At 58.1% G+C, this 115,343-nt stretch carries 108 protein-coding genes and 1 pseudogene (2 of these 109 only partly in view); 48 read left to right on the top strand and 61 right to left on the bottom strand.

Annotated elements, in window-relative coordinates:
• Positions 1-11: the beginning of a PAS domain-containing hybrid sensor histidine kinase/response regulator gene (locus HYP802_RS0117325; RefSeq protein ID WP_024276230.1), read on the bottom strand. 1,903 nt of this gene lie to the left of the window's left edge; 11 of the gene's 1,914 nt are visible here — the first part of the coding sequence; the start codon lies at positions 9-11; its stop codon lies off the left edge, out of view.
• 394 nt (positions 12-405) lie between these two features.
• Positions 406-861, bottom strand: a complete 456-nt coding sequence (locus HYP802_RS23315) for a cytochrome c (RefSeq protein ID WP_155831260.1) — start codon at positions 859-861, stop codon at positions 406-408.
• Between the two features lie 323 nt (positions 862-1,184).
• On the opposite strand from HYP802_RS23315, the gene HYP802_RS0117340 reads away from it, so the two are divergent.
• The 9 genes from HYP802_RS0117340 (at position 1,185) to HYP802_RS0117380 (ending at position 12,336) form a co-directional block, all read left to right on the top strand.
• Positions 1,185-2,285 carry an HlyD family efflux transporter periplasmic adaptor subunit gene (locus tag HYP802_RS0117340; protein ID WP_013948665.1) on the top strand — a complete coding sequence of 367 codons (1,101 nt, stop codon included), beginning with the start codon at positions 1,185-1,187 and terminating at the stop codon, positions 2,283-2,285.
• Positions 2,282-5,035 (top strand): ribosome-associated ATPase/putative transporter RbbA, encoded by a 2,754-nt coding sequence (rbbA, locus tag HYP802_RS0117345; RefSeq protein WP_013948666.1) that lies wholly within the window; start codon positions 2,282-2,284, stop codon positions 5,033-5,035. The genes HYP802_RS0117340 and rbbA overlap by 4 nt, the downstream gene beginning before the upstream one ends.
• Before the next feature lie 6 nt (positions 5,036-5,041).
• Complete coding sequence (locus tag HYP802_RS0117350; RefSeq protein ID WP_013948667.1) at positions 5,042-6,169, top strand: ABC transporter permease; 1,128 nt, start codon at positions 5,042-5,044, stop codon at positions 6,167-6,169.
• 287 nt (positions 6,170-6,456) lie between these two features.
• Positions 6,457-7,443 (top strand): ABC transporter substrate-binding protein, encoded by a 987-nt coding sequence (locus HYP802_RS0117355; protein WP_013948669.1) that lies wholly within the window; start codon positions 6,457-6,459, stop codon positions 7,441-7,443.
• Positions 7,430-8,464, top strand: coding sequence for an ABC transporter permease subunit (locus HYP802_RS0117360; RefSeq protein WP_024276232.1), 1,035 nt, complete (start codon positions 7,430-7,432; stop codon positions 8,462-8,464). Before HYP802_RS0117355 ends, HYP802_RS0117360 begins: the two co-directional genes overlap by 14 nt.
• A gap of 5 nt (positions 8,465-8,469) precedes the next feature.
• Complete coding sequence (locus HYP802_RS0117365) at positions 8,470-9,396, top strand: ABC transporter ATP-binding protein (protein WP_024276233.1); 927 nt, start codon at positions 8,470-8,472, stop codon at positions 9,394-9,396.
• 84 nt (positions 9,397-9,480) lie between these two features.
• Complete coding sequence (glnT, locus tag HYP802_RS0117370) at positions 9,481-10,860, top strand: type III glutamate--ammonia ligase (RefSeq protein WP_013948672.1); 1,380 nt, start codon at positions 9,481-9,483, stop codon at positions 10,858-10,860.
• Between the two features lie 90 nt (positions 10,861-10,950).
• Entirely contained in the window at positions 10,951-11,493 is a 543-nt protein-coding gene (nikR, locus tag HYP802_RS22500) for a nickel-responsive transcriptional regulator NikR (protein ID WP_024276234.1), read from the top strand.
• Positions 11,494-11,547: 54 nt separating this feature from the next.
• Complete coding sequence (locus HYP802_RS0117380; protein WP_013948674.1) at positions 11,548-12,336, top strand: creatininase family protein; 789 nt, start codon at positions 11,548-11,550, stop codon at positions 12,334-12,336.
• 425 nt (positions 12,337-12,761) lie between these two features.
• On the opposite strand, the gene HYP802_RS0117385 is transcribed toward HYP802_RS0117380, so the two are convergent.
• Together HYP802_RS0117385 and HYP802_RS0117390 are read right to left on the bottom strand one after the other, a co-directional pair.
• On the bottom strand, positions 12,762-14,786 hold the full coding sequence (locus tag HYP802_RS0117385) for a protein-L-isoaspartate(D-aspartate) O-methyltransferase (RefSeq protein WP_013948675.1): 2,025 nt from the start codon (positions 14,784-14,786) through the stop codon (positions 12,762-12,764).
• A gap of 95 nt (positions 14,787-14,881) precedes the next feature.
• Positions 14,882-15,412 carry an Hsp20/alpha crystallin family protein gene (locus HYP802_RS0117390; RefSeq protein WP_013948676.1) on the bottom strand — a complete coding sequence of 177 codons (531 nt, stop codon included), beginning with the start codon at positions 15,410-15,412 and terminating at the stop codon, positions 14,882-14,884.
• A 201-nt stretch (positions 15,413-15,613) separates the two neighbouring features.
• Here HYP802_RS0117390 and HYP802_RS0117395 point away from each other — a divergent pair, with 201 nt between their 5' ends.
• Genes HYP802_RS0117395 through HYP802_RS0117415 form a run of 5 tightly spaced genes read left to right on the top strand, consistent with a single transcriptional unit; the run spans position 15,614 to position 18,418 of the window.
• Positions 15,614-15,943: a hypothetical protein gene (locus HYP802_RS0117395; protein WP_013948677.1), complete on the top strand. Its 330-nt coding sequence runs from the start codon at positions 15,614-15,616 to the stop codon at positions 15,941-15,943.
• Between the two features lie 41 nt (positions 15,944-15,984).
• A complete protein-coding gene (locus HYP802_RS0117400; RefSeq protein ID WP_013948678.1) occupies positions 15,985-16,635 on the top strand; it encodes a BON domain-containing protein in 651 nt (216 codons plus the stop codon).
• A 21-nt stretch (positions 16,636-16,656) separates the two neighbouring features.
• Positions 16,657-17,076, top strand: a complete 420-nt coding sequence (locus HYP802_RS0117405; RefSeq protein WP_013948679.1) for a CBS domain-containing protein — start codon at positions 16,657-16,659, stop codon at positions 17,074-17,076.
• A gap of 10 nt (positions 17,077-17,086) precedes the next feature.
• Positions 17,087-17,728, top strand: a complete 642-nt coding sequence (locus tag HYP802_RS0117410) for an alpha/beta hydrolase (RefSeq protein ID WP_024276235.1) — start codon at positions 17,087-17,089, stop codon at positions 17,726-17,728.
• 9 nt (positions 17,729-17,737) lie between these two features.
• Entirely contained in the window at positions 17,738-18,418 is a 681-nt protein-coding gene (locus HYP802_RS0117415) for a phosphoribosyltransferase (protein ID WP_024276236.1), read from the top strand.
• Between the two features lie 15 nt (positions 18,419-18,433).
• On the opposite strand, the gene HYP802_RS0117420 is transcribed toward HYP802_RS0117415, so the two are convergent.
• The 3 genes from HYP802_RS0117420 to HYP802_RS0117430 are packed head-to-tail and all read right to left on the bottom strand — an operon-like array spanning position 18,434 to position 19,794.
• Positions 18,434-18,763, bottom strand: coding sequence for an HPF/RaiA family ribosome-associated protein (locus tag HYP802_RS0117420; RefSeq protein WP_013948680.1), 330 nt, complete (start codon positions 18,761-18,763; stop codon positions 18,434-18,436).
• A gap of 47 nt (positions 18,764-18,810) precedes the next feature.
• Positions 18,811-19,326 carry a BCAM0308 family protein gene (locus tag HYP802_RS0117425; RefSeq protein WP_013948681.1) on the bottom strand — a complete coding sequence of 172 codons (516 nt, stop codon included), beginning with the start codon at positions 19,324-19,326 and terminating at the stop codon, positions 18,811-18,813.
• 18 nt (positions 19,327-19,344) lie between these two features.
• Positions 19,345-19,794, bottom strand: coding sequence for a DUF3775 domain-containing protein (locus tag HYP802_RS0117430; RefSeq protein ID WP_013948682.1), 450 nt, complete (start codon positions 19,792-19,794; stop codon positions 19,345-19,347).
• A 118-nt stretch (positions 19,795-19,912) separates the two neighbouring features.
• Here HYP802_RS0117430 and HYP802_RS0117435 point away from each other — a divergent pair, with 118 nt between their 5' ends.
• From HYP802_RS0117435 to HYP802_RS0117470, 8 genes and pseudogenes are all read left to right on the top strand, one after another.
• Complete coding sequence (locus HYP802_RS0117435) at positions 19,913-20,398, top strand: universal stress protein (protein WP_013948683.1); 486 nt, start codon at positions 19,913-19,915, stop codon at positions 20,396-20,398.
• Between the two features lie 103 nt (positions 20,399-20,501).
• Entirely contained in the window at positions 20,502-23,072 is a 2,571-nt protein-coding gene (locus tag HYP802_RS0117440; RefSeq protein ID WP_155831359.1) for a cation-translocating P-type ATPase, read from the top strand.
• A gap of 71 nt (positions 23,073-23,143) precedes the next feature.
• Positions 23,144-23,491, top strand: coding sequence for a metalloregulator ArsR/SmtB family transcription factor (locus tag HYP802_RS0117445; RefSeq protein WP_013948685.1), 348 nt, complete (start codon positions 23,144-23,146; stop codon positions 23,489-23,491).
• Positions 23,488-24,011, top strand: a pseudogene (locus HYP802_RS22505) (arsenate reductase ArsC). The gene HYP802_RS0117445 and the pseudogene HYP802_RS22505 overlap by 4 nt, the downstream one beginning before the upstream one ends.
• 2 nt (positions 24,012-24,013) lie before the next feature.
• Positions 24,014-25,078: an ACR3 family arsenite efflux transporter gene (gene arsB / locus HYP802_RS0117455; protein WP_013948687.1), complete on the top strand. Its 1,065-nt coding sequence runs from the start codon at positions 24,014-24,016 to the stop codon at positions 25,076-25,078.
• Positions 25,079-25,081: 3 nt separating this feature from the next.
• Positions 25,082-25,495 carry an arsenate reductase (glutaredoxin) gene (gene arsC / locus HYP802_RS0117460; protein ID WP_013948688.1) on the top strand — a complete coding sequence of 138 codons (414 nt, stop codon included), beginning with the start codon at positions 25,082-25,084 and terminating at the stop codon, positions 25,493-25,495.
• Positions 25,495-26,235: an arsenical resistance protein ArsH gene (gene arsH / locus HYP802_RS0117465; RefSeq protein WP_024276239.1), complete on the top strand. Its 741-nt coding sequence runs from the start codon at positions 25,495-25,497 to the stop codon at positions 26,233-26,235. The genes arsC and arsH overlap by 1 nt, the downstream gene beginning before the upstream one ends.
• 258 nt (positions 26,236-26,493) lie before the next feature.
• Positions 26,494-27,066: a hypothetical protein gene (locus HYP802_RS0117470; protein WP_024276240.1), complete on the top strand. Its 573-nt coding sequence runs from the start codon at positions 26,494-26,496 to the stop codon at positions 27,064-27,066.
• 153 nt (positions 27,067-27,219) lie between these two features.
• On the opposite strand, the gene HYP802_RS0117475 is transcribed toward HYP802_RS0117470, so the two are convergent.
• Entirely contained in the window at positions 27,220-27,948 is a 729-nt protein-coding gene (locus HYP802_RS0117475) for a c-type cytochrome (protein ID WP_013948691.1), read from the bottom strand.
• 607 nt (positions 27,949-28,555) lie between these two features.
• Here HYP802_RS0117475 and HYP802_RS0117485 point away from each other — a divergent pair.
• Complete coding sequence (locus HYP802_RS0117485) at positions 28,556-29,677, top strand: SEL1-like repeat protein (protein ID WP_245261535.1); 1,122 nt, start codon at positions 28,556-28,558, stop codon at positions 29,675-29,677.
• A gap of 41 nt (positions 29,678-29,718) precedes the next feature.
• On the opposite strand, the gene arcC is transcribed toward HYP802_RS0117485, so the two are convergent.
• From arcC to ptcA, 4 genes are read right to left on the bottom strand one after another with little or no spacing between them, the layout of a single operon-like run.
• Positions 29,719-30,621, bottom strand: a complete 903-nt coding sequence (arcC, locus tag HYP802_RS0117490; RefSeq protein ID WP_024276242.1) for a carbamate kinase — start codon at positions 30,619-30,621, stop codon at positions 29,719-29,721.
• A gap of 3 nt (positions 30,622-30,624) precedes the next feature.
• Positions 30,625-31,749, bottom strand: coding sequence for an agmatine deiminase (gene aguA, locus HYP802_RS0117495; RefSeq protein WP_024276243.1), 1,125 nt, complete (start codon positions 31,747-31,749; stop codon positions 30,625-30,627).
• Complete coding sequence (locus HYP802_RS0117500; protein WP_013948696.1) at positions 31,742-33,166, bottom strand: APC family permease; 1,425 nt, start codon at positions 33,164-33,166, stop codon at positions 31,742-31,744. The genes aguA and HYP802_RS0117500 overlap by 8 nt, the downstream gene beginning before the upstream one ends.
• Before the next feature lie 20 nt (positions 33,167-33,186).
• Positions 33,187-34,218, bottom strand: a complete 1,032-nt coding sequence (ptcA, locus tag HYP802_RS0117505; protein WP_013948697.1) for a putrescine carbamoyltransferase — start codon at positions 34,216-34,218, stop codon at positions 33,187-33,189.
• Between the two features lie 552 nt (positions 34,219-34,770).
• Here ptcA and HYP802_RS0117510 point away from each other — a divergent pair.
• Both HYP802_RS0117510 and HYP802_RS0117515 read left to right on the top strand, forming a co-directional pair.
• Positions 34,771-35,340, top strand: a complete 570-nt coding sequence (locus HYP802_RS0117510; protein WP_013948698.1) for an HdeD family acid-resistance protein — start codon at positions 34,771-34,773, stop codon at positions 35,338-35,340.
• Positions 35,341-35,564: 224 nt separating this feature from the next.
• Positions 35,565-37,403 (top strand): metallophosphoesterase, encoded by a 1,839-nt coding sequence (locus tag HYP802_RS0117515; protein WP_013948699.1) that lies wholly within the window; start codon positions 35,565-35,567, stop codon positions 37,401-37,403.
• Here the strand turns inward: HYP802_RS0117515 and HYP802_RS23320 are convergent.
• Entirely contained in the window at positions 37,303-38,373 is a 1,071-nt protein-coding gene (locus HYP802_RS23320) for an AI-2E family transporter (protein ID WP_348623642.1), read from the bottom strand. The genes HYP802_RS0117515 and HYP802_RS23320 overlap by 101 nt on opposite strands.
• Positions 38,374-38,861: 488 nt before the next feature.
• On the opposite strand from HYP802_RS23320, the gene HYP802_RS0117535 reads away from it, so the two are divergent.
• Both HYP802_RS0117535 and HYP802_RS0117540 read left to right on the top strand, forming a co-directional pair.
• Positions 38,862-39,053 (top strand): hypothetical protein, encoded by a 192-nt coding sequence (locus HYP802_RS0117535; protein WP_013948701.1) that lies wholly within the window; start codon positions 38,862-38,864, stop codon positions 39,051-39,053.
• A 64-nt stretch (positions 39,054-39,117) separates the two neighbouring features.
• Positions 39,118-39,723: a YceI family protein gene (locus HYP802_RS0117540; RefSeq protein ID WP_157135442.1), complete on the top strand. Its 606-nt coding sequence runs from the start codon at positions 39,118-39,120 to the stop codon at positions 39,721-39,723.
• 78 nt (positions 39,724-39,801) lie between these two features.
• On the opposite strand, the gene HYP802_RS22510 is transcribed toward HYP802_RS0117540, so the two are convergent.
• Both HYP802_RS22510 and HYP802_RS0117550 read right to left on the bottom strand, forming a co-directional pair.
• Positions 39,802-41,484, bottom strand: coding sequence for a hypothetical protein (locus HYP802_RS22510; protein ID WP_013948703.1), 1,683 nt, complete (start codon positions 41,482-41,484; stop codon positions 39,802-39,804).
• Between the two features lie 125 nt (positions 41,485-41,609).
• Entirely contained in the window at positions 41,610-43,484 is a 1,875-nt protein-coding gene (locus HYP802_RS0117550; RefSeq protein ID WP_013948704.1) for a multiheme c-type cytochrome, read from the bottom strand.
• A 556-nt stretch (positions 43,485-44,040) separates the two neighbouring features.
• Between HYP802_RS0117550 and HYP802_RS0117560 the strand changes: the two genes are divergently transcribed.
• The 5 genes from HYP802_RS0117560 to HYP802_RS23005 all read left to right on the top strand — a co-directional run bounded on the left by HYP802_RS0117560 (position 44,041) and on the right by HYP802_RS23005 (position 50,583).
• A complete protein-coding gene (locus HYP802_RS0117560) occupies positions 44,041-45,096 on the top strand; it encodes a 2Fe-2S iron-sulfur cluster-binding protein (RefSeq protein WP_013948706.1) in 1,056 nt (351 codons plus the stop codon).
• Between the two features lie 73 nt (positions 45,097-45,169).
• Positions 45,170-46,198 (top strand): cytochrome c family protein, encoded by a 1,029-nt coding sequence (locus HYP802_RS0117565; RefSeq protein ID WP_155831262.1) that lies wholly within the window; start codon positions 45,170-45,172, stop codon positions 46,196-46,198.
• Between the two features lie 73 nt (positions 46,199-46,271).
• On the top strand, positions 46,272-47,171 hold the full coding sequence (locus tag HYP802_RS0117570) for a hypothetical protein (RefSeq protein ID WP_013948708.1): 900 nt from the start codon (positions 46,272-46,274) through the stop codon (positions 47,169-47,171).
• A gap of 218 nt (positions 47,172-47,389) precedes the next feature.
• Positions 47,390-49,579, top strand: a complete 2,190-nt coding sequence (locus tag HYP802_RS0117575) for a hypothetical protein (protein ID WP_155831263.1) — start codon at positions 47,390-47,392, stop codon at positions 49,577-49,579.
• 323 nt (positions 49,580-49,902) lie between these two features.
• Entirely contained in the window at positions 49,903-50,583 is a 681-nt protein-coding gene (locus tag HYP802_RS23005; RefSeq protein ID WP_157135443.1) for a tetratricopeptide repeat protein, read from the top strand.
• 22 nt (positions 50,584-50,605) lie between these two features.
• On the opposite strand, the gene HYP802_RS0117585 is transcribed toward HYP802_RS23005, so the two are convergent.
• From HYP802_RS0117585 to HYP802_RS22525, 11 genes are all read right to left on the bottom strand, one after another.
• Entirely contained in the window at positions 50,606-51,061 is a 456-nt protein-coding gene (locus HYP802_RS0117585; RefSeq protein WP_013948711.1) for a PTS sugar transporter subunit IIA, read from the bottom strand.
• A 27-nt stretch (positions 51,062-51,088) separates the two neighbouring features.
• On the bottom strand, positions 51,089-51,778 hold the full coding sequence (locus tag HYP802_RS0117590) for a response regulator transcription factor (RefSeq protein WP_013948712.1): 690 nt from the start codon (positions 51,776-51,778) through the stop codon (positions 51,089-51,091).
• Positions 51,775-54,498 carry a sensor histidine kinase KdpD gene (locus HYP802_RS0117595; RefSeq protein WP_013948713.1) on the bottom strand — a complete coding sequence of 908 codons (2,724 nt, stop codon included), beginning with the start codon at positions 54,496-54,498 and terminating at the stop codon, positions 51,775-51,777. The genes HYP802_RS0117590 and HYP802_RS0117595 overlap by 4 nt, the downstream gene beginning before the upstream one ends.
• 40 nt (positions 54,499-54,538) lie before the next feature.
• Complete coding sequence (locus HYP802_RS0117600) at positions 54,539-55,144, bottom strand: K(+)-transporting ATPase subunit C (protein WP_024276249.1); 606 nt, start codon at positions 55,142-55,144, stop codon at positions 54,539-54,541.
• Positions 55,145-55,155: 11 nt separating this feature from the next.
• Positions 55,156-57,264, bottom strand: coding sequence for a potassium-transporting ATPase subunit KdpB (gene kdpB, locus HYP802_RS0117605; protein ID WP_024276250.1), 2,109 nt, complete (start codon positions 57,262-57,264; stop codon positions 55,156-55,158).
• 23 nt (positions 57,265-57,287) lie between these two features.
• Positions 57,288-58,991 (bottom strand): potassium-transporting ATPase subunit KdpA, encoded by a 1,704-nt coding sequence (kdpA, locus tag HYP802_RS0117610; protein ID WP_024276251.1) that lies wholly within the window; start codon positions 58,989-58,991, stop codon positions 57,288-57,290.
• A gap of 13 nt (positions 58,992-59,004) precedes the next feature.
• Complete coding sequence (locus HYP802_RS22520) at positions 59,005-59,094, bottom strand: K(+)-transporting ATPase subunit F (RefSeq protein WP_035575846.1); 90 nt, start codon at positions 59,092-59,094, stop codon at positions 59,005-59,007.
• A 323-nt stretch (positions 59,095-59,417) separates the two neighbouring features.
• Positions 59,418-59,609: a hypothetical protein gene (locus HYP802_RS0117625; protein ID WP_013948718.1), complete on the bottom strand. Its 192-nt coding sequence runs from the start codon at positions 59,607-59,609 to the stop codon at positions 59,418-59,420.
• 68 nt (positions 59,610-59,677) lie between these two features.
• Positions 59,678-61,090 (bottom strand): ammonium transporter, encoded by a 1,413-nt coding sequence (locus HYP802_RS0117630; RefSeq protein ID WP_024276252.1) that lies wholly within the window; start codon positions 61,088-61,090, stop codon positions 59,678-59,680.
• Between the two features lie 289 nt (positions 61,091-61,379).
• The gene (locus tag HYP802_RS0117635; RefSeq protein ID WP_024276253.1) at positions 61,380-62,222 is read right to left on the bottom strand and encodes a sterol desaturase family protein; all 843 of its coding nucleotides are present in this window, start codon (positions 62,220-62,222) and stop codon (positions 61,380-61,382) included.
• An 88-nt stretch (positions 62,223-62,310) separates the two neighbouring features.
• A complete protein-coding gene (locus HYP802_RS22525; protein ID WP_024276254.1) occupies positions 62,311-62,613 on the bottom strand; it encodes a cysteine rich repeat-containing protein in 303 nt (100 codons plus the stop codon).
• A 568-nt stretch (positions 62,614-63,181) separates the two neighbouring features.
• Here HYP802_RS22525 and HYP802_RS0117645 point away from each other — a divergent pair.
• Together HYP802_RS0117645 and HYP802_RS0117650 are read left to right on the top strand one after the other, a co-directional pair.
• Positions 63,182-63,883 carry a response regulator gene (locus tag HYP802_RS0117645; RefSeq protein ID WP_013948722.1) on the top strand — a complete coding sequence of 234 codons (702 nt, stop codon included), beginning with the start codon at positions 63,182-63,184 and terminating at the stop codon, positions 63,881-63,883.
• 2 nt (positions 63,884-63,885) lie between these two features.
• Positions 63,886-65,268: an ATP-binding protein gene (locus tag HYP802_RS0117650; RefSeq protein ID WP_024276255.1), complete on the top strand. Its 1,383-nt coding sequence runs from the start codon at positions 63,886-63,888 to the stop codon at positions 65,266-65,268.
• Here HYP802_RS0117650 and HYP802_RS0117655 read toward each other — a convergent pair whose 3' ends face one another.
• The 4 genes from HYP802_RS0117655 to HYP802_RS23010 all read right to left on the bottom strand — a co-directional run bounded on the left by HYP802_RS0117655 (position 65,269) and on the right by HYP802_RS23010 (position 69,814).
• Complete coding sequence (locus tag HYP802_RS0117655; protein WP_210164812.1) at positions 65,269-65,937, bottom strand: zinc metalloprotease HtpX; 669 nt, start codon at positions 65,935-65,937, stop codon at positions 65,269-65,271.
• A gap of 569 nt (positions 65,938-66,506) precedes the next feature.
• A complete protein-coding gene (locus HYP802_RS0117660; RefSeq protein ID WP_013948725.1) occupies positions 66,507-66,974 on the bottom strand; it encodes a hypothetical protein in 468 nt (155 codons plus the stop codon).
• Positions 66,975-67,064: 90 nt separating this feature from the next.
• On the bottom strand, positions 67,065-67,925 hold the full coding sequence (locus tag HYP802_RS0117665; protein WP_155831265.1) for a hypothetical protein: 861 nt from the start codon (positions 67,923-67,925) through the stop codon (positions 67,065-67,067).
• Between the two features lie 827 nt (positions 67,926-68,752).
• Complete coding sequence (locus tag HYP802_RS23010; protein WP_024276257.1) at positions 68,753-69,814, bottom strand: SH3 domain-containing protein; 1,062 nt, start codon at positions 69,812-69,814, stop codon at positions 68,753-68,755.
• A 275-nt stretch (positions 69,815-70,089) separates the two neighbouring features.
• Here HYP802_RS23010 and HYP802_RS0117675 point away from each other — a divergent pair, with 275 nt between their 5' ends.
• Both HYP802_RS0117675 and HYP802_RS0117680 read left to right on the top strand, forming a co-directional pair.
• Positions 70,090-70,992: a polysaccharide deacetylase family protein gene (locus tag HYP802_RS0117675; protein WP_024276258.1), complete on the top strand. Its 903-nt coding sequence runs from the start codon at positions 70,090-70,092 to the stop codon at positions 70,990-70,992.
• Between the two features lie 77 nt (positions 70,993-71,069).
• Entirely contained in the window at positions 71,070-71,618 is a 549-nt protein-coding gene (locus tag HYP802_RS0117680) for a nuclear transport factor 2 family protein (RefSeq protein WP_157135444.1), read from the top strand.
• A gap of 23 nt (positions 71,619-71,641) precedes the next feature.
• Here the strand turns inward: HYP802_RS0117680 and HYP802_RS0117685 are convergent, their stop codons facing one another.
• Positions 71,642-73,384 carry a cytochrome c biogenesis protein DipZ gene (locus HYP802_RS0117685; protein ID WP_013948731.1) on the bottom strand — a complete coding sequence of 581 codons (1,743 nt, stop codon included), beginning with the start codon at positions 73,382-73,384 and terminating at the stop codon, positions 71,642-71,644.
• Between the two features lie 252 nt (positions 73,385-73,636).
• Positions 73,637-74,674, bottom strand: a complete 1,038-nt coding sequence (locus HYP802_RS0117695; protein ID WP_013948732.1) for a glutamine synthetase beta-grasp domain-containing protein — start codon at positions 74,672-74,674, stop codon at positions 73,637-73,639.
• Between the two features lie 492 nt (positions 74,675-75,166).
• On the opposite strand from HYP802_RS0117695, the gene HYP802_RS23330 reads away from it, so the two are divergent.
• Entirely contained in the window at positions 75,167-75,370 is a 204-nt protein-coding gene (locus tag HYP802_RS23330) for a DUF2735 domain-containing protein (protein WP_013948733.1), read from the top strand.
• 247 nt (positions 75,371-75,617) lie between these two features.
• Here the strand turns inward: HYP802_RS23330 and HYP802_RS0117715 are convergent, their stop codons facing one another.
• Positions 75,618-76,562: a glutaminase gene (locus HYP802_RS0117715; protein ID WP_197022733.1), complete on the bottom strand. Its 945-nt coding sequence runs from the start codon at positions 76,560-76,562 to the stop codon at positions 75,618-75,620.
• 145 nt (positions 76,563-76,707) lie between these two features.
• Positions 76,708-77,517 (bottom strand): SDR family oxidoreductase, encoded by an 810-nt coding sequence (locus HYP802_RS0117720; RefSeq protein ID WP_013948735.1) that lies wholly within the window; start codon positions 77,515-77,517, stop codon positions 76,708-76,710.
• A 111-nt stretch (positions 77,518-77,628) separates the two neighbouring features.
• Between HYP802_RS0117720 and HYP802_RS0117725 the strand changes: the two genes are divergently transcribed.
• On the top strand, positions 77,629-78,657 hold the full coding sequence (locus tag HYP802_RS0117725) for a GlxA family transcriptional regulator (protein ID WP_013948736.1): 1,029 nt from the start codon (positions 77,629-77,631) through the stop codon (positions 78,655-78,657).
• 514 nt (positions 78,658-79,171) lie between these two features.
• Here the strand turns inward: HYP802_RS0117725 and HYP802_RS0117735 are convergent.
• Entirely contained in the window at positions 79,172-80,734 is a 1,563-nt protein-coding gene (locus HYP802_RS0117735; RefSeq protein WP_013948738.1) for an alpha/beta hydrolase, read from the bottom strand.
• Between the two features lie 170 nt (positions 80,735-80,904).
• Between HYP802_RS0117735 and meaB the strand changes: the two genes are divergently transcribed.
• Positions 80,905-81,906 (top strand): methylmalonyl Co-A mutase-associated GTPase MeaB, encoded by a 1,002-nt coding sequence (gene meaB, locus HYP802_RS0117740; RefSeq protein ID WP_013948739.1) that lies wholly within the window; start codon positions 80,905-80,907, stop codon positions 81,904-81,906.
• Positions 81,907-81,912: 6 nt separating this feature from the next.
• On the opposite strand, the gene HYP802_RS0117745 is transcribed toward meaB, so the two are convergent.
• From HYP802_RS0117745 to HYP802_RS23015, 3 genes are all read right to left on the bottom strand, one after another.
• Positions 81,913-83,049 carry an alpha/beta hydrolase gene (locus HYP802_RS0117745; RefSeq protein ID WP_013948740.1) on the bottom strand — a complete coding sequence of 379 codons (1,137 nt, stop codon included), beginning with the start codon at positions 83,047-83,049 and terminating at the stop codon, positions 81,913-81,915.
• A 209-nt stretch (positions 83,050-83,258) separates the two neighbouring features.
• Positions 83,259-84,008: a Crp/Fnr family transcriptional regulator gene (locus tag HYP802_RS0117750; RefSeq protein ID WP_013948741.1), complete on the bottom strand. Its 750-nt coding sequence runs from the start codon at positions 84,006-84,008 to the stop codon at positions 83,259-83,261.
• 359 nt (positions 84,009-84,367) lie between these two features.
• A complete protein-coding gene (locus HYP802_RS23015; RefSeq protein ID WP_013948742.1) occupies positions 84,368-85,819 on the bottom strand; it encodes a sugar transferase in 1,452 nt (483 codons plus the stop codon).
• 220 nt (positions 85,820-86,039) lie between these two features.
• Here HYP802_RS23015 and HYP802_RS24035 point away from each other — a divergent pair, with 220 nt between their 5' ends.
• Entirely contained in the window at positions 86,040-86,912 is an 873-nt protein-coding gene (locus tag HYP802_RS24035) for a transcriptional activator RfaH (RefSeq protein WP_280949183.1), read from the top strand.
• On the opposite strand, the gene HYP802_RS0117765 is transcribed toward HYP802_RS24035, so the two are convergent.
• The 5 genes from HYP802_RS0117765 to HYP802_RS0117785 form a co-directional block, all read right to left on the bottom strand.
• A complete protein-coding gene (locus HYP802_RS0117765; RefSeq protein ID WP_013948768.1) occupies positions 86,812-87,054 on the bottom strand; it encodes a hypothetical protein in 243 nt (80 codons plus the stop codon). The genes HYP802_RS24035 and HYP802_RS0117765 overlap by 101 nt on opposite strands.
• Positions 87,055-87,289: 235 nt before the next feature.
• Entirely contained in the window at positions 87,290-87,442 is a 153-nt protein-coding gene (locus tag HYP802_RS23710; protein WP_155831267.1) for a hypothetical protein, read from the bottom strand.
• A 58-nt stretch (positions 87,443-87,500) separates the two neighbouring features.
• Positions 87,501-87,866 carry a hypothetical protein gene (locus HYP802_RS0117775; protein WP_024276265.1) on the bottom strand — a complete coding sequence of 122 codons (366 nt, stop codon included), beginning with the start codon at positions 87,864-87,866 and terminating at the stop codon, positions 87,501-87,503.
• A gap of 149 nt (positions 87,867-88,015) precedes the next feature.
• Positions 88,016-88,678, bottom strand: a complete 663-nt coding sequence (locus tag HYP802_RS0117780) for a hypothetical protein (protein ID WP_024276266.1) — start codon at positions 88,676-88,678, stop codon at positions 88,016-88,018.
• Between the two features lie 26 nt (positions 88,679-88,704).
• A complete protein-coding gene (locus tag HYP802_RS0117785) occupies positions 88,705-89,664 on the bottom strand; it encodes an IS1595 family transposase (RefSeq protein ID WP_024276267.1) in 960 nt (319 codons plus the stop codon).
• 182 nt (positions 89,665-89,846) lie between these two features.
• On the opposite strand from HYP802_RS0117785, the gene HYP802_RS0117790 reads away from it, so the two are divergent.
• Entirely contained in the window at positions 89,847-90,221 is a 375-nt protein-coding gene (locus tag HYP802_RS0117790) for a PilZ domain-containing protein (RefSeq protein WP_029671079.1), read from the top strand.
• 146 nt (positions 90,222-90,367) lie between these two features.
• On the top strand, positions 90,368-91,780 hold the full coding sequence (locus HYP802_RS0117795) for a tetratricopeptide repeat-containing glycosyltransferase family protein (protein WP_024276268.1): 1,413 nt from the start codon (positions 90,368-90,370) through the stop codon (positions 91,778-91,780).
• A gap of 13 nt (positions 91,781-91,793) precedes the next feature.
• Here the strand turns inward: HYP802_RS0117795 and HYP802_RS0117800 are convergent, their stop codons facing one another.
• From HYP802_RS0117800 to HYP802_RS0117845, 9 genes are all read right to left on the bottom strand, one after another.
• Positions 91,794-92,570: a glycosyltransferase family 2 protein gene (locus tag HYP802_RS0117800; RefSeq protein ID WP_024276269.1), complete on the bottom strand. Its 777-nt coding sequence runs from the start codon at positions 92,568-92,570 to the stop codon at positions 91,794-91,796.
• 7 nt (positions 92,571-92,577) lie between these two features.
• A complete protein-coding gene (locus HYP802_RS0117805; protein WP_024276270.1) occupies positions 92,578-93,822 on the bottom strand; it encodes a class I SAM-dependent methyltransferase in 1,245 nt (414 codons plus the stop codon).
• Positions 93,819-94,712, bottom strand: coding sequence for an NAD(P)-dependent oxidoreductase (locus HYP802_RS0117810; RefSeq protein ID WP_024276271.1), 894 nt, complete (start codon positions 94,710-94,712; stop codon positions 93,819-93,821). Before HYP802_RS0117810 ends, HYP802_RS0117805 begins: the two co-directional genes overlap by 4 nt.
• Before the next feature lie 87 nt (positions 94,713-94,799).
• The gene (locus HYP802_RS0117815; protein ID WP_024276272.1) at positions 94,800-95,717 is read right to left on the bottom strand and encodes a LysR substrate-binding domain-containing protein; all 918 of its coding nucleotides are present in this window, start codon (positions 95,715-95,717) and stop codon (positions 94,800-94,802) included.
• An 18-nt stretch (positions 95,718-95,735) separates the two neighbouring features.
• Positions 95,736-96,830: a YeiH family protein gene (locus tag HYP802_RS0117820; RefSeq protein ID WP_013948776.1), complete on the bottom strand. Its 1,095-nt coding sequence runs from the start codon at positions 96,828-96,830 to the stop codon at positions 95,736-95,738.
• A 177-nt stretch (positions 96,831-97,007) separates the two neighbouring features.
• On the bottom strand, positions 97,008-98,018 hold the full coding sequence (locus HYP802_RS0117825) for a cation diffusion facilitator family transporter (protein WP_024276273.1): 1,011 nt from the start codon (positions 98,016-98,018) through the stop codon (positions 97,008-97,010).
• A 131-nt stretch (positions 98,019-98,149) separates the two neighbouring features.
• The gene (locus tag HYP802_RS0117835; RefSeq protein WP_013948779.1) at positions 98,150-99,559 is read right to left on the bottom strand and encodes a hypothetical protein; all 1,410 of its coding nucleotides are present in this window, start codon (positions 99,557-99,559) and stop codon (positions 98,150-98,152) included.
• 125 nt (positions 99,560-99,684) lie between these two features.
• Entirely contained in the window at positions 99,685-100,590 is a 906-nt protein-coding gene (locus tag HYP802_RS0117840) for a DUF1134 domain-containing protein (RefSeq protein ID WP_013948780.1), read from the bottom strand.
• A 154-nt stretch (positions 100,591-100,744) separates the two neighbouring features.
• On the bottom strand, positions 100,745-101,626 hold the full coding sequence (locus HYP802_RS0117845; protein ID WP_013948782.1) for a 3'(2'),5'-bisphosphate nucleotidase CysQ: 882 nt from the start codon (positions 101,624-101,626) through the stop codon (positions 100,745-100,747).
• Between the two features lie 249 nt (positions 101,627-101,875).
• Between HYP802_RS0117845 and HYP802_RS0117850 the strand changes: the two genes are divergently transcribed.
• Both HYP802_RS0117850 and HYP802_RS0117855 read left to right on the top strand, forming a co-directional pair.
• Positions 101,876-102,526 (top strand): histidine phosphotransferase family protein, encoded by a 651-nt coding sequence (locus HYP802_RS0117850; protein WP_029671082.1) that lies wholly within the window; start codon positions 101,876-101,878, stop codon positions 102,524-102,526.
• A 151-nt stretch (positions 102,527-102,677) separates the two neighbouring features.
• On the top strand, positions 102,678-103,046 hold the full coding sequence (locus HYP802_RS0117855) for a response regulator (RefSeq protein ID WP_013948784.1): 369 nt from the start codon (positions 102,678-102,680) through the stop codon (positions 103,044-103,046).
• Positions 103,047-103,086: 40 nt separating this feature from the next.
• Here HYP802_RS0117855 and HYP802_RS0117860 read toward each other — a convergent pair whose 3' ends face one another.
• Positions 103,087-103,764, bottom strand: coding sequence for a hypothetical protein (locus HYP802_RS0117860; RefSeq protein ID WP_013948785.1), 678 nt, complete (start codon positions 103,762-103,764; stop codon positions 103,087-103,089).
• Positions 103,765-103,965: 201 nt separating this feature from the next.
• Positions 103,966-104,259 carry a hypothetical protein gene (locus HYP802_RS0117865; protein ID WP_013948786.1) on the bottom strand — a complete coding sequence of 98 codons (294 nt, stop codon included), beginning with the start codon at positions 104,257-104,259 and terminating at the stop codon, positions 103,966-103,968.
• A 286-nt stretch (positions 104,260-104,545) separates the two neighbouring features.
• Here HYP802_RS0117865 and HYP802_RS0117870 point away from each other — a divergent pair, with 286 nt between their 5' ends.
• A complete protein-coding gene (locus HYP802_RS0117870; RefSeq protein ID WP_013948787.1) occupies positions 104,546-104,830 on the top strand; it encodes a hypothetical protein in 285 nt (94 codons plus the stop codon).
• Between the two features lie 231 nt (positions 104,831-105,061).
• Here the strand turns inward: HYP802_RS0117870 and HYP802_RS0117875 are convergent, their stop codons facing one another.
• The 7 genes from HYP802_RS0117875 to panB form a co-directional block, all read right to left on the bottom strand.
• Complete coding sequence (locus HYP802_RS0117875) at positions 105,062-105,277, bottom strand: cold-shock protein (protein WP_013948788.1); 216 nt, start codon at positions 105,275-105,277, stop codon at positions 105,062-105,064.
• A 241-nt stretch (positions 105,278-105,518) separates the two neighbouring features.
• Positions 105,519-106,361, bottom strand: a complete 843-nt coding sequence (gene rlmJ, locus HYP802_RS0117880; RefSeq protein WP_013948789.1) for a 23S rRNA (adenine(2030)-N(6))-methyltransferase RlmJ — start codon at positions 106,359-106,361, stop codon at positions 105,519-105,521.
• A 25-nt stretch (positions 106,362-106,386) separates the two neighbouring features.
• Complete coding sequence (locus HYP802_RS0117885; protein ID WP_013948790.1) at positions 106,387-106,833, bottom strand: DNA polymerase III subunit chi; 447 nt, start codon at positions 106,831-106,833, stop codon at positions 106,387-106,389.
• Between the two features lie 245 nt (positions 106,834-107,078).
• A complete protein-coding gene (gene der, locus HYP802_RS0117890; RefSeq protein WP_244420897.1) occupies positions 107,079-108,506 on the bottom strand; it encodes a ribosome biogenesis GTPase Der in 1,428 nt (475 codons plus the stop codon).
• 60 nt (positions 108,507-108,566) lie between these two features.
• Entirely contained in the window at positions 108,567-109,892 is a 1,326-nt protein-coding gene (locus HYP802_RS0117895; protein ID WP_013948792.1) for a PQQ-binding-like beta-propeller repeat protein, read from the bottom strand.
• Between the two features lie 50 nt (positions 109,893-109,942).
• Entirely contained in the window at positions 109,943-110,791 is an 849-nt protein-coding gene (locus tag HYP802_RS22540) for a tetratricopeptide repeat protein (protein WP_013948793.1), read from the bottom strand.
• 165 nt (positions 110,792-110,956) lie between these two features.
• Complete coding sequence (gene panB, locus HYP802_RS0117905) at positions 110,957-111,838, bottom strand: 3-methyl-2-oxobutanoate hydroxymethyltransferase (protein WP_013948794.1); 882 nt, start codon at positions 111,836-111,838, stop codon at positions 110,957-110,959.
• Positions 111,839-112,229: 391 nt separating this feature from the next.
• On the opposite strand from panB, the gene HYP802_RS0117910 reads away from it, so the two are divergent.
• The 3 genes from HYP802_RS0117910 to HYP802_RS23020 all read left to right on the top strand — a co-directional run.
• Positions 112,230-113,927, top strand: a complete 1,698-nt coding sequence (locus HYP802_RS0117910) for a L,D-transpeptidase family protein (protein ID WP_013948795.1) — start codon at positions 112,230-112,232, stop codon at positions 113,925-113,927.
• A gap of 156 nt (positions 113,928-114,083) precedes the next feature.
• Positions 114,084-115,238: a sialidase family protein gene (locus HYP802_RS0117915; RefSeq protein ID WP_244420898.1), complete on the top strand. Its 1,155-nt coding sequence runs from the start codon at positions 114,084-114,086 to the stop codon at positions 115,236-115,238.
• A protein-coding gene (locus HYP802_RS23020) for a hypothetical protein (protein WP_013948797.1) crosses the window boundary here: on the top strand, positions 115,235-115,343 show its 5' portion. It continues 560 nt past the right edge of the window; the window shows 109 of its 669 coding nt (coding positions 1-109); it begins with the start codon at positions 115,235-115,237; the stop codon falls past the right edge of the window. The genes HYP802_RS0117915 and HYP802_RS23020 overlap by 4 nt, the downstream gene beginning before the upstream one ends.

Raw genomic sequence — 115,343 nt, forward strand, 5'->3', positions numbered from 1 at the left:
ATTGGCGACATAGCAAAAGGTCCAGGTGCCGAAAAATGAACGCTGTCAATTCTGATCTGGCGCAAGCTTACGTCAAGAGCAAAATTTGCACTTCGGCCGTGGCGGCAGTCGCAAATGCGGCAACTTCAATGGAGTAAGCGACGTTGGGGGCGATCCGCGCACCACTCGTCGCAAGGGGGGAAATAAAATGAGGACCTCGGAGGGGCGAGATCCTCGAAATTTTTGGCGCAGTGAATTTGAGATGATTTGCTGGGGGAACCTTACCGTCTCTAGCGCTCTCGGTGCTGCGGGTTGGCGAAAGCGCTCGGGTCGAAGGCAACGAAACAGTTACCGTCGCGTATTCGCAAACGGCAAACGCCTGGCGTTTAGTCTCATTTCTGCAGCTTTTCCTGTCTTCTCAGCCAGCTATTTTTTCTGGAGGGCTTCGATATAGTTTTTGAGGTTGATGACAGCGATGCGCGAATAGGCGGCGCCGACTTTTCCGCCCTCGCCTTCAATGCTAAAGATCAAGCCCCAAATTGGCATGGCGCTCGTACCATGTCCGGAGATCTCGCCTCCATAGCGGATGATCTCGACGATACGCTGTGCATCAAATTTTCCATTAGCACGTCTGCTTAGCGTGGTTAGATCTGCCGGCTTTACGGTCAGAACGCTGGCCATAGGTCCGTCTCCCGCGCCATTATCGCCATGGCACTGAGCACAGTGGTGAAGAAAAAGTTCTCGCCCTGAGGGAACTTCAGCCTCTCCAATCGGCGCGGAGACGGCAATGGTACTGGCGACACACAGCATAGCAAACGCGCCAATAATCGCAGGGACCGTGAATCGGCTTTGGTTTAAACTGATCATTGCTGCGATACCCAAAAGGACGTCTCCAAGATTAGACGCATAAAAACAAATGACCCGAGGCGGTGGTTCAAACGTTGACGAACATCAAGCAACGAGAATTATCCTAGCATTAGCCGGAGCGTGGCAGAGGAAATTTGTTCCAAGTCAACGCTCTCATCCATGGGCAAGGTTAAGCGTCAACTTGAAATAGGTAAGGGGCAAGTAAGCATGTGGCGGGATTGTCGGGCACACGCACCTCGTAGCCAATGTTTATTTGGAAATGCTCGTGCCGACAGACGAGAACGATTGCCCAGCAAAACGCCTTCTAACCGTGCATTGAGCGAAGTGAGCAATCCATCATGCAATCCGAGCAAAATGCAGAGAAAGAAGCAATTGCTCTAAAAGAACTGCCGTCGTCTCATCGACAGCTCGTTCCCGTAACAGCAAAATTGCCCGTTCCAGCAGAGAACATCTCGACGGGCCCATTCGGCCGCTGGCGGAAGATCCTGGCGGTTCTCGCCGTCATCATAGCCATAGGCGGCGCCGGTTATTGGTGGATGCACAGGGTGCCTCCGCTTCCTCCTGGGATCGTTATGGGCAATGGGCGAATTGAAGCTGACCCGATCGACATAGCGACAAAATTTGCAGGGCGGGTTCTTGAATTGCGCGTTGACGAGGGCGCCAGGGTAACGGCCGGCCAAGTTCTTGCCGTCATGGATACGCGCGACCTGGATGCGTCGCTAAAAAAAGCAGAAGCTCAGGCAGAACAGGCAAAGAAGAGCATCAGCGAGGCAAAAGCGCTCCTCAATCAGCAGCATACTCAAGTTGTGCTCGCGCAGCAGGAGATGGACCGCGCCGAGTCGTTGTTAAAATCCGGCTGGGTCACGAAGCAGACCTATGATCAGCGCCAGCAGACGCTCAACTCGTCCAAAGCCGGAGAACTCGCGGCGCAAGCGCGTGTCACCGAGGCAGAGCATGCGCTGGACGCAGCCAATCATGACGCCGAACTCTATCGCGTGAATATTGCGGACAATACCCTCGTTGCACCGCGAGACGGCCGAATTGCTTATCGCATCGCCAATACGGGAGAGGTCCTCGCGGCTGGAGGCAAAGTCTTCACTATGCTGGACTTCGGTTACGTTTACATGGACGTATATCTTCCAACACTCGAGGCCGGCAAAATCAGAATCGGAGACGACGCCCGCATCGTGCTCGATGCATATCCAGACCATCCCATTCCCGCGAACGTGACATTTATTGCTGATCAGGCGCAATTTACACCGAAAATGGTCGAGACGCAGACCGAACGAGACAAGCTAATGTTCCGGGTGCGCGTGCGTATCGATCCAGCGCGCTCGGAAGCTCATGCGGACTACGTCCGGAGCGGCTTACCGGGAGTCGCTTACGTTCGAACCGATACCAAGACTGAGTGGCCGGAACGCCTGAAAGCTGGATCATGACGATGGCGGACGGGGCAGCAGTTGCTCGTCTCGAACGCGTGACCCACAGATATGGCGGCATCCTCGCGCTCGACGACCTAACAATCGAGATTCCGGCCGGCCAAATGGTCGGCCTTATTGGGCCGGACGGCGTCGGTAAATCGACGTTGCTTGCGCTAGTCTCGGGCGCGCGCATGCTTCAATCGGGGCACGTCACGGTCTTGAACGCGGATATGTCCAAGGCCGTGGACCGCGAGGCAGTCTGTCCGCGTATCGCTTACATGCCGCAAGGCCTCGGCAAGAACCTCTATCCTGATCTCAGCGTGCGCGAAAACATCGAATTTTTTGCCCGGCTCTTTGGTCAGGGGCGGCGCCAGCGCGAAGAACGCATCCCCAAACTTCTCGATAGCACGGGTCTCGGACCTTTCGCCGATCGGCCGGCGCAAAAACTTTCGGGCGGCATGCGCCAGAAGCTTGGCCTCTGCTGCTCGCTCATTCACGATCCGGATCTTTTGATACTCGATGAGCCGACAACAGGCGTCGATCCGCTATCGCGGCGGCAATTCTGGGAGCTTATCCAGCGGATGCGCGAGCATCGCGGGGGCATGAGCGTCTTAGTTGCAACAGCCTATATGGAGGAAGCCGAGCGCTTCGATTGGCTGATCGCGATGAATGCCGGGAAGATCCTTACGGTGGGATCCCCAAGCGACATCAAGGAGAGAACCGGCGCGGGCGCAATCGAGGAAGCCTTCATTGACCTGCTTCCTCCGGAGGCGAAGTTAGACCATCGCACTCCGACGATCCCGCCGCGTCAGAGCATTGCCGATGGTGCGGTGATCGTCGCCCGTAATCTCACACGCCGGTTCGGTGACTTCACTGCGGTTGACCACGTAAGCTTCGATATAGAACGTGGAGAGATTTTCGGATTCGTCGGATCGAATGGTTGCGGCAAATCTACAACGATGAAAATGCTCACGGGTCTCCTGCCCTCGACCGAAGGCAGCGCGATGCTTTTCGGAGAACCCGTCAACGCAGACGACATAAGTTCCCGCATGCGCGTAGGTTACATGTCGCAATCGTTTTCGCTTTATGGCGAATTGACTGTCCGTCAGAACCTCGAGCTTCACGCCCGACTATTTCATCTTCCGGCTGGATCGATCGAGGGCCGGATTGCTTACCTTGTCCGGCGCTTTGGCCTGTCAGAGCACATGAATAAACTGGCGGAAGATCTTCCGCTTGGAATCCGTCAGCGGCTGTCGCTCGCGGTGGCCGTGGTTCATGAGCCGGAGCTTCTCATTCTCGATGAACCTACATCGGGCGTAGATCCGATCGCGAGAGACCAGTTCTGGGAATTGCTGATCGAGCTGTCGAGAAAGAATGGAGTGACGATCTTCGTCTCGACCCACTTCATGAACGAAGCGGCGCGATGCGACCGTATCTCTCTTATGGACGCCGGACGCGTTCTGGCAACAGACACTCCAGCCAAACTGATCGAAGCGCGTCACGCGACGACACTCGAAGATGCCTTTATTTCATACCTTGAGGAATCGGCGTCATCACGATCGCAGTCCGAGCCAGAGACGATCCTGGACGTCGGACAAAAAGGGGATATTTCCACCGCTTCACCGGGCGTATCCAGGATCTTTTCGGTGCGGCGCATGTTGGCTTACACCATAAGAGAGTCGCTCGAGCTGCTTCGCGACCCGATCCGGTTGAGCTTCGCTCTTCTCGGTACAGCATTTCTAATGCTGATTTTTGGTTTCGGCATCACGACCGATGTCAACTCATTGTCGTTCGCCGTTCTCGATCGAGACAATAGTTTTGAAAGTCGCGCTTATCTCAGTGAGCTGCGAGGCTCGCGCTATTTCGTCGAACAAGAGCCCTTCAAGAATGAGGATGAGTTGCAGAGCCGGCTAAAAAGCGGCGCTGTCACAGCGACGATCGAGATTCCGCCGGGCTTCGGGCGCGATATACGACGCGGGAGGCCAACCGAGGTTGGCGTCTGGATTGACGGCGCGATGCCGTTCAGAGCCGAAACTATTCACGGCTATATTGAGGGCGTGCACCAGCAGTTCCTTTCCGATCCCGCAATCCGAGGTCACGTTGGCCTTGCAGATACGGACACGCCCGCGGATATAGAGATCCGCTTCCGCTACAATCAGGACTTCGATAGCATTTATGCGATGGTCCCCTCGACGATCGCAATGCAACTGGCGCTGATCCCTGCGATTTTGATGGCGCTCGCTATCGTCCGCGAGAAGGAGCTGGGTTCCATAACCAATCTTTACGTGACGCCGGTAACGCGGCTTGAGTTCCTGATTGGAAAGCAGCTTCCGTACATCGCGATAGCAATGCTCAATTTCTTCATACTCTTTCTGATGGCCATCTTTATTTTTGATGTGCCGCTCAAGGGAAGCTTTTTAGCACTACTAGTTGGATCGCTCATCTATGTTACTGCGACGACGGGCTATGGGATGGTCATCTCCTCCTTCACGGGAACGCAAATTGCGGCCTTGTTCGGGACTTCTATTTTGACTGTCCTGCCAGCGACGATGTTTTCCGGCATGATGACGCCCGTTTCGTCGATCACCGGTTTTGGAGCGATATTGGGCCGTCTTTTTCCGATGACCTATTTCGTCCCGATCAGTGTGGGGGCTTTTACGAAGGGGCTAGGGTTCCCGGATCTTGCGCGATACATCGCGACACTTGCGCTTTTCGTCCCTGCCTTAACCTCAATCAGCCTGTTCCTTCTGCGTAAGCAAGAAAAGTGATCGGCCATGCGTAAGCTTTCGAATATCTATTGGCTTGGCTTGAAAGAGTTACGCAGCTTCTTTCGCGATTGGGTCCTCCTCGCGCTCGTCACATATTCGTTCTCTATCGCTGTAATGGCGCAGGCCCAGAGCAATTCACAAGAGCTGCACAACGCTTCGATCGCCATTGTGGATGAGGATCATTCGGATCTCTCTTGGCGTATCGCGGGCGCTTTTCTGCCGCCTTATTTCAAAACGCCGCAATATGTGGAAGAGCGCGACGTCGACCGGCTTATGAACACCGGACGCTACACGTTCGTCATCGACATTCCACCCCGATTCGAAAGCGATGTCCTTGGAGGGCGTAAGCCGGCCTTGCAGGTAAATGTGGACGCAACCGCGATGGTCCAGGCGGGCATTGGATCGAGCTATGCGGAGCAGATCATCTCGACCGAGATCAATAAATTTGTTTCTCGAATTGAGGATGTTCCCCCGCCCGCAGTCACGCTCTCGGTACGGATAGCCTTCAATCCTAATGTTACGACAGCTTGGTTCACTGCCGTAATGGGTATTATCAGTTCCGTGAATATGCTCGCGATCATCCTGGCGGGGGCGGCCGTCGTGCGTGAGCGTGAGCACGGAACGCTCGATCATCTTCTCGTCATGCCGCTGACGCCATTTGAAATCGCAATGTCGAAAGTGTGGGCGAACGCCGTAGTGATTACGATTGCAGTCGGCCTCTCGTTGTTTTTTGTCGTGCAGAGACTGCTCCACATTCCCATCGCAGGCTCCATACCGCTGTTTATGTGCGGCGTGATGATCTATTTGTTTTTCTCGACGGCGGTCGGGATCTTTCTTGCAACGATCGCACGTACGATGCCTCAACTCGGCCTGCTTTACATTCTCGTTGCTGTGCCGCTGAACTTGCTATCCGGCGCCAACACCCCGCTCGAAAGCATGCCTCCGTTCCTGCGCACCATCATGCAGGTATCACCGTCGACTCATTTTGTGGCGTTCGCACAGGCGATCCTTTATCGAGGCGCCGGTTTCGACGTGGTTTGGCCAAGATTTGTTGCTGTTGGTGCGATCGGTGGAATTTTCCTATTTTTGGCTCTACTTCGGTTTCGTCGAGTTATGGCTATCGCAGGGCCTTAGTCTCCGCAGGCCTTCTTTTCAATCGATCCACTATAGGAAAGATTGGAGCCGGAACGTCTGCCACTGTCGGCATTGGGTCCGTCACGTTCCTGCGTGATGCTATGATGGATACTGCGCAGTCTTTTGGCGTGTCGACCGTCGATTGGGCAAATCCAAGCGTAGATCGCCTCTCTTATACCCTCAAAACACCGATGCAATACCCGCCGCCTCAATGGCACGCCGCTTGCTAATGACCAGTATTACGAAACATGATTTTCGTATTATCGCCTTTGCGCAGGAGGTTGAGAATGGCGCGTCGATTACGCATCCGTGAACTCGCAGTCTTGGCAGTTTCAATGTTCGCAGTATCTGCGGCAAACGCCTGGGCCGAACCTTTGAAAATTGGCTACAGCGATTGGCCTGGTTGGGTGGCGTGGCAGGTCGCAATTGACAAAGGATGGTTCAAAGAAGCCGGTGTCGACGTCGATTTCGAATGGTTCGACTACGTGCCATCGATGGACGCATTTTCTGCCGGGAAGCTCGACGGCGTGACTGTGACGAATGGCGATGCACTCGTCATGGGTGGATCGGGCACCAAGAACACGATGATCATGCTGACCGATTACTCCAACGGCAATGACATGATTGTTGGAGTTCCAGGAATTAAGTCGCTGAAGGACCTCAAGGGGAAAAAAGTCGGGATCGAAGTTGGCTTCGTCGAGCACTTACTGCTGCTGAACGGCCTTGAGAAAAACGGCATGACGGAATCGGATGTCACGCTCGTCAACACCAAGACAAATGAGACACCTCAAACCCTTGCTTCCGGCGAGGTTTCCGCGATTGGCGCATGGCAGCCGAACTCAGGTCAGGCGATGAAGCAAGTACCGGGATCCACGCCAATCTATACGTCGGCTGACGAGCCCGGCCTGATTTACGACGTCATCACTGTCAACCCGACGAGTCTGGCGACGCGAAAAGCGGATTGGGAAAAGGTCATCAAGGTCTGGGATCGGGTTGTTAAATACATCAACGATCCCGCGACAGTCGATGATGCAGCGAAAATCATGGCCGCACGAGTTGGCCTGAAGCCAGAGGAATATAAACCTCTGATCGCCGGAACAAAGCTGCTCGATGTGGCGGCCGCAAAAAAGGTCTTTGTGAAAGCCAAAGGCTTCGGATCGCTTTACGGCTCGTCCGAAATCGCTAACGACTTCAACACGAAATACGCTGTCTACAAGGACAAGCTCGACGTCGACAGCTTCATCGATCCGTCGCTTACCAATGCACAGCCCTAACGTCGGCGTCGTCGCCGCTCCTGCCGTTACGGCGGGGGCGGCGCCACAACAGCGTACGTCGACGCGGCGCTGGTTTGTGGTCGGACGCCCCCTTTCTCCCACGTCGCGCGTCACGCTCGGCATCCTGTCGTTCGTATTGCCAGTGCTCCTCTGGTGCGTCGTCAGTTATGTGCCGTTCGTCTGGCATCCACTGGTCGTCGTCACGCAACCCGGCGGGGTGAGTTATTTCAGGCCCGGCATGCGGGTTCAGCAAGACGCATTCGATCAGCAGGTTGCGGCTATGGAGAAAGCCGGTCTTGCGAAGCCTGAGGGCAATCCGGCAAATCCGGTTTATCTTCCGGCGCCGCATGAAGTCGCGATCGCGATGTTCACGGCGTTCTCGACACCTCCCCAGACGCGAGACGGTCAATGGCTGCACGAAAGCCTTTGGCACAGCATCACGATCATTTTCTGGGGATTTCTAATCTCATCTCTCATCGGCGTCCCGCTCGGCGTATTGTGCGGTGCCTATTCCGGCATCTCGCGGCTGATCGAGCCGTTCACCGAGTTCGTTCGCTATCTTCCGGCGCCCGCATTCGGAGCTCTGGCTGTTGCGATCCTGGGTATCTATGACGGCCCCAAGATCGCAATCATCGTTATCGGAACTTTATTCCAGCAGATTCTGATTATCGCGAACACGACCAGAAAACTCGACTTCGGATTGATCGAAGCTGCGTTGACACTCGGCGCTAAAGGCCGGGCAATCCTGACGCGCGTCGTCGTTCCCGGCATCATGCCGGACCTCTATCGCGACCAACGCATCCTGCTTGGGTGGGCGTGGACATATCTCATCGTCGCGGAATTGATCGGCACCTCTTCCGGCATAACCTGGTTCATCACGCAGCAGGCGCGATACCAGCATTTCGCCAACGTCTACGCCGCCATCATCATGATCGGCATCATCGGCCTCGGCGTCGACATGGTGCTCGCGCGGGTCGGACGGCGTCTTTTCCCCTGGGACCAAGCAACGAAGCGGAGTTAGCGCTGATGCAGGACATGAGTTCGCTTCCGGTACTCGAGCAATCGCTGGCGGTGCACGATCGATTCCAGCGGCTCAAGGCGCGCGACGTTATTCTGGAGGTGCGCAATCTCAGCAAAACGTTTTTCAGCAATGGCAAAACAACGACGGCGCTGAGCGACATCAATTTCACGACGTATCGTAGGGAATTTGTTTGCGTCGTGGGCGCATCCGGATGCGGAAAATCCACCCTTATCCGGATCATCGCCGGACTCGACCAGCAAACTTCGGGTGACGTACTGCTCGACAACAAACCTGTGATCGGTCCCGGCAGTGACCGTGGAATGGTTTTTCAGGGGTACACCCTCTTTCCGTGGCTGACGGTGAAGAAAAACGTCATGTTCGGATTGGAGATGTCTTACGACGGCAAGCGGGATCCGGAGACGTCTGCTCTGCAGTGGCTCGATTTGATCGGCCTTTCGAAGTTCGCCAATCATTATCCGCACCAGCTTTCAGGCGGCATGAAACAACGCGTGGCGATTGCCCGATCGCTGGCAAATCAGCCTCGCATTCTGTTAATGGACGAGCCGTTCGGTGCACTCGACGCGCAGACGCGCAGCCGTATGCAAAGGCACCTGATGGAGATCTGGCGCAAGATCGATATCACCATCGTCTTCGTCACCCACGATCTCGATGAAGCTATTCTCCTCGCAGACCGCATCCTGGTGCTGAAGCCGCACCCGGGTGAAGTTATCGAACTGATGGAAGTGCCAGTGCCACGTTCGCGCACGCCCGAAGATTTGGCATCGCCCAGTTACGTCGCGGCGAAAGCCCGGTTGGAAATGCTAATTCATGGCAGCCAGCATGCTGCGACCGGCAGCGATAACGAAGCGGCATCCGACGAACCGTTTCCAACTTTCACGCGACTGACGGACGTGTCAGACACCATTGACTAGAGACAGCTCAAATTCGCGGAGCGTTTAGAAAAGCCATCCGCCGACGCAACCGGCATCAACAATTACCAATAAGAGGAAAAAACGATGAATGAACATACTCCAGTCGGTGCAGCGTCAGCGCTTGACGAAACGTACCAGCGGCTCAAGGCTCAGGGCGTCAAATATTGTATCGGCGCTTATGTCGATATTCACGGCGTGCCGAAAGGCAAGGTCGTCCCGATCGAGCATTTGAAGCACATGGCGAAGGGTTCAGAACTCTACACGGGATATGCGCTTGATGGACTAGGTCAGGAGCCGAACGAAGATGAGTTTGCTTCGGTCCCTGATTTTAATGGCGTCATCCAACTTCCCTGGGAGCCCAAGCTCGCATGGGCGCCAGCGGATCTCACGTTCCACGGCAAGCCCTATCCACTCAGCACACGCGTCGCACTGAAAAACCAGCTCGCAATAGCCGCCGACATGGGATTCGGCTTCAACCTCGGGATTGAATGCGAGATCTATCTGCTGAAGAAAAATGCGGATGGCAGCCTGTCGATCCCAGATCCCGACGACAAGCTCGCCAAGCCTTGCTATGACGTGCAAGGCTTCGTGAATGCATTCGGCTGGCTCGATAAGGTTGCGTCGTGCATCAACGATCTCGGCTGGGATCTCTATTCGTTCGACCACGAGGATGCCAACGGCCAATTCGAATTTGATTTCACGTATTCGGACGCCCTCACGACCTGCGATCGTCTCACCTTTTTCCGCTTCATGGCGAAGCACTACGCCAAAGAAGAAGGTCTCATCGCGACGATGATGCCGAAACCCTTCGCAAACAGAACTGGATGCGGCGCCCATTTCAACATGTCGCTTTCCGATCTCTCGACCGGGACAAATGTTTTTTCCTGCAAGCCGGAGGACGATCCGCGAGGCCTTGGCTTGACCGAAACGGGCTATCACTTCATTGGCGGAATCCTGCGCCATGGACGCGCGCTGTGCGCGGCGTATGCGCCAACGGTCAATAGCTATAAGCGACTGGTCCGCCAAGGAGCGATGGGAACATTCTCGTGGGCGCCGGTCTTCAACTCTTACGGCTCAAACAACCGAACGAATTCATTGCGTGTCCCGATGGGCGGCGGCCGATGCGAGTCACGAAACGCCGACGGCGCGGTGAATCCTTACCTCGCGGCCACGCTTGCCTTGGCAGCCGGCCTCAAAGGCGTTCGCGAGAAGATTGATCCTGGCGAGCCGAACGAAGATAACCTCTACGCAATTTCGGAATCCGAGCGTTCAGCGCGCGGCATTCAGTTCCTCCCACAGAACTTGCAAGACGCGGTTGCCGCATTCGCCAGCGATCCCTTCGTTGAGGAAACGCTTGGCAAGGAACTTCGCGACGAGTTCGTGAAATACAAAACGGCAGAATGGGAAAGCTACCATCTGTCGATCAGCAGTTGGGAGACCGAACGCTACAGCCATCTCTTCTAAGCATCGATCCTCCGGCATGATAAAGTGATTCCAACTCAGTAATTTGCCGTCCACATTTTTTATGCGGAGGCGCGCATGCCGGAGGATCCGATGTCTATAGAAACAACGAGTAACCTCGTCGCTAGGATGAGCGTGTCGTTGCCGGAGGAACAGCTGTCGGAGCTCGATGCCGTCGTTAAAGCGAAGGGTTACGCAAGCCGATCGCAGGCCATCAGCGATATGCTGCACAATTGGCTGGTTGAGCACAAACGTGAGTCCGGGACCGAAGTTATGGTCGGAACGATCACGCTTTTTTACGACAACACGGTTCGCGGCTTGCAGAAGAAGCTCGCGGATTTGCAATACGAAAACATTGCGGAGGTTATCAGCTCCCTTCACGTGCACTTGGCGGGAAATCAGACGCTAGAAGTTATTCTCGTGCAGGGACCAGCCGTGAAGCTGCAGGAACTCACGGACGAGTTGAGTACGCTTCGCGGCGTTATCTTCGGCCGAATGCAGTTGGCGGCTGCGATCATTCCGCAGCTCCATCCCCTTCCAGATGTGCCTCTTCACATCAAGAAGAGTACGAAATCATCTGCCGGGGGCAACGACGAAAAGAAGCGTACGTCATTCAAGGTTCGGAAGCATCGCTAGGAGGATGGCACTCAATCGGGTGCCTAGCAAACACATGCTTACTCGGGAAACGTCATGAATTGGGCCGATAAGACCTGGACTGAATTACCGGCGGATTTAGCCGATAGCCACGGGGCCGCAATTCTGCCTGTGGGAGCGACGGAACAACATGGTCCGCACCTCGGCACCGGCATGGACTTTATTCTAGGAGAAAAGCTCTGCCGGGCGGTCGGTGAGCGAACGCGCGTTCCGGTTCTGCCGACGCTTCCATACGGATGCTCTCTTGGGCATAGCCGGAGATGGCCCGGGACGATTGCGCTACAGCCCGTCACATTGATCACCTTAGTCAAAGAAATTGGCGATTGGGCATACCACAGCGGAGTTCGCCGTCTCTTTATTGTCAACAGTCACGTTACGAATGCGGCGCCATTGCGCTGTGCTCTCGAAATGCTGCGAGCAGATCACGATGATCTGATGGTCGCGGTTATCAACACCGCAACAGTCAGCGAACGCGTGCGTGACGCACATTTTGCCGATGCACAGGATTGGCATGCCAATGCTGCCGAGACAGCTCTTATGCTTGCGATCGCGCCGGAAATCGTGCGGGCTGAGCTTGTCCCAACGTCAGATGATCCGGATCGCACGGACAACCTCGTCTTTGCGCATCCCGTAAACAGAACGAGCGAAAACGGTGTCACTGGCAAACCAAGCCTGGCGACTGTAGAGGATGGACAAAAGCTTTTCAGCTGGATGGTGGATGACCTTTCTCAGACTATCGAGAAAGGCAAGCGTGAAGCACCGCCGCTGGATCACTCCTATTTTCATCGTGCAGACCTTGTGAAGCCGACGTCGCCCACCGTTTGATTCAAGTCAACGTCATGCTTGTGTCTGAAACTACTTATTCTCTGGCGGTGACTTTTCTTTTCCCCTCCTTCGTCACCGCTCGCGCAAGATGACGGTTATGGTCCCCCCGCCTATGCCGTAGAAACCACTGGCGCAAATGAGAAAGAGGATCTCGCCCCCCCCCCGCGAGATCCTCTCTTCTATTCCTCATCCTCGGCTTGCCGCCCCCCATCGATTGTCACCGCAGAGATGGACACGCTTTCCCCGGGGAGGTCATCGCGACGTCGGTCACGGATCGCAATGGACGGATCTTAGGATACATGCGTTCATTTCGCGATCTTATCCAAACAGGTCGCCCAAGCCGAAGCTCTCCACTGGTCGCAAAGGCTCGATGCGCTCGCCCAACCGTTTTTAAAGCTTATTTGCGCTGCCGCGGACGATGTCAGCTAAAGCCCGAATGGATAAGTCTCTGGCATGCCTTCGAGTTCAATGCCCTTGATGGGTTTTACAGCGCTCGTCCGGTCGATCCAAATATATTCGTCAAACTGTCGGGGCAGCGTGGCTTCAAAGTAATGGCTCGCAAGTTCGCTATCGGGCCGGTAGATAACTCCAATGGCGCGTTCCAGCAGCGGCCTCATCAATTTCTCGCGCAGCGCGCCGTTTTCCTTGAGCGAGAGCATCAATCCCGGCGCGTTGCTCAAATGGAAGAGACGTTCGTAGCTCTGGGCGTGGGCCGGGCGCACGTTCATGACTTGCATCGGCGCGTCCCAGTTCGATGCCGCCGCTACCGTGCCGTCATTCGTGCCGAACCCGATGCTGAAACAAGCCTCACCAAAGGCGCGACGGCACAACTGGCCGATATTGTATTCACCCCGCTGGCTCATCTCTGTGGCCGAGGCGTCACCGATATGCGAATTATGCGCCCATATGACCGCCTTCGAGTGATCGCCATGATGGATCAATAGCTGATTGAGCGTCTCGAACATATGACTGTCGCGCAGGTTCCAGGATGCGCGCGAGCCATAGTACATCGTGCGATAGTAGCGTTCTGCGTTAGCTATTAGACGGGCATTCTGCGCCGCATCGAAATAGCGCTCGCCATCCTGCATCACATAGTCTTGTTGATTTCGCAGTACGTCAACGAGAACACGGGATACGTCTTTTTCGCATTTTCGGTATTCGCCCGTCAGCGCCGCCCTACCATAAGCAGCGGGATCCGCCTCCCACGGGCTAAGACAGCCATAGCGCTCACGCGCGATCACGGCAAGTTCGGGATCAACGCTGTCGAGATACTCCAAGACAACGCGAACGGAATTGTAGAGACTATAGAGATCAAGGCCATAGAAGGCCGCACGCGTTTCAAAGGCTCGCGTCTCATTATTCTTGTGAAGCCAGTCGACGAAGCTTTTCGTCTCGGCGTTACGCCACATCCAAGTGGGAAAACGTGCAAATGCTGTCCAATCTGACGGCGGCACATCACGGTGACGAACATAGTGATCGATGCGCGCAGCATCCGGCCAGTCGGCTTCGACGGCAACGAATTTGAATTTCTTGTCTTCGATGAGACGCTGCGTTATCCGCGCGCGCATACGGTAAAATTCGGAAGTCCCGTGACTTGCCTCGCCGATGAGGACGACGCGCGCATCGCCGATGCGTTCGATGAGTGGGTTGAGGTCCGCGTCATGGAGATGAGTGAAAATCTCGCCTTCCTTGGCGATCATCGAGGGCACAGAAACGCTGACAGCCGGCCGTGCGCGGACCACCCGAGGCGGCTTCACGCGCCAATCATCCTCGGGGCTTTCCCATCCGTCTTTGCCGATCAAGGGTACGAAGCGCACATCGGCGATATCCTCGCGCTCAAATTCTTCCTCGGCTACGCGTGTAATTCTCACAAGCTCCTGCGAACGCGGGTTATCGCCAATAGGAGCGACCAGACAGCCGCCGATTTTAAGCTCGTGAAGAAGCGCCGCCGTGATATTTGGCACGCCCTCCGAGACGAGGATCGCATCGAACGGCGCATGCTCAGGCCATCCCTGCGCGCCATCGCCATGACGCACGTGCACGCTACGTGCCCGCGCCCGCTGGAGATTATCCCGCGCCCTCGCAGCAAGCTCTCCGACAAGCTCGATCGTATAAACCTCGCCGGCGATATGAGCCAGAACGGCGGCTGCATAGCCCGATCCCGTGCCAATCTCGAGGACGCGCTCACCTCCTCGAAGCCGAAGGGCTTCGATCATGAACCCGACGATATAAGGTTGCGAAATTGTCTGGCCGCATCCAATCGGGAGCGGAGTATCATCGTAAGCCTTTTCCGCAAGTTCGCGCGGAACGAAAAGCTCGCGGGGCACATGCCTCATCGCCTCAAGCACGAGAGCGTCACGGACGCCACGGCTTTCTATCTGGCTTGCAACAACCTGATGCCGCTCTTCCTCGGAAGATTCCGATTTCTTCTGCAACAACGCTTTAGGCATGGATGAAGCTCCATGATAATACCCTAAGCCCATCCTAAATTTGGATTTCACACTCCCCGCCGGGATGCGTACCCCGGCGGAGAGGTCGCGCTGCTTTATGCGGCTTTGACCGCGATCTTTTTCTCGGCTGTCTTGGCCTCGCTCGTCTTTGGCAACGCTACGGTCAGGACGCCCTTCTTAAAGTTTGCCTCAATCTTTCCGGTATCGACACCTTCCGGAATGCTGAAGCGGCGCTCGAACGAACCATACCGACGCTCGGAGAGAAAATAATCCTTCTTCTTCTCTTCTTTCTCTTCCTTCTTCTCCCCTTTGATGGTCAGCATTCCGTTGGCGACCTTCACATCGATATTGTTCTCATCAAGACCTGGAAGCTCAGCGGTGATCTCGTAAGCTGTGTCTTTATCGACGATGTCGACAGGCGGCGTAGACACAAGGCTCAGTTCTCGCCGCAATAATGGCTCAATACCGAGGCGTGAGCCGCGGAACGGCGATCGCAAGAAACCTCGGTCAAACTCTTCGATAAGATCCTCGAACTGATGGCGAATATTTTCGAGCGGCCACCACTCACGGCCCGATGTAGATTCTCTCTGAGATTTTACCGGAAGTTTTACTGCAGGTTCTGCCATGGCACAAAACTCCTTGTTGATCGACACTCAACGATTATCTTTAGGCCAATCAAACGCAGCTGCCGCGTTGATGAGCGTCAAAAAGATGACGATCTAAATTGAACTTCGCTCATTCGAGCATTTCGCGACAACATTGAGATGCATCAATGAGAGGTGCGGAATCGCAGCAAAAATCGCACTAACAATTCGGAGGTGCGCAGTATGCTTCACGAAATGTTTGATCCAAAAGCGCCCGGACCTGGCTTGGCAGCATTGATGCCCAATTGGCCTGGATTTCAAGCGCTCGCTGTCTCCCTTCGTCTTAACGAAGAGATCGCGCGCAATTGGATGGAATTTTTGCAGAAACGCTACCTGAAGGACATGGATGCGCTGCAGCGCACTATAGCGATCAAGTCGCCAAACGAATTCACGTCGTTTGCGATCGCGTTCTGGCAAGACACGGCGAAGGATTATTTCTCAGAACTGAGTGCGCTGCAAAAAATGTTATTGTCGGGAGTTGCGACCGGATCTCTGCGCGCATCGACAGCCTAGCTGAGTTTTCTTTGAGCTTTGTCGTCAGAGGATTTTTGGCCATGAACGATATGCAGCTTCGCCAGTTGGTCATAGACGAACTGGAATTCGAACCGAGTATCAACTCGATAAATATTGGCGTTTCGGCGAGCGGTGGCGTCATCACGCTCCACGGGCACGTTCGCAGCTACGCGGAAAAAGTCGCCGCGCTTCAGGCCGCACGCCGGGTAAAAGGCGTTCGTGCCATCGCCCAGGAAATCGATGTCTGCTATCCGGCGGAAATCAAGACGTCGGATGAGGAAATTGCAAAGCGCGTCCTTAGCGTCTTGAAATGGCATGCCATGATACCCGACGAACACGTCCGAGTGACGGTGCAGAAAGGTTGGGTCAATCTGAGCGGCGAGCTCGATTGGCAATACCAAAAGAAGATCGCTGAAGACGAGGTCAGAAAGCTGATGGGCGTGATCGGCGTAACAAATTCCATAGTGGTGAAGTCGCCCGTTGAGGCTCCGGATATCAAAAAGAAAATCGAGGCCGCACTGGCTCGCAACGCCCATGTCGAGGCTGAAGGAATCCGCGTCGCCGTTTTAGACAATCGAGTTTGTCTCGAAGGCCATGTCAACAGCTGGGAAGATCACGACATCATCGAGAACGCCGCTTGGTCCGTTCCCGGCGTGCAAGGGGTCGATGATCGTCTCACCGTTGCTTCGTAAAATGGGAAGGGAGTAAGTCCCATGAAAGTCAAAGATGTCATGCATAAAGGTGCCAAATGGGTTGCCCCCGATACACTTGTTTCGGAGGTCGCCAGAATGATGAAAGACCTCGATATCGGAGCTGTACCGATTGGGAAAGACGATCGTCTCATCGGCATGGTGACCGATCGTGATATTACATGCAGAGGGTTTGCCGACTCCGCCAATCCTTCGGCCCTGACCGCAGAGAAGGTCATGACGAAGGGCATCATCTATTGCAAGGCTGACGAAGACATCGAGGATGCCATCCGTTTGATGGAATCGAAGAAGATCCGACGACTTCCGGTCATTGACGATAAGAAAAGAATGGTGGGCATGCTTAGTCTCGGAGATGTCTCGCATGCGGTCGTCCGTAATCTCTCTGGCGAGGTGATCAGCGCCGTATCTGCACACCACGCTTAAGGAGGCGTCAGTGGCTGTCGATGTTCTGGAAGAAGAGGATGTGACGATTGGGTTGCCTGCGCTTCAGGGCAGCCTTGTCATTCCGAGCGGCGCACGCGGGCTTGTTATATTTGCACACGGCAGCGGCTCAGGCCGTCTTAGCCCGCGAAACCGCTATGTCGCCGACGTTCTCAATGAAAATAGATACGCTACCCTCCTCTTCGATCTCTTGACCGAGGCCGAAGCTTCAGACCGCCGTAATGTATTCGATATCTCGCTCCTGGCACGTCGCGTGCAAATGGCGGTGAACTGGACGCTCGAAGAGCCCAAGACAGCCGATCTTACCCTCGGGCTCTTTGGCGCAAGCACGGGCGCTGCCGCTGCATTGGTCGCGGCCGCTGCACTCGGTCCAGCTATTTCGGCAGTGGTATCGCGCGGCGGCCGTCCCGATTTAGCAAAGGAGGCTTTGGGGCGCGTCACCGCTCCCACGCTCCTGATCGTTGGCGGCGACGACATTGGCGTGATCGAACTCAACGAATTTGCCGCTCGGCAAATGACCTGTACCCGGAAGCTGCAGATCGTCCCAGGCGCAGGGCATCTTTTCGAGGAGCCGGGCACCTTGGATCGTGTTATTGAACTCTCAATCGGCTGGTATAATCAATATTTGATGTGAGGATATCAGATGAGTTTCTGGCTCCCTTTCAGAGACCGAGAAGAGGCGGGACGCGCCCTTGCATCTGTGCTTTCCAGGCAAAAGTTCGAAAATCCGATCGTTTTAGCCATGCCGCGTGGCGGTGTGCCGGTCGCCATCGAGATCGCCAAACAGCTGAAGGCACCGCTCGATTTTGTTTTCGTGCGCCGCATCGGCGTTCCAGGGCACAAAGAGGTTGCCATGGCGGCGGTCGTCGATGGTGCGGCGCCGGAGCTTGTTCTCAACGAAGAGATCAGCGCACAAATCGAAATCCCGCAAGCCTATATCGAGCGCGAGATGAAAGCTGAGCTTCATGAGATCGAGCGCCGAAGACGGGAATATGCCAGCACGGCGGCCAGGCCCGCTATCACGGGACGAACCGCTATCATTGTCGATGATGGTATCGCGACCGGCACCAGCATGCGGGCCGCAATAAACGCACTCCGCAGAAAGAAGCCAAAGGAACTTATTGTAGCCGTTCCCGTCGCGCCTCTGGAAACCGTCAACTCACTTCGTTCCGATGTTGATGCGGTGATCTGCTTACAAACTCCGGAGCCGTTTTACGCTGTCGGTATGCACTATAAAGACTTCCATCAGATCGACGATGATGAGATTGTAGAAGCACTGCACGAATTCCGAAAAGGCGCCGATCTTGCACAACACACGGCCTGACCTTCGTGTTTCGCCCTACGCCTGCCGCTTGCGAGTCAGATCCTGAAGCTGACGGCGCGCCGCCGCGAAAGCATCTGAAATTGTAACGTTGATATCCTCGTGGCGACCCGTCACGCTCGGCTCACGGCTTACCGCAATGTCGTTGGCGCCTGGAACCGTGATGAGTAGCCGGATGCTATAGAAATCTCCATGGCGGTGGCGATGTTGCGGTCGCCCTATAACGATCCGGGCCGATGTAATCCGATCGTAGAACTGCTCGAGCTTCTTTGCCTCGTCGCGAACCCGGCTCGCGATGTAATCAACTGGCTTTATGTGCTCAAACGAAATTTGAAGTGGGATCTGCATGGGAACACTCCCGCGATATCGAAAATTGCCGCGAATTTGAATAGCCCTTACTCATCGCGATGCCAGTGAGCCCTCACGAAATAATCCCCTTCGCTGTAGTCAATATCAAATTGGCCCTTGTAGGCGTGTTCGAGTGCATGCCCGAGACGGCGCGGCAGATGAATATCTGTGGTGGTTACGATCGCCGAGCCGTTTGCATCGGCGATCTCAATAATCCTCGACAAGGGGTGCTCGGCGTTTTGATCGGATTGCGTGTTTCGAATTAACTCGAAAATCTCACCCTTGTGTTTTTGGAAAAACTTGCCAGACAGCGTGACTTCACCTGCCGGATATTTATCGTTCTCCCGCAGACACGCAGGGCACAATTGCCTCGTCGCGTCAGTCGGCGCGCTATCCAGCCACTGCCAACGACCATCGAGGAATACGGCTCCGCACTGATTGCAGACTGTCGGCTCTCGCAGCTTCCCTTGCGCCTTGTAAGGATCATGCCGATGCGGCGCGATAAGATGCGATTTCATAAGATCATGGCGCGGCTCTGCGCGATGTAAATCTCGTGTTTTCATCGTCGTCGCCTTTCAGAATTAAAGGTGATCCAGCTCAAATTTCTCACAGGAACGACCGAGAAGCGCGAAGCCGTCTTCCAGGAAGTCTCCGAGCAATGGAATGCCAAGCAAATAGCGCGCTGTGTTTTTGTTGTGCGCGCGGGCCGCCTCTTTGCGCACCTCGGCCCAATCCGCGGCCGAATAGTCTTCGCGGCCAAGCCAAACAAGCGCGACAAGATCAATCTGCTCGTCTTCATTCATGTCGTTGATTACCGAGGTTAATTCTTCAACGACGGGATCGTCCGTGTGATCTTCCAGAACAGATGTCATCTTGTCGTCGGACGCGTTCGAGCCGGGATCTGATTCACTGACGGCGTCTTTCGCGTCGAACTCCCGCGCCTTCGCAATAACGAAGCAAACCTTTTCGGGAGAAATCTGAAGCTCAGGCAGTTCAGGCGCTTCATCAATAATTTTAGCTGGCTTCGCCATTTTCGGAATCCTTCAAATGAAGCAAAAATGGCTATGTTTCCCGAACCGACCTTGATCGCCGTCAAGCACGTCCAGAAGCTCAAATTTCTTTGAGATTGACGTTCATCAAGGGAAAACAGTGCGCTACAGCGAAGATCATCAGCAAACATCTTTTTCGGAAAGCGATATGTACAAACATTTACTCATCGCGACAGACGGATCAGAGCTTGCCCAACGTGCAGTTACACAGGGCTGCGAGTTGGCGAAAGCGCTCGGGTCGAAAGCAACGATTGTAACAGTCACCGAACCGTGGAGGATGGTCGCTCCGGCCGAAGTCGCGGTGGTGTATCCGATCGAAGATTATGAAAAAGCGGCGGCTTCAAACGCGAGTAAAATTCTTGCCGATGCTGCTTCTGCAGCCGCCAAAGTCGGAATAACCTGCGAGACCGTGCACATCAAAGACGAATTTCCGGCTGAGGGCATCGTCCAGGCGGCGCAAGCGCGGGCCTGTGATTTGATTGTTATGGCGTCTCACGGGCATCGCGGCTTGGTGGAATTTGTACTTGGCAGTCAGGCCCACCGCGTCGTCACGACCTGTGCTGTCTCTGTGTTGATCTGCCGATGAGCGACTTCCTTCACTTATCCGACAATGTGGATGGCACAGTCGCTCTCGCAGCATCTCTTGCGACGGCGACGCTTGCGGCCAGAAGTTATAGTCATTTTTTATGATGGCCCTTGACGCGAACAACGTGGAACGGAGCACCCGGTTTGAGGTCGGCCTCACGATGGACGAGGCGCGGAAGCGGCTCGCCACTGAGGGTCCAAACGAGCTTGAACGTAAAAGCAGACGCTCTGCGTTCGCGATTACGTTGGAGGTACTGCGTGAGCCGATGTTTCTTTTCCTCGTCTGCGCTGGCGGGATCTATGTCATCCTTGGCGAAACGAGCGAAGCGATTGTCCTCTGTCTTTTTGCGACAACTTCCGTCGCCATCGCAATTGTCCAAGAGTTTCGCAGTGAACGTGTTCTGCAGGCCCTAAAAGAGCTCTCGAGCCCTCGTGCTCTCGTCATTCGGGATGGAGAGCGTCGCCGCATCGCTGGCAGAGATGTTGTCCGCGGCGACATTTTGATCATCAGCGAAGGTGATCGGATTGCTGCCGATGGGCTTTTGATTGAAGGTGACTTGTCGGCCGATGAGTCACTATTGACAGGGGAATCCGTTGCAGTCCGCAAGATTCCTGTCGATAGGGATGCGTCGGCTCCGACAGACCGCAAACCTGGTGGCGATGATACGCCTTACTTGTTTTCCGGCACGCTCGCCGTTCGGGGACAAGGCAAAGCCGAAGTTGTCGCAACCGGAGGCCGAAGCGAGATCGGAAAAATCGGTGCCTCACTCGCCCGAATTGAACCGGAACCGCCCCGGCTCAAGGCCGAGATCAATGGTCTTGTGCGGATGTTCTCGATTATCGGCGTGGCGGTCTGCTCTCTCGCTTTCCTATTGCAGTGGGCATCGGGACATTCTGTGCTCCACGCCCTCCTTGCAGGCATCTCGCTTGGCATGGCGATGCTGCCTGAAGAATTCCCGCTCGTACTCACCGTCTTTATGGTCATGGGTGCCTGGCGTCTTTCGCGCGCCCAAGTCTTAACGCGACGTGCGGCCGCGATAGAGGCACTCGGCGAAGCCACCGTCCTCTGCACCGACAAAACTGGTACGTTGACAGAGAACCGTATGTCGATTGCTGAACTGCGCTTGCCGACAGGCGATACATTTGGCGCGAGCCAGCCAGAGGCGTTGGGTTCGTTGCCTACTCAGTTCCATCGCCTCATCCGCGCCGGAGCGCTGGCTTCGCAGCCGACGCCTGTGGACGCAATGGACGTCGCCATCGTCGATTTTGCCGAGGCGCGTTCTTGCGGCACAGAATCGCGAAATCGGGACGTCTTGGAGCGCACCTATGGCATGACACGGAAGCGCCTGGCCGTGGTAAATGCTTGGCGGGCGAAATCTACGGACGAATTTAAAATAGCGGCCAAAGGCGCGCCCGAGACGATAGCCAAGCTGTGCGGGTTATCGGCCGCCGAGTACGCCGGGGTCTCCACGATGACGGATACAATGGCGCGCGAGGGGCTGCGCGTATTAGCCGTCGCCGAAGCGACGTTTCCTGAAAGAGATCTGCCGCTCGAGCCGAACGCTTTCAATTTTCAATTTGTGGGCCTCATAGGCCTTACCGATCCGATCAGGGCGAATATTGCTAGTGCCGTCAGCGAATGCAGGGCGGCGGGCATTCGCGTCGTAATGATCACCGGCGATTATCCGACAACGGCCCTTGCGATCGCTCGTAAAGCCGGTATCGACGCAAGCTGTGTGGTCTCGGGACCAGAAATCGAGAGCATGACTGCGGCGGCCCTCGGCCGCAACATCAGGGAATGTTCCGTCTTCGCGCGAATTACGCCGGCCGATAAGTTGCGCATCGTTCAAGCGCTTCAGGCGAACGGCGAGATTACTGCGATGATTGGTGATGGTGTAAACGATGCGCCATCTCTGAAAGCAGCCCACATCGGTGTTGCTATGGGCGGTCGCGGAACCGACGTGGCACGTGAAGCGGCTGCACTCGTCCTTCTGAATGATAACTTCAGCTCGGTCGTCACTGCTATTCGGCTAGGCCGTCGAATATTTGACAATCTTCGCAAGGCAACGGGCTTCATTGCAGCTATTCACGTGCCGATCGCAGGACTCGCCCTGTTTCCAATCATCGCTGGACTGCCAACAATCCTTGGCCCCTTACACATTGCCTTCCTCGAACTCATCATCGATCCAGTCTGCTCTATCGCCTTCGAAAACGAGCCGGAAGAATCCGATGTCATGAGCCGCCCGCCTCGATCGGCAAAGGCGCCCCTGCTCTCATTGGCGCGGCTCCTATGGTGTTTGCTGCAGGGTGTAATAGCGTTTGCTCTCATTGCCTGCCTGTATGTTGCGTCTTTGCGGTATGGTCTTCCCGCCGATCAGGCTCGTTCCCTCTCCTTCGGTGCAATGATCGCATCCTCGGTTGCATTGGTTATTATCAATCGCAGCTTTGACACTGTGCTCTTCGGATCTCTCGTCCGACCCAACCCCATGCTCTGGGCAGTCTTCGCACTCGCTACGGCAATCTTTGCGACAACTCTTTACTGGACACCTGCACGCGCCCTTTTCGACTTTGGCGCTTTTCACGCTCATGATGCGCTCATATCAGTCAGCGTGGGCGTTGTACTGCTGATAATCCTGGAGCTGCTGAAAGGCATATTTGATCGACCCATCCGTTGATGGGAGGGTGGATCTAAGTGAGCAGTCTTTACAAGGCTTGCATATTTCAATAATTCTTGTATTGTCTATTTATGAACACTGATGAAGCTGTCACTCGTCTCGCGGCGTTGGCCCACGATCAGCGCCTCGCTATCTTCCGGCTCCTGGTGCGGGAGGGCCCAAACGGGCTGCCTGCAGGCGAGATCGCTGAAGCTGTTGGCGCCACCCCAACAGGAGCGTCATTTCATCTTAAAGAATTGGACCGCGCCGGACTAATCCATGCCACGCGCGTTGGCCGGTACATCCGCTATGCGGCGCACTTTGAGGGAATGCGACAACTCTTGAGCTTTCTCACCGACGACTGCTGCCAGGGAAATCCGGAGCTTTGCGGCTCGACAATCAAAAAGGCGCGTAAGCTGTGTAAGGGAGAAGCAAAATGACCCGAGATCGACCGTATAACGTCCTCTTTCTCTGCACCGGCAATTCCGCCCGTTCCATCATGGGCGAGGCCATCATCAACCGCATCGGCGCAGGGAAGTTCAATGGCTACAGCGCGGGCAGCATGCCAAAAGGTGAGGTTCACCCGCTGGCCATCAATCTTCTGAATAAGCTCAACTATGACACCGGTGCTCTCCGCTCAAAGTCCTGGGAGGAGTTCACGGCAGCCGGTGCACCCGAATTGGATTTCGTCTTTACCGTTTGCGATAACGCCGCCAACGAAGTTTGCCCGATCTGGCCGGGGCAGCCGATGACAGCACACTGGGGCTGCCGGACCCCGCCGAGGCTCAGGGGGATGAAGCTCAGCGAGCGCTCGCCTTTGCCGATACCTACCGCATGCTCAACAACCGGATTGGCATTTTCGCCAGTTTGCCGCTCGCGTCACTCGACGAACTCAGCCTCCAGAATCGCCTCAACGACATTGGCCGATTGAAAGCTTCAGCCGTGCCGGAGAGAGCCTGAGCATGTCAACCTTCGAACGCTATCTGACGGTATGGGTCGCCCTCTGCATCGTTTTCGGCATCGCGCTTGGTCATTTCTTTCCTGTTGCCTTTGCAGGGATCGCCGCGGCGGAAGTGGCCAACGTGAACTTCGTCGTCGCGGCGCTGATCTGGTTGATGATCATTCCGATGCTGGTGAAGATCGATTTCTCAGCGCTTTCCAAAGTGAAAGCTCATTGGCGCGGCATCGGCGTCACTCTTTTCGTCAATTGGGCGGTAAAGCCGTTCTCGATGGCGCTTCTGGGCTGGATCTTCGTCGGCTGGATATTCCGGCCGTACCTACCAGCCGAGGAGATCAACAGTTATATCGCCGGCCTCATTCTCCTCGCCGCTGCGCCGTGTACGGCCATGGTGTTCGTGTGGAGCAACCTCTCTGACGGCGAGCCGCATTTCACCTTGAGCCAAGTGGCACTCAACGACGTGATCATGGTTTTCGCGTTCGCGCCGATTGTCGGTCTGCTGCTCGGTCTTTCGGCGATCACGGTGCCTTGGAACACGCTCCTTTTGTCGGTCGTGCTTTACATTGTGGTGCCGGTCATCATCGCGCAGGTGATCCGCAGCGTCGTCCTCTCGACCGGTGGCCAGGGGGCGCTGAACGCATTGCTTCGGCGCATTCAGCCTCTATCCCTCGTGGCCCTGCTCACCACGCTGGTCTTGCTATTCGGCTTTCAGGGCGAGCAGATCTTGGCGCAGCCATTGATCATCGCCATGCTGGCGGTACCCATTCTCATCCAGGTCTATTTCAACTCGGCGCTCGCCTACCTTCTCAACCGCGCGTCAGGCGAAGCTCATTGCGTGGCGGGACCCTCCGCGCTGATCGGCGCCAGCAACTTCTTCGAGCTGGCAGTCGCCGCCGCGATCAGCCTCTTTGGTCTACACTCCGGCGCAGCGCTCGCCACCGTCGTTGGCGTGCTGATCGAGGTCCCCGTGATGTTGTCTGTGGTGAAGATCGTCAATTCGTCGCGCGACTGGTACGAGGCCGGTCGGACGGTCAGAAAGCGTGGCCTATCCGCGCAAGCAGGAGAATGAGCGATGGCGATCACCATCTACCACAACCCGGCCTGCGGCACTTCCCGCAACACGCTGGCGATGATCCGCCAGAGCGGCGAGGAGCCGGAGATCATTGAATACCTCAAGACCCCGCCTTCGCGCACAACACTGGTGGACCTGATTAGGCGCATGGGCATCACCCCGCGCGAGCTGCTCCGCCAGAAGGGAACGCCCTTTGCCGAACTCGACCTGGGCAATGCCAAGTGGACCGACGATCAACTCATTGATTTCATGATGGAGCATCCTATCCTCATCAACCGGCCTATCGTTGTCACAACGATAGGCGTGAAGCTGTGCCGGCCATCGGAGACGGTGCTCGACATCCTGGCGGAGCCGAACATCGGCAACTTCACCAAAGAGGACGGCGAAGTGATTGCGGCAAGAAAGAAGGCTTGATGAGCAAGAACGGCGCCAGCGACCTGCCCAACATCGCGCACGAGCATCTGCACATTCCCGCCGAGGATAAGCTCGCCGCGGCGGGTAGCCATAAGCCGCGTATCCTTTTGCTCTACGGTTCACTGCGCGCGCGGTCGTACAGCCGCTTTCTCACGATGGAAGCGGCGCGATTGCTGGAGCATTTCGGGGCCGAAACGAAGATCTTTCACGCGCATGGCCTACCGCTGCCGGATGACGCGCCCGCGACCCATCCCAAGGTGCAGGAATTGCGCGAGCTTGCTGCCTGGTCCGAGGGCCAGGTTTGGTGCTCGCCGGAGCGGCACGGTGCGATGAGCGGCGTGATGAAGTCACAGATCGACTGGATACCTTTGTCTACGGGCGCTATTCGCCCCACCCAGGGCAAGACGCTGGCCGTGATGCAGGTCAGCGGCGGCTCTCAGTCCTTCAATGCCGTGAACCAGATGCGCGTGCTGGGCCGCTGGATGCGGATGATCACCATTCCGAACCAGTCTTCCGTCGCAAAGGCCTTCAATGAATTCGACGAGGACGGCCGCATGAAGCCATCAGCCTATTACGACCGCGTTGTAGATGTGATGGAGGAGCTGGTGAAGTTCACCCTGCTTACCCGCGACTGCGCTGACTATCTTGTCGATCGTTACAGCGAAAGGAAGGAAAGCGCCGAGGAGTTGTCGCGTCGCGTGAACCTGCCCTCAGCCGTGAACGACACGCCGCGGCGGTAAAGCCTTTCAACGACCGCTCGTTCGGACGCTCATCACGCCAAATTCCGCGACTCGAATGGGGCGAATATGGCGTCTCGTCCGTGATGCATAGAAAACAGACTCTGGTGGCCTCCCCCCGCACCTCAAGTAGTCGTCCCTAAGTGGGTGGAAATGCCATTTCGTACTTGGGCCAAGCGGATACTCTGCTGTAGTTCGCTCAAGTCTGCGTAAGCCTTGTATTATCATCGCCATCGGAGGTTCGGAGAGGCGCTCGGGCTTATGGCAACAAACAACACTGACGAGAAGACATCGAACGCCCATGGCGTCATCGAGCTGCGGATTCAAAAGCTGGCGCAGCTTTTTAACTCGCTCGACCCATCGCCTTTTCACGAGCGGGATCTGGATCAAGATGCCGAAGAGTACATCGTCGGCTGGGCACGCGAATTACCATCAGACTTGCCTCTGAAGATTGTTATCCATTTGCCCGACGAGGCGATGCATGATGCTCAAAAGTGCGAGCTTCCGTCGGCGTTGGCAAACTACTTCACAGAACGCGCCCAATTTGCGCAACGCGAACTAAATGAGCTGTTTAGAATCGGACGCCTCTATTTATTCGTGGGCTCCGCCACCCTGGTGGCGTGTCTCCTCGGCAGCCAATTGGTGCGAAGCACGCTCGGCGCAGGGCCGCTTGCGGCCATCGTCTCCGAGAGCTTAGTCTTCTTTGGATGGGTCGCCAATTGGAAGCCGATCGAGACTTTTCTTTACGATTGGTTGCCGCTGAAGCGCCGGCGAGATCTGTTTCTTAGACTGGCGCAAGCGACTATGCAGCTGGAGAAAATTCCACCGGTATGATCGTAGAACTGCTCTCTACGAGCGTGCAATCGACAGACGTAGCAGGCCTCGGCGCGTCGATACGTGAGGAGCCAACATCAACTGCCGAAGAACTTGTCAGGTCACGGCTCCAATGAACTCATGCGAACAACGATTCCAAGACTGGTATTGGGTTCACCGTGCCTGCTGGCTCTCCAAATAGGAGACGAGCTCATCAATCTCACGATCAGCGGCGTCAGGTGGCATGTTCTCGTTGAAATAACCCTCCCATGCAAGCAGCCGCATTGTTCCGTGTCCGCTTATGCCGCCATCGCGGATAATTCCTTCCACCTTCCCTCTGGGAAACCAGCCGCCGTTGTGCTTGGAGATTTGGGTTAGATCGGGAGCAGGCTTCTTCAGCCCTTCGGCAAATATCCCCGGGCTCGCGCCAATTCCATGGCATAAGGCGCAGTAGGTCCGGTATGTTTGTTCACCCGCTTTGAACCTTTGATCGGGCATTGCTTTTGGCTCTTCATCGATAGTTTCCCGAGCTTTGCCGAGGACATCCTTCGTCGCATCTTCGGTCTTATCGAAGAACTCATCTGCGCTTCGTTGCGCCTTGTCCAAGGCTTCCGTCGTTCTATGCTGAGCATTGTCAATGGAACGCGGAATAACAATTCGCGCTTTGTCGATTGCGTCTTTAACAGCTCGCCGTGCCTTTTCGATTGCGTTCAAAGCGGCTTTCTTGGCGGCATCAATAGCTGCTTTAGCATCTTCCCCGGCATCCGTTGGGGCTTCCGACTTGGTTTGCGCAGATTGAAGTTGCTCGGAGAATGCGGCAGGCCTACCGACCAACAGAAACCCAAAAACTCCTATCGCGATTGCGACGTAATAAAATGGCGTGTGATTCCCGCTCTTGGACATGACGAAACCTCCCGAGCAATGAATGGCTTCGAGGCTCGCATATGCACTTCCGGCGATGCTTGATTCACATCAACCAAATCTGCTCGAGAGCTGAGGGTCATGGGGAAGCCTCTTATGTGAAAGATGTCGTCGCGAAGGAGCAACCGAGTTGTCACGATCGATATCCGCGGCCGAGATGCACCAGCCGTTCGAAATCTGTTTTTAGCTGGGCTAGGCACCACGCGAGCTAGAAAGCTGGCTCAAAATCGCTTGGAACGGCATCTGAAAGCAGCTATTTAAAACAGCCACGCCATTCCGTTTTGCTTATTAAATCAATATCTTGTGGCGCGTCTACGGTGCTCCGTACGAGCCCGGGCGATATGACTATAACATTTGCCGCAGACGTCAGGTGGCCATCAGCGCATGCAATGCCTTGGCCTAGCGCGAATCTTACACATCCTGCAATCGTTGGTGCCATCGGTGATGTCATGAGCGAAGCTATTCGACGCCTCGAAGGCGATGATAGCCGTTGCAGCTACCCGCCGCATCTCGTGGGAACGTTTTGAACAAGCACGGCATAAGACGGAGAAGAGAATTGGCACGGATATTCGTCTTCGCCTTGGCAGCCGTGCTTATAAATTTCTTCAGTCACACGGGCGCCTCCGCGAGGGACGCTGACCCGAAAGGGGTGGCACTCTGGGAAGCCGGTTCCAAGGCATACGACGACGGAAACTTAACTCAGGCGCGAGATCTGCTGTCACACGCAGCGGACGCCGGCAATGCTTCTGCGATGAACCTTTTGGCGTCGATCCTACAGAAAGGATTGGGGGGCGACGCGGACTTACCAGCCGCTCGAAAATGGTATGAAGGGGCCGCAAATAACGGTGACCTATCAGAAGCAATGTTCAGCCTGGCAATGATGCTGCACAACGGCCAAGGCGGCCCCAAAGACGTTGCCTCTGCTCGTTCCTGGTTTGAGAAAGCAGCGAATGCCGGGAATGTCCCGGCGATGGATTGGATGGGCTATCTTTCTCAGGATGGTGAGGGCGGCCCTCAAGATTTCGCGGTGGCACGGTCGTGGTTTCAGCGGGCGGCCGATCAGGGCGACGCCAACGGCTTGTATAGAATGGGCTACTATTTTGAAACCGGGACGGGTGGCCCGGCAAATCCCCAGGGCGCGCGCGAAATGTATCAGAAGGCGGCCGAAAAGGGCCTCGTTCGGGCCATGACCTACTATGCGAAAGTTTTGTATGACGGGACAGGCGGTCGAAAGGATTTAAGCGGAGCGCGGGACTGGGCTCAAAAAGCAGCCGAAAAAGGTGATGCGGATGCTATGGGGATGCTCGCAACGATCTACGCGCACGGGCAAGGCGTTGCCGTGAATTATTCTTCGGCGCGTACATGGGCTAAGAGCGCGTCTGAAGCCGGTTGTTCGTTTGCGATGCCTCTATATGGCTTTCTCCTCGAAAGGGGCTTGGGTGGCCCTAAAAATCTTCCGGAAGCCCGCCAGTGGTACGAGAAGGCTGCCAATGCGGGTGATCGCATCGGCATGTACGACTACGGCATTGCTTTGATCCAAGGGAAAGGCGGTCCCCGCATGACGAAGGATGGCCGTGCATGGCTGCAGAAAGCCGCCGCCTTGGGGGACCCGGACGCCAAGAGATATCTGGCGCGCAAAGGGAGCGGCGGTCGCCGCACCGTTCGAAAACCTACCTATGAATCGTCCCTGGGGGGATTTCTGCCCTTCTAAGGATCTACGGATCTGGTGAAATTACCTCAACGATGAGGCCGTCAGGGGAGCACGATCGTGCCACCCTCTCCACTCAATACAGACTGCACAGCGGACAAAGATCCGATAACGGCGGCGCGACCGGTCCGTTCGGCGAAGTTGCACGCTGCGCTTACCTTCGGTCCCATTGAGCCGTCCGCAAAGCCATGGCGGCGCAAATCAAGCGATTTGATTTTTCCGATGGCCTTTTGTTGCGGCGTTCCCCAGTCAAGATAAACAGCATCCACATCAGTGAGGATGACCAGCTGATCGGCTCCAAGCTTCTCCGCAAGGAGTGCTGCGGCTAGATCCTTGTCGATGACGGCTTCGACGCCACTGATCCTGCCGTCTGGATTGCGACGGACGGGTATGCCGCCGCCGCCAGCGCAGATGACAAGAACGCCGCTGCGAACGAGACTATCAATAATCGGTAGTTCAACGATTTCCACCGGCTGGGGAGAAGGCACAACCCTACGGAATGACTTCCCATCTTGCGCGTACGTCCAAGAGTGCTGCTCCCGAAGCGACGCAACTTCTTCTGAAGTGTAGACGGGACCAATCGGTTTCGTCGGCCGTTGAAATGCTGGATCGCTGCCATCGACGATAGTCTGTGTAATGAGCGCCGCGGTGGGACGTTCCGGGCTCGCATTTCGCAGTTCCTGAGCGACGACGTAACCGATCATCCCCTGCGACTCGGCCCCGAGCACATCGAGCGGATAAGGCGGGAGCGCCTTGTAGGCATTGGCTTCAAGAGCGAGCAAGCCCACTTGAGGACCGTTTCCGTGCACGATGACGATTTCATGTCCCTTACATGCCAGGGCCAATGCATCGGCAGCGGCGCGCATATTGCGCCGCTGATTTTCTGCAGACAGAGGCTCGCCGCGTTTCAGCAACGCGTTCCCGCCAAGAGCAACGACAATCCGCATCTGTTATGCGGCTCCCGCCATACGGAGCAGACGTCGGCCGAGCGGCTCCTGCTGGGTGATGCAATGAATGTTGCCGCCACCAAGAAGGATCTCACGCCCAGGCACGCTTACGATCCGCCGGGTCGGAAAGAGTTTCGCCAGCGCGTCCTGCGCCGGACCGTCAGCTGGATCGTTGAAGCGCGGCATCACGATTACGTCGTTGGCGATGTAGAAATTGACGTATGATGCTGCGAGTCGATTGCCTGCTTCGCGCGGCAGCGTTCCAGCAACCTTATCGACTCCGGCGGCTTCTTCAGCCGTGATCAAGACTGGTTTCGGCGCGACGAGCTTGTGAATGTTCAGCCGCCTCCCGCGAGCGTCGGTCGCCTTTTCGAGCCGTTCCAAGGCTCCGGCCGAAATTGCATATTGCGGATCGGAGCGATCTTCCGTCCACGTCAGCACAACTTCTCCGGGCGCAACGAAGCGGCAGAAATTATCAGTGTGGCCGCTCGTCTCGTCGAGATAGACGCCTTTCTCCAACCAGATGATCTTCTCGAGATTGAGATAGTCACAGAGATACTTCTCGATCTCGGCACGGCTTTTATCGGGATTGCGGTTCGGATTGAGCAAGCACTCTTCTGTGGTCAGGAGCGTGCCTTGCCCATCGACATCGATTGAACCGCCTTCGAGAATGAAGTCCGGCGCGTATCGATCATCCCTTTCGAGCTCTATGACTTTCTCACCGACGAGGTCGTCTTGATCCCAAGGGAAGTAGAGCCCTCCGGCAAGCCCACCCCAAGCATTGAATTTCCAATCGATGCCCCTCACCGCGCCCGCATCATTTACGACGAATGTCGGCCCGCAATCACGGATCCAACTGTCGTTACTCGTCATTTCGACGAGACGTACGGACGGGTCGAGCATCTCTCGGGCGATAAGATATTGAGCGGGAGATGCACAGACAGTTACCGGCTCACCCTGGGCGATCGCGGCGGCGACAGCCGCGAAAGCATGCTGTGCAGGCTTTGCACCACTTCGCCAGTTATCCGATCGCTCAGGCCAGAGCATCCAGCAACCGATGTGGGGCTCCCATTCCGCCGGCATCCGAAAGCCGTCCTGCTTGGGTGTCGTTGCGAGGACCTTAGACATGGGCGATCTCCTTCGTCGGTTTCGCTGGTTCGGGACGTTTGCCATGGACGAGGAATTCGCCGACGATGACCGTAAGCACGACGCCTCCGAGCACAGCGCCTATGTAGGTCATATCAACCGCGCCGGGCTTGTAGATGAAGAAGACGATAGCCTGCAGAATGAAGAGCATGCAGATGCTGCTCAGCAGCACAGCAACCGGATAGCCGCCGGGAACGCGATAAGGACGTCGAATATCTGGATCATCCCTACGTAGTTTCAGGAACGAGAGGAACAGCAGGAAGTACGGAAGCAGGAAGACGACTGACGAGAACGCGAAGGTCGTCCAAAAAAGATCTTCGGAGCTTTTTGCGAGCCACCCGTAAATCAACAGCACGACGCTGGCGATGACACCGCACAGGATAGCCGAGTTGGCGGGTGTCTTATAAACGGGGTGAAGCTTGGCGAAGATCGACGGCAGATCGCCACGGTTGGCCGCCTCGGCGGCCGATCGGTTTGCTCCGATCGACCACGTCGTCATGTTGGCGATCAATGTATAGAGCGTCATCACGCATAGGGCGATGACCGGAACATTGCCGGAGATGCCTGCGCCGAAGATCTTTTGAAACGTATCCGGCAGGCCCTTAATGAGGCCAATGTCGGAAAGCGGGAGCGCGAGCAGAATGCCGACGGTTGCCAGAATGTAGAAGAACGCGATGATCGACCCCGAGCGTACGATTGCCCACGGCACGTCCCGCCCAGGATTTTCCATCTCCTCAGCCGCTCCGGACATCAGCTCGAAGCCGAGGAAATTATAGATAATGACCGGAAGGAACGCGAGACTATCGCCCCAGTGCGGCGTGAGCGTCGCGAGGCTGAACTCGTTCGCGGGACCGTTATGCATTGCGTAGGCAATGCCGCCGAGGCCGAGCGCGAGCATGATAATCACTTTGAAAATGGCGCCGATATTCGGCACCCATTTCCCGACCTCCAAGGTGATGATATTGATGCCGACGGTGAGCCACGTCAGCCCCAGCGTGATGACAATCTTCGTCCACAGGCTCATATCCGGCGCAATCAATTCTGCCAGAATGCCTGCAAAGAGGATGTACACCGACGGCATCCAGAAGGCGACGTTGACCCACCAGAGCCAAGCGGTACGTCCAGCCCAGACGGGTCCGAAGGCGCGGCGAACCCAGGCATAGATGCCGCCCTCCTCCGTGTAGGTGCTGCCAAGCTCAGCAGTGATCAGACCATACGGAATGAAGAACAGGACGAGCGTGAATATCCACCAGAAGATCGATTGCACGCCGATCGAGGCGGCTGCCGTCAGCTGATCAATGACGAGTACCGCACAGACGGTAAACAAGGTCATATCCAAGCCGTGGAGAACTTTTTGGAAGCGCGGAGGCCGCACTGCACCCGGGGCTGAGACCGCCATTGGATTATCCTCTTATGTTTTTAGCTGACGAGTTCGGTTGCACGCATGTGGAAGTCATCGACCGCGCTCCGATACCGCGCGATAGCGCTTGGATCCGCGATCTTCAGGCGCGGATAGACGAAGTAGGCCAGCAGGGCCTTCTCGGTATGGAGCCGATTTTCAGATTGGTCGTAGATAATCGACTGAGGTCCATCCATGACGGCATCTGTCACCTCGACACCACGTGATGCCGGCAAACAGTGCATGAACTTGGCGTGCGCGGGCGCACGCGCGAGCAGGCTCTCGTTGACCTGATACTTCGGCATGAAAGCCCGTTCGCGATCAGGAATTTCAGCTTCCTGTCCGATCCACCACCAGAGATCCGTATAGATGAAGTCGGCGTCTTTAACCGCTGCATTAACGTCATCTGTAACAGTAAGGGTGCCGCCGGACTTCGCGATATTGGCGCGGGCGATATCCTGCCAGGCCTTCGGGGCCTGATAACGCACAGGTGCAGCGTGCGTGAAATGCATGCCCATCTGCGTGCAAATCATCATCAGCGAGGAGCAAACGTTGGTCGCATCACCGACGAACGTCACATGGACGTCGGTCAGCGACTTATCCGGAAGCTTGTGCTCCATCATCGTGAAGACGTCACATACGACCTGGGTCGGATGGTTGTAATCCGTCAAGCCATTCATGACCGGCACAGTCGAATTTGCCACGAGATCGAGAACCGTCTTGTGCTTGAGCGTTCGCGCTTCAATCACGTCGACCATACGACTGATCACCTCTGCCGTATCGCGAATGCTCTCGCGCTTGCCGAGATGAATCTCTCCCGGTCTCAAATAGAGAGCGTGACCACCAAGCTTGGTCATCGCGACTTCGAACGAAACACGCGTGCGTGTCGAAGGCTCTTCGAAGATCATGCCCAGCGACGCACCTTGAAGGAGCCGCGGGCATGCGCCTGCCTTGTCAGCTTCCTTAAGAAGGCGGACAAGGTCCATGATCCGCAGCAACTCCTCGCGCGAAAAGTCCTGCGTGTCGATGAAGTGTCTTAAAGCTGCAGCCATCTGTCGTCTCCGTTGAGCTCATCGGAGTTTTGGTTGCTCACGCTCTCTTCGGCCTTGATGGAGGTCAACGTTCAGTCGAACGGATGCGGTCGAGGCGCGTCTCATTACGACCCGGAATTTAACGATGACGCGGCAGCCCCCCGGGTCCAATCACCGGCATTAGGTGCTTTGCTTTCCCGGCCGAAGAATTGGCGGCATGCGATCAGGAATTCATCAAGACAATCAATTGAGAAACAAAAGAGAAGACAGTTCCTCGGCGCGGTCTCTATAATATTGGGAGACGGGGGACACTTGGCAGCTAACAAGCAAACCAAGGAGTCCGTATCATGCAGTCTCTCCTCGCGGCCGCTTCGCCGGTAAATTCTTCTGTCTTTCGTAGCGACGCCATCTATTGCAGACGATTAAATGTCGGCAAGCGCGCGTCATATGCTGGGCGATGGCGCCATTAAACATTTCATGTGCTGCTTATGATCCAACGGTCGGTGCGCATTTTTGGCGCTACTCATGGATCAGCATTTCCCGTTCCTTGTTCGATAGATTGAGAGGTTCGTCATGACCGCCAGTCCTGTTTCTGCAAGACCTACAGAGGCCTCGGACCCCAGTTGGTGGGGCGCTATTCTGGTCGGAGCCATTTTCGTCTTCGCTGGCATCTTCGTCCTCGGAGATGTCGTCGCTGCGACGGTAATCAGTACGATGCTCATTGGCGTATTGCTGCTGGTGGCGGGCATATCGGAAATATTTCAAGCGTTTTCGACACAGCATTGGCGCGGCTTCATGCTGAGATTGCTTGTCGGCTTTCTCTACGGCGTTTGCGGAATAATGCTAATCACGGATCCTGCACGCGCTTCGGTTATCCTGACCTTAGTCTTCGCGCTATCTCTGATTGCCTCGGGATGCGTTCGGATCGTCCAGTCGTTTCAGTACTGGGCTTTGTTCGGCCCACTCCTGCTGATTTCCGGGATCATTGGCATCGTGGCGGGCCTCGTCATTCTCGCCAAATGGCCATTCAGCGGCCTATGGGTCCTGGGACTTCTGGTCGGCATCGATCTCCTGTCTCATGGCATTTGGTGGATCTTCTTCGGAAGCAGGGTGCGCCAGGAGAACAGCGCCGCACTCGGTTGACGAACGCTGCGCGGACGGCGGCATTTGGCACCCCGGGGCGAAGGCTCGCATGGAGCCTTCTTCTGGGGCGCCTTTTTATCGTTTATTCTGTAGCGACCACAATCAGTCGATCCCTATCTCTGAGAGAGGGAGGATAGCACGGACGCCGGAGCTGACACTTCGGCCTGCTTGCCTTAAGTGTTGCAAGTCTCGTGGCTTTGCCACCTTGTCAGAAAGAAGCGACCATGCAGTCGATCATCGACCCGCGGAACGGCGACGCCGAAGACGACGGATCGAGCACGAAACGACGAACATTGTTATCCCTTGCCGGAACGCTTCTCTCGGAAATCAGTTTGCCAAAGTTACTTGCGGCCTGGATCGCGTTGGTCGTCGTTCCTGCGATCATGCTCGGAGTAGCGCCGGTTCTCGTCTCGATATGGATCGGAACAGTCTCGTCGAAGACGGCCGCGCTTTATACCGGTCTCTTCGCGCCGATCGCGTTGCTCGCCCTGCTTGCGATCGGATGGTTTGGCGGCAAGCCATTATGGCGATTCGTTGAGACGAATTTCTGGTCGCTGAACGCACTCGCGGTTCAGCCGGCTTACGCCGTTGTGCGGGAAGCGGTCCGTCAATTCGCCGAGCGCTTCATGACCGTCGGCACTGACCAGCAACGCCGCGGCCGCGTGCGCGCGATGAGCGCTGCTGTAGCAGGCGTCCTGATTTGCGCATTTGCGATCTGGGTCTTTACGCTCGTGTGGCCGCACACGAGGTGGACGGGCTCCGTCAGCGATCTTTCATCGCCAACGAGACTGATAGGCATCGCGCTTTGCAACAGCGTCGCCATCGTCATGGCATATCTCGCGGCTGCGGCATTGACTTGGGGTCTGGCTGATACCCTCATGGCGCAACCGCAGGATTTTTCTCCGGGCCCTGCCTCAGCTTCAGCTTCAGCAAAAAAGCTTTGGCGCGTCGTGCACCTTTCCGACATTCATACCGTCGGCGAGAGATATGGCTTTCGCATAGAAGGAGGGCGCTCCGGGCCACGCGGCAATAATCGCCTTATGCAGCTTTTGGCGAAGCTCGACGCCATTCACGCACGGACACCACTCGATTTGATCGTGATCACCGGCGATATCACAGACGCCGGACGCTCGACCGAATGGGCGGAATTTCTTGATGCCATGACGTACTATCCGCGGCTGTCAGAACTCACCGTGATACTTCCGGGAAATCATGATCTCAATGTCGTCGACAGAGCAAATCCTGCGCGACTCGATTTGCCTCTCAGTCCCAAGATGCGATTGCGCGAAGTTCGGGCGCTTGCCGCCATAACCGCGGTGCAAGGCAAGCGTGTCCGCATTTTCGATAATGAGAGCGATCAGTCCGGCGCGAGCTTGCAAAAGTCGCTTGAGCCTTTGGCAGAGCAAATTGCAGAATTCTCCGATAGCGGCGCCATGCGCCTGTCGTGGCACCTCGCAAATGTTTGGGCACAAAGCTTTCCGATGATTCTACCGCCACAGACACCGGACGGGCTCGGCGTCATCCTGATGGATTCGAATGCCGAAACCCATTTCTCGTTCACGAATGCGCTCGGCCTTGTGACCACCGAGCAAATACATGCCGCCGACAAGGTCTTCGCGCAATTTCCCAATGCCTACTGGATCGTTGCGCTTCATCATCACGTCGTCGAATATCCCAAAGCCTCGAAGGCGCTTTCGGAGCGGATTGGCACGGCTCTGATCAATGGCAGCTGGTTCGTTCGCCGGATGCAACGACATGGGAAGAAGATCATCGTCATGCACGGTCATCGTCATATCGATTGGATCGGGCGCTGTGGCGAGCTGACGATTGTCTCTGCTCCGTCTCCAGTGATGGATGTGACCGACGATAAGGATACTTATTTTTATATCCATACGCTCGGCGTGTGCCCGGATGGGCGTTTCACCCTCTTCACGCCGGAGCGCGTTGTTCTTTCGGGCGCCCTCAATCCTGCGTCCGAGGCTCCCGCAGCGGCGATGCGCCGAAAAGATCCGCAATCCAATGCGTCGACGAATGAACCTCACACAGCGAAAGAAGCACTATGACGATCGGTACGCCAATGAAGGCTCCAGGAAGCCCCCAGAGGAACGTCCAGAAGAAGACTGAAAATAGGACGATGAAAGGCGATATCGACAATGCGTTCCCGACGAACCGCGGTTCCAGATAACTTCCGACCACAAACTGGATGACGTTGAGACACGCGAAAATCGCGACGGCCGCGGGCCACGATGCAAATTGCGCGACGGCAAACACGGTCGGAAACATGGTCGCGATAAATGGGCCGATGAAAGGTATGAAGTTCAGAGCGAATGCGATCACACCCCATTCGAGCGCCAGCGGCAGCCCCGCAAGCCACGCGAACACCCAAACCAAAAGGCCAGTGATGGCACTCATCTGCGTGCGGACGAGCATATAGCGACGAAGCTTGGTGGCGGCGTTCGCTCCTCCGGTCAGTAGAACCGTTCCAAGGCTTCCTTGGCGCCACGCGTGAAGTCTTGCGCATGCGTCGTCAACTTCGAGTAATCCGAGCAGCACATAAATGAAGACGACAATCAGGAAGCTGAGCGCAGTATTGAGGCGTGTTGTGACTTCCTGGGCCAGGCGCAACAATTGATCGCCACGGAAATAGCTCGCCCATAGCCCGGCCAACTCGACGCCATGACCTTCCAGCCAGGATGTCAACGAGCCATAGAGAGCCTGCAGGCGGGCTGCGTCGTTCACGATAAATTGCCCCACGCGCCCCGCGGCCCAGGCAAGCAACATGGCAAAAGCGACGATCACGATGATGATCGCAGCGGTTGTTATCGCTACGGCGACGAGCCGGGCCATCCTGGCTTGCAGGAACCGCTGCAACGGCCAGGTGATGGCGATGATGAAGAGCGCGAAAGCGAGCGGCGCGAAGATCGTCTCGGCCACATATAGCGCCGCGCACGAGAGAATGGCGGCGCACACCCCCAGCATCGCTGCCTGAGTGCGGAAGTTCGTTTGTTGTGAGGGCGGCTGATGAGTATCCACGTCCGTTAGTTTCAGCCGGGATCCTGGTTGCGGTCAAGGTGCGCTATAAACTGTGCGTCACGCAATCTGCGACGGAGCTATTGCCAACTCCATGCAGATCGAAAGCGCCGGCTGCATTTACGCTGTTTATTCTTAAAAAACACGAAATGGAAAGACCGTCATTAGGTGAACCTGCATGCTCCGGCTCGCAGAACCGACGCCCGCGACGGCATGCACACCTATCATTTTTATCCGCGCCTGCTCGCTCTCTCCAAGCAGTCAAATCCGTGCAATAAAATTTGATTGCTCACCATAGATCTGATCGAACCACCTCGGCGCGTCTCTACCAGCCTCATAAACTTTGCATTTCGACGAGCAGACGTCGCGCGCTAGCGTTGCGTTTTCGACTAATCGCGCATTTCCCGAACCCATTTTCGCCACTCTGTCGTCGCGTCGTGTCGGAGGGAGATTGGCAGCGAGAGAGCGCACTCGCAACTGGGGGAAGCGCAATGGCAGACGTCTTTTCGGACCTCCTCATTCTGTTGCTCGGACCACTTATTTCTCTGGCCGTAGCGTGGATCATCGCGATCAAAGCCTTGGCGGCTCGAGATGAGATTTCGCAGGTCGTGGCAGCCCTAACGCAGCCCAGTGGCGCGGGCGCGCACGCCAAACGGGGGAGCGCGAACAATGAAAAACGCTAAGGCAGACAACTGTGCTTGCACTAATTTCAGTGCGGCAGTCAGCGTGGTCCACCACCGACGAAGTATGCTCAATAAGCGGGCCTCCAGCACACCCGCTTTTTCTCGCGTCGTGCTTGGGGCCGTGCTCGCGATCAACCTATTACCGGCTCCGAGCGTGCAAGCAGCGCGTTTCGTATTCGATCAGCGACGCACCGAGGTGCGCTTCATCTACAAGATCGCCTATGCGAAACAGCGCGGTCGCTTTACCAAGGTTTCCGGCACTCTCGATTACGACGAAGGCAAGCCCGGCAAAAGCAAAATAAAGGCTTCAATCGCTGCCGCGAGCCTTACGACAGGGGACGCGCTCATCGACGGCGAATTGAAGGGTGCGAGCTTTTTCAATGCTGCAGCGTCGCCAGTGATCACATTCAAAAGCGTGGGGGTGCATGCTGGGTCGGCAACCTCAGCGGACGTTGCCGGAGAGGTGACCGTCAATGGCATCACAAAGCCGGTGACGCTGAACGTTACCATTGAACCGCACGATGATCCCGCGCTCAAATATGACGTCGGTGCGCGCAAATTTCTCGCCAAGACCCGCATTCAGCGCAGCGCATTCAACATGGTGGACTACCAAGCGATGGTCGACGACGACGTTGATATCGAAATCGAAGCCATCGCTCGGCCGCGATAGCTCCCGCCAATCACCTTTCATCTCATCCACCACGCGCCCCAACTTTTGGGGCGCTATTAGATTCCTTTGGAGAGGCGTCTAGAATTTCCTGCGGAGCTCCGTGCGGAATCCGAAGTTGTCCTCTCCACCCTCCTGGATCTGATAGGTCGCATCGGCGCGGAACAACCACGCTCGGTCGAGCGGAATCTGATAGCGAACACCGAAGCCGTATTGTGGATCCTTTACGCCGATGCCGTCGTTCTCGAATGGCTGCACGGTTGCCACTTCAAAAACGATCTGCTGGTCGAGATTGAAGAGATATTCGACGCCAAGTGCGCCGCCGAACGTATTTGATGCGGTATCGTCGAGTTTCGGATAGCCCGTCAGCGCGTCAGTTTCGAAGTTGATACCGACGTTCTTCAATATACCCGCATTGTTGCCATCGACCAGCGGTTCGGGACTGCCGACGCCGACGAAGAAATTCGCGTAAGGCAAAAGCGTGCTCGGCAAGGGCGAGATCAGACTGTTTTCCGATATGAAGGCAAAGCCATCACCGCTTCCCCGACCATCGTCTCCAAAGTTGGCGAACAATCGGGTCGAGTTCGAAATGGTGTTGGCATAGCGCCGACTATAGGCCGCGGTTAGGAAGTGTTGCTCGACGGCCTCCTGACTTCCGTTGCCTTGAAGGAAGCCATATCCGGCTTCGATATAACCGCCGTACGCATCGATGAAGGTTGTAACGCCAAACAGATTGGCGGCGTGGTTATCGACTTTGCCGTTTCGATCGATAAGGCTCGCATTATCGACGTTGTCGAAGGCCGCGAAGAAGGTGAGATCGTAGTTTGACAGGCCGAGGGTGGGCGAGTTCTGCGCAGGGATCGTCACGGCGCCGCCGAGGATTGCATCGTTCGCCCAGATGCCGTTCTGCAGGAACAACGGAAAGAGCCCGACCGTGAACGGCAAATCGAAGCCAGCATATTTCCCTGTCACGCCCGAATAAATTGACCCAACATCGCCCTCAAAAAACAATGTCTGCGGATCAAAATCGATTTCATCGTTAAACTTCTGATCGCCATCGCCGCCGCCGAACTCGAAGCGGGTGAATTTCGCATTCCCATCCTGAAACGGCGTAAAGAACGCATGGATTCGCTCAGTCGCAGTGATCTTGAAATCGACGTCGAGGTTCAACCGGGTTGCGACTTGCGCGATATCCTTGCCGTTGTTCTTGTTGTACGCGATCGCCGTTCGCCAATCGCCATAGACGGATAGCCCCGGAAGCAGCGGATTCAGTTTGCCGAACAGCGTGCTGCTCTCGTCGTATATCCCCGACGTGTACTGCTCACGACCGATTTCCAAAAGCGGGCGTGGTGGCTCGACCGCGGTTTTGCCGCCATAGATATCCGCCTGCCCTTTGGCATCGTACTTTTTGTTGTATTGCGGATCGGGACGGAAGGCTCCCTTGGTCGATGTCTTTTTCTTGCGCGGTTTCGCATTCGATGCCGCGGGTGCATTCGCCTTACCGTCGCCCGGGACGTCAGCGCCGAGATATTGCTTCGGAACGATCGTTTCGTTGGGGCGCTTTATTTCCGGCTGCCACTCCGACGTTTCTTTTCCGGGCGCCCCCTCGACATCGTCCCGCTCGCGCGCGTCGTTGCGTTCCTCAGCAAGAATCGTCTCTGCAGGCGAACCTGAGATCATAAGATTGCCGCCCGCGATCAAAGCAGCGATGGCCGTTGCCGTCCCGGCATAAGATCGCAAGTTGCCTTTTACGGCAGAAGTCATACTGAAGCTCCCACTTCATGCCTCCGGCCGGCACTCCACTGCAGGCAAGAGGATTCAGAGAGGCTTCGGACCCGCGTCTTTGGACCATTCCCTCGATCCAAATCCGAAACGCTCGGTTCTCGGCGTTAGCCCTTTACGTCGACATCAACCGCGAAGTCGTGGAAGTTCATGATGCGCTCATTCATGCTCCGCTCCATATCTTTGGTGGCACCGACAAAGCGCATGAAATAGATCGGCTCGGCGCGGCTTCGCATGCGGAAAGCAAGGCGGTATCGACCAGGCTTGCTGATCAAATTACCTGGCACTTCATATTTGGCTTCCCTCACACCCAACGGCGTCAACGAATGGTTCTCCATGCGCACCAGCGGCGGATGATTGAGAACGGTGGTCGGGATGCTTGGCGGACGCAATTGCGGCAACGGATCAATGTCAAAATTGACCGGAAGATACATTTCGCGGTCCGTGCCCTTAACGTTGGTCGTCAGAAACTTGGTCTGAAAATTCATCAGCATCTGGTCGGTATCAATGCGGCCGGCCGCAACGTCGAGACTATGCAGATCGGCCATATCGCCGTTGCTATCGACGTAACCCGACTCCCAGACATTGTTACCGTCCGGATCGACAAGCGCGACATTCACCCAAAGCTGCGGCTGTGCGCCGAGAGATCCCGACGGCAGGTTGTGGCCGGTGTTCGTGTTCTTGATCCTGTAGGAGAACGCAAGATCCGAGCCGACCTTTGGCGTGCCTTCGATGAATGGGCCATCGACTTTGCTGCTGTTCTCCATCACCCGACGACGAAGAGCATCTCGTGCGTCGAGCTTCTTCAGATTTTCGTCGATAATTTCGCGCGCGTCCTCACGATCGTTCGGATTGCTCCAGCGCTTCGGAAACGCGACTTTGATCTTTCCGTCCGCGACTTTGTCTTCGAATTTGCTCGTGCCCCAGCCAGCGCGCCAATCGAACTGCAGCCAGTCCTGAATGCTATAGGCCTGGGCTTTGACGTTGTGCGGGAAGATGCCCGGATGAGCGATCGAATAGCCCGGTCCGACGAAGCGGTGGTTGGCATGTTTACGACCTGGATTGATCTCCTTGCCGCCGACGATCGCTGACGGCGCCGTCGCATAGCCCTTCGGCTGGCCGGGAACTTTGCCCATGTGACAGTCCTGGCAAGTGATCCCTGCTTTACGCGCCGGGCTATCGCGATATTGGTCCCACACGATTTCGAGCTTGATGCCTAGGTTCACGGCGACCTGATGACAACTGACGCAGAACTCCGATTTGGTGATCTGGTCGTTCGTGATCATGCCTTTATGGATGTCGTTGCCGCGGCCTTTTGCGCTCGTCTTGACCGAATAGGTTTCCTTATTGACTATGACGTTTTTGATGACGCTTTTTTCGCCGCTGCCATAGACGGGTTCGTAAATCTTACCCGGTTCAACCCGACGCTCGCCGTTGACCTTGCCGTACTGTTCTTTAACCCGGTGGCACGTGATGCAAGTGACGCCCTCACGTGAGATTTGGCTTCTCGCCCAAAGGGGCGCCTCGCGCGCTTCTCCGAGTTGCGTGCCGACCTGCTGATGGCAGCGCACGCAGAAGGTGCCCACTGTCCCCTGCGTCAGCGTTTGGAACTTTTGCTCGAATTTGTGGAACATCGGTGAGATCGACGCATAGGCGTGCTGCGACGATGACCACTCATCGTAAATCTGCTTATGGCAAGTGCCGCATTGCGCGGCGGTCGGATAAAGCTCTTCGTCGCTATTTGTGCTACCGTGCGCATCGGGCTTGCTGTTATCCAATCCGTCAGGCTTGGCTTTGCCGGCCTCCGGCCTTCGGATCTCGCCTGTGTTTTCGGCAAGCACAAGCGCGCGAGGCGGAGCTTGTGTCTGCCGTGTTGCGCTGCTGTTCTCCTCGGCTGCGGCTTTACGCGGATGCGCCGCAGACATAAGAACCGCGCTGGCAAACATGCCGGAGAGCAGTGCAAATATTGACAATCGCGTCATGGCCTTATCCCTGTCCTCAGTACATTTCAGGGCAGCATTTCGATTCGCATCGCCCCGCGAAACGACGCTGAACAGCCGTCTGGAATGGATGGCCTGCTGATTAATTGAAACGCGAAATGGGCCGCGATATGGCCGCGAATTTATTCTCGCGCCAGATTTCGCAATTCGGATAATTGCTCGCATTCGCAATTATCGACGACACTCCCTTCCTTGCAATAACGCGCTTCGTCAGCTTGCTGACTATGATTCCAACGCAAACGGCCGTTTATTATGGCCTTTACGCTGCTCCACGCATTCAACAGCAAGCGTCCAAAACGGCCCGCACCGGACGCCATCTCGCGCGTCGCATTTCTTGTTATTGCCGCAGCTATTACTCTATTTTACCGTTTCTAATTCCCCCTCCATTTCCGCTTTGAGCGATTTCCAACGCGGCCATTGTCTGACCACGAATGATCATTACTGGAAATAAAATGCAGGCGGACGAACTTGAAATTCTTCGCCTGATCTCAGCGGGATAGATCGACATCATGAACCTCAACCCTACTGGGATGAACTTATGTCAAAACGTCACAAAGTCACGATCGACGGCAAAAGCTTTCTGGCGCCGCGCGGTGCGCTTCTGCTCGATGTGGCGTTGAACAACGGCATCGACCTGCCTTACAGCTGTCGCGCAGGACATTGCGGAACATGCTGCGTGCGACTTGTATCCGGCGACGTGCACGGTGGCGAAGGAGCGGAGCCCGGCGTCATTCACGCCTGTCAGTGTCGGATCGTTGCCGACGCAGTAATCGAGCGCGAGCAGCCCGCTGATATTCGTTCCGTCAACGGCGTCTTGAGCACATTGCGGCCGCTGTCGTCGGAAGTCCTGGAAATCGGCATTACAACGGACCGTCCCCTTCCGCATCTGCCCGGCCAATACGCACACGTACAGTTCAGCGGTTATCCGAACCGTTCCTATAGCATCACGCATGCTCTGAATGAATCGGACGACTGCGATGCCACGTGGTTTCACGTCCGCCGCGTTGAGAACGGTCGCGTCAGCGCATCCATCGGTAAGCGGATTAAGATCGGACACCGTGTCAGGCTCACGGGTCCCTTTGGATCCGCGCACTTCCGGCCGAATCGCGGTGGCCGGATCGTTCTCGTGGCAACCAACACGGGTTTCGCTCCGATCTGGGCGATCGCCGTCGCAGCGCTTCGCGAAGATCCTTCACGAAGAATGATGGTCATTGCCGGCGGCCGCACCTTGGATTCCCTTTATATGGCCCCCGCTCTTGTGCGCCTGGCGCGTTTTCCGAACGTCGTCGTCGTACCAGTCTGCAGTTCTTTGCAGGTATCGATTCCGGCGGTCAGACCGGGTCGGCCAACCGACTATCTACCACGCTTATTGCCCACCGATGCTTTGTACGCCTGCGGTGCACCGGGCATGGTCGAGTCGGTAAAGGCAGTTTCGGCAGACGTTGGCGCGACCTGCTACGCCGACCCATTCCTGCCGGCACCCGACACAGCGGGCGGGCAAAGCCCTCTCACCCGCACCATCGAGAGGCTCTCCTCTCCCCGAGATCGAAACATTCTTCAACTCGCTTACGAGCGCCCAGGAGGTTTCAGGTAGCAATCGCTGCTCGCTTACGGGTACATGCGCGAGGAATATTTCATTGCGTCTTTCAAAGCGTAACAATTGGTCGATGCTCAGCACAGATTTCAATTCTGTGCGGTTCGGTCTGTTACTCGCACTGCCGTTGGTCGTTACGCTCGACATCGGTCGCTCTGTTGCGTTGGATACGACGAAGGTCGTCGGGCCGAATGCCTGCGCCGAATGCCACAAGCAGGAAGCCGAAGCCTGGAAAGGCACACATCATTTCAAGACGTTCCGAGAGCTGCCGCGCAACCCCGAAGCCAACAAAATCGCGGAAAGGATGGACGTCCGGCGCATCAAATCGGAAAGCTTATGCGTGAATTGTCATTACACAGTTCAACGCAAGGATAACAACGATGCGGTCGTGTCCGGAATCTCCTGCGAGTCCTGTCATGGCGCAGCCAAGGATTGGATCAAAATCCATAGCAGCTTCAGCGGTAAAACCGCGAAGACGGAAACGAAAAGCGAAGCGCAGGCGCGCTGGAAGCTCGCGGAGTCAAAAGGCATGATCCGACGTCATGCGCTCTATCAACTGGCGAAGAACTGCTACGGCTGCCACGTCGTGCCGCGAGAAGATCTCGTAAACAAAGGGTTACATCGAGCTGGCAGCCTATTTGAGCTGGTGTCCTGGTCGCAGGGCGAGGTGTTGCACAACACATGGTATTCAAGAGGCAAAGAAAATGTTCCGGCCGATGCCGAGCGCAAACGCATGCTTTATCTGATCGGCCTTGGCGTCGAACTTGAAACCGCGTTGCGAGCTGTCGGAAAGGCGACTGTGCGAAAGGCTTACGCCCTCGAAATGGCTCAGCGTGCGGATAAAGCGCGACGACGACTCGCAGCGGTGGCAACGGCAGTGCCAAACGTGCCGGAAATCGCCAAGATCGTGGAATTATCTCATTCGGCCGCACTGACCTTGAACAGCGAGAAGGATCTCTCGGCGGCAGCCGATGGCATATCTCAGCTGCTCGTCAGCATCACCGACAAGTATGACGGCAGCACCATGGCCGGCCTCGACAGCATGATCCCGCAGCCAAGCCAGTTCAAAGGTACTGCGAGAAAAGCTTCAGCCATCAATTGACGTTATCGGAGCGCGGCCGCGACCGGCGCGCGATTCCTACGGGGGTGGGAATGAGCAAATCTGGTGGCCTCGCGTGAAGACGGTAGCACAACGCGTTCCCGGCAGCGTGATCTGGATGCTTGGCTCGGCGTGGACGGTCATCTGCCGCGCGAGCCTCGTTGTCCTGATGATCGCGCTGTCCGCGGGCTTATTCTTCTGGGTATGGATATATGCCAGCGCGCTTCGCGATCCGCGCTATCTCGATGGCTGGCTGCTTGCCGCCGGCATGAGCCTGCAGTTCAGCTTTCACGCCGCTATCAAGACGAACAAGCTTCCGCCGAAGCTCTTCAAGAGATGGCGGGGCGTCCACATCTTCGTCGGCTACGCGCTTGTCGCCGCGTTCCTCTCACATTCCAATTTTTCGATGCCAGATACCCCGTTCGAGTGGGCACTGTGGAGCGGCTTCGTAACGGTGACGCTCAGTGGTGTGTTCGGCACTTACCTCGCGTGGTCGTCACGCGCCAAGTGCGGAATCGACGACAACGTTAGCCTCGAGCGCATCCTTGCCCGCCGCGCCGAGCTTGCGCGAGACGTGCGCGAACTCATTACGACACCAGATCCAATTGCTGTGGAGTTGTCGCTGCCCGCTCCGCCTTATGACGCTTGGATCACCGATCTTTACGCAAACCATCTCAATCACTTTTTCGCAGAGCCGCGCAATTTTTCGTCGCATCTCTTGGGCTCGCGAAGGCCGCTCCAGCGCCTGACGGCGGAGATCGAACGCCTGTCGCGCTACGTCGATGGCCCACGACAGGACAAGCTCGCGACGATCAGCAAGATGACGGCTGAAAAAGATCGTCTCGACTTTGCGCGCGTTCATCTTGCACTGACAAGAGCGTGGCTATTCGTGCATGTCCCCATCACCTACGCGCTCATCGTGCTGTCGGTGTTGCACATCCTTGTCGTCTATTCCTATTCGTCGGGGGCTTGGTGATGCGGCTGTGGCCGCGGCGAGCAATGGAGCTGAGTCCGCTTCCCAACTTGGGGCGAGACCGATTTGCGCGCATTCTGGCGCTCGCAACATCCATCGGCGTTAGCGCCGTATTCATCGCGTCTCCCGGAACGCAATTTCTCATGCCGGGGCCATTGAGCAGCGCGCACGGCGCGATCAAGAATTGTTCTTCGTGCCATGCCCGTAGTGGCGACGGAAAATTGAGTTGGGTCCATGGCATCGTCGCCCTTGGATCGACCGCGGACAGCAAGGCTTGCCTGACCTGTCACAAGATCTCGGAAAGCGCCTTTAACCCACACGGCGCGTCAGCTGAGGTCCTGAAGAAGAGCACGCTGCGGCTCGTAAATATTGCGACTGGAAGCCCTCAATCGCTGTCTGCGCGCGCGCAAACCGCTGCCCTGCCGATGCAGAAGATGATTTCCGGCGGCCTTAACTGCGCTAGCTGCCATCAGGAGCACCAAGGCATCAATTTCGATCTGGACAAGATCTCCAATGAGCAATGCCGATCCTGTCATTCGGTGAAATTCGACAGCTTCGATGATGGTCATCCGGCATTCGATACCTACCCGTTCCGGCGACGCACACGGATCATCTATGACCACACCGCACATTTCGACAAATACTTTCCGGACGTCGCGAAAAAAGACCCGTCGCGACGGATTCCGGCCACCTGCTCTACGTGTCACGACAGCCAAAACGACAGACGGATCATGTCTGTCGTTCCCTTTGAGCGAACGTGCAGCGGCTGTCATCTGGGACAAATTACCGGTAAGGACCGCGTGAACGGTCCGAAAGGCATTGCATTTCTGACGCTACCGGGCCTCGACCTCGAAACGCTGAAAAAGAAGAACGCGGCAATCGGCGAATGGCCGGATGCTTCAGAAGCCGAACTCACGCCTTTCATGAAAATGATGGTCGGGCGAAACGCTGAAGGTCGCGCGACGTTGAGAACAGTAGACGGCCTCAATCTGCAGGACCTTGCACAGGCTAACAACGATCAAATCAAAGCTGTGACCGATCTTGCGTGGGATATTAAAAAGCTGTTCTACGCGCTGATCGCCGGAAAAGCGTCCGACGTTCTTGGCGATCTTAATATCGGTAACGGCAATGCCAAGCTGAATGTGACGCTCGTCGCCGATTTGACAGCGAACATCCCGCGGGACGTTGTCGTTGGCGCGCAGCAGCAATGGTTGCCAAATTTGGCAAGAGAGATTGCCGATGGCCCATTGCCAGATGCTCCGGCGCCGAGCGCGTCCAACTCAACACCCGGCGTTTTGCGTTCCGCCGGGAAGGAAGAGGCGAAGAGTACGGACAAACGTTCGCCTCCTGCTGACGACGGCGAGCAAGAAAAAACGCGACAGGCAGCTGATAAGGTCAAGCGCGATCCTCCAGCGTGCCTGCTACGCGTCTTCGGTCAATGCATCATGAATAATGCGCCTGGAAACTCAGCAGATGCGGCTCATTCCGACGCCGGTGACAATAGCGATAACACGTCCACTGACAGGAAAAAGACCCATGCCACCTCTCTACCGCCTGCGATGCAAGCAGGCTTGAAGGATCTCCGGCCACCTGGCGATGGCGAACGCACAATGCAATTGGCACAAGTTTCGACGAGCAAAACCGCGGTCAACGCACGCGCTCAACCCGCGGCAAAATCCTCGCGCCAATCCGACGACCTTCTCTCTCTCTCAGAAGAGGAGAGTCGCGATCTTGAGGCGCGAAACAATGGATCGGCCGACAAAAAAGGCGCTGCATCTCAAGCAGCACCGTCGCCCTCGGGAAATGCGAGTACAGAGGCGAGCGTGCCCCCGATCATCAGCATTGCAAGCGATATCGATGCTGAAAGCTGGGCCGAATATGGCGGCTGGTATCGGCAGGATTACGCGATTTTCTATCGACCCACCGGGCACAAAGACAAGTTCATCTACTCTTGGCTGTTCCTGACTGGTCCGAAGACGCGGAAAGATGGCACGACGCCCGCTACGGCTGTTTTCAACGTCCTGACCAATAAGGACGCACCGGGATCATGCACGAAGTGCCACAGCATCGATGACGGCCGCAATGGTGGGCGCGTCGTCAATTTTTCTCCGCTTTCGGCAAGCTCCAAGAGCGGACGTTTTACGCGTTTTACTCACGAACCGCATTTCGGCATCGTAGGCAAGCGCGGCTGCCTGACATGCCACGACCTCGCAAAAGATCGGTCATATCTGAAGAGCTACGAGCAGGGAAATCCGCAGAATTTCGCGTCGAACTTCAGCACGGTGAAGAAGGATGTCTGCCAGGGCTGCCATGCCAGCAGCGGCGTGCGCCAAGACTGCCTGACATGCCACAACTATCATGTGAATGGCGTTATCACACCGATCATGACAACGCGTAATCCATCTCAGTAGTGCCAAGATGCGGGCACTTTGGCCGTCATCGCCACGCTAGGCCCCCATTTGCATCCCAATCTTCCGTCAAATGATCATCGAGGTTGGATATGGTCCAGGCTTTTGCATCGATCGCGGCGGGGACTGCTGTCACGCTTCTGGCGGCCGTACTTTTGTTGTTGCGCGCGCCGCTCCACGGTCGCCGACCGGTCGTTGCGCTTACGCATCGATGGATTAGCGCCGACACGCGCACATCGGGCATTGTCCTTGGGTCTCTCGTAGCGATCGCCGCGGCTTGTTTTGTGCACATCGCAGAAGCCCCGAGCAGCGTCGACGGCTCTTCCATGATAAGCCGTAGCGACGGGCATGTGATGCCGCCCGAAGCCACCGATGGCAATATTGAACCAGACACGGCGCAAGCGTTTGCTGATCTTCGCGCCTATGCGGCCGATACAAATTCTGGCGCGTCGTCGAAAGCTGTTGCCTCGCCGGACAATACTTCCACTGCTTTGCCTGACGTAGACACGATGATTGCGAAACTGATCGCTCGTCTCGAAAAGCAGCCGAACGACGTCAATGGCTGGAAAATGCTCGGGTGGTCGTATCTCAATACCGGGCGACCTGGCGATGCGGCGACGGCTTATGAGACAGCCCTTAAGCTTCAGCCCGGCGATACCACACTCAAAAAAGCGCTCGATGAGGCACACGCAGCGCAGGCCAACCCGCAGACATTTTCACCCAGCGTCGCGTCGCCGTCCGACGACGTCGCAGCGGCGGCAAAGCTTTCAGATACACAACGCAACGACATGATCCGCGGCATGGTCGATAAGCTTGCCGCCAGACTCGAGGCCTCCCCAAACGATGAGAGCGGCTGGTTGCGTCTGATGAGTTCGCGCGTCACGCTTGGAGAGACCGAGGCCGCCAAAACAGCGTTGACGAAAGCTCTCCAATCCTTCTCCGGCGATGCTGCCGCTAAAGCCCGGCTCGTGTCCGCGGCGCGCGAACTTGGCATCAAAGCAGATTAACGGCCCGCTCTTGCCGACAGATCTAAGCCGAACCGCGAAGCACGTCGTAAAACGCGTTCTCGTTATTGACCATGCGAAGCTTCTCTGCGACGTCGCGATTACGCAGTCGGCGTGAAACCGCGGCGAGGGCATTCAGATGCGTCTTCTCCGCTCCAGCCGGTGTCAAAAGCAGAAAAGCCAAATCGACCGGTTTGCTATCAATCGCTTCGAATTCGACCGGCGGCTTAAGTCTCGCGACAAGGCCGAACGTTTGCTTGAGATCGGCATAAGCTGCGTGGGGAAGGGCAATGCCGTCGCCCATCCCGGTGGAACCGAGACTTTCTCGTTTATTGAGTTCGGCGAAGATTGTCTCGGCAGGAAGCCCAGTTGCCGCAGCTGCTCGTTCCGATAACGTGCGAAGAAGCGCTAATTTCGTCGGAACCCGCACGTCCAGCATGACGGCGCGCGGCGAAAGAAAGTCAATAATGCAGGATGCCATGAGAAATCCTCGGCGCACGCGCCACTGTCAATCGGGAGCGCGGAGGCGGTAGCCAACGCCTGTTTCAGTCAGAATATATTCCGGGCTGTTCGGACGCGGTTCGATTTTCTGCCGAAGCTGCGCGACGTAAACGCGAACGTATTGGGAATCGGCAGAGGGATCCCAGAGCTCGCGCAACAGAAAATTGTGCGTCAGTACTTTGCCCGCATGCTGAACAAAGAGACGCAACAGGTCGTATTCCTTCGGCGATAGCTTGATCTCTCGTTCGCCAACCTTGACGATGCGGCGCACGAGATCCACCGACAGATCGCCGACATGGAAAATGGGCCGCTCGCCCTGAATCTGTAGCCGATGGCGAAGTGCGGCTCGCATTCTGGCGAGAAGCTCGTTGATGCCAAAAGGCTTCGTCACATAGTCATCAGCGCCGAAATCAAGGGCCTGCACCTTGGCGGTTTCGTCAGCGCGGCTCGACAGCACCACGATGGGAATGGCTTCATTCTGGTCGCGGATGGATCGCAGCAGGTCCATGCCTTGCATATCCGGCAAGCCGAGATCGAGGACGACGATATCCGGAGTCTCCGCCATCAGCTCCAGGGCTTTGCGCGCATTCGGTGCGTCGATTACCTGATAGCCTTGCGTTGCAAGCCCCATGCGGAGAAGTTTGCGGATTGGTGGTTCGTCGTCGATGACGAGAACTTTGATGGCGGGCGCACTCATGCGGCGTTTTCCAGCGTTTCTGATCGAGCGGATGCCGGAAGCGTTACGGTCAGGAGTGCACCGCTGCGATCAGGTCGATTACCCGCCGTTATCGTTCCGCCCATGATTTCGATAAATCCGCGTGAGATCGGCAATCCAAGCCCCGTTCCGGCGCGGACATGATCGGCCTTGTTCGCGCGATAGAATTTATCGAAGATTTTTTCAACATCTCGGTCGGGGATGCCTGGCCCTTCATCCCGGATTTGAATGACGACGAGCCCATGATCGTTCCAAGCGCCGACCTCAATCAACGTATTCTCGGGCGCGTATTTTGCAGCGTTGTCAAGAAGATTGAAAAGCACTTGCTCAAGTAAAACGGGATCAGCATCCACCTTCAATGGCTCCGATGGAAGATTGGCCTGGACCTTATGTCTTGAAAGGATCTTTCTCGCGCGCTTGAGCGCTGCATCGACAATCTCGCCGACGTCTTGAATTTCCGTCTTGGCGACAATGGCGCCAGCTTCAAGCTTCGTCATATCGAGAAGGTTGGCGATGAACCGGTTGAGGCGTTCGGATTCATCGATGATCGTAGCGAGCAACTCCGACTGCGCCTCGGCATCGAACTTGTCGCCGAGGTCGCGCATCGTCGTTGCCGCGCCGAGAATAGCGGCCAGGGGCGTCTTGAGATCGTGAGACAACGACGTCAGCAGAGCGGCGCGGAGCCGTTCCGTCTCGATGCTGCGTTTCGCGCGCTCGACGTCCTCGACGAGGTGGACGCGCTCGATGGCGAGTGCGCCCTGGTTGACGAGTGCATCGAACAGCCGCCGTTGGTCGGGCGTCAGCAGCGGTCCCGGACGGTCACTGTCTATGCCGACGACACCGACGATGCCGCGTGCGGTCCGGAGCGGCAGAAAAAGGCGGGGCGACCCGGGCAGCGTATCGGAGCCGCGCCCGGCTGGGCGGTCGTTGGTCCAAGCCCACGTCGCGGCGGCGATATCGGACGGATCAAGCATATCTTCCGGCGGGTATCCCGCCTTCACGGCAATCGAGCCATTCTCTGGCAGCAACAGCACGACGCGGACTTTCAGCATCGAGGCGATCTGAAAGACGGTTGCCCAAAGCACATCATCAAGCGTGCCGGTTCCGGCAAGCTTGCGACTGAAGCCATACAGCGACTCCGTCGTGCTGGCGCGGTTCATGGCGATCACAGTCTGACTGCGCATGCGCGCTGCGATGTTCGACACAACGATTGCTACGACGACGAAGCAGAGAAACGCCGCGACGTTCTTGGCATCGGCGATGGTGAATGTGAAGAGCGGAGGCAGAAAGAAATAGTTGTAGAGGAGCGCGCCGGCGACGCTCGCAACAAGCGAGGGGCCGATGCCAAGCTTGGCTGCCACGCCCACAATCGCCGTCAAAAATATAAGATCGACGCTTTCCACGCCGATCCATGGTCTGAGCACCCAGGCAACGCCAAGCGCAGCAGCCATCGCTATAAACGTGATGAAATAATTCAGCGGCCGATGCTGTGGTTGATCCCTTGCCGTTCGAACCGTCTGCGCCGTCGCCGGCTCGGCTGGCAATTGCTCTCCGGAAATGACGTGAACGCTGATGTTTCCAGATTGCCTGACGAGATCATGGACGACAGAACCGTTGAGAATTTCGAACCATCGCGGCCGATCGGATTTACCGACGATGATTTGCGTCACGTTATGGGCGCGCGCGTACGAGATGATATCGTCGGCGATCGACTTGGAGCTTCCGGGCATTGTCAGCGTTTCGCCGCCGAGAAGTTCGGCGAGACGCATCGCTTCAGCAATGCGGTTACGCTCGCCTTCGGAAAATCTGAGGCTGCGGCGCGTCTCGATAGTGACCGCGGTCCACTGCGCGTGCAGGCGATCGGCAGCACGTTTTGCATAGCGCACGAGCCCGGATGAGCGCACATCTTCGTTGACGCACACGAGCACGCGTTCGCACGCCGCCCACGGTCCGGACATGGCTTTGGCGCGAAGCTGGGTTACGAGCTGTTCATCGACGCGTTCGGCGGTGCGGCGTAAAGCGAGTTCGCGCAATGCGGTGAGCTTGACGGGCGAGAAGAAATTTTCAAGCGCGCGGCGCGCCTGATCCGGGACGTAGACCTTCCCTTCCTTCAATCGCTGAATAAGATCCTCTGGCGTGATGTCGACAAGCTCGACGTCGTCGGCTCGGGCGAGGATCGAATCCGGCACCGTTTCGCGGACGCGAATTCCGGTGATCTGGGCAACGACGTCATTCAAGCTATCGATATGCTGGATGTTGATAGTGGTGAAAACGTCAATGCCTTCGTCGAGCAACTCTTCGACATCGAGATAGCGTTTCGGGTGACGGCTCATCGGCGCATTGGTGTGCGCCAGCTCGTCTATCAGCGCAATCTCGGGGCGCCGCGCGATGACGGCGTCAATATCGAGTTCCTCCAGCGTCCGACCTTTGTATTCGACCTGACGCGGAGGGACAACGTCAAGACCGCGAAGAAGTGCTTTTGTTTCCTTGCGTCCGTGCGTCTCAACGACGCCGACAACGACGTCAGCACCTTCTTTAACCTTGGCGCGGGCGGTGCGAAGCATTTCATAGGTTTTGCCGACACCGGGAGCCGCGCCAAGAAAAATCTTCAACCGTCCCTTCTGGCGCTCCTCGCGTTTCAAAACCTCGAGGAGCGCCTCCGGCGACGGTCGATGATCGGGTGTGCGGTTTTCTTCCGCCATCTTATTGCTTTCCTCGCGGCGCCATCGCGCCGCGCAATATTCACTGTGCCGCCGTGTCGTCAAGAGCAAGATTGAGCGCCAGAACATTGACGCGGGGCTCGCCGATCAACCCTAGGAACGGTTCTTCGATGTGGCGGTCAATGAGGCTGCGAACGTTCGCTTCCGGCAGATTGCGGGCCTTGGCAATTCGGGCCATCTGAAAATAGGCAGCAGACGGCGAAATGTCAGGGTCGAGGCCCGACGCGGACGTCGTAACCAAGTTGATCGGCACCTCGGAACCGGGGTTCTCCGCCTTCAATTTGGTCATATCAGTCTTAACGCGATCAATCAGGGCCTTGTTTGTGGGACCGAGGTTCGAGCCCATCGAGTTCGCGGCATTATAAGGCTGCGCCACTGTTTTCGAAGGGTCGGCTGGGTCCGAGCCCGTTGTCGCGGACGGACGGCCATGGAAGTACTTATCGGACGTGAACGACTGCCCGATGAGCCCGGACCCGATGACCTTGCCGTCCCGTACGATCAAGCTGCCCTGGGACTGCTTAGGAAAGATGGCTTCGGCTATGCCGGTCATAGCGAGCGGATATACGAGGCCGGCGATGGACGTCAATGCGATGAGCACGACGATGGCTGGGCGAATTTCTTTCAACATGGCGTGTTACCTCAAGCGAGATGCAGAGCGTTGATGGCCAAGTCGATGGCCTTGATGCCGATGAAGGGGACGACGACGCCGCCGAGCCCGTAAATCAGCAGGTTGCGGCGGAGCAGCGGTCCGGCACCGATCGCGCGATAGGCGACACCCTTCAGCGCCAACGGGATCAGCGCGATGATGATCAGAGCGTTGAAGATAATCGCCGACAGGATCGCGCTTTGGGGGCTACCGAGCGCCATGATGTTGAGCGCGTTAAGCTGCGGATAGAAAGCAACAAACATCGCCGGTATGATCGCGAAGTATTTGGCGACGTCGTTCGCAATCGAGAATGTCGTCAGCGCGCCGCGCGTCATCAATAGCTGTTTGCCGATTTCGACAATCTCGATGAGCTTCGTCGGGTTGCTGTCGAGATCGACCATATTGCCGGCTTCGCGAGCGGCGACCGTTCCGGTATTCATCGCGACGCCGACGTCGGCCTGTGCAAGCGCTGGCGCATCGTTAGTTCCGTCGCCACACATGGCGACCAACTTGCCTTTTGCCTGCTCGTCGCGGATGAGGCGCAATTTGTCTTCCGGTGTCGCCTGCGCGAGAAAGTCGTCGACGCCGGCTTCGGCGGCGATAGCGGCCGCAGTCATCGGGTTGTCGCCGGTGATCATCACGGTGCGAATGCCCATGCGGCGAAGCTCGGCGAAGCGCTCACGAATACCACCTTTGACGATATCCTTGAGGTGGATGACGCCGAGTAAGCGGCCGTCCTTGGCGACCGCCAGCGGTGTTCCGCCCGCTTTCGCGATCGTTTCCGTGATAGCCTTGATCTCGCGCGTGGCCTCAGCACTGATTGCCGGACGAAGCACCTGTGCTGTTGCGCCAGACGAACCGACCGCGACCGGCGCGTTTAGGTATTTCAACACTGCGTCGACGGCACCTTTACGGATCGACGATCCCTCGAATTCCACACCGCTCATGCGGCTCTGGGCCGTGAATGGAATGAAGTGCGCTTTAATATCCGCAACATCTCGACCGCGAATGCCGTGCTTGTCTTTAGCGAGAATAACCACCGAGCGGCCTTCCGGCGTCTCGTCAGCCAGAGATGCGAGCTGGGCGGCATCCGCGAGTTCCGACTCGCTGACGCCGGACAGCGGTACGAATTCGGTTGCCTGACGGTTGCCGAGCGTGATCGTTCCGGTTTTATCGAGAAGGAGCGTGTCGACGTCGCCAGCGGCTTCAACGGCTCGGCCCGACATCGCAAGAACGTTGAAACGCACAAGGCGATCCATGCCGGCGATACCGATGGCTGAAAGCAGCGCGCCGATCGTCGTCGGGATGAGCGTAACGAAGAGCGCGACAAGGACGATGACCGAGATCGTGCCGCCGGCATAAGCGGCATAGCTCGGGATCGTTGCGGTCGCGAAGACGAAGATGATCGTGAGGCCGGCGAGAAGAATGTTGAGTGCGATTTCGTTGGGTGTTTTCTGGCGTTCCGCGCCTTCGACAAGCTTGATCATGCGATCAATGAAGGTCGAACCCTGGGCCGCCGTGATTCGGACGACGATCCAGTCCGACAACACGAGTGTGCCGCCCGTCACTGCCGACCTGTCGCCTCCGGACTCACGAATGACCGGCGCTGATTCACCGGTGATCGCGGCTTCGTTGACCGACGCGACACCTTCGATGACTTCGCCATCGGAGGGAATGGTATCGCCCGGCTCGACGAGGACCACGTCTCCGACTTTCAGCGTAGTTCCGGGAACGAGCTTGTAGTTGCGGCCCGATCCCGTCATCAGCTTGGCTTGCGTTTCCTGGCGCTGAACACGCAGGGAGTCCGCTTGAGCCTTGCCGCGACCTTCGGCGATGGCCTCCGCGAAGTTTGCGAAAAGCACAGTGAACCAAAGCCACAGGATGATCTGGAACGTGAACGCCAAGTTACCTTCGCCCGTTACCATGTCGTGGAGAAAGATGATCGAGGTCAAGACCGTCACGACTTCAAGAACGAACATGATCGGATTTTTGATCATCTTGCGCGGATCAAGCTTCGCGAAGGCCGAACCGATTGCCGGAACGACGATCTTGGGATCGAGCATCGTCGCCGAGCTTTTCTTGCGCGCGATAGACGTATCCATCTTGGAAACTCCGAAAAGAGAGATCAGTAGAGCGTACCGGCCGTCATCGCGAGGTGCTCGACGATGGGTCCGAGTGCGAGCGCGGGAAAGAACGTCAGTCCACCAACGATCAGGATGACACCAACGACGAGGCCGACAAAAAGTCCGCCGGTGGTCGGGAACGTTCCGACAGAAGGTGCGAGCGTCTTCTTTTCTGCCAACGCGCCTGCGATCGCCATCGCCGGCACGATCATCAGGAAGCGCCCAACAAACATCGAGATCGCGCCCGTTACGTTGTAGAAGAACGTATTGCCCGTGATGCCCGCGAAGGCGGAGCCATTGTTTCCGGTGCTCGATGAGAAGAGATACAGGATCTCAGAGAAGCCGTGCGGACCGGTGTTGGCGATGGAGGCTAACGCGGACGGGAGCACCGCCGCGACAGCAGTCCAGCCGAGGATCATCAGCGGCAGGATCAATATGGCGAGCATGGCCATCTTGACTTCTTTCGCTTCGATCTTCTTGCCGACGTATTCGGGCGTGCGGCCAACCATCAGTCCGGCAACGAAGATTGCGAGGACGACGAACAGCAACATGCCGTAAAGCCCTGCCCCGACGCCGCCGACGATGATTTCGCCTAGTTGGATATTCAGGAGCGGGATCATTCCGCCGAGGGCCGTGAAGGAGTCATGCATAGCATTGACGGCGCCGCAGGATGCGGCCGTCGTAATGACTGCGAACAAGGCCGATCCCACGATACCGAAGCGGGTTTCCTTGCCTTCCATGTTGCCACCTGTCAGGCCGAGTGCGTTGAGGCCGGTGGTGCCGTTGGCTTCGGCCCAGTAACAGACCGCAACGCCGGCAATGAAAAGCACGCCCATAACGGCGAGGATGGCCCAGCCTTGGCGCTGGTTGCCGACCATGCGACCGAAGACGTTCGTCAACGCAGCGCCGAGCGCAAAAATGGAGATCATCTGGACGAAGTTCGAGAGCGCGGTCGGGTTCTCGAACGGATGTGAGGCGTTGGCATTGAAGAAACCGCCGCCATTGGTGCCGAGCATCTTGATGGCAACCTGGGAGGCGACCGGACCGACGGCGATCGTCTGTTTGGCGCCTTCGAGCGTCGTCGCATCGACATACGCGCCAAGCGTCTGCGGGATACCCTGCCAGACGAGAAACAACGTGTAAGGGATACAAATCGGCAGCAGGATGTAGAGCGTGCAGCGAGTAACATCCACCCAGAAGTTACCGAGATTTCTTGTCGATGCGCGCGCAAAGCCACGTATCAAGACGATCGCAAGAACGATGCCCGTTGCAGCCGACAGAAAATTCTGATGCGTCAGTCCAAGCATCTGCGTGAGATACGACATCGTCGTCTCGCCGCCGTAGTTCTGCCAGTTCGTGTTGGTGATGAAGCTGATGGCGGTGTTGAAAGACAGGTCGGGCGCCAGCGCTGTCATTCCTTGCGGATTGAAAGGCAGCGCACCTTGCACGCGCAGCACGGCATAGAGAATGACGAAGCCGCCGATATGAAACAGCAGCATCGAGACGGTATAGCGCAGCCAATCCTGCTCGCCGCGTGCGTCGACGCCCGCGATTTTATAGAGACCGGCTTCGACCGGGCTCAAGATTGGCGAAAGAAATGTTTTCTCGCCAGAGAAAACGCGCGTCATGTACCAGCCGAGCGGCTTCACGAGCGCCAAGACGATCGCGCAATAGAGCGCAATCTGGATCCAACCTATAAGTGTCATATGCGTTGGCCTTTCAGAACCGCTCAGGACGCAGAAGGGCGTAAACGAGGTAGGCGAGCAGGCCGGCCGTGACGATGCCGGCCAGGGCGTAGTCGAATGTCATGGAGACCTCACAATCGGTCGCAGGCAAAAGCGTAAGCGATGGCAACGGCAAAGAGCGCCAGCCCGCCCGCTACAAGGATGATGTCCAGCATTTTCGTTTTCCTACTCCGAGGCATGCAGCGCCCGCACGAAAGGGATTGCGGGCCGCGTTTAGGTGACACGCGGCGCATAGGAATTCGAGTTGAGCGGGGGGAGATCCGTATAAGAATCTCATAAGGACGGCGCGGGCTCGAAAGGCGCTCGGTGCCTGCACGACCGTGATAGCAAAAATAAAAAGGCCTCCGCGAGGGAGGCCTTTCTATGGCTCGTCTATATCTCAGTTCGTCACTCAGCCGGGCTGGCCGTGAAATTGCCGATGATCGTTTTGTGATGCCTTGCTTCCATGCTGATCTGGAAAATGAAGAAGGCAATAAAGAATGCGAGGATGGCGAGCGTGAAAAGAATTTCGTCGCCATGGAACGGATAGATAGCGCTCATCTCGGGAAGTTTTTCGAAGCCAGAGACACCCGTGTTCATGAAGCTCTCCTTTGGATCTTATGGAATAAGAGAGCCGGCGGCGGGATAGTCCGCCGCCGGCGTAAAGATTAGATTTTGAGTTCCTTACGCTGCAGAGCCTCAAAGGCTGCTTCAGCTCCCGAGAGATTCGGGTAGGTCGTCTCGATGTGCTCGCCATCGAGACCCGTCAGCTCGACCTTCGGATCGACACGGAGTAGGCCCAGCATCTTCAGGACAAAGCCGATAATGTAGCCTGGGATCAGACCGAAACCGAGGGCGAAGACGAGCGTCGCGATGGTGTTGCCGATCGGCGTTACGACCGGCAGACCTTGCGCGTTCGTCCCGAACCAACCTGCACCTTCTGAAAGCGCAACGGCTGCGCCGGAGCTCGGCATGATTGCCGGGTAACCCCACAGCACAAATCCGGCGACGATGCCGCCGAACACGCCGCAATAGCCGTGCACCGCAACCGCGCCGACAGCGTCATCGAGTTTGTATTTCTTTTCGACCCAGTTATGCGCGTAGTACGCCATGATCGTACCGGCGACGGCAATCGCAAGAGCGACAACGGGATGGTAGAGGTCGTTGCCGGCGCTTGCCGAGATGAGGCCCGTGAGGCCGCCGGAGAACGTCCAGAAGGCGTTGCCGTTGGACACCAGATAGGCCGTCATCATGCCGCCGAAGAGGGCGAGCAAGAAGTTCATCGTGACGCCCGACAACGTGATCGGGAAGCCATAGATGTTCGTCGCGGTCCAGTAGGCGGGCTGGCCTTCGGCGGCGACGTTGGCCATCGGGATGTGGCAAGCGGCATAGAAGCCGAAGAAGCCCACGTAGATCATGAAGAGACCCACGGTGACCATCCACGGATTGTGCGCCGGGATTTCGCGCGGCGTGCCGTCAGGCGCAAACTTGCCGATGCGCGGCCCGAGGTGCATCAGGATGCCGAGGGTAACAAAACCCGAAACCGAGTGCAGGACGGCCGAGCAATACTGGTCGTGGAACCCGAGGTATTGCGTCATCCAGCCATTGCCTGACCAGCCCCATGCTGCGGGGACGACCCAGGCAACTGCGCCGACATAGATGGCGATGATCAAAAAGCCCGACGTCTTTGCGCGCTCGATGATCGAGCCCGAGACGATCGAGGCCGCGGTCATGCCGAAGAGTGCGAATGCACCCCAGAAAACGCCGGAGATGCGGTCAGACAGGTTGGGAGCGAGCTTATCGGACCATGGCTCGAAGCCCGTTGAGAAACTGACGGATGTCGAGCTGACAGGCCAACCCTGCAAGGCGATGTAGATCCACATACCGAACAGGAAGAACGCAAGGCCGACGACGGGGATCGCCATCGCGTTCTTCAGAAGCGTGTGCTGGACGTTTTTGGTGCGGGCGACACCGACTTCGTACATGCAGAAGCCGATGTGAATGAAGAACATCAAGACGATAGTGAGAAAGAAATAGAACTCGGTGAATATCGTCAGCATTGCCGCGGATTGATCGGCCATAAGCGACTCCCCTCTCGTGCCTGGCCTGCCGTCGCGGCCGTCCAAGGCAGTTTCCTTACAAATTCGTAAGCGCAGGAATCGTGCCAAATGGTGCCTGGTCGTATTTTCATGTTCTTCTCAGGAAAATCAGCCGATTTTCCAGAAAATAAACGGCCAGATAGATCGATTCGTTTGCAATTGTTTAAATTGTAGGCACTCGATCGCCCGGATATGCCGTTCGGTCTAGCTTGACATTCGAGTTGGATGATTTGCGTTCAATATCTTTTGAGTTCGCGGAAGACGTGCGAGCTTACGGTGCACCGAACAACACCCTGATTTTGCGCGAGAGGTTCGGCGCGTTTCGGAAATCCCGCCAAAGATAGCCCCATTCCGACAACGCGATGTGAAGCGGGTTCGTGCTGGGCTCGCGGCCCTTCAGGCCAAATTTCAGCGCCTCGCCAGCCGGCTCAGCCGCGAACGACCCAAACAACCGGTCGAAGACGATAAGGACTGAGCCATAGTTCTTGTCGAGGCAGGTTTCGTTCGACGCGTGATGGACACGATGATGAGCCGGCGTGTTCAAGACCCATTCCAGCGGACCCAGGCGAACGGGAACGGCGGTGTGCAGGAAAAACTGATAGACTAGCCCCAGCCCGAGCGTCAGCCCGATGGCAGCCGGATGAAATCCGATGAGCGCCAACGGCAGGAAGAACAGAAACGCACCGCTGATCACGCCCGTCCAGCCGAGCCTGATGGCGGCCGACAGGTTGAAGTGCGTCGCTGAGTGATGCACGGCGTGTGTCGCCCAAAACCAGCGGACCCGGTGCGACGCGCGATGAAACCAATAGTAAAAGAACTCCACACCGAGAAACAGCGCGATCCAGCTCCAAACTGTATCTAGCGGAATGTCAAAAAGGCGATGCCGATAGCAGAACAGCATCGGGATCGCGACGAGGCCGCCGGTCAGAATACGCGACGCAAGATCGCCGACTGCGACGCCTATCGAAGCTACTGTCTCCCGCCCATCTTGCTCGTCAGCATGGTGTGCGAGCCGCATATAGAGAATCTCGACGGCAATGAATACCAGCGCAACAGGAAAGAAGCCGAAGAGCGGCCGGGGAGCAGTGCTCAGAAATGCCGGAATATCCGTCATGGGGCTTGCGTCCTTTGATTTTGAGAGTGCGCGCAACGGCAGGGAGGGCATTGCCCCTCCCCGTCTCGATGCCATGTCGTCTTCGGCGTTAGTTCGCCGCTGAATTCCTCACGGCGATAATGGCATCGCGGCATGGCTGACTGAGGCTTCCCGCCTTCTCCGAGAAACAACGGAGAATTCGGCCACCACCCGGCATCACACTGCCGCAGAGGCGCGCACGATCGTCCTTGCAGACGGCGAGCGCAGCGCGGGCGTTCGGATTATTGGCGAGAGCTTGAATCTGCGCCTTGGTGAGCGGTTTGTCGGAAGCAGCCTGTGCGAGCGCAATGCCCGCGGAAAAGCCGATCCAAGGTAGGGCAAACAAGGCAGCGAAAATGACGGGTCGCATCATGTACTCCGGGGTCAAAGGAAAAATGAAATAGCTCGGGTTGGCCCGGCGCCGTCATCGCGCCGAGCATTGTCTCTATGCGGCAGGTTTCAGTTTCGAGTGACCGAGCTATTGCGCGTTACGCTGCCGCCATATGGGCCGCTATAGGTCGCGGAATGATTGCACGTCCCGCCAGAACAGCTGGTGCTGCCATAGCGGTTCACAGTGTTTCCACGCGGACCGGTATAGCTCTGATGGGAAGCGCACGAGCCGTAGGCGCAGGAACCTGATCCCGACGAGTGCCAAGTTCCACCGCGAGGGCCAACGCCACCACTGGAGCGCTGCCATCCGGCCTCAGCCACGGTTGCGCCGGCGACGAACATAGCGGCGGCGACACAAAACGGAGCTATGACGAATTTCTTGAGGATCATGAGGGTTCTCCTTTGCAACCGTCACTCCGGGGTGGCGTGACGACAGGGAACCTCACCCGCTTGCGTATCCGGTGTATTTCAAACCGCCCCCCGAACTTTACGTTTTGTAACAGGACCTCGGAACGCTTGCACTCACACCGGGGCTGGCTTCACATCGCGACATGACCAACCGCCCGCATATCCTCATCATCGAAGACGACGCCGAGATCCGGTCCCTCGTGCAGGGCTACTTGCAGAAGCAGGGATTTCGGGTGGAGACGGGAGACGGCGGCGCCGCGCTCGACCGGCATCTGTCCGTTTTTGGAGAGCCGGACCTCATCGTGCTCGATATCATGCTGCCGGGCGAAGACGGCTTGTCGATCTGCCGGCGCTTGCGCGCCGGATCGCGCGTTCCGATCCTGATGCTGACGGCGCGCGGCGAGGATATCGATCGCATCGTCGGACTTGAGATCGGGGCCGACGACTATCTTCCGAAGCCATTCAATCCGCGCGAGCTGACGGCGCGCATTCGTGCCATCCTTCGGCGCAACGAGCCGCCGCACGTCGAGAAGAAGCGTCTAAAGCTCGGCGACATGATCATAGATCTCGAAGCGCGGTCGGTGACGGACGTAAGCGCCGCTCCCATTGAATTGACCAGCGCCGAATTCGACTTGCTCGAATGTTTTGTGACGCGTCCGGGACGCGTTCTGTCGCGCGAGCAATTAATGGACTGGACGCGCGGACGTCGCTCCGAACCACTCGACCGCACCATCGACGTTCAACTCAGCCGGCTGCGAAAGAAAATAGACCGCGGCGAGGTCCCCATGTTCAAGACGATGCGTAATGTCGGATACATTCTGGCGGCACGCATCGAGGAGGTTTGAGCGTGCTGTCGCGTCTTGGGTTTGTCGGCCGTCTCTCGGCAATCACTTTGCTGGCGCTGATAGGTCTGTGGGCGGTGGGCGCCGGGCTGTCCTACGTCACGCGCTCACCTTTGGTCACGACGCCTGGCGCGTTTCCGCTGCCGAACCAAATGGCTGCCATCGTCGAGTTGCTCGAGACGACGGATGGCGCCCGCCGAGAGACTGTTCTCAACGCTGTGAGAAGCGATACGCTCGGCGTCGAGATTGCCGACAAAGCTCCGGTAGTGGCCGTCGATCAACGGCGGCTCAAGGGGCTTGAATGGCTGGTCGAACGATACGTCAATGAACTCGGCAACCGCGAGGTGATTGCGGTCTCCGGCCCGACCGACATGGGCGTGGTTGCCGACATTCGCCCTGGGAGCCGGTGGATGCTGACGCGCCGCGTCGTCCGGATCGCAGTGGCTCTCAAAAGCGGCGGGTACGCTGTCTTTGAGCCGCGGGGCGAGATTTCGCGGCGATTTTTCGGCGTTCCGGCCGGCTATTGGCTGGCCGTACTCGGTTCCCTCGTTGGCATCGCGGCGTTGTTCGCGGTCTGGCGCGAGGCGCGACCTCTGAAAGAGCTGTCGCGCGCCGTAACGAGGTTCTCAGGCGATGGTACGCCGGTTGTGATTACGCCGCGCGGCGCGCCGGAACTCAAACGGCTGATCGAGGCGACGAACCGGATGCAAGAGCGCATTGCGACGCTTCTTCAAGGCCGGACCGTGCTGCTCGGCGCCGTGTCGCACGATCTCAAAACTTACATCACGCGACTGAAGCTCAGAACCGAGATGATTTCGGATCCGGATCAGCAGGCGCGCGCCGAGCGCGATCTCGACGACATGACAGTTCTCATCGACGATGCGCTAGCGGTAGCACGTGGCGGGTCGGAACAGGTTCGCATGGGCGTCGTCGATCTGGGGGAAGTGCTCGGCATGCTCTGCGCCGATCATCCGAATGTCGAGTTGGAGCTTCCAGGCAATACATTGACGCTGATGGGAGACGAGGTCGCGCTGCGACGACTTTTTACGAACCTAATCGACAACGCGCTCCGCTACGGTGCGAAAGCTCCGAAAGTGACGGCGGGCGCAATCGGCGGACGCGTGCGCGTTCTGATCGACGACGATGGCCCCGGCATTCCCGTTGCCGAGCGCGCTTTGGTCTTCGAGCCGTTCTACCGGCGCGAACCCTCGCGCAGCCGCGAGACTGGCGGCAGCGGCCTCGGGCTTGCGATCGCGAAGCAAATTGTCGAGCTTCACAATGGGTCCATCACGCTGGGAGACTCGCCGCGGGGCGGCCTTCGCGTCATCGTCGAGTTGCCGATGCGGGCCGAGAGGGCGTCGACCCAACCGCTACGCCGGTCGGCGTAACTAGGCTACGCCGTAGAGCGGCGAGGCGCGCAGATGGTCGATGCGCTCGCTGGTAACCGGATGGCTACGCAGATACGACGCAAGCCGGTCCTCGATATAGCCTTCGGGGATACCGCTCAGCGCACGATGATGATGCTCAAGCTTGGCAAGCGCGGTTTCGAGCGTCTTGGCATCGCCCGTCAACTCGAGAGCGAATGCGTCGGCCTCGATTTCACGGAAGCGGGATAGCGCAAGCATCAACAGCTCGGCGATTGCGGGGGCTCGCGTGAGCACCCACTGCAGCGAAGATTGCTGTTTGACGGCGCCGAAAGCGTGGACCGGTGCAAGGCCTGCCGCAGCAACGTCATTGATCGCGCGCTGCAGCTGCGCTGCCCATGACATCGTCGCGCTGTCGCCATTACAGATGTGCGCGATCTCGTGCGCGAAAATCGCCCCGACTTCTTTCGTGGTCATGCCACACAGCAACCCTTCGGTGAAGGTGACGATCGCATCGTTCGGACCGCCGAATGCATAGGCGTTCATCGCCCTCTGCCCGATCAGCACGCAGATGCGAGGCCGTTGCGGCAGTTTTGCGCGCCAGCAGATGCGATCGATTTCGGCGAACAGCTCGGGAGCGTCCGCCGGCTCGAGCGTGCGGATCGCAAAATGATCACGCGGAGTGTTTTGCATTTCCGGGCCGCGATGACGACAAGGCGTGCCGCGCGCAACGGCGCGTCTTACGCCTTCGTCGCCGCCGACGATCCATCCGCATGATGCGAGGAGCAACAGCAATCCCGCACGGACGTGACGGGAGAGCCGGTCGTTTTCGGCACGTTGTGACTGCGGCTGAAACGGAGCGGACGGATTGCCTGAGCGGTCGCAAGGCGCGAACGCGCGGGAGATATCGACCATGCCGCACGCAGCTGGGCTGCCTGGAATTCCATCAACATGGAATGGCGGCCATCGATTGGCGCGAAGGAAGGTGCCGAAATCTCCCGGTAAATCCACGATTTTCGCTGTTCCCCGATAAGTGACAAAAGCTTATCAGGAGTTTTGCGAATTTCGCGCCAGTCACATCATTTTCCGTCAAAAAACTGACGAAAATGCCGGACGACCACAGGACTGAGGATTATCGGTCACGGTTTAGAGGCATGATATCGGGCGTCGGCACACGCAGACAAGCAGCGCGAACGCGCGCGGACGAATCGCGCGGCGCGTCCGTTGACAAAGCCTCAGCTCAGCCGTCTCGTCTCGCGCACTCAGTGCATGGCTCGGCCCGATCCGTTTTGCTCGTTCTGTGCCCTCTCACGGATGGGCGGCAGTTCGGGACGAATGGAGCGAACGACAGTGATCGCACGATACGCCTGCAGGATCAGAGCAAACGCCGACTGATAATCGCGCGCATCGAACGCCCGCCGCGCCTGCTCGACGACACCGCTATAGGTATCCAGGCCGGGATAGCGGCTGGCGTTTCGCTGAAGATACGCCGAGACGTTTCGGAGAGAGTCGAGGATGATATCTTCCGTGAAGGCAACGGCGGCTTGTTGCTCAAGTTGCGCGGCGTTACCGCCAGCAAGATGCAACGGACCTTGCTGACCGAAAGCATCAGACTGAAAGCGCATCAATAATGGCACGAGATTTTCGAGCAGCCCGATGAGGGCTTGCGTATCTGCGTGCGTATCCTGCGATCTGCCGCCCTGATCGGAGCGCTGAGACTCGTTCGACATGGGTGATCCTCACCTCTTGAAATGGGGAAGAAAGCGCCACCCATGAAAGGGCGGCGCTTCCGGTTGGCTTGGGGAGAGCGAATGCGGGCGTCAGCAGGCGCCGCGCTGCATGTTCGGCTGCTGATTGATCGCCTGGAGGTTCGCGATCACCTGCGGAAGGGCGGCCGTCAACTGACGGACGATCTCGCCGACTTCGACCTGGTTCAGCTGACGCTGCTGGCCCATGCCCTGGTTGCCGCCAAAGGCGGCGTGGCCCTGATTGCCGCCGAACGATCCGAAGGCGTTCGGCTGGTTCTGACCGAAGAGCGACAACTGATACGGGTTCTGATTGCCGTAGCCGTAGGCACCCTGATTGTGCTGACCCGGATTGTTCCAACCCTGGTTATTCCAGCCTTGGTTGCCCCAGCCGAGGTTATTGAGACCCTGGCCGCCGCCGTAGACGGCGTTAGCATAAGACCCCTGCTGGCCCTGTTGCTGCAGGAGGCCAACGATCTGGGGGATGACAGGCAGTATCTGGCGAACCACCTCATTCACATCCTGCTGCGAAAGATTGCGCGTAGCTCCGCCATAAGCTGCTCCGAACCCAGCGCCGTAACCGCCCTGACCGAACGCAGCCTGTGACTGCTGGGCCTGAGCGATGACCTGCGGCAGGATCGGCATAAGCTGGCGAACGACCTCACCGACGTCGTGATGAGACAGCTGCCGCTGGCCGCCGAACTGACCACCGAAATTCTGGCCGCCAAAATTTTGGCCCCATCCCTGGCCGCCGAAGTTCGGACCATAGCCGAAGGCCGACTGCCCTAATCCGGCGTTCCAGGCGTGCTGAGGCTGGGCGAAAGCCTGTGCACCCCATGCCTGTCCCCAGGCCTGCGCGGGGTTCGGGTTCCAGCCGCCATAGTAGCTGTTGGGGTTCTGTTGAAAGGCGTTCTGGAGGTTATCGCTGTGAATCATAGTCAGGTACTCCTCGAGCGATGCATGACCATCGATGAACGGAGCCACACCACGACTTTGGTGCGCCTCTTGGAGACGTGTCTTGCGACACGGGCCGCCACTCCGACGGCGTCTGTTAGGTGGCATTCAGTCCGCTCAATTCCAGGGCCTAATTCAGATTATTTTCCCTTTTTATTTCGCATCGATATTCAATGAATTCAGCACATTATATTTGACGCAATAATTCTTATTTGACTCGCACAACCATATAAGAAAAGCAGCAAAGCGCTCTGCATTCCACATGCCATTTTGAATCCTTCAAAACTCACTAACAGACTGGAAAACAATAGTTTTTATGTGTCCGATATTTCACAAATATAAAACACGCGTGTTTTATCTATTCGGCAGCACCGTTTATTCTGCAGAAGAAAATCAATTGCCGGATATACGAAGAAATATATCTCACGGCATATGCCCATGAGCCTTAATACCAATCACCTATTCCGGCACCAGCAAACATCCGGATCACATTGAACCGCAATTCGCAATCAATTGTGATCCGATGTTATTGCCCCGCTCGGAGCATGAAGCGCAAAATCTGCCAACCAATCGCGTGGCGGCCGTCGCTGCGCGAATGAGCACTGGCGCCTCGCTATACGAGGTTTGGCGGCCTGTTTGTTTCAGTGCTTCTCGCGACGATGTGCGAGTGGCGCGCCGTCAGCCGCACGCGCTAGCGGCAGCATTTCTCAGCAAGGTTTTGAGGCACGACGTCCAAACGCAAAACGCCATCGACCGCCTAGCAGCGGAACGGTGAAAGCTTTTCTGTCAGGAAGCGCGGCTGAAGCGCGTCAGGGAGCCGGATCCCAGTAATTCGGCTCCGAAACCGCAGCGGTGTTTGCAGCGGTCTCTTCGGTGAGGTAGCGGCGATTGACCCAGCCTACGAGCGTCTGGTGTTTCACGGGGCACCAGTCGTTCTGGCATGGCCCGGTGATGGTGATGCCACGGCTGTTGGGCGCAATGCCGCCGACGGACTGGTAGTCAGATGATGGACCGGTGCGAATGTTGAGAACGTCGCTCGGATCGACACCAGCAACGCGAAACGGCTTCCGATCAGCGCGCGGGGCTTGGATCTTCGCGACTTCGACTTTTGCGCGATGGGTCTTGGCGGCGACCTTGACCGACGTAAAAAACTGCGGCTTCACCGATGCGACGGCGACGGGATCGTGATGTTGCGGCCGGACTGCCGGACGCGGTGCGGGAACATGGAAGGCGACGGTCGTCGTCGCGGCGCCAATGTGTTTCGGCGCAGCAGCAGCTACAGCCACTGTCGACATGTTGGAATGAGCAGCTTGCTCGGAAGCGCGAGGCTTGGCCTCGGCCGTGGGTGTGGAAGCCTGGAGCGGCGAAGGCTTCGCGTCCGGCTCATTCGCAGCCACCTCAACCTCGGACTTCTTGTCCACCCGCTTGCGTACCGGAGCCGCCGGCTTCTTTGCCTCGGCAACGATCGTGGCAGGCTTGGCGACAGGCGTGCCGCGTTCGACGATGGTTCCGGTCCCGGTGTCGCCGTTGTCCTTCCGCCAGGTGAACCGGTCGCCGTTCAAAGTGATCGTGGCGCACCGCTGCTCGGCGTCAAACCAGCGAAACCATTTGAAGCAAACTTTATTTTCGGTGACCCACCAGCGGCCACGATCCTTGGAGGCACCCAGTACCGCGCCCAGGGCGGTGCCTGCCTCGCCCGACATCAGGCCATCGTGGCCGATGTGAACAGAAACCGTGCTCCCGACAGGTGTATCGAGTGCCAAATGCGATCCGCCAAGCGTCGTTTTGATGGCTTCGCCCGTGAGCTGGACCTCGCCAGCCGCAACGGGGCTTGCAGCAAAACAGCCAAGCAACAGAACGAATTTACGCACATCAGCTCCTGCACGGGTCGAGTTAAAGACTTTGCTAGCTAAGTGTGGCAGAGATTCGATTGCGGCCGGGTAAATGAACGTGCCTATACGACCAATGCCGGGTGCGGTGTCCTGACTCATGCCAGGACACTCGTCGGGCAGCCTAAGATGTATGCGCTATTGCCACGACGTGTTGTATTGACGAACCATCTCAGGCTGAGCAGAAGTCTCGCTCACGATGGTCGTTTCTGGACCTCTACCTGCTTTGATTTCATGGCCCTTTGGGGGTGGGCGACATGCGGCTGATTTGGAAGCTAAGCTTTGTGATGTCGGCCGTAATGACAGCAGGCCTGCAGATGCCCACCGCGGCGCGCGCCGAGGACACGTGCCCGAAAGGGACGCTCGGAGTGTCGCGAACGATCGAAGTGGATACCACGGGCGGCCCGTGGTTTGGGGAGCCGCATGGGGATCCGAAATTTCTCGCGCCGGGCGAAGTCGTACTGACCTTCGACGACGGCCCCTCGCCGCAGGACACGCGCAAGGTTTTGGCCGCTCTCGCCAAGGAGTGCACCAAGGCGACGTTCTTCATAGTTGGTGAGATGGTGGCCCTCCATCCGGAGGTCGTCAAAGAAGTCGCCGAACAGGGACACACGATCGGGACGCATACCTGGTCTCATCCCAACGTCGCGCGTCTGACGCTTCCCGAGATCAAACAGGAAGTCGAAGCGACTTTCGATATCGTGCAGAAGAACAGCCCAGAACCGGTCGCGCCGTTTTTCCGCTATCCTTATCTCAGCAGCAGCAAGCTGTCGGAAGACTATTTCAAGAGCCGCAACATTGCGCAGTTCGCGGTTGACGTCGATTCGAACGACTGGCGTGTGCGGAGTTCGGCTCCAGTTATTGCGCGTGTGATGGCGGGGCTCAAGGCGCGCGGTCGCGGCATCATCCTGATGCATGACATTCATAAGTGGACGGCCGACGCCGTTCCACAACTGCTCGCAAAGCTGAAGGCCGGGGGCTACAAGGTCGTTCAGCTCAAAGCCAAGGCGCCAGTGCAGGTCATCGCCGACGTATTGCCGCCGGCGCCGAAGCCGGTCACCAAGCGCAGCTCGCGAAAGATCAAGCGCAAGGCTTATACAAAATATTCTTCACACGCTCGAAGGGCCTCGCTTCGACGGAAATCGGCCGCCGTCGACTAGCGGTGATAGCGATATTCTACGAGAATGCATGATCTAGCACGCATGAGCTGCATATAGCGCCCTAAGCAAGATTGGGCTTGCGCCGGTTGTCGATCCGAGCGAATTTACATTTTGTTGACAATGCAGCACCGCGTTTGGACGTTGCGCTAGACGTGTCAAGAATTGGCAGAGATCTTTTTCCCATCAATATCGAGATCATCAGAGCGATATTGGAATCCGCGCAGGAGGCATGGAACTCCGGAAGCGTCGAAGGCGTGCTGGATAAATACGTAGAAGACATCATCTACACTACGAATACCGGTGGCCCCAAAGGGGAATCCGTGACGATTCAGGGAAAGGAAAACGTCCGCCACCGCTATCTCACTGCGATGGAACAAGTCGAAAGCAGATCGCAGATCGAATACCTTCGCTGGGACAACGGCCTGGTCCGCACGCGACTGCTGGTCGATATGCAACATCGGGAAACGGGCGTCGTTTTGACAACCCGACTTCGGCAAATCATCCGTTTCCGGGGATTTCTCATCGCGGAAATTCAAGACTTCCACGATGCTGCAAGATTGGCTGCGTTCTGGCGATTTGTGGGAGCCACTCTGGAGCATCCACAGCAGAAAACAGAATCCGTCTGATAGATCTGCCGTCGCGGCGGCTATCAGCCGAACGTGAAGGCGAAAGCCTGCACGCCGGGATCGAGAAACTCGATCTTGAAAGTGCGATCTGAGATCGTTCCCGATTGACGTACAAGCTGATAGAGCCGCTGCGAGGTGACCGTGCCATCGCCGCTCGCGTCAGTGTCTGCGCCATGACTGGCATCCGGCGCCTTACCGTCGACGGTGACTTTGAAGCGCACGGGTTTGCCATCCGGCCCTGGTCCCAAAACGAGGTGCAGGTCACGCGCATGGAACCGAAAGCTGATGCTGCCACCTGCCGCATTCAGCGCGGCGTGCTCAGGCGTGATCGTCCAGTTGCCGTTCAGCGCCCAATCGTTCAGCTCGTCGGGCTTGCCGGTATAATCGTGAGACGCGTCGCGAACAGCGCCGCCCGGCGAGACAAAGTTTTCCGCGCGACGGTAACCGACATACGTCTCGGGGGATTTCACCGTGTCGGAGGGCTGCGCCTCGATGCCCGAACCATCGACCGAGACGATGCCGGTCGAGACATTCTTGTGTCCCGCTTCCGCAAGTAGTTTCTGAATGACACGCTCGGAACCGTCATAGTCGCCTTCGCCGAAGTGATGGTGACGGATGTTGCCATTGGCGTCGATAAAGTAGTGCGCGGGCCAATACTCGTTATTGAAGGCGCGCCAGATCGCGTAGTTATTGTCGATCGCGACCGGGTACGTGATACCGAGATCCGAGACTGCCTGCTTGACGTTCGCGATCTTCTTCTCGAAGGCAAACTCTGGCGCGTGCACGCCGACGACGACCAAACCTTCGTCCTTATACTTCTTTGCCCAGGCTTCGACATAAGGTAGCGCGCGCAAGCAGTTGATGCACGAGTAGGTCCAAAAGTCGACCAGTACGACTTTTCCTTTGAGGGCTTCGCGCGTCAGCGGCGGAGAGTTGAGCCATTCGACGGCACCATCGATTGAGGGCATCTTGCCTTCGATGGGAAGCTCACCCTTGTCGTTCGACGCGACGGCGGTTTCAGCGTTCGGCATCATGGAGCGGCCGCCGAACATATCGACCAGACGCTGTTCGAGAGAGGACGTGCTCGCAAGCGACAGACGGGTGAGAACGCCGGTGTCGGCGCCCATAGCAATTGCGCCTGCCGCGACCAAGACGAGGACGCCGACGCCGCGGCGCACCCACTCGCCGACGCCAAGCGAGCGCTTCATGGCTGCGAACACACGTCCACCTGCCAGCAGTGCTAGAGCGAGCGATGTCGCTGCGCCTGCCGCATAGGCGAGCAGCAGCAACGTCGTCGTTGCGCTTGCACCGTTAAGTGCAGCACCTGTCAGGATGAGACCGAGCACGGGACCGGCGCAGGGCGCCCACAGCAAGCCGATAGCGACACCGAGCAGCAGCGACGGCCAGAACGCGGCGTGGCCGGCTGCAGCGCTGTCAGCGCGTTTCGAGAGCCGGTCACCAAGTGCGACGAGCGGTTGGGTGAGACGTTCGGAAAGGCCGGGAAAGATGAGCGCGAGACCGAAGAGCGCGACCAGAACAAGCGCGGCATAGCGGCCATATTCGTTGGCGGCAACGGCCCAACCGCCGCCGACAGCCGCCAGCGTCGCAACAACAGCGAACGTCGCCGCCATGCCAATGAGAGTCGGCAAGCCGCTTTGCAGGAACGGCTTATCGGCTCGCGCGAAGACGAATGGCAGCACGGGCAAAATGCACGGACTGACGATGGTGAGAACGCCGCCGACGTATGCGAGGAGGAGCAGAAGCATTTCCGGTCTCTATCGTGAACGAACTGTCATGAGCCAGCTCTCAATCGAAAGCTATGGCCGTTGCTCATCAGTACGTGGCGTCGAGATCGGACGTTACAATGTTCACGCGGCGCGGGTATTCGCCCAAATAGAGGCGGTCCGAGACGTGAATGCGCAGCGCAAAATGGTGTTTGAGCGCCTGGGCCAGAAGGGGCGCCTCGTCCCAGATAGACTCGTGGCGCCGACTGCAAGAGCCGGCGCCACGATAATGCGTTAGGCAGCCTTCGCGGCAGCGCCGGCCGGCACTTCCGAGATCGTCTTCAGAACCTGGGACGCGATCGCGTATGGGTCGCCCTGCGAGTTCGGGCGGCGATCTTCAAGGTAGCCCTTGTAGTTGTTCTTCACGAACGAGTGCGGAACACGGATCGAAGCGCCGCGGTCGGCAACGCCGTAGCTGAACTTGTTCCACGGCGCGGTCTCGTGCTTGCCGGTCAGACGCTTGTCGTTGTCCGGGCCGTAGACGTTGATGTGGTCCATCAGGTTCTTGTCGAAGGCCTTCATCAGCGCTTCGAAATAATCCTTGCCGCCGACCGTGCGCATGTACTCGGTCGAGAAGTTGCAGTGCATGCCCGATCCATTCCAGTCGGTGTCGCCGAGCGGCTTGCAATGGAACTCGATGTCGACGCCATACTTTTCCGTGAGACGGAGAAGCAGGTAGCGCGCCATCCACATCTCGTCGGCAGCCTTCTTGGAGCCCTTACCGAAGATCTGGAATTCCCACTGGCCTTTCGCCACTTCGGCGTTGATGCCTTCGTGGTTGATGCCGGCAGCCAAGCAGAGATCAAGGTGTTCTTCGACGATCGAGCGGGCAACGTCACCGACGTTCTTGTAGCCGACGCCGGTGTAATACTCGCCCTGCGGGGCCGGATAGCCTTCAGCCGGGAAGCCGAGCGGACGGCCGTTCTTGTAGAAGAAGTATTCCTGCTCGAAGCCAAACCATGCGCCGGAATCGTCCAGAATGGTCGCGCGCTTGTTGGAAACGTGCGGCGTGACGCCGTCGGGCATCATGACTTCGCACATGACCAGTACGCCGTTGGTGCGCGCCGGATCGGGATAATGAGCAACCGGCTTCAGAACGCAGTCAGAGCTCGAGCCCTCAGCCTGCTTCGTGGAGGAACCGTCGAAGCCCCACAGCGGGAGATCGGCGAGATCAGGGAACGAGCTGTATTCCTTGATCTGTGTCTTGCCGCGCAGGTTGGGCACGGGCGTGTAGCCATCGAGCCAAATATACTCAAGTTTGTACTTCGTCATTCTGGACAGCTCCCTAAGTTGACGTCTGTGGAATTCCTATTGGATGCGCGGCCGCCGATCGCAGGGCTGGCTGCGCGAACCCGAAGGCGCGTTGGGCGCGACGTACGCGCACCAGCGTCGATGGAACATGGCGCTCATTGAGATATCCATGGTGAAGCCGCCATCACGCCGTCGGGCAACGTTAACAGCGGCTTCGAACATGCCTCCAGACACATTCCCGGCGAAGAGGCAGTCGCTCTCGACCTGGGAATCGTCAGTCAGCATCGAACCTCCTCAAATGAAGCATGGCCATCGGAGCCAAGGCTTGCGGCGGAACACAACGATGACTACGTGCGTTCAACAGCGCTGGCAATGCTACCGAAAGATGCAAAACCTGGCATGCTCATAATATAGGCAATTGCTGATTTCAATTGAGGCATCAGGAAAATCGGGCCATCATGAAGGACGAGCCGGTCATCTTTGGTACCCGGCGAAACGAAACGAGAGGCTAAAATGGAAGAAAGGCAATTACGTCCGACTGCTAAAATTTATCAATTCCCGAAGGGCGGACGTGCGGCCCTGCATGGTCAGGAACGCCTAGTTAAGTCTGGCGCAGCAATCTTGCCGGCATGGCATTTTCGCAAAGTCGGTTTCAGCGATTGCTGGTATCACGAAGAAGCCGTCGAGGAAGACGCCCGAGTGGTGCGTTGGAGCTGAGCTTTTGTGCTCGTCCATTCCGAAAGTCGACGAGATGTCCGCTGAATGATCGCGCGAAGGGTTGGCTCGAACCTTTTGCGCGAAACGGATGAATTTCAGCCGCTTCATTGAACTTCTATTAGCTCGATTGAACTTCCATTGGATCAAAAGCGATTTCTTTGCTGAGCGTCTCAACGCGATGTTCGGGATATTTTTCGCGTGGCTTCGTCTCCGCTAACCGGTTAACCTCCTCCAGACGACATCGCATTCAAGCGCCGAAAATCGACCAGCCCATTTTCTTGGCGAGCTTTTCGAGCGCGATCTGGCCCAGTCGAGAATTGCCCGTGGTGTCCAATCCTGGCGACCAGACGGCAATCGACGCCTTGCCGGGCGCGACCGCCAGGATGCCGCCACCGACACCGCTCTTGCCCGGCAGCCCCACGCGATAGGCGAACTCCCCGGAGCCATCGTAGTGGCCACACGTCAGCATGAGCGCGTTGATCCGACGCGCCCGTTCCGGTTGCACAACGGCAAGGCCGGTTGAGGGATTGCTGCCATTTTGTGCAAGAAAGCGCCCCGCCATGGCTAACTGGCGGCACGACATGGCGATGGCGCAGTGGTGAAAATAGACACCTAGAGTAAAATCCACCGGATTATCGAGAACGCCGAAAGATTTCATATAATTGGCGAGAGCGGCGTTGCGGAAGCCGGTTCGATGCTCAGAGGCGGCAACTTCTTGGTCGATCGTAACGGTCGGATCGTCGGCTAAAAATTGCATAAACCGCAAGATTTCACCCAGGGCTTCGCGTGGCTGGTGACCGGACAGAATCAAATCCGTCACGGCGATGGCGCCGGCGTTGATGAAGGGATTGCGCGGGATCCCCTGCTCGCGTTCGAGCTGGACAATCGAATTGAAAGGGCTGCCGGACGGCTCGCGACCGACACGCGTCCAGAGCCGGTTTCCGACCTTGCCCAGCGCCAGCGTCAGCGTGAAGACCTTCGAGATGCTTTGAATTGAAAACGGCACGTCGCCGTCGCCGCCGACAATGACGTTGCCGTCCGATTCGATCACGGCGATGCCGAAGTACTTGGTATCGACGCAGGCAAGCTCGGGAATGTACGAGGCGACCGTGCCGCGCTCAGACATGCCACGCATCTCGTCGACTATCTCTTCGACCGCCGTCTGAAGTTTGCCCACCGAACTTCCCATCATGCCAATTGCGAACTGCTCACCTTCTAGCGGGCAGCCGTCAAATCGCACAAGTTCCGGAGCGGTGCTCGGCAATCGACGCGGCGCGGTGAAGCGCCGCGCGCACGCGGCGCGCGGCGTATCCATTAAACGGAGTGCGTCGATCGCTTCAGGCTGGTTGCGCCGCTTTGATGCCGTAGCGTGGCGCCGGATTGACGTTGCTGAGTTTGCCGGACATCGCTTTGCGAGCCGCCTCGTAAGTCTCCCAATCGGCAGCGTCCTGCAACGCCGGGATCGTCACGACCTCGCCGCTGTCGAGACCCGCGAGGGCGGCATCGACCATGTCCTCGGCCGACATCACCCACGATGTCGGCATGTTCGAGTGTGGAAAGCCAGCGATGTCCCAGAACTCGGTGGCTGTCGCGCCCGGCAGCACGGCCTGGATGCGCACACCCTTGTCGGCCAGTTCGTGCTGGAGCGATTGAGAGAAGGCTAGCACGTAAGCCTTCGAGCCACCGTAGACGCCATTGAGCAGTTCCGGCGCGATGCCAACAACAGACGAGATGTTGATGATCGTCCCCTTGCCGCGCGACACGAAGGCGGGAGCAGCGGCATACGCGAGGCGCGTCAGCGCCGTGACATTGAGATCGATCATCTCCACCATCTTGCCGATGTCGGACTGAAGAAGCGGAACGGCGGAACCGAAGCCCGCGTTGTTGACGAGCATCGTAATGGCCGGATTTTCCTTCAGCACGCTTTCGACCTTGGCCAGCGACGCCTTGTCGTTCAGATCTGCTGGAAGGATCGTGACCGAACGACCGGTCGTGCCGGAGATCCGTGCCGCTACGTCTTTCAAACGTTCCTCGTTGCGGGCGACGAGGATCAAATTGTAGCCCCTTTTTGCGAGACGGTCGGCGTAAATCGCGCCGATGCCGCTTGATGCGCCGGTGACGACGGCCGTGCCTTGCGATGCGCTCATAACAAATCTCCGTTTTATCTGGATGCGATGGCTGATAGGTAGGCTTGCATTGCCGTGTCTCAAACGTCATATATGAGGCGTTTTAAGCCATCGTCGTCATGAGGCATCGTCATGCGCATCGGATTTGTCGTTTATCCAAACTGCTCGCTCATGGGGCTTGCCACTTCGGCGGTCTTCGAGGTCGCTAACGTCGTGCGCGGCGAGAACGTCTACGAAATGCTATTCCTGTCGGAGAATGGCGGGCTGATCAAAACCTCGCCGGGTCTCGTCTTGGATACGAAGCGGATCGGCGGGATCGCGATAGATACACTTATCGTTGACGGCGCGAACGAGCCGAAGCCGGCGTCGCCGGCCATGATCAAGTATCTTCAGTCAGCACAGCGCCGCTTCCGGCGCGTAGCAGCGACCTGCACGGGGGCGCTCGTCCTTGGCGATGCGGGACTGCTCGACGGTAAACGAGTGACGACCCACTGGCTCTTCGCGCGGACACTTCAGGAGAAATGTCCAACGGCCCTCGTCGACGAGGATCGCATTTTCATCAACGACGGCAAGATCTGGACGTCGGCGGGCATGAGCGCGGGTATCGATCTCGCGCTGGCATTGGTGGAAGCCGATCTCGGCGCGGAGACCGCGCGCTCAGTGGCGCGGAAGCTCGTGCTCTATCATCGCCGGTCTGGCGGACAATCGCAATTCTCCGAGCTTTTGGAGCTGGAGCCGAAGTCCGACCGCATTCAAACGGCGCTCAACTACGCGAAGAAAAACTTGCATCGGCCACTCACTGTCACGGATCTCGCCGGAGCTGCGCATTTAAGCCCGCGGCAATTCTCGCGCGCCTTTCGCGACGAGACGGGGCAATCTCCCGCAAAGGCAATCGAGTCGCTTCGCGTGGAGGCGGCCCGCATTTTGATGGAACAGTCACGACATTCGATCGACGTCGTTGCGCGACAGACAGGCTTTGCCGATCGCGGCCGGATGCGCCGGGCGTTTCTTCGCGTACTGGGCCAGCCGCCACAGGCCATCCGTCGCAGCGTCCGACAGGAGACCGAGCATCTGCGTGGACAATCCGGCAATGCGCGGCGTGCCGATAAGCCGTCCGTCACGAAAAAGCATGCGTCGCGCGGCACAGCTTCGGCTTGCTAGACGATTGCCGGAACCATCGGTGGCGGTCGCCGCAGTTTTCCTGACCGTGTCAAGAATACAGACGTTCCGGACAAGCCAAAGACTTTCTCAATTCGTATTTTCTGAACGAAATTTACATTCGTGGCATATGCCACGAAGACGAGGCCTGAGCGGTTTTTTTCCACGATGCGCAGGCCGCAAACGCCGTGATGTAAGTCTTTGGAAGGATAGTCCTTAGTCCCCAATCCTGGAACTTTGGATCGGCTTCTCCGTTGATATGCAATCTTGCCGGAGTATGACCCGTGGATGGATATCTGAGCGACGTCCTGCTCGTCCTTTCAGTAATTGCAGCGCCAATCATTTTTTGCATGTTGTTGTATTACGGACTGACAATCAAAGATCGCCACCATCACGATGACGGCGAGCACGGCAAGCAACCGGGGGCGAGCACGGGAAATGCACAGCCCGGAGGGGATGCGGGCGCCAAATCGGCGTAGCCGCCAAGCTTATCAAGCGAACATCGCGACGTTCGCCGTCAGTTGGTCGCCTGAAAGCGCCAATACATTCCGCCCGGACTTTCCACAGCAAGAATGCTCTTCAAGCGTTTGTCCGGCGGGCGGACACCAAATTCAACAAGCGCCTTAACGTCATCGAGAAGCGCCGGGTTCTCGGCGTAGCCCGAATGATTGAGTCCCAGCGCATCGGTCGAGACGGCCGTTACGTCGATCGTGTCGACGCCGGGAATGATCAACGGACCGTCTTTCGGAACATCACCTGCGCGAGGGACACCGCCCCAGAACCGTTGAGAATATCCAAGCGCCCGATCGTTCGACGCGGCGTAGAGCGTTACGCCTTTGGCGAAGTCAGTGATCTCGCGCGCGATGATGTTGAACTTGTCCCGATCGACGTCGGGCGCCGCAAGAATGACTTGGCTGATGACGACGCCCTGCGGAATTTTCGGCCGCAGCCGTTCAAGCACGCGCAACAGCAGTTCGTTGCCCATCGAATGCGCGATGAGGCTGATCGACTTTGCGCCGCTCTTCTGGATAACCATGTCGAGGAATTCGGCGAGCATCGGCTCGGCCTGCTCGACGCTGCCGTGATCATACGTATAGCTGGCGACGTTGCCACCGGACGGCCAGCTATAGAGGAACGGCACACCATCGAAACCCAAGTCGTAAGCAATCTGCGCCGTCCGGTAGAGAGCGCAATCGAATGACGTATTGAACCCGTGAATAAAAACAAAAGCGTGGTTCTTGAACGTCGATGATTTCGCCAGTTGTTCCTTCACGAGCGCCAGCATCTGATCTTCCGTCAGACTGGTGATCTCCTGCACGGTGAAGTGCTTATCGGGATCTTCCTTCTCGGCGTAGATCTTGATTTTGAAATACGGAATCTCGATCACGCGTGGCCGCTCGATGTGCGGGACCTCGTGGCTGAACGGCACGGTGATGAGCGCGCGGCCAAGCTGCAACTTGTGTCCGCGATCGGAACTGAATTGAAGGCGCGTCGGATCGGGCTCAACCGCGCGATCGGTGCCGTAGAAAACCGGAACGACTTTATATTTCTTGTTCGGATCGGTCTCGACGGCAGCGCGACCGGCGGCGCCCGGTGCAGCTGGCGGCGGCATCGCAACGACGGGTGGTGGCGGCGGCGGTGCTGGAGACGGCGAAGCGGTGGGAGCGGCTCCGGCAGATTCTTCCTCGGGTGTCCGAGCAGCGCCGGCAGGTGAAGGTTCGGACGATGGCGGCTCAGCTGCGGTATCGGCATCCTCATCCGGCGCGGCAGCCTTCTTCTTGCGATAATAATGGTAAGTTCCGGGCTTCTCGTCGCTGCCGCTCGAGGCTTGGCTTTGCTCTTGCGCGTCGGATTGTTCGGGAGCCGCTGGCTTAGGCGCGCTCGCCTCCGGCGCAGGAGGTGCAGCAGGTGCGGGCGAGCCCGCAGGCGCTTCCTCGATGGAGCGTGATTGATTATCGGCGGTCTTGCCGATCTTCGGGGTCTCTGAACATGCCGTCAGCAGGCCGCATGCGATAATGGCCGTCAGGCCGATCCTTGCGAGCGATGCCGGCCGCCGCCAGCGTTCGGTAACCCAAGTCACGCTACCCTCCCTCCAACGCCCCGCCTAAGGCTACGGAGCTTGGGCTCCGCAAGCAACCGGATCTATGGCATGTGATTGTGACGGCCAAGAGCGAAATCGCAGCTTGCAGCGGCGTCGTTTTTCTTGTCCAACGTCCCCTTTGTGAACGAACAGGATTCAGCATTTAAGCCATGGCCGTTACCACACTCCCAGCACACAGAATTTCGGTTGCCGACTATGTGTCGGGCATTGCTGGCGGGGACCGGGCGATGCTGGCACGCGCCATCACGCTTGTGGAAAGTTCGAACCCGGAGCACGGCCGCCTCGCCCAGAAGGTGCTGCAGGAGCTGTTGCCGAAAACCGGCAATGCCGTTCGCCTCGGCATCACCGGCGTACCGGGCGTCGGCAAATCGACGACCATCGATCAGCTCGGCATGAACCTGATCTCCGAGGGGTACCTCGTGGCGGTATTGGCGATTGATCCGACGTCGAAGCGTTCGGGCGGCTCCATTCTGGGTGACAAAACGCGGATGAGTTCGCTGGCGCAGGAGCGAAACGCGTTCATTCGTCCGTCGCCCTCGTCCGGCACGCTCGGCGGCGTGACGCGGCGCACGCGCGAAACGATGGCGCTCGTCGAAGCGGCCGGCTTCGATGTGGTGATCGTGGAGACGGTGGGCGTCGGGCAATCGGAAGTCGCCGTTGCCGACATGGTCGATTTCTTTTTGGTGCTGCTGCTCGCAGGCGGCGGAGACGATCTTCAAGGCATCAAGAAAGGCATTATCGAGCTTGCCGACATGATCGCCATCAATAAGGCTGACGGCGACAACGTCAAACGGGCGGAGAGCGCGGCCGGCGACTACAAGAACGCGCTGCAGATTTTTACCCCCCATGGCGCGACGTGGTTTCCGCCCGTGCTGACGGTTTCGGGGCGCGACAACCGCGGACTTAAAGAGCTTTGGGAAAAGGTTCTCGAACATCGCAAAACGATGTCGGAGACCGGCGAGTTTGCCAAGCGGCGGCAGGTTCAGGCCGTGTCATGGATGCGCGACATGCTGGAAGACCGGCTTATGGGCGCGCTCAAGGCCAATCCTCAGGTCGGAGCCGAGCTTCCGAAAATTGAAGCGGCCGTGCGTAACGGCACACTCCTGCCAACGCTTGCCGTCGACAAAGTCATGACTATGATGGGGCTTTGACGATTCTCACGCTTTGAGGTGCGTATCGAAGAAGCCAACGATCTCATCGAAGGCCTCCTTCGTTTCCGGGACGAACGGCGTCAGGAACTGGGCGTGGCTTTCGCCTTCGAAGACTTGCAATACAGCATGGACGCCAGCCTGCCTGAGCTTGCGGTGCGTTCGGACCGTGTCACTCAGGATCAGATCGCGCGTGCCCGATGTGAGAATGGCGGGCGGAAAGCCGCGGAAATCGCCGAAGATCGGCGACAATTCGGGAAAGGTTAGATCGTGCGTTCCGGCATACAGCGTCGTAGCCGCGTGAGCCCAGCCCGCCCCCGAGACAAGCGTACCGTCGACATACGCGTTCGCCATGACGGTGTCGCCGGACCATGTCAGGTCTGCGCATGGGCTTGCCGGAGCGATGGCGCCGGGCAGCGGCAAACCCTGGGATCTCGCGCGCAAAATCGTCGACAGCGTCAGCCCGCCGCCCGCCGACGTACCAAAGATCGCCATCTTGCTTGGCTCATACGATGCCAGCAGCACGCGCCAGACGGCCGTTACATCGTCGAGCGCTGCCGGGAACAGATAGTCGGGCGCCATCCGGTAATCGATCGAGACGACGCGGCATTTGCTGTAGCCTGCCATCAGCATACCCTCGCCCGCGCCAGCTTCGCCCGGAAACAGCACGAAGCCGCCGCCATGAATATGAACCAGCAAGCGGTTGCGGTTGTTCGGCGCGATTTCCGGCGGCGTGATGACGAACACCGGCACGCCGGCCATCGTCGTGCTTTCGACGTGAAGGGAAAATTTCTCTTTGATCGCGGCGATATTGCTCGCCGCTGACGCCGCGCTCTTGAGAGCAAGTTGTTTCCAGGCTGTCGTGTCCTGGGGAATGTCGTCCCAGCCTACCGGATATGGCGAGCCGATGATCGCCTGCAGTTCCGGGCTCACGGTTTTGGGAACCGGCAGCTCGCGTGCAGGGATTTTGCGGGGCGGCGGACCGGCTGTGGGCGGAGGCTGAGCAGGTGAAGTGGCCGGCGCGGTCACCGCCTCCTCGGCTGTCACTGCCGATGGGATCAGAGCAGCCGCCAGGGACGTCCCAAGAAATCCACGCCGCGAGATCGCTCCCGGCTTGCTCAATGCCGTAAAAGGAAATCCGCTCATGATCGCTCCCTTCGATTGCGGGAACGAACAACGGGCATTCTTCCCCTCGCGTCAAGGCCAGGAAGCTGAGGTGGCGTCGAGGCTTATCGCTCGGCTCGCGAACATGAACGGCCAAGCACTTGCATCGCCAGCCTGTCGGCCAACAGCACGCCGTCATCAGGCCACTCGATTAGTCGGAGCGTAGGCGCTGTGTGGGAAAGCACGCGCACTTATTGAAGGGTGGCGCGCAGTTCTTCGTCCGTCGCCGCGGCCCACTTGATCGGGACGTTCTCACGTTCCTCGGCGATGGCTTCCAGGGCCGGGACGTCCTTGAGGCGGAGGCCGTGAGGCGGTGCCGTCTCGATTAGTCCGCGCATTTCGAGTTGCATCAGCGCAAGCGCGAGAAGATCGACGCTCAGGCCGAGAAAATCGGCGATGACGCCACAATCGACGGTATCGTCGATGAAGCTCGGATCGCCGCCTTCGTCGTGGATACGATGTGATACGGCGACAAGAAAGGCGGCCAGCCGAACCATCGGGCGTTCGCGCGCGGCGCTCGCCAAGCTTTCGCGACGGAAAGCAAATTCGCGTTCGACGGCGTCGTGGTAGCGCGCCTTGTTGTGCGGGTCGTCCTCAATGAGCCCTTCAAGAGCATCGCGTTCGAAACAACGGATCGTCGCGTCGACGGTCGCGCGGGCGTTGGCGGTGTGCCGGTCGAGGAAGCCCATGCCGACCAGCTCACCAGCGAGCACATGCTCGATGATCTCTATGCGGAGGTCGGGATGGATACGGTAAATGCACAGCGCGCCGGACTCGACCCGATACACTTTCGTTTTGATATCGCCGGCCTCGAACAAAAGCTCATTGCGGGCCAAGGTTCGGAGCGAGGTATCCGAGGTATCAGTGTCTTGAATTGTCAGCGCGGCGACATTGGCGGCGCCTGCCCCGTTGCCGTCACCGGCTATGTCCATCCGCAGCATACCCAAACTCCACACTGCAAATATGTTTGTCCCGCCGACTTGTTAACCATGCGGCGCCAGCAAAAATCTTTCGGAAAAGAATGAAATGTTCGTGCAGGGCAATACCGATATCGCGATCAACACGCAATAGACGTGCAGCACTTATTTTGCCGCATTTTTTGAACCAGGTCTAATTCTTTCGAATAGGAACGCGCGCCATTCACGCTTCCGAGACGAGAGACGACCGTTCAAATCGTCGATATTGGCCCGCCGTTCATTTCCATTTTCCGACGGCCCTTAACGCGGTGAAAGCCGTTAGGTTCCGGGCATCGAAAGAACGGGTCAGTCGAAGCTATGTCGTCGGAATGAAAAGAGATATTTCAGACGAGATTATGTTCCGGAATATCGGCGGACAGAATAGACGGCTGATCGTTACGAATGGCCTGCCAAGCCTCCTGAATCGCGTTCCGATCGACCCTCTCGCCAAATAAAACCATGCGTGCGGTCTGCGCGAGTATTTTCACGTCGAGTGTGAAGGATGCATTCCTGATATACCAAAGATCGAGAGCGGCTTTATCTTCACTCGAAATGTCACGGCCTCCTTTGATCTGCGCCCAGCCCGTCAGACCGGGACGGAGACACAAGCGGGCAGCAGGCGCGGACGGCTGATCAACCGGCAGCAGGGGCCGCGGTCCGACGAACGACATGTCGCCGACGAGCACGTTGTAGATCTGGGGCAGCTCGTCGAGACGCAGCCGTCGCAACAGGCGACCGACCGTAGAGACGCGTTCAGCATCTGTCAGGGCACGGCCTGCGCGATCCCGCGGCGGCCCCATGGTGCGGAATTTCAGCACCTTGATCGGATTGCCGCGTGCACCGGGGCGCTGCTGCCAAAATATCGCTGGGGCGCCAACGTCGAGAAGAACCACCATTGCGACGACGAGCATCAACGGAGCAAACACCACAATGCCGACGAGCGCTGCGGTGGCATCGATGAAGCGCTTCCAGGGCAGATAGGCGTTGAACGAAGGCTCCAGGCCGTTGGCCGCCGCCTCGATAGCGGCGTCGGCACCCTCTCGTAGACCGTAACGCGGCGGCAGCCAGTCGACGCGGATCATGCCGCCATCCCGCAGCTGCACCAGCGCGGCCTGTGCTTTTTCCGAAAGTGCGGCCGGTGGCAACGCCACGACGATACGGTCGACGAAGACGCCATGGACGGCGAGGTCGTGCAGGACCTCGCAAACTGCATCCGGCGTACCGAGAATTTTTCGCGATCGTAGCCGTCGGCCGCGGTGACGACGGGAGGGAGACAGGATGCCGACGATTTCCGTTCTTTCTCCCGCGTCCTTGGCGTCGCCGTAGAGAAAAATGTCGGTCTGCGGACTGAGCCCCACTATCAGTACGTTTTTGCGAAAGCCACCGATACTTCCATGGGGGCCCCGTGCGCGGCGCCGGCGATCGTGGCGGATGCGCGTTGCGACGCGCACTCCGATCAGCGCGTAGAGTATCAGCAGACTCTGCAAGATCAGCAGATTGGGCGTGATCAGCACCGCCTGATCGAAAACGAACGCCAGCGCCGTCGTGAGCGCGACTATCCACACTACGGCAGCGGCCACGCGCACGCCGTCACCCAGCGACGTGAAACGCCAAACGGTGCGGTTGAGACCGAAGATCAGCATCACAGGAATGGCCGCCGAGAGCGTGAAAGCCCCATACGCGCTTGCCGCCGCTATTGCGGACGTGACCGGCCCAGGCATCGTGACAACGACGGCAATAAGCGTCGACATCGAAACGAGCACGAGATCGACGACAAGCAAAACAAAACAATGCATTCCGACCACCCAGGCGAATCGACCCCACCATACCTAGTCCTTTATAATCATAATTTGCACCCCTTACTAAGGTTCGTCCACAATCCATCAGACCCCAAAATTTGCATTTTTCAACGATTTTTCCGGGCGCAAACTGAACTGATGGGCGAGATTCGTATTAGACTTTCAGAAAATCTGCTATGATCCTTTTAGATCATTTTAGAACTGCAAGGGGTAATACGTGGATTCTTCGACTGCTGACGATGCCGCGTGGATCGCGGTCAACGTGCATCCCAATCGCGAGCACACCGCGGAAATGCATCTTCGCAATCAGGGGTACGAGGTCTACGTCCCCGTGCTGCGGAAACAAATCCGGCATGCTCGACAAGTGCGCGAGGTATTGCGTCCGCTTTTTCCGGGCTATCTTTTTGCACGCCTCACGCATTCTACCATGCGATGGCGACCAATCCTGTCGACCGTTGGCGTCAGGTCCGTCGTGTGCATGGGAGAAGCGCCGAGTGTCGTCTCTCGTGCCTTTATCGACGATCTGAAATCGCGAGAAACGAACGGTGTCATCTCTCGCTCAAGCGCGGCAGACATTGACGCCAACATCAATTCAAGTTCGGAACGAAAAGCTTCGACATCCGACTTTTCCGGCGCGTCGCTTGTTACCGACTGGCTGGACCGCACCCCAAGTTTTGGCGGCCGGCGTGGCATGTGCCGCTGTGCGACATATGCTATTTCTCGCTGTGGAATGGAAGTTTTATCCACTTTTCCGAAAATTCTCAGCAGCAGGATGGACCTGCTCTCACGGTCATGCGTTTTCAAGCCGCCATGCCGCGGAAACACGATCTTCGTGTGCAACCGACGCATGCGCGATAAAAGATTCATCATGAGTGGATTAGCTGTCGATGTCTGGGCAGATCTTCAGCGGTCCTGCAGCGCGTCGCACACGCGTGCCGATCCCATACATTGGCGGAATGAAACGCGACACTCAGGCTCTCTGCGCTCGACTACATCTGCCGTAGTGGCTGATGAAAATCGAAACGCGCCAAATCCTCTGAGCTTTGCCGATAGTCGCGCTCTTCGGCAGCCTTCATCGTGTGACGGCTGACGATCTGAGACAACTCCTGAACGGTCCGCTTTCGCGCCGCTCCGGTCACGGCAAGGACAGTCAAGATTTCCTGGATCAACTGCTCTTCAAGTGCTGCATCCTGCCGGTAGGCTTCCAGAACAGCTTCGAGCTCGGGCCGCATCGCATCCTCCTAGAATCAGATATGACTAGCTCTAGTTAACTAGTCCTATATGTAAAATGCAACGATCCATCCGTCGAGGCCCAAGAGACGGAAATCGGATGCCAGGCGAATTCAAGATGTCCGGGAAGTTTTCTCGATCCACTGAGGATCCGAACAATTTGATGACGATTGCGTAGTTGACAAACCAACGCCGCGCAAGGAGCATCAAATGTCGAAATCGACAGATTCAAACGGACTAGTCTTTGATCTTTTTGGAAGGTTTCGCGATCTTGCGAACCGCAGATCGGAACGCATCCTTATCGCCATCAGCGCCGTGTTCTTTTGCGGCGTCGATGAATTTCTGGCGTTGGGTGCGCGTGTCTTTCGCTTTGGCTTCTGGCTTCGTCATCGGCTCTCCAGGGGGCATCGCCTCAAATCACATATTACAGGAAAACCACCGTTTAAGGTTATCCAGATTGAGGTGACAGAGGCAGGAAGCGGAGGAGCGTCTGTATCAGCTGCCGCATTGATTCCGGGTCCAGCATCAGGCCCACCCATCGGTGACCTGGGTGTAGCAGAAAAAGCATCGCTCCTTGCGCGCCATTCGGGGCCACATACCATCGGCCACCAGAAGCGACGGGGAGACGGAATCCAGCGTCGGGATCGGCCATCGGAACGCTTGGAGTCATACGGGATCGGAGATCAGCAAGGGCGGCGATCAAGTTATCAACTTCGTCGGCATCGAGTTCCATGCGAGCAGACGGTGTCGTTGGCAGGTCGAGCACGAGCGTCGTCTTGTCATCGCTCAGGCTCCAATGCGGTTGGTCTGGCATGCAATTGGCTCCGCGTATTCATTTGTTTGCTGACGTGCCGCGAGGTGCGCCATGGGTGAGGATAAGCCGACACCAGTATTTGAAACTACGCCCGCGCATACAGATCACTCCGAAATCATCTTAATCACGGAGCGCGGGACCGCCGTCGGTCAATGTGAAACCACCTTAACAGTTACAGATTCCACGGCGATCTTACCGTCTTCAAAGGTGAGTAAGGACCCCTGAGGGCCACCGGCGACGGTCTTCATGGAAACTAGGTATAATCCGGTCACCAGCGAACGCGTAACAATGTGCTCTTGCATGAGTTTGACGATCTTTTCGGCCCAGATGAAGACCTTTGCGTAATCCGCTTGCGACGGCGGTGTTTCCATCTGAAGCGACCTAATCGAGCCACGATGCAAGACAACTCCGCACTCACTGTAAAGTTGTTTGAATTCTTGGCGAGTAAGGGCACCCTGGACCGCGTTGGCTTCAATAGTCATCGTCTTGTCGCCCCCCGTTCTCACGACGGATTGCGGAAAGAAATTCTCGTGAAGCCCGGATAGAAGCCCCATAATCTTGTCCGCATTCCATTCTTTGCGGATGTTGTTTGATTGCGTTGCCGGAATATCTCCGTGCAGTATCAAACAGCCTAGAGCGATGATTTCGCACATTCTGCGGAACTGAAAATAACAAAGTTCGCGGGCATAGGGAGGACTTAGATTGAGCTTCCCAGACGTCGCAGCATTTACAAGATTTATCCGTGTATCAAGTTCTACCATCAAAATCAGATATTGATGGAGTCGTTCTTTTTCTGGCGCGATCTTCGACATTGAAATCCTACCTATTGGCGGATTTTTTAGGTAGCGAACTCTGCGTTAGGCCGTCGATACGTCAACCTCTTCCCTTTTGCGCCCTTGATCGCTTTGAGGCCGCGCGCCGTGTCTTCGACGCCAAGCGCAGAACGTGCGTTGTAGCGGAAGTCAAATTCCGCGAGGTAGCGGTGAAGATGCTTTTCTGAGCAATGCTGATAAACACCTTTCATGCCTCGCTTGAAGACCGAGAAATACCCTTCCACAGTATTGGTATGGACCTCGCCACGCACATATTCGTCCTTCGTGTGCTGCACCGTTTCGTGGCTGGCGTAATCATCGAACTGACGGATGTAATGACGTCCGTCGTCCGTCATGATCTTCGCTTCTTTGGCGACGTTGGCATTGACGATCGGCGTCACCTCGGCTGCGCTTGATGTTGCGACGTGGAAGCTGCGAACTTCACCGCCACGCTCAACAAGCGATAAAACCGCGTGCTTGTGGCCGTGGCCCTGACGTTTCTTCTTATCGGACTTGCGCCCGATAAAGGTCTCGTCAACTTCGACGATGCCCGAGCCGCCATTGCCGCCCATTGGTGCCAGTCCGCCCGAACGCATCGCTTCCCGAATGCGATGGGCCATAAACCACGCCGTATTGTACTGGACCTCTAACATGCGGTGCAGTTGATGGCTAGAAACGCCCTTCTTGGACGACACCATCATGTGGATCGCCTGGAACCACTTGTGAAGCGGCGCGTGGCTGTCTTCGAAAATGGTTCCCACGCGAACGGTAAACTGTTTCTTGCAATGGCCGCACTTCTTCAGCCCGTGGCGTTCGATGCCTTCCGGATTCTTTTTGCTGGGCTTGGAGCGGACGCCTTTCAGATCGTAAATGCGATCCATCGCGCCGCAATGCGGGCAAACCGGACCTTCCGGCCAAAGGATCGCCTCAAGCTCTTCGAAAGCAGCGGCTTCGTCATGAAAATGTTTAGCAGCAAGAATGGACATTGGGATCTCCTAATAGTCCCAATATAGTCCATTAGGTCATGGTTTGTCAACTACGTAATCGTCAATTTGATTATAGTACTTATTGATCAAAAATGCCCGAGTTAGGCGCGCGGATACCCTTTTGTGCGCTCAATGTTTCCGCAGCGCTTCTCTCACGTAAAAGCGAGACATTCGGAGGCGAGATGGCAGCAACTATTTTATCGAGAAATTATTTGCGACGACGCGACGAGCGGCGGCGGGTCATGCTGCCCGCAATCGTCGAATGCCGTGGCGCGATCCAAAAGGTCAGAGTTATCGATTTTTCCGCCTCCGGCGTTCGCCTGGACGGCATCAAGGGACTTGCGACCGGCGACCCGGTGCATATTTCACTGACGCCCGAGTTGATCATAGAAGGGCAAATTGCCTGGTCCGTCTGGCACAAGGCGGGAGTGAAGCTTTTGGAGCCTTTGACGGACGATCACCCTGCTTACATCTTTCTGCTTGAGCAGGCACGCGCCATCGAACGCACCAGGACGCTGGCTCTCGTATCTCTCGCCAAGGACCGCGCCAGAAGTTGAGCCGGGACGCGCGCCGCTCGTGGGGCACCCACGGAACCTTGGTCTCCATTGCCAGTCTCGCGCAGGGTTAAACCGCTAGGTGAAAGATTGGGCCGGTCCGCACCTGCGTCCGGCTTCTGATCGTTTGCGCCGTTTCGGAGATCTCGATGGCAATGAACCAACAGTGGCCCTCGCTTGCCGATCTTCCGGACGAGACTGAGATTGCATCCGAGGCGACGGCCGTCTTCGATCCGGAAACCGCTTCGGTGTCGGAGCTGTTGTTTGCTGGGTTGCGGATCGCCCGGTCGGGCGGCTTCGACGAAGCTGCGGAAATTTTCGCGAAAGCTATCCTCAAGGATCCAGAATCGGCCGAGGCCTACGAAGCGCTGGCGACGGTCCTCGTCCCGCTCGGCAAGATCGAGTTTGCCAGCCGTGCCAAGGCTAAGGCGATCAGCCTTGGCTATAATTCTGCCCAGTCGTGGGACATGCTCGGCGAAATGCTGGTGAGCCTTCGCAAGTTCGACGATGCGGCGGACGCCTTTAAGACTGCGCTCGAGCTCGAGCCGACATCAACGGAATTGGAATACAAGCTTGAAGCGGCGCGGGTTCGCGGGTTGCGGTCGAAGGCTTTGGGAACCGCTTCCCACTCGAAGGCCGAGGCGGATATTTTCGGATCCGAGTTCCTGAGCGCCGATCCTGTTCCGCCTGCGTGGCAATCGGTCAGCATTGTCACCATCGCTCCCGCGGGCAACCCGCACTCGGCCGCATTCGACGATCTTGTGCTGGGTTTCGAAAGCGCGCTTCGCGCTTTGGGCGTTTCAGTGAGCCGACGGATTAATTCGTTCGCTGAGACAGGCATTAACATTCTGTTCGGCGCCCATCTGCTCGCTTCGCAAGATGAGGCCGACGGCGTTCCGGCGAACACCGTCGTCGTCAATCTCGAACAGGTGACGGGTTTCGATGTTAAAGGACGGCCGACCTATTTCAGCCTTCTGAAGCGGCTGGCCATCTGGGATTATAGCGTCCGCAACATCGTTGAACTTCGGCGTTTGACGCAGAACCCGCTGATCCGCCATTTCAGCGTCGGATATGTTCCGGAGATGACGCGCCGCATTCCGTCATTTGAACAGCCGGTCGACGTCCTGTTCTACGGCAGCACCAATCCACGCCGCATCGCAGTTCTGCAGGGGCTCGCGAAGGCCGGGCTCAACGTCAAGCATATGTTCAGCGTGTACGGCAGCGAGCGCGATCAGGCGATTGCGGAAGCAAAGGTCGTCCTCAACGTGCACTTCTATGAGGACAGCATTCACGAGATCGTCCGCACGTCATATCTGCTTGCCAACAGCAAGGCCGTCGTCTCCGAGTGCGGGCCGAACACGGAAATCGACGAAGACGTCCGACATTCGATGTTCGCCGTGCCTTATGAAGATCTCGTGCAGGCTTGCGTTATGCTCGTGCGCGACGAGTCGCGGCGGCGCGAGTTGGAGCGTCAGGCTTTTGCGACGTTCGTCCGGCGCGATCAGGTAAAAATTCTGCGCGACACCATCGCAGCCACGGTGCTTCCGGAAGCTGCTGCCTAAAGGTGATGGACCATCAAGCCGCGCTGCGTAGCGCGGCACTCATCGGTGCGAGCTTGGCCCAACGGCCATCAAGCTCAGCGATATCGGCTTGGTGCTGAGCGCCGAAGCCGTTCTTTACATCGAATGAATCGCGCTTCGTCGAGATCTGCAGCTTGCGCGCCTTGAAGGCGTTCGACCATGGGCTGAAACCATACCAGCGGATCGAGGCTAGGTCGCGGCTGCCGTTGCATTGGCGCGGGAGATGCGAACTGTGTCTGCCCGGCGTGTAGGCGCCGATGGCATAGCGATGATAAAGCCTGCTGCGTGTCGGGAATGTGAGTCCGGGAATGGCGAGGCGCTTGAAGTCCATCTCGTCTTCCCAGATACCTGTCGCCTTCTGATCGACCAGCGGCTTATCGGGGTCCGGAGGATTATCGGGATCGGTATCGACCATGACGGCGCCCGGCAGGCGTGCGCCGACAAGATCGTGCTGCAGCATCAGGCGTTCCATTTTCGCGAGCCCGGGCGCCACGAAAAATTCCGTGGTGTTGAGCGCAAGCTTCCAGGCGTCGGGAAAACGCTGCTCGTGCTTCATGACCTCGAAATCGCAAAGAAGCGCGGCGAACGTCGCGTTTTCCGAGGAAACGATTTCCCAATGCGGTACGAGCTCATGACAGATTTCGACGGAAGCGTCCGTCGAATGATAGTCGATCAGCACGCCATGATCGAAGATTTCGCGGTGATGACGAAGCCACCACGGCAGCAGATAGGCCTCATTGAAGAAGTGCGAAATGACGACCCTTTGTGCCATTGCGGCGCTATCCGATTTCCGTGAGCGTGGGGAAGTAAATGATAAATTTCGGTGTCGTGGGGCCGCTGACGTTGCGAATTTTCCGCATCAATTCGTCGGCGAAGTTCCAGGCCCCGATGAGGAACGTCGTATCGGTCGCCATCGCGCCTGCGTTCTGCAACGGCTCGATCGGCCGGGAGGTTCCGGGAATTGTAAGCCCGACTTTCAGCGCGGCTTCATCGAGATAGACATCGGGCTCGATGCCGGCGGCGCGAATGAAGGTCAAAGCTTTCGCGGCAACGCCGACCAGTGCGATCTTGCGAACGGACGCGCGATGGCGTGCGACGGCTTCGGCGGCCGATTGCATTGCACCTTTCGCGCCGTCGGCGAACTTTGCATAGGCGGCATCAGCCTCGGCGAGCGTGAGTTCGGGCAGAAGGAACGGCGGCGTCGGAGATGGCCACATCACACTGAATGGCGCGCTTTCTTCGAACGCGAACGGCGCCGCATCCTCATCCACGCGGCGCAGGAATGACAGCAGGCTTGTGCCGTGAACGGACGTCAGCCGTGACGCCTCGACTCGCAGGCCGCTCTTTTCCGCAAGCCGCGCCATCGACGCGACCGTGTAGAACGAATAATGCTCGTGATAGACGGTGTCGAACTCACCGTTGGCTATCATCATTGCTTGACTGGTCTGAATGATCGCGACGCCACCCGGCGCGAGACACTCGCGCACGCCCTTCATGAAGGTCGACGGATCGGGCGTGTGCGCGGCGACGTTCATCGCTATGATGACGTCAAATAGCCCTTCGGGCCTCGCTGCCGGAAAGAAACCGGTAACGACCTTTCGTCCCGCAGCGATCGCAACCTTGTTGAGATTTTCCGCTGGGTCGACGCCAATGGCTTCAAAACCGCGGGATTCCAGAATGCCGAGCAGGCTGCCGTCGTTCGACGCGATGTCGAGCACGCGTGCACCCGGTTTGCAGGCACGCCGCAGGGTGTCAGAGAACCACTCGAAATAGGCCTTAAGCGTTCCACTCGTGCCGCTGGCGTAGAGATAGTGCTTAAAGAGCTTGGCGGGATCGACGAAATACGTCAGCTGGCCGTGCGTGCATGACGGGCAGTTCGCAAATCCGAGCGGAAATGCCTCGTAGGCGTCGCCGGGCTTTTCGAGAAGCAGATTCGCCGGTGGCTGCACGTCGAGATCGAGTAATGGCGTGACATCGCTTCCGCAGACGATGCAGGAGCGTTGGGGTTCGCAGATTGCACTCATGATGCCGCTTGCAGCTCGGGCCGGAATTGTTCGCGGAAACGCGCGCAGCGCTCTGCGATGGTCATCGGACGGGGGGCGCCGCACAGGTATTGAATGTGTGCGCAGTTCATCTGGAAAGAATACGTCACGGAGTTGCCGTTATCGACAACGGGCACGCCATGGAACGCTGCGATTTGCTCGGCCAGATCGCCGATGCCGATATTGAGCGAGCCGGTATTCAGGATCGGCGGCAGGGTGTCTGACAGCTCGATCAGGCGCAGAACATAGTGCGCGAGGTCCTCCAGGAAGAGGATGTTGCGATAAGACTGGCGGTTGCGGACCTGCACGAAACCATCGCGCATGGCCGCGAGGTTCATGGCGTTAAAGATCAATTCGCCGCGCAAATAAGGGCTCGTACCGCAAACCGTGCCAAGACGAAGGCCGGTGATGGCGTTGGCGAAGCAGCGGGCGAGCGCATCCATCGAGATCTTGGAGCAATCATAGGGATTGACCGGATCGAGACGCGTCTCCGTTTCATCGAGCGGGGATGGCGGCGTGCCGTCCTCGGCCTGCATCACGGAATAAACGCTTGCGGTGCTTGCATAGATCAGCCGGGCGTTGAGCTGCTTGCGGCGGGCGAAATGGAGCAGATCGAGACAGTTGTTTGCAAGTGCGCCATCCGGATCACGCAAAGACATCGGCACGCTCGAATGACCTGCGAACCAAAGGATCACGCCGAAGTCAGCGAGGTCTGCGATCGTCAGTTCCTGGTAGCGGCAGCGCATGGCGTTGCGGACACCGACAAGGCGGTCGACGTTCTGATCACAGACAGAGACGTCGTGGCCGGCATTCGTCAGCGCAGAGAGGAGAAACGACCCCACATAGCCATGCCCCACGAGAAGAATTTTCATGGCCGCTCCCTACCGCCCGCCAAGCCTAGCAGTCCGATCTGTTTCTGCTTCGGCTTGCGCGTGGCTTGTGAGCCGGAACTGTCTCTCTCACACTGCTTTTTCGCGGCGGCGGACGGGTGGCCTGCCTGTCGCTCCCATGAGTTCCAGAAGCGCCAGCTCGGCTTGGCTCGCGTAGCGCTCCTTGTGATGCAGAATGTAGAACGAGCGCTGAGGAAGCGGGAATTCGAGCGCCACGAGCTTGCCTGCGAGCAGTCCGGCCTCGGCTACGAGGTTTGAGATTGCGGTGGCACCGACGCCCGCTTCGACGGCCGCGCACACGGCTTCGTTCGACGGCAGCTCAAGGACGACATTGAGATCCGCTATCTCAACACCATGATCCTTGAGCGAGGTCTCGAATTCGCCGCGGGTGCCCGATCCTTGCTCACGCATCACCCAGGTCATGGCTTTGATGTCGGCGACTTCGAGCGTTTCCTTGCCGGCGAGCGGATGGTTCGGCGCGACGACGATAACGAGCCGGTCCCCCTCGACCGTCCGGACCGAAAGATGCGGATCGTCAATCGTTCCTTCGATAAAGCCGATGTCGGCGATGCCATCGTGCGTCGCAACGGCCACTTGCTGGGTATTACCTGCTTTGAGCTTCAGCTGAATTTCGGGATAACGCCGGTTGAAGATCGCGAGGAACGGCGGCAGCCAATAATTTACGATGGTCTGGCTGGCATAGATCGACAGCGAGCCGCGCTTCAATCCGGCAAGGTCGGCAAGCGCCTTTTCCGCAGTTGCAGCGCGCGCAAGGACGCCGCGAGCCTCGACGAGGAAGACGCGGCCGGCATCGGTCAATTCAATACGGCGGCCGATGCGGTCGAAGAGCTTTACAGCGTAACGTTCTTCAAGGGTTGCAATGGCGGAACTGGCCGCCGACTGCGTGATGTTGATTTCGTGGGCGGCCTGCGTCACGTGCTGCTTTTCGGCGACGGCGACGAAAATGCGAAGTTGTTCAAGCGTCATGTCATCCTCGCGTTCTTCTCAAACGATTACCTTGATCAAGCCCAAGCTGAAGCCGGCGATGAAGAGCGATGAAGCTGCACCGAGCAACAGCGGACGCAGTCCCTTGGCCTTGAGCTTCATGATGTCGGTTTCGAGCCCCATGGCGGCGAGCGACACGGAGAGCAGGAATGTCGTCACGGGCACGATGACGTGCTTTACGTCCGGAGGGATTACGACGAGGCTGTTCAAGCCGACGAGTGCGATGAAGCCGACGAGGAACCAGGGCATCGGCGCCTTGCCGGAGACGTTCGCCGCGCCGTGACGATGGTGCGACTGGCGACGTGCCGCCATCAATCCGAGCGTGATGACGACAGGCGCCAGCAGCATCACGCGACTGAGCTTGGCGATCGTGCCGTATTCGCCCGATGCCTGACCGTCCTGAAACGATGCAGCAACGACCTGCGCGATCTCGTGGATCGATGCACCGGCCCAGAGACCGAAAGCCTGCGGATCAAGATGGAAGATTGCCGGGAACAGCGGATACGTGAACATGGCAATCGAGCCGAAGATGGTCACGCACGCCACGGCATAGGCGACGTCTTCGTCGTGTCCTTTCGTCACCGTGTTGGTGGCGATGACGGCGGATGCGCCGCAGATCGACGTCCCGGCGGCGATAAGCTGCGTCAGCTTGCGGTCAACGCCCATCATGTGACCCAGCCAGGTTGTAAAGGCAAAGGTGGCAACGAGGGTCGCGACGATGACGGCAAATCCGATCGGTCCGACTTCGACGATCTGTTGTGCGGTCAGCTGGAATCCCAGCAGGATGATGGCGAAGCGCAGGATGCGGCGGAGCGAGAACGTAACGCCTTCTTTGGCGCGGCGCGGGGTGCCGACGATATTGTGGAATGCGATCCCGATGATGATCGAAAGGATCATCGGGCTGAATGTGCCGATGCCGGGGAGTTCGCGGAGACCGTATGCGAGGGCTGCGATCGTCGCCGTGAGAAAAAGACCGGGCCATACCCCCTGTGTGTAAGCCGCGTGAAATGCCGGCTTCTTTCGAGGATGCCGGTTTTCTATCGAGGGAGCTTCTGTTGAAGCGACGGTAACGTCAGCTTGCATGGCGGGCGGCATAATTTTCTCCTTCCGAAATCTGCCGCAGCATGGCGTTCTCCTTTACGCCATTCCAACGCAAAGCCCCTCTGGTTTCAATCGATTTTATTTATTGATCGGTCGGCAATATATCGCTTCGCCCCACTAAAAATAAGGGGGCGATTCGATCATTGAGCAATTTTAGGTTGTAATTAGCCCTTAATGGCCGTGGGGCATCGGTTCGAGTGCTGGCGCGCAGCCATGCCCCAGACCGCAAGGTGCATCGGCGCTGACCTCAAACTGCAGCGTCGAATGGCGGATTTCGAATTCGTCGTGCAGCATCTTGGCGGCCATCACAATGAAGGCGTCACCCGGATGTCCATCGGGCATGACCAAATGGCAGGTGAGCGCAGTTTCCGTGGTGCTCATCGGCCAGATGTGCAGGTCGTGAATGCTCACGACGCCCGGCAGCGCGGCGAGACGAGCCTGCACTTTTCCGGGATCGATATTCACCGGAACGCCGTGCATCGCGAGGCGAATGGAATCGCGCAGCAGGCTCCATGTGCCCCAAACGATGATGCCGCCGACGACGAGACTGACCAGCGGGTCGAGCCAATCCCACCCGGTAAGCAGCAGCGCGATGCCAACCAGGACGACGCCGAACGAAACGGCAGCGTCGGCAACCATGTGCAGATAAGCGCCGCGGATATTCACATCGCGCTCGCGGCCGGACATGAACAGCCACGCTGTAAAGCCGTTGATCAGAATGCCGATCGACGCGACGATGATCATGGTGCTGCCGACGACGGGCGCCGGTTCGATCAGACGCTGAACTGCCTCGAGGGCGATAGCGCCGACCGCAACAAGCAGAAGCACGGCGTTGGCGAGCGCGGCAAGGATGGTCGAAGAACCGAAGCCGTAGGTGAAGTTGAAGGTCGCGCGGCGCTTGACGAGAATGCTGGCACCCCAAGCCATCAGCAGTCCGAGCACGTCTCCCAGGTTATGGCCGGCATCGGCGACGAGCGCCATCGAGTTCGCCATGAAGCCTGCGATGGCTTCAACAACGACGAATGCGACGTTCAACGCCGTTCCCAGCGCGAATGCGGGCCCGAAATCCTTCGGCGCGTGGCTGTGACCAAGCCCACCGTGGCTGTGGCCATCATGGCTGTGGCCCGCGTGGTCATGACCGCTGTGGTCGTGATCACCGTGCGCAGCGTGTGGCGTTGTCATGGTCTACCGCTCAGTCGAAATTCAAGCCTGGGAGGAGAACGTCATCCCCATCGTTGAAATGGGGTTTATAGACGGTGCCGCAATCCGGCGGCACTGGGCAATCGAATAGCGCCTATGCCGCTCCGCGGCGACTAGCCCTTATCGACGCCGCTGATGCGCTCAAGCAGGCGGGGCCGGCGGGGCGATGCGCCCTGCACACCCTGGGCGGGTTCCGCATCACTTGCGGGAAGTGGCGGCGGTCCGTCGAGATCCGCTTTCGGGACGTCCCCAGCGCCGTTTGAGGGCACCTTGAGGGCGCGTATCGGCGATGATCCCTGGCGCGGCTCACGGGCGCTTTCGCTGGCAGCCGAGCCCTCGGTATCGTTGGCGGCGAGCTTTGGCGGTCGGGGGGCGGAAATGCGTTCGGCAAGCGATGGTCGAGGAAGCTCGGGCGGCGTCGCCGGGGCGCCATTTTCTCCGGCCGGGCCAACGCGCCGCATCTCTTCATGGAAGCGGATGGCTTGCCGCGACAGGCGCTCCTGCCCGGCGGCAATTTCGGCGCGAAGCTCGGTGATGACCTGGCGCTGGTGATCGATCTCGGCTTGCAGGGCGCCCATGTCCGCCTTCTGGGCGAAGTCGGCCGGCGGGTGCTCGCGATCCTCGTAGGCCTGCAGCATGGCCTTCAATTTGGCGATCTCGGTGGACTTCGCGTCGCTTGCGACCTGAATATCGGCGATGCGGTCTTCGAGGGCCATGCGCTCCGCGTCGTCGCCATCGAGGCCCGATTTGATCCCGTTGAGCTCGGCTTCCGTTTTCGCCAGGGCCAGCATCAGGCGCTTGATCTCGGCGCTCTGCTCGCTGTTCGACGCCATTTTCCCGGCGGCCTGCAGGCGCTCGATCATGGCGGCCTGTTCACGGCTTTTTTCGCGCAAAGCCTCAAGCTCGGTGCGCAGGGCGACATTGGCGTCAGCGGCTGCGCCTTTCACGCTGTCGCGATTGCGAACGGCGCGGGTATCAAGCGTGGTGCGCAACTGCGCGATTTCGCGCTCGCGCTGCTTGTTGAGCTGGGATGCTTCTTCGAGAGCGGCCGCCTGCTTGGCGCCGGTGGCTGCCAACGTCTTGATCTCGCGGTCGCGGGTCGCGAGCAGCTTGCGCGTCTCGGACAGGCGCTGTTCTACTTTCGGAAGGCGATCGAGAATCGCCTGCTCCAGCACACGCCGGGCGTTCTCGTGCTCCTCGACGCTCATTTTCTGATCGGCGATGGCTTCGGAAAGTTCCTGGATCTTGGCGTCGCGGCGATTGACCTCGACGCGCTGGCGGGCTGCCATCAGCCCGGCATCCTCCAGCTTCGACTCCAGGCGATGGACCTCCATCGCGAAATCGGCACGCAGGCGATCCTTGTCGGCGCGAATTTCTTCTTCGGTGAGGGGAAGCGTCCGCTTCAGGGCTTCGGCCGTAAAGCGCTCGATGCGCCGCCGGTAGGCCGGCAACAGGACAACGACAATCAGGGCCGCGACGAGAAAGCCCAACGTGACGAGCATCGCGGCATACAGATTGATCACGGATACTCGTCCTGAAATGAATAACTTCGCGGCCCCCGCCGCTCCAAACGTCCCTTAAGCGACAGAGAAACCCGGTTTTCTGCCTCCCTGCAATATTTTACTCGTGCCGCGTGCATTGCTTGCAATCAGAACGGGTTCCAAGTTGGATTTCTTGTATACTTCAAATAGCCGATATTCGCACCGAGTCGCAGCCCCACACCGGCCCGAATCGGCGCCAGTGTGACATGTCCGGCTTTCTGAAGTTGCACGCTTACACCGCCGACGAGATAAGCTGAGCCTTCGACGCCGCCAAAACGCTCGTAAATGTCGGACGGATCGCGAAGGTTGTAGACGAGCGTCATGACCTTGGAGCCGTCACCGCCGAAATCGTAGCCGACCGACGGACCCTGCCAGTAAACTTTGAAGTTTCCGGCGTCCTTGGTGTAAAGCATACCTTCGCCGTACGCCAAGCCGCCGATGAACGCCCCGCCCGCATCCGAGCCGAGGATGTAGCCATTCGGCCGCCCCGCCTTCTGGAACGTCCATTCGATGGCCGACGCCAGACCGCCACTGATGGAGCCAAAGAATTTATTGCCGGCGTGGATGATTTCGTCTTGCGAGTATGAATCGCGCGGCGGCCCGTCTCCGGGAGGCGGCCCCGAATTGTAGTCGCGACTTGCGCTCGGCGGCGGCGTATAGGGCGCACCATAACCACCGGGATCGCTGTCCGGACCGCGCGCGCCGTTATAGGGCGACGGTTGATAAGCCCCGCCTGAAGGGCTTGGCGGGGGAGCCTGATAGTTGCTCTGGTTGTTCCCTTGATAGCCATTATCGGGCTGATAGGCATCGCTGCCGCCTTGGCCGGAATAACCCTGGCCCGAATAACCTTGGCCTGAATAAGAGTCCTCAGGCGGCCGATAAGCATCGTCGACGGCATTGGCGCCCGAACCGCCGAACGCCAGACAAGCTAGCAACGCCAGACCCGGCACGCAGTTGCGAGCCCGAAAAACGGCAGGTGCTATTCGCGAGATTCCCTCGAAGCCGAAACGCATCGGCGAGTTCCCTCTTCTCATTGCGTTCGAGATTGAACTGCGCCCCAAGCCATCTACGCGCGAACGCGCAGGCCACCCATGACCGAGGGCCACTCGAATCCTAGGATACAGAATCGCGAGTATTCGTTGCTAAAGTATGGCTAATTCGCGTTGTCTATGCGCCTACGGAGGGCAATTCTGCAACGGCTCCGCGCCACAGGGGCTGGCGTGCCCAGGCGACGAAATGGGGGTTACGGAACGCGCGATCATAATGGCCGTAGGTCAGCGGTGCGCCGTCAAGCGTCGTGACCGAACCACCAGCGGCTTCGAGGATCGCCTGCCCGGCTGCCGTATCCCACTCACAGGTTTCGCCGAAGCGCGCATAAAGATCGCCCTCGCCGGCCGCGATCAGGCAGAACTTCATCGACGACCCGATCGGCTTGGCATCGTGCACTTTGAGCAGCGCCAACAGACCCGAGCTTGCCGCCCCCGCGCCGCGGCTGTTGAAGGCCACGAGTGCATTGGGATCGGGCTTTCGCGTTGTGAGCCGCTTGAAACGCAAGGCCGCGAACGGCACGTCGCCTGCGATCGGCATGTGGGCTTCGTACGCGCCGTCTGGGCGCGTCACAAACAGACGCTCGGACGGCGGCAGGTAGATCAAGCCAAACTTGGTTCTGCCGTCTTCGACGTAGCCGACATTGATCGAGAACTCGGGCTTGCGGCGAATGAAGAGGCGTGTTCCGTCGAGCGCATCCACGAGAAAGAAACGCCTGGCGTAATGGCAGACCTTGCCCGCGGCGATTTCTTCTTCCGCCACGACCGGCACGTCGGGTGCAATGCGCGCGAGCGCGGCAAGAATGATTGCTTCCGCCTCTTTGTCGGCGACGGTGACAGGCGTGCGGTCGGCTTTCTGCTCGAAACTGACGCCATTGTTGAAGTGCGCCATCTCAAGGCGCCCGGCTTCTCGAACCGCAGGAAGCAATGCCGCGATGAGAGCGTCGTAGTCTTTGACGTCGATCGGCACCATCGCGCGCTTCAAAACCTCAACCCGAATCATTTTGCGCGAGAGATGCTCGCGCCATCAATGCGATTATCGCGCCGCGGCTCAAACCGTGGCGCGCAAGACTCATGTCTTCCATGAAAAACGGAGGTCAATGACCCCACCGGCTACAAGACTTGGCAACCGTTGTACGGCGCATGTATCAGAGCATAGGGCATTGTCGCAAGCGGCCACGTTGTATTCGCGTCGCGCTGTCGCGCTTAAACTGCCGCAACGTAGCGACACAATGATCACGACGAAGGACTAATGATGGACCAGCGCGTTCCGCCGACCGATCTTGAACTTGCAGCGCTGATTTCTAGCAAAATATGCCACGATATCATCAATCCGGTCGGTGCGATCGTCAACGGTTTGGAAATCCTTGACGAGGACGACGATCAGCAGGCGAAAAGCTATGCGATGACCGTGATCCGTAACGTGACGGAGCAAGCCTCCGCCCGGCTCGAATTCGCACGCTTCGCTTTTGGCGCCGCTGGCTCGGCAGGTAGCGTCATTGATTTGACGACGGCCGAGAAAATTTCTCGTGGGTTTGTGGGCATCACCCAAGGGAAACACAAGCTGACGTGGCGCGGCGCGCCTGGTCTGGTTCCCAAAGACAAGGTCAAGCTTCTTCTCAATCTCATTGCTTCGGCCGTCACGGCATTGCCGCGCGGCGGCGAGATCGACGTGTCGATCGGCGGCTCGTTCGAGCAGCCAACATTTCTCATTCGCTGTAAGGGCACCGGCGCGCGGCCGCCTCAGTACCTGACGGATTTCGTCGCCGGCAATCCGCTGGCGCTCGATGCCATCACCATCCAGGCCTACTACACGTGGCGAATCGCTCCGACCGCCGGGATGAAGCTCGAAATCCTGAAGGACGGCGCCGACATTTTGCTGGTTGCAAAACCCGCAAGCTGAGAGCGGCCCGATGTTCAGCTGGGTGACCGGATTCTGCCATACGTCTTAAGAGGCCCTTAACAGTTTAGAGGCATCTTTTGACGCATTCGTTTGAGTTTCCGGTTGCCCTGCTGCCGGTTGGGCAACGCCTCGCTTACGAGAAGCTCTTTACATGCAGCATTGCTTCGTCATCGACGATTCCGAAATTATCAGGAAATACACGCGCCTCATTTTCGAAAGCCTCGGCTTCCGCGTCAGCGAAGCCGATAGCGCCATCGCAGCGATGGAGCGGCTTAGATCGGAAACGCCGGATTATATTTTGCTCGACTGGCGGATGCCGGAGACCAACAGCATCGAACTGCTCGAAAAGATTCGAGCGCTGCCGCGCAGCGCGCGTCCGTACATTATCTACATGGTCACCGAAAATGATCCGTTCGAAATTCAGCGCGCGATTTCGCGTGGAGCAGATACGTTCCTGCTGAAGCCGTACAACCGGCAAATTATCGAAATAAAGCTGCAAGAAATTCGCGCCGCAGCTTGATCCGCCACGGCGCGCTATCTGGTCGGTACAGTGGCTGCGCTTACTGCGCGGCGTCGCCGTCTGCCGGCGCTTCCGGCGTCGGATAACCCTCGCCCCCACTCGTCTCCTTGACCGGCGCGACGTCGTCAGACTTGTGCGTCGTGTGCTTTGTCTCAGCGAGAGAGCCCGTCTCGACTGGCGATGTCGCGGAGGCCTCTTTGCTCCCGGCGGGCTTCTTCATTTTGCGAAAAATGAGCGACTTGGGATCAGGCACAGTCTGAGCAGCCGCCGTCTTGTGAACCGGAGCGGCTTCGGTGTGTACCGCAGCTTCCTTCACGGCCTTCTTCTTGTCGTGCTTTTCTTCCGACGCGGTTTCGTCGTTCTTCGCGGGCGCGACGTCTTCGGCTGACGTTTTCTCAGCGCCAGGAAGCTTCGAGCCGCCCCAGCAAACGGTGGCTTCTGCGGTGCAGGTGTGCTCGTCGAACACGATGAAGTTGAGGAACAGCTCGCAAGACACGCTCTTCTTGCCGGTGTGATAGTCCTTCACACCCTTCTCCGCCATTTTGTCGGAGATCAGTTTGTCGAGAAGGCTCTTAGCGTCGTTCGTCGGGCCATCCTTGCCGTAGTCATTCACCGAGAAGCCGTAGCGCTTGCATTCCGCGTTCGCAGACGCGGCGGAGGCAACGGCGATGGTTGCGGCCAAGCCAAATGCGGCAAAGATTTTGCCCGAGAAGCGCATAACGAAGTTCTCCCTCATAGCCCACCCTGGGATCATGCGGCCTTTATATTGACAGCACAATGGCGGCACCAGGGCGAGTGGCGCATCGGCATCAGTTGACAGGATTCTGGCACTAAGCCGCGAAAGCCACAGATATGCGAAAGGCCGCGATACCGCGGCCCCTGGCTTGCAACCTTCCCAAACCGACAACCGTCAGGGTTTTTAGTGCATATACGGTGAGTTACCGCCGTAAAGGCTGCCAACGCCCGAGTCGAAGAAGAAGCTGTTATCGAAAGGACCTGAGGGCGTCTGATCGCGGAAGTCCGGCGGTCCGGGAGGCGCGCTTTTTGGCTTGCGCGGCCCACCGTACGTGTTCACCGACTCGGACTTGTCGTACGAGTACCCGCCCTTCTTGCGGCGGATCGAGTAGTTGTCCTCGGGGTCGGCAAAGGCCGGCGCGACCAACCCGATGAGGCATACGCCCGCGATCAAGGCTGAAATCAATCTCGACATCATGGTTTGGCCTTTCCGCCGCCGTTCACGTGGTCATCCTATATAGCGCAAAGTTACGAATATTTATCATTGCGCTGCCTCAAGAAAAGTTTTCCGGCCTTATTTCGGTACCGTATGTCACTTCTCGAACACGCATCCCCTGATACGCCGTGATGAACGCTGGCCAAGGACGTCCTGTCGCAGGTCTTATGATACGATTCCCTGTGTGGGAACCCATCTGGGTGCGCAGCTTATCGATGCGGTAAACGCACGGCTCGCCGTTGTCCCACTTAGCTCGTGGAGACCTCACATGGAATATCTTCCGTTGCTTATCCAGCTCATCAGTGGTGCCGTCGGCGGCAACGTCGCCGGCAGCCTGATGAAAAATATCAGCCTCGGGACGCTCGGTAATTCCATTGCCGGGATCGTCGGCGGCGGCATCGGCGGCCAGATTCTCGAGCAGGTCTTTCATACGGCCGTGGCGGGCGGCGCGCTCGATCCCGTCTCAATCGTCACGCAAATCCTTGGCGGCGGCGTGGGTGGTGGCGTCCTGATGGCGATCGTCGGGGCTCTCCGCGGCGCCGTCGCGAAGTAACGCTTCGACCCATCTTCACATGCAGAAGCTCGCCAGGCGAAGCCCGGCGAGCTTTTTGTTATCTATCGCTTTTTATCGAGGAACGCTGCGGATCAGCCGCAAGCCGAATTGTTTTTGCTTGTTCTGGCGCCGCGGGGAATGCGACGTGGAACGATCGACAGATGCAGGCACGACTCTTTCTAACGCCGCAACCGAAGGCCGCAGCGTGCGCAAGCTCGGCCTCGTAGAACGTCAGCCTGCGCGTTGCAGATCGACGGCTTTTGGTCCCTTGCCGCGTTTATCGGGTTCGGTCTCGAACGAAATTCGCATTCCCTCGTTGAGCTCGCCGATTCCCGATCGCTCGACAGCGGTGACGTGAACGAACACGTCGTTGCCACCGGCATCCGGCTTGATGAAGCCGTAGCCCTTCTGGGAATTGTAGAACTTTACGGTACCTGTCTGGCGCATGCATCGTCTCCTGGCAGCCCGGCCGACGAGTGAAGCAAAATAGCTTCGCATCGACAGCCGTGGCGGACTGCGGAGCCGGAAAATTCCAAGCGCCTCCCTACCGGATCGCACAAACACGCTTCCGGTCACGTCGAACGCGTCGGGAGCTCCCGTGCCGTGGCCCGCCTTAGCGTGCGGCAATTTATCCTGTAAATGTGCGCTTCTTGCAAGGCGAAATGCTGCAGAGCAACGACGAGACTCATTATTGAACGCTGGCTTGCAACGCGAAACGACTGCCGGGGCCTTCTGCGAGATGCTCTTCGAGCCATGGCAGCAGCGTCTCAAGCTCGGCCTTCAAGACGAAAGGCGGATTGAGAACGAGCATTCCGGTTGCCGTCAACCCGAGGCCAGGAAACGGCTTTGCCACCCAGAGCCGTGCATCGAGATATTCCAGTCCGGGCTTTGAGGTTGTGAGGGCGACGAACCGATCGGCGGCCGCTTCATCCTTCAGCGGATACCAGATGAGATAGGTCCCAGTCGCGAAACGCGTCAGCGCTTCGTCGATGGCTGTCGAGAGATCTGCAAATTCGTTCCGGTCTTCGAATGGCGGATCGATCAGCACGACGCCGCGACGCTCCTTCGGCGGCAGCAGTGATTTCACCGCATGCCGGGCGTCGATGTTCAGCACGGTCGTCGATTTGGCGCGGCGGAATTCCTGCTTGAGCCGCTGAAATTCAACGTCTGCAAGCTCGTTGACGACCAGAACATCTTCATCGCGCATCAGGTGGCGCGCGATCAGCGGGCTGCCGGGATAGTGTTTGAGACCGACGCCGTTCACGGCGCGCACGGCATCGAGATAAGGCTCCAGAAGCCCGGCGACGTCCGTTGGCATCTCGGCGTCGAAGATGCGGGCAATACCGTCCTGCCATTCGGCCGTCTTCGCCGCTTCGTCGCCTTCGAGATCGTAGAGCCCAGCGCCTGCGTGCGTGTCGATGACGCGAAAGGGCTTCGGCTTTTGCTTCATGTACGTCACGACGCGCGCCAGAATGACGTGCTTCAAGACATCAGCGAAATTTCCGGCGTGATAATCGTGATGGTAATTCATGCTGAGGGATCGTTTCTGCGAAGGCTCACGCCTTCTGCTCCCATCGCCCGCTTTGCGACTGCTGCCAATAGGTGACAGCGCAACCCGCTGCTTTCGCTGCTTTCCACTGACTGCGCGCCAGGGCGACGGCGTCCGCATCATTTCCGTCGAAGACGTAGACGAAGCGTTCCGCGCCCGCAAATTCGCGCGCCTCGGCGCCATCGACAAGAAAACGAACGCCCGCGCCGTTGGGCGTCTCGTCGGTCGTCGTCAGATAGACGGGCTGATCGCCGGAATGGCCGATGCGTGCGGTGCCGTGGGGCAGGAAGCTGTCGTCGGTGTAGGTCCAAAGCATATGGTCGATAGCTTCCAGGCGCTCTTCGTTTCCAACTTGGACGACGGCACGCCAACCGCGCGCCAGAGTCTTCTCCAGAAGGCTCGGCAGCACACGATCAAGCGGCTGATGTTCGAGGTGGTAGAAAAAAACGTCCATACGTCTCGGATGGCGCAGGCAACGGCGAAAAGCAAGACGCTCGCGCCACCTCTTGACGTCGGCGCAAGGTACCCTATCTAACCCCGTCCGGAGCGGCGCCAGTTTTAATCGGCTGACGCCCGTGCGGGCGGGGAGCGTGGCGGTTCGAGAGCATTCTCGCTGCTGTTTGCTCCCCTCCCGCTGCGACTTTCCTCGTTTCTCGCCCAGGCGCGCGGCCACTCATAAGCGCAGCGCCACTCTGCCAATCATTTTTTCGAGTACGGGTTCTCGCCTTTGCGAAGGCTGAAGCGGATCGGCACGCCCGGTAGATCGAACGTGTCGCGCAGCGAATTCGTCAAATACTTCACATAGGACTGCGGCAGCGCTTCGGCGCGCTGCGAGAAGGCAACGAACGTTGGCGGCCGCGTCGAGGGCTGCGTGACATAGCGGATCTTGATGCGCTTGCCGTGCACGGCAGGCGGCGAGTGGCGGCTCAAAGCTTCGTTGAGCCAGCGGTTCAGTTGCGGCGTCGATACGCGGCGGTTCCAGGTCGCGTAAATCTTGGAGATTGCCGTCATGAGCTGGTCGAGCCCGCTCTCGGAGCGCGCCGAAATGGCGACGAAAGGCACGTCGGGAACCTGCGCCAAGCTTTCGGCAACGGTCTTTTTCAGTTCACGCAGCGTTTTCTGCTTTTCTTCGACGAGGTCCCACTTGTTGACTGCGACGACGAGGGCGCGGCCCTCTTCCGTCACGCGATGGCCGATGGTGAGATCCTGATGCTCGAACGGACGTTCGGCGTCGATCAGAAGCACAACGACTTCGGCGAAGCGGATGGCGCGGACGGCGTCGCTGGCGGAGAGCTTTTCGGCGGTCTCCGTAATTTTCGCCTTACGGCGAAGCCCGGCCGTATCGAACAGCCGGATCTTCTGCCCCTTCCATTCGAAATCGGTCGAGACGCTGTCGCGCGTCAGGCCCGGCTCGGGTCCGGTGATCATGCGTTCTTCGCCGAGCAGCGCGTTGACGAGCGTCGACTTGCCGGCATTCGGACGCCCGACAATCGCAACGCGGATCGGCTTGACGACTGCCGGGCGCTCTATCGGCTTTTCTTCCTCGGCGTCATCACCCTTGCGCCGTTTCTTCGTCGTCGGCGCGGACTTCAAGCCCAGCGCGGCCAACATGTCCTCGGCGAGATCGCCGATGCCTTCGCCGTGCTCGGCTGAAATCGCGATCGGCGCCCCGAGGCCGAGCGAGAAAGCATCGAGCACGCCGTCGGTGCCTTTGTTGCCTTCGGCCTTGTTCGCGACAAGCACGACGGGCTTGCCGGACTGCCGCGCGATGCGGGCGAAGCCGGTGTCGGCCGACGTGACGCCAGCGCGGGCATCGATGACGAAGAGCACGAGATCGGCTTCCGAGATCGCCTGTTCCGATTGCTTGCGCATGCGATCAGCGATGGAGCCGCGCTGCGCCTCCTCAAGGCCTGCGGTATCGACCAGGCGGACGTCAACGCCAAACAGGTTGGCGATACCTTCACGACGGTCGCGCGTCAGCCCCGGTAAATCGGAGACGAGCGCGGCACGCGTCGCGGTCAGGCGGTTGAACAGGGTCGATTTGCCGACGTTCGGACGGCCGACAATTGCGACAACAGGCATTTCTGGGGACGACGACAAAAGAGAAACCGGGGCTGCTGGGGACATGGGAAGAACGCCTGCGCGGGGGTACCGCGGCAAGGCGAACATGCCCTCCTAACCCAATTCTCAGTTGAGAGCGATGAGTTTTGCGGAGTCGGTCAAAACGTACATGTGACCCTGGGCGACGATGGGGGGAATATAAACCTTATCGCCGATTTGCATCGTACCCCCAACCTTGCCGGTCATCGGATCGACGCTGACCACCTCGCCCGTGCTCGACACCAGGAAGAGCGTATTGGCGGCCAGAACGGGACCGGCATAGTTTTTCGCGGCCGGAAGCTGGGTGAGCCAGCGGGTCTTGCCGTCGGACTTCTGCAGCGCCATCAGGCGGCCGCCGGTATCGACGACGTACACGGTGTCTCCCGCCACGCACGGCGGCTCAGAGCCGGGAATGCTCAACGACCAGACCCGATCACCGGACTTCGCCTGCGTTGCCACCATGCGGCCTGCGTGACCGATCGCATAGACGACGCCGTCGTCGATTGCAGGGCGCGCGACATCGCTCATCGAGGCGATTTGCGAGGTCTGGCGCGTGCGGGCCAAATTTTCCGTCCAGACGGTCGAGCCGTCGGACAGCTTGAACGCCATGATGTCACCGGACGGATAGGGAACCACGACAACATCGCCGTCTACCGCGGGACTTGTCGACGTCATGAGGCTGGCGCTCTGCGGCAGGCCACGTGCCGCCCAAAGTTCGGAGCCGTCGATGCCGCTCAAGCAGTAAAAGCGCCCGTCGATGGTGATGACGTAAAGCCGGTCACCGGCTGCGGTCGGTGCAGCGCGCACCGGCACGTCGAGGTTTTTCGTCCAGATCGCCTTGCCCGTGCCGGGATCGAGCGCGGATACAACGCCGTAGCCGTTGGCGACGTACAGGCGGCCGTTATCAGCGGCAAGACCGCCGCCATAACCGCCGAGGCCGACAGTGGTCTCAGGCTTGGTCGAAACGGTGAAAACGCTGCTGCCCGTCAGGGTGAAGGCGGCGACGTTGGCGGCGGCATCGAGCGTATAGATACGATCTCCGAAGACGATCGGACTGGCGGTGACGCGGCCGGTCTTCGACGATCCTTCACCGGCACTGGCGCTCCAGAGCTGATGCAGCGAGCCGGTCAGGGCCAAATTGCCGGGGGCGTTGTTGGCGTCGCCGCCCGGTTGCGACCAGGATTGGTTCATACGCGGCGACGGCAGCGAGATGGGCTTGTTGGCCTCCGCCAGATTGGACCCAATGCTTTCCGTCGTTTCCACGATCGGGATCCGGCGTCCGGGCAGCGGCGTCTGCTTGGTCTTGAACGGATTGAGTTCGCTGATCTTGGGAAGCGTCGGCCCGTCGCTGGCGCAGCCGGCGAGCAAAACGGCGGCAGCGACCGCCAAAAGCGACGCGGCGCCGAAGCGCATTTGCCTTCCCCCTGATCTCAACCCCAATCTCCCTCAAACCGCTTCGCGGCTTATTTCTTATCGGTTCCCGCAGCCTCTCCCGTCTTGGGCTGCGCCTCCGTCGTCGTGGCCGGCTCGGCCGGTTTGACCGGCGCCGCCGAAGCGGCAGGAGCTGGCGTTGCCGGTGCCGTGGCTTCTGGCGCCAAAATCCCTGGTACCGGAGCAGCCGTTGCTGCAGGTGCCGGGTTTTTCGCTGCGACCTCAGCCGCCGCTATCTCTCCCATGATGATCTTAACGCGTTCCTGCAGGTCGGCAGATGCATTCGGATCGATCAGAAGCGGCTCCAGATACTTTCGTGCCTCGTCGTATTTCTTGGCCTTGTAAGCGGCAATTCCAAGGAATTCGCGCGCCGTATTGGCGAAGGGTTCGCCATCGCCCATAAGAGGTGTCAGGCGATTCTGGATTTCGGTATAGTCGGCATCGGCCATCCGCAGTGATGCCGCCTGCAGTTCTGCAAAGCTTTTCAACAGACGATCCGCACCCGGCTGCTTGGCGAGCGCGTCATAAGTTGCAATGGCGTCTGAGGTTTTGCCTTCCTTCACCTCGGCGCCGGCCAAGCGCAATTTTGCGAGCGCTGCATAACCGGCCGGACCGCCGTCAGCGATCGCCTGGAAGGCCTTGTCGGCTTCGTCTTTCTTCTTGTCGTCGCTCAGCGTTTCGGCGGCGGCGAACTTAGCGCCTGCGGCCTCTTCCGACGCAACGCGGTGCGTTTGCCAATACTGGAAGCCGGCAACGCCAAGCACGATCAGTGCTGCAGCACCGAGGATCAGGCCGCCGTAACGCTTCCAAATTTTCTCCATCTGCTCGCGGCGAATTTCTTCTTTGATTTCGCGAAACAGACTGTCGTCGTTCTCGGCCATTAAACCATTAACCTCATTCAGTCCGAAACTCGGAACGCGGGGTTTCCCACGGCCACGCCGGTTCGGGGGCATAGATAACCGAGCAAGCGCTCCGGGCAAGCCCTGACCGCAAGTTTCCTGAGCGTTTCGCGCCGCAATCCTCGCCTGAATTTAGGCCAGAAGCCGCTAAGTGCTCGTCGTCTTCGGCTTTTTCGTGGCTCGCACCGGCGAGACCGACGCCTCCATTTCGGGGGATTTCAAGGCGTAGGTGTGCTCGGGGGCCGGAAACGTCCGGGCGCGGACCTCATCGGCGTAGGACGCAATGGCGCCGTCGATCGCGGAGGCTATGGCCCCGAACTTCTTCACGAACTTCGGCACGTTTGGAGACAATCCGAGCATATCTTCCATGACAAGGATCTGCCCATCGCAGCCGGCGGAGGCGCCGATACCGATGGTCGGGATCGGGATTGCCTTGGTAATGCGCTCGGCGAGAGGGGCGGTCATGGCTTCAAGGACGACGGCGAAGGCCCCGGCTTCCGCAACCAGGCGGGCATCTTCCTCGATGGCGTCCCATTGATCGACCGTCCGGCCTTGGGTCTTGAAGCCCCCCAGCACGTTCACGGACTGCGGCGTCAAGCCGATGTGCGCCATCACCGGGATGCCGCGATCGACAAGATAGCGGATCGTTTCCGCCATGCGGCGGCCGCCTTCGAGCTTCACGGCGCCGCAGTCGGTCTCTTTCATGACGCGGGCAGCGTTACGGAACGCGACCTGGGGGCTTTCCTCGTAGGTCGCGAAGGGCATGTCGACGACGACAAGGGCTTTTTTCGAACCGCGCACGACAGCCTGGCCGTGCATGATCATCAGCTCAAGGGGAACCGGCACCGTCGTCTCGAAGCCGTGCATGACCATGCCGAGACTGTCGCCGACGAGCAGAAAATCGCAGTGGTTGTCGGCGATGGCCGCCGTGTGCGCGTGATAGGAGGTTAGCGCCACAATCGGGTCGCCGCCTTTGCGGCCTGCAATATCCGGCGCCATGAGCCGCCGACGCTTGATGTGAATAGACATTTCACTCCATCGGCCCGAGGCCGTTCAGGCGCTCTCAAGTCGAGCGATCAGCCGTCATCATGTGGGGTTTGCACGCTTCAACGTCACCCCAGATCAGCTAAACAGAGTTTACGAAACCCCAGGCTTTCTGGCCAGTGCCCACAGGGGCGACGAAGAACCGGTGGCATGGTAAATTTTTCCACGTCCCGTCCACAAGTATTTCTGTAAAGCCCGCGAAAGCGTTGAATTGGCGCAACATCGCGAATGTCGAATGCTCCGCCTGAGCGGTAGTTCGTTGCGCGCTCTGACTGGCGTCTGTTAGCCAATCATCAGCGCCAAAATCGGGGGCCAGTTTCCGGCCTGATCATGTCGCTGCGACGGGTTTCGTTAGTTTTAACGTCGGGGTGGTTGCGTGCGTCGTGCAGAGAATGTCAGCGGCAGAATATCTCCGGCGTTGCGTTCGATCGCGGTTTATGCGGTCGCAGCTGCGATGGCAGCCTACCCGCTCGCAGCCGACGCGAAGTCAAAAACCGGTCTTCTGAGACTTCAATCGCAGGCCGCCGCTTCGGCAGCCGCGCAGTCGAAATCACCGCTTCTCATTGTCGTTTCCATCAAGAAGCAACGCCTTCGCGTGTACGACATGAATGGCGAAATCGCATCGTCGAAAATTTCGTCGGGCAAGCCGGGCCACGATACGCCGACGGGCGTGTTTTCGATCCTTGAAAAGAACGTCTATCACGTCAGCAATATCTATTCCGGCGCGTCGATGCCTTATCAGGAGCGCATCACGTGGTCGGGCATCGCGTTACACGCCGGCGATCTGCCGGGCTACCGCGCGTCCCACGGGTGTATCCGGCTGCCCTATAGTTTTGCACGCAAACTCTTCGGCTTGACCAAAATCGGCAATCGCGTGGTCGTTTCGTATGACGATCCCGATCCGATTGCCTTCGACAGTCCGAAACTGTTCAAGCCGCTGCCGCTCGACGACGCGACGGCGATGCAGGGCGGCCTGGCGAAACCGCAGCTTATCGCGGTGAATGACCGGCCTGATGATCATTCGGCAGCGGGTGCCGGCGTGCGGTTGATCGGCATTTCTCCGGCGCTGCTGCGCGCCGTTGCGGACATGCCCAAGGATCTGCAGCGGCGGCCGACGACACGGGCCGAAGCCGATCAGATCATGCAGGAAAAGCTCGATCGCGCGCGGGCGGCCGTCAAGACCGCGGAAGCGGCGCTTACGTCCGCAGACGAAAAAGCCCAGCAGACCGCGAAAGACTTCACGGACGTGAACCAGAAATTCGAAACCGCGCGACGTTCGATTGAACCATTAAGAGCGGCCGTCAAATCGGCAGAAGCCCAGCAGACGACGGCGATGAAGGCATTCGAGGCCTACATGGCGGACGCGGCGGATAACAGCAAGTCCGCGTCTGCTGGCGAAAATGCCGACATGGACCGGGAGAGCGATCTCGAAGACGCCCTGCTCGACGCCACGATCGAAGCCGATAAGGCGCGGGCCGATGCTGCGGCGAACGAACTAAGTTTTGCCGGCGTGCAAGGTGCCTATTCGTCATCGCAGAGTGCGCGCGATGGTGCAGCAGATGCTTTGCGCGATGCGCAGTCGGATCTGACGTCGGCGAAGGCGGCGCTGACAGACGTCAACAAGGAAATGCGGCTGCGTTCGAAGCCCGTCGCGGTGCTCATCAGCCTGCGCGCTCAAAGGATCTATGTGCGTCAGGGCTTCGAGCCCTTGCTCGAAGCGCCGATCGAGGTTGCTCCGCTCAAGCATAAGGTCGGAACACACGTGTTTACGGCCATGAACTACGGCACCGATCCGAATACGTTCGATTGGCGTCTCGTCAGCGCGCAAACACCCTCGCCCGGCCAGGCATTCGAAGAGGGTAAGAAAAAGCGCCGCCGGACCGCACTGGCGCAGGGGCGCGAGCTTGACGTCCAAATGGCGAACGAGGCGCTGAATGCGTTCACAATTCCGGACGATATTCGGCAGACAATCTCGGAGCTGGCGCGGCCGGGCTCGTCGCTGATCGTGTCGGACCGCGAGCTTCCGCTCCACGAAAATGGGAGCGGCACTGAATTTGTCGTGCTGACCCGTTAGCCACACTTGCACGGTACTTTTTTTCAGTTGCGCCGGAACAGCCACTCTTGCGACGTTCCACCTGCTACTTGAAGCGGGACGGCGTGGCGATCAACCGAAGCCACGCACAATCGGCGGTGACCAAATTTGCTTTTAGATCGCGGAACGCGCGCCCTCGTGGGCTGGGCCATACTGCTGTGCTCGGCAGCGTTCATGGTTCTGCTGTTTCAGAAGATGAGGCCAAGCTCGGAGCCGTGGACCTTTGCCATCTCTGTTCCTGAGCAACCCGTCCGAGGACCGCTCGATCTGAGCAGCGAAATCGTAACGCCGAAGGGTGAGAGCGAATTCGTACATGGCGCCTCGGCGGTCGCGATGCCAAATGGCGGCTTGCAGGCGTTCTGGTATCGCGCGCCTTACGAGGGCGCCAACGATGCCGAACTCGTGTCAGCGCGTTTCGACGGAAAGGAATGGTCGCCGACGCATGTCGTGACGACGAGCGCACGCGTCAGCCACGACTTGGCAATCACGATCAAGTCGCTGGCCAACCCTGTGCCATTTCGCCGTTCCGACAAAGAAATCTGGCTGTTCTTCGCAACGTCGCGTCTCAGCGGCTGGGCGACTTGCGAAATCGGATTGATACGCTCCTTCGACAACGGCGCGACGTGGGGACCGGCTGAAAGCCTCTATGCGACGCCGTTCTTCAACATGTCTCACCTGACGAAATCGACGCCGTTCCTGTTTTCGGATGGACGCATTGGCCTACCCGTCTACCAGGAGATGAACCAGAAATTCCCTGTTCTGCTCGTTCTCGATGCGGATGGCCACGTCATCGACCGGCGACGCATGGGAAAGGCCGGCAAGGTCGGTTACCAACCGATGATCGTGGCCACCGGACCATCGACAGCCATCGCATTCGTTCGTCCGCTGAAGAGCCGCAGACCGCGGGAAATTCTCATCACCCGGACGACCGACGGCGGCCAGACATGGACGCCGGTCGAGCCCACAAACCTTCCCAACCCCGGCGGCCCGATCTCGGCAATCCGGTATGATGCAACGCATATCCTGATGGCGTTCAACGACGATGCGAAGATGGAGAGAAACATTACGCTGGCGCTTGCCGATCTCGATGGAAAGACGTTCCGCCGGAGCGGCGTCATTGCTCGCATGGATACGGATAGGCAAGACCACATCGTTGCCTATCCGTTTCTGATCCAGTCCGGACCGGGGCAATTCGACGTGATGTATTCGCGCCCGATAAAGACGATCAACCATGTGCGCGTGTCGAGCACCTGGATCGAACACGGCTTGCAGCAGGACACGGCGCAGCAATGACCCACACGCTGAACATGCTGCTGAACAGCACCAATGCAGCGCTCATCCTCTTTACCGTTGGGGCTGCGCTTGCCGCCGCGGTCACGAAATCACCGCCCCTCCGTT

This window comes from Hyphomicrobium sp. 802 (assembly GCF_000526135.1).
Taxonomy (GTDB): Bacteria; Pseudomonadota; Alphaproteobacteria; order Rhizobiales; family Hyphomicrobiaceae; genus Hyphomicrobium_B.

Bases quoted from the DNA above. Each gene is read 5' to 3' on its own strand.
- HYP802_RS0117340 (WP_013948665.1), top strand. From the start codon at position 1,185: ATGCAATCCGAGCAAAATGCAGAGAAAGAAGCAATTGCTCTAAAAGAA.
- rbbA (WP_013948666.1), top strand. From the start codon at position 2,282: ATGACGATGGCGGACGGGGCAGCAGTTGCTCGTCTCGAACGCGTGACC.
- HYP802_RS0117350 (WP_013948667.1), top strand. From the start codon at position 5,042: ATGCGTAAGCTTTCGAATATCTATTGGCTTGGCTTGAAAGAGTTACGC.
- HYP802_RS0117355 (WP_013948669.1), top strand. From the start codon at position 6,457: ATGGCGCGTCGATTACGCATCCGTGAACTCGCAGTCTTGGCAGTTTCA.
- HYP802_RS0117360 (WP_024276232.1), top strand. From the start codon at position 7,430: ATGCACAGCCCTAACGTCGGCGTCGTCGCCGCTCCTGCCGTTACGGCG.
- HYP802_RS0117365 (WP_024276233.1), top strand. From the start codon at position 8,470: ATGCAGGACATGAGTTCGCTTCCGGTACTCGAGCAATCGCTGGCGGTG.
- glnT (WP_013948672.1), top strand. From the start codon at position 9,481: ATGAATGAACATACTCCAGTCGGTGCAGCGTCAGCGCTTGACGAAACG.
- nikR (WP_024276234.1), top strand. From the start codon at position 10,951: ATGTCTATAGAAACAACGAGTAACCTCGTCGCTAGGATGAGCGTGTCG.
- HYP802_RS0117380 (WP_013948674.1), top strand. From the start codon at position 11,548: ATGAATTGGGCCGATAAGACCTGGACTGAATTACCGGCGGATTTAGCC.
- HYP802_RS0117385 (WP_013948675.1), bottom strand. From the start codon at position 14,786: ATGCCTAAAGCGTTGTTGCAGAAGAAATCGGAATCTTCCGAGGAAGAG.
- HYP802_RS0117390 (WP_013948676.1), bottom strand. From the start codon at position 15,412: ATGGCAGAACCTGCAGTAAAACTTCCGGTAAAATCTCAGAGAGAATCT.
- HYP802_RS0117395 (WP_013948677.1), top strand. From the start codon at position 15,614: ATGCTTCACGAAATGTTTGATCCAAAAGCGCCCGGACCTGGCTTGGCA.
- HYP802_RS0117400 (WP_013948678.1), top strand. From the start codon at position 15,985: ATGAACGATATGCAGCTTCGCCAGTTGGTCATAGACGAACTGGAATTC.
- HYP802_RS0117405 (WP_013948679.1), top strand. From the start codon at position 16,657: ATGAAAGTCAAAGATGTCATGCATAAAGGTGCCAAATGGGTTGCCCCC.
- HYP802_RS0117415 (WP_024276236.1), top strand. From the start codon at position 17,738: ATGAGTTTCTGGCTCCCTTTCAGAGACCGAGAAGAGGCGGGACGCGCC.
- HYP802_RS0117420 (WP_013948680.1), bottom strand. From the start codon at position 18,763: ATGCAGATCCCACTTCAAATTTCGTTTGAGCACATAAAGCCAGTTGAT.
- HYP802_RS0117425 (WP_013948681.1), bottom strand. From the start codon at position 19,326: ATGAAAACACGAGATTTACATCGCGCAGAGCCGCGCCATGATCTTATG.
- HYP802_RS0117430 (WP_013948682.1), bottom strand. From the start codon at position 19,794: ATGGCGAAGCCAGCTAAAATTATTGATGAAGCGCCTGAACTGCCTGAG.
- HYP802_RS0117440 (WP_155831359.1), top strand. From the start codon at position 20,502: ATGGCCCTTGACGCGAACAACGTGGAACGGAGCACCCGGTTTGAGGTC.
- HYP802_RS0117445 (WP_013948685.1), top strand. From the start codon at position 23,144: ATGAACACTGATGAAGCTGTCACTCGTCTCGCGGCGTTGGCCCACGAT.
- arsB (WP_013948687.1), top strand. From the start codon at position 24,014: ATGTCAACCTTCGAACGCTATCTGACGGTATGGGTCGCCCTCTGCATC.
- arsC (WP_013948688.1), top strand. From the start codon at position 25,082: ATGGCGATCACCATCTACCACAACCCGGCCTGCGGCACTTCCCGCAAC.
- arsH (WP_024276239.1), top strand. From the start codon at position 25,495: ATGAGCAAGAACGGCGCCAGCGACCTGCCCAACATCGCGCACGAGCAT.
- HYP802_RS0117470 (WP_024276240.1), top strand. From the start codon at position 26,494: ATGGCAACAAACAACACTGACGAGAAGACATCGAACGCCCATGGCGTC.
- HYP802_RS0117475 (WP_013948691.1), bottom strand. From the start codon at position 27,948: ATGTCCAAGAGCGGGAATCACACGCCATTTTATTACGTCGCAATCGCG.
- arcC (WP_024276242.1), bottom strand. From the start codon at position 30,621: ATGCGGATTGTCGTTGCTCTTGGCGGGAACGCGTTGCTGAAACGCGGC.
- aguA (WP_024276243.1), bottom strand. From the start codon at position 31,749: ATGTCTAAGGTCCTCGCAACGACACCCAAGCAGGACGGCTTTCGGATG.
- HYP802_RS0117500 (WP_013948696.1), bottom strand. From the start codon at position 33,166: ATGGCGGTCTCAGCCCCGGGTGCAGTGCGGCCTCCGCGCTTCCAAAAA.
- ptcA (WP_013948697.1), bottom strand. From the start codon at position 34,218: ATGGCTGCAGCTTTAAGACACTTCATCGACACGCAGGACTTTTCGCGC.
- HYP802_RS0117510 (WP_013948698.1), top strand. From the start codon at position 34,771: ATGACCGCCAGTCCTGTTTCTGCAAGACCTACAGAGGCCTCGGACCCC.
- HYP802_RS0117515 (WP_013948699.1), top strand. From the start codon at position 35,565: ATGCAGTCGATCATCGACCCGCGGAACGGCGACGCCGAAGACGACGGA.
- HYP802_RS0117535 (WP_013948701.1), top strand. From the start codon at position 38,862: ATGGCAGACGTCTTTTCGGACCTCCTCATTCTGTTGCTCGGACCACTT.
- HYP802_RS0117540 (WP_157135442.1), top strand. From the start codon at position 39,118: ATGCTCAATAAGCGGGCCTCCAGCACACCCGCTTTTTCTCGCGTCGTG.
- HYP802_RS22510 (WP_013948703.1), bottom strand. From the start codon at position 41,484: ATGACTTCTGCCGTAAAAGGCAACTTGCGATCTTATGCCGGGACGGCA.
- HYP802_RS0117550 (WP_013948704.1), bottom strand. From the start codon at position 43,484: ATGACGCGATTGTCAATATTTGCACTGCTCTCCGGCATGTTTGCCAGC.
- HYP802_RS0117560 (WP_013948706.1), top strand. From the start codon at position 44,041: ATGTCAAAACGTCACAAAGTCACGATCGACGGCAAAAGCTTTCTGGCG.
- HYP802_RS0117565 (WP_155831262.1), top strand. From the start codon at position 45,170: ATGCTCAGCACAGATTTCAATTCTGTGCGGTTCGGTCTGTTACTCGCA.
- HYP802_RS23005 (WP_157135443.1), top strand. From the start codon at position 49,903: ATGATAAGCCGTAGCGACGGGCATGTGATGCCGCCCGAAGCCACCGAT.
- HYP802_RS0117585 (WP_013948711.1), bottom strand. From the start codon at position 51,061: ATGGCATCCTGCATTATTGACTTTCTTTCGCCGCGCGCCGTCATGCTG.
- HYP802_RS0117590 (WP_013948712.1), bottom strand. From the start codon at position 51,778: ATGAGTGCGCCCGCCATCAAAGTTCTCGTCATCGACGACGAACCACCA.
- HYP802_RS0117595 (WP_013948713.1), bottom strand. From the start codon at position 54,498: ATGGCGGAAGAAAACCGCACACCCGATCATCGACCGTCGCCGGAGGCG.
- HYP802_RS0117600 (WP_024276249.1), bottom strand. From the start codon at position 55,144: ATGTTGAAAGAAATTCGCCCAGCCATCGTCGTGCTCATCGCATTGACG.
- kdpB (WP_024276250.1), bottom strand. From the start codon at position 57,264: ATGGATACGTCTATCGCGCGCAAGAAAAGCTCGGCGACGATGCTCGAT.
- kdpA (WP_024276251.1), bottom strand. From the start codon at position 58,991: ATGACACTTATAGGTTGGATCCAGATTGCGCTCTATTGCGCGATCGTC.
- HYP802_RS22520 (WP_035575846.1), bottom strand. From the start codon at position 59,094: ATGACATTCGACTACGCCCTGGCCGGCATCGTCACGGCCGGCCTGCTC.
- HYP802_RS0117625 (WP_013948718.1), bottom strand. From the start codon at position 59,609: ATGAACACGGGTGTCTCTGGCTTCGAAAAACTTCCCGAGATGAGCGCT.
- HYP802_RS0117630 (WP_024276252.1), bottom strand. From the start codon at position 61,090: ATGGCCGATCAATCCGCGGCAATGCTGACGATATTCACCGAGTTCTAT.
- HYP802_RS0117635 (WP_024276253.1), bottom strand. From the start codon at position 62,222: ATGACGGATATTCCGGCATTTCTGAGCACTGCTCCCCGGCCGCTCTTC.
- HYP802_RS22525 (WP_024276254.1), bottom strand. From the start codon at position 62,613: ATGATGCGACCCGTCATTTTCGCTGCCTTGTTTGCCCTACCTTGGATC.
- HYP802_RS0117645 (WP_013948722.1), top strand. From the start codon at position 63,182: ATGACCAACCGCCCGCATATCCTCATCATCGAAGACGACGCCGAGATC.
- HYP802_RS0117655 (WP_210164812.1), bottom strand. From the start codon at position 65,937: ATGCAAAACACTCCGCGTGATCATTTTGCGATCCGCACGCTCGAGCCG.
- HYP802_RS0117660 (WP_013948725.1), bottom strand. From the start codon at position 66,974: ATGTCGAACGAGTCTCAGCGCTCCGATCAGGGCGGCAGATCGCAGGAT.
- HYP802_RS0117665 (WP_155831265.1), bottom strand. From the start codon at position 67,925: ATGATTCACAGCGATAACCTCCAGAACGCCTTTCAACAGAACCCCAAC.
- HYP802_RS0117675 (WP_024276258.1), top strand. From the start codon at position 70,090: ATGCGGCTGATTTGGAAGCTAAGCTTTGTGATGTCGGCCGTAATGACA.
- HYP802_RS0117685 (WP_013948731.1), bottom strand. From the start codon at position 73,384: ATGCTTCTGCTCCTCCTCGCATACGTCGGCGGCGTTCTCACCATCGTC.
- HYP802_RS0117695 (WP_013948732.1), bottom strand. From the start codon at position 74,674: ATGACGAAGTACAAACTTGAGTATATTTGGCTCGATGGCTACACGCCC.
- HYP802_RS23330 (WP_013948733.1), top strand. From the start codon at position 75,167: ATGGAAGAAAGGCAATTACGTCCGACTGCTAAAATTTATCAATTCCCG.
- HYP802_RS0117715 (WP_197022733.1), bottom strand. From the start codon at position 76,562: ATGATGGGAAGTTCGGTGGGCAAACTTCAGACGGCGGTCGAAGAGATA.
- HYP802_RS0117720 (WP_013948735.1), bottom strand. From the start codon at position 77,517: ATGAGCGCATCGCAAGGCACGGCCGTCGTCACCGGCGCATCAAGCGGC.
- HYP802_RS0117725 (WP_013948736.1), top strand. From the start codon at position 77,629: ATGCGCATCGGATTTGTCGTTTATCCAAACTGCTCGCTCATGGGGCTT.
- meaB (WP_013948739.1), top strand. From the start codon at position 80,905: ATGGCCGTTACCACACTCCCAGCACACAGAATTTCGGTTGCCGACTAT.
- HYP802_RS0117745 (WP_013948740.1), bottom strand. From the start codon at position 83,049: ATGAGCGGATTTCCTTTTACGGCATTGAGCAAGCCGGGAGCGATCTCG.
- HYP802_RS0117750 (WP_013948741.1), bottom strand. From the start codon at position 84,008: ATGCTGCGGATGGACATAGCCGGTGACGGCAACGGGGCAGGCGCCGCC.
- HYP802_RS23015 (WP_013948742.1), bottom strand. From the start codon at position 85,819: ATGCATTGTTTTGTTTTGCTTGTCGTCGATCTCGTGCTCGTTTCGATG.
- HYP802_RS0117765 (WP_013948768.1), bottom strand. From the start codon at position 87,054: ATGCGGCCCGAGCTCGAAGCTGTTCTGGAAGCCTACCGGCAGGATGCA.
- HYP802_RS23710 (WP_155831267.1), bottom strand. From the start codon at position 87,442: ATGACGAAGCCAGAAGCCAAAGCGAAAGACACGCGCACCCAACGCCAG.
- HYP802_RS0117775 (WP_024276265.1), bottom strand. From the start codon at position 87,866: ATGCCAGACCAACCGCATTGGAGCCTGAGCGATGACAAGACGACGCTC.
- HYP802_RS0117780 (WP_024276266.1), bottom strand. From the start codon at position 88,678: ATGTCGAAGATCGCGCCAGAAAAAGAACGACTCCATCAATATCTGATT.
- HYP802_RS0117785 (WP_024276267.1), bottom strand. From the start codon at position 89,664: ATGTCCATTCTTGCTGCTAAACATTTTCATGACGAAGCCGCTGCTTTC.
- HYP802_RS0117790 (WP_029671079.1), top strand. From the start codon at position 89,847: ATGGCAGCAACTATTTTATCGAGAAATTATTTGCGACGACGCGACGAG.
- HYP802_RS0117795 (WP_024276268.1), top strand. From the start codon at position 90,368: ATGGCAATGAACCAACAGTGGCCCTCGCTTGCCGATCTTCCGGACGAG.
- HYP802_RS0117800 (WP_024276269.1), bottom strand. From the start codon at position 92,570: ATGGCACAAAGGGTCGTCATTTCGCACTTCTTCAATGAGGCCTATCTG.
- HYP802_RS0117805 (WP_024276270.1), bottom strand. From the start codon at position 93,822: ATGAGTGCAATCTGCGAACCCCAACGCTCCTGCATCGTCTGCGGAAGC.
- HYP802_RS0117810 (WP_024276271.1), bottom strand. From the start codon at position 94,712: ATGAAAATTCTTCTCGTGGGGCATGGCTATGTGGGGTCGTTTCTCCTC.
- HYP802_RS0117815 (WP_024276272.1), bottom strand. From the start codon at position 95,717: ATGACGCTTGAACAACTTCGCATTTTCGTCGCCGTCGCCGAAAAGCAG.
- HYP802_RS0117820 (WP_013948776.1), bottom strand. From the start codon at position 96,830: ATGCCGCCCGCCATGCAAGCTGACGTTACCGTCGCTTCAACAGAAGCT.
- HYP802_RS0117825 (WP_024276273.1), bottom strand. From the start codon at position 98,018: ATGACAACGCCACACGCTGCGCACGGTGATCACGACCACAGCGGTCAT.
- HYP802_RS0117840 (WP_013948780.1), bottom strand. From the start codon at position 100,590: ATGCGTTTCGGCTTCGAGGGAATCTCGCGAATAGCACCTGCCGTTTTT.
- HYP802_RS0117845 (WP_013948782.1), bottom strand. From the start codon at position 101,626: ATGATTCGGGTTGAGGTTTTGAAGCGCGCGATGGTGCCGATCGACGTC.
- HYP802_RS0117850 (WP_029671082.1), top strand. From the start codon at position 101,876: ATGATGGACCAGCGCGTTCCGCCGACCGATCTTGAACTTGCAGCGCTG.
- HYP802_RS0117855 (WP_013948784.1), top strand. From the start codon at position 102,678: ATGCAGCATTGCTTCGTCATCGACGATTCCGAAATTATCAGGAAATAC.
- HYP802_RS0117860 (WP_013948785.1), bottom strand. From the start codon at position 103,764: ATGCGCTTCTCGGGCAAAATCTTTGCCGCATTTGGCTTGGCCGCAACC.
- HYP802_RS0117865 (WP_013948786.1), bottom strand. From the start codon at position 104,259: ATGATGTCGAGATTGATTTCAGCCTTGATCGCGGGCGTATGCCTCATC.
- HYP802_RS0117870 (WP_013948787.1), top strand. From the start codon at position 104,546: ATGGAATATCTTCCGTTGCTTATCCAGCTCATCAGTGGTGCCGTCGGC.
- HYP802_RS0117875 (WP_013948788.1), bottom strand. From the start codon at position 105,277: ATGCGCCAGACAGGTACCGTAAAGTTCTACAATTCCCAGAAGGGCTAC.
- rlmJ (WP_013948789.1), bottom strand. From the start codon at position 106,361: ATGAATTACCATCACGATTATCACGCCGGAAATTTCGCTGATGTCTTG.
- HYP802_RS0117885 (WP_013948790.1), bottom strand. From the start codon at position 106,833: ATGGACGTTTTTTTCTACCACCTCGAACATCAGCCGCTTGATCGTGTG.
- der (WP_244420897.1), bottom strand. From the start codon at position 108,506: ATGTCCCCAGCAGCCCCGGTTTCTCTTTTGTCGTCGTCCCCAGAAATG.
- HYP802_RS0117895 (WP_013948792.1), bottom strand. From the start codon at position 109,892: ATGCGCTTCGGCGCCGCGTCGCTTTTGGCGGTCGCTGCCGCCGTTTTG.
- HYP802_RS22540 (WP_013948793.1), bottom strand. From the start codon at position 110,791: ATGGCCGAGAACGACGACAGTCTGTTTCGCGAAATCAAAGAAGAAATT.
- panB (WP_013948794.1), bottom strand. From the start codon at position 111,838: ATGTCTATTCACATCAAGCGTCGGCGGCTCATGGCGCCGGATATTGCA.